The sequence below is a fragment of the Pseudomonas saxonica genome, assembly GCF_007858365.1.
GTDB lineage: Bacteria > Pseudomonadota > Gammaproteobacteria > Pseudomonadales > Pseudomonadaceae > Aquipseudomonas > Aquipseudomonas saxonica.
The window spans coordinates 1-115,343 of record NZ_VFIO01000001.1 but is presented as its reverse complement, the minus strand read 5'-3'; the positions used below and the strand labels follow the sequence as shown (position 1 = coordinate 115,343).

General features: G+C 54.9%; 110 protein-coding genes, 1 tRNA gene and 6 pseudogenes (1 of these 117 running past the window's edge). 87 read left to right on the top strand and 30 right to left on the bottom strand.

Annotated elements, in window-relative coordinates; all coding sequences use genetic code 11:
* From pheS to FJD38_RS00560, 6 genes are all read left to right on the top strand, one after another.
* Positions 1–546, top strand: the 3' portion of a protein-coding gene (pheS, locus tag FJD38_RS00585) for a phenylalanine--tRNA ligase subunit alpha (protein ID WP_048383162.1). The gene continues 471 nt to the left of window position 1, outside the view; the window shows 546 of its 1,017 coding nt (coding positions 472–1,017); its start codon lies beyond the left edge, outside the window; it ends in the stop codon at positions 544–546.
* 26 nt (positions 547–572) lie between these two features.
* Complete coding sequence (gene pheT, locus FJD38_RS00580; protein WP_146383639.1) at positions 573–2,951, top strand: phenylalanine--tRNA ligase subunit beta; 2,379 nt, start codon at positions 573–575, stop codon at positions 2,949–2,951.
* 3 nt (positions 2,952–2,954) lie between these two features.
* The gene (gene ihfA, locus FJD38_RS00575) at positions 2,955–3,257 is read left to right on the top strand and encodes an integration host factor subunit alpha (RefSeq protein WP_002553164.1); all 303 of its coding nucleotides are present in this window, start codon (positions 2,955–2,957) and stop codon (positions 3,255–3,257) included.
* A complete protein-coding gene (locus FJD38_RS00570) occupies positions 3,238–3,594 on the top strand; it encodes a MerR family transcriptional regulator (RefSeq protein ID WP_122782897.1) in 357 nt (118 codons plus the stop codon). The genes ihfA and FJD38_RS00570 overlap by 20 nt, the downstream gene beginning before the upstream one ends.
* Before the next feature lie 88 nt (positions 3,595–3,682).
* A tRNA-Pro gene (locus tag FJD38_RS00565) sits at positions 3,683–3,759 on the top strand.
* A 607-nt stretch (positions 3,760–4,366) separates the two neighbouring features.
* The gene (locus tag FJD38_RS00560) at positions 4,367–5,011 is read left to right on the top strand and encodes a helix-turn-helix domain-containing protein (protein WP_146383638.1); all 645 of its coding nucleotides are present in this window, start codon (positions 4,367–4,369) and stop codon (positions 5,009–5,011) included.
* A 57-nt stretch (positions 5,012–5,068) separates the two neighbouring features.
* Here FJD38_RS00560 and FJD38_RS00555 read toward each other — a convergent pair whose 3' ends face one another.
* From FJD38_RS00555 to FJD38_RS00515, 9 genes are all read right to left on the bottom strand, one after another.
* Complete coding sequence (locus tag FJD38_RS00555) at positions 5,069–5,773, bottom strand: RES family NAD+ phosphorylase (RefSeq protein ID WP_146383637.1); 705 nt, start codon at positions 5,771–5,773, stop codon at positions 5,069–5,071.
* Between the two features lie 284 nt (positions 5,774–6,057).
* On the bottom strand, positions 6,058–7,170 hold the full coding sequence (locus tag FJD38_RS00550) for a phage integrase Arm DNA-binding domain-containing protein (protein WP_146383636.1): 1,113 nt from the start codon (positions 7,168–7,170) through the stop codon (positions 6,058–6,060).
* Positions 7,170–7,382, bottom strand: coding sequence for a hypothetical protein (locus FJD38_RS00545; protein ID WP_146383635.1), 213 nt, complete (start codon positions 7,380–7,382; stop codon positions 7,170–7,172). The genes FJD38_RS00550 and FJD38_RS00545 overlap by 1 nt, the downstream gene beginning before the upstream one ends.
* A 262-nt stretch (positions 7,383–7,644) precedes the next feature.
* Positions 7,645–7,782 (bottom strand): hypothetical protein, encoded by a 138-nt coding sequence (locus FJD38_RS24425; RefSeq protein ID WP_158637842.1) that lies wholly within the window; start codon positions 7,780–7,782, stop codon positions 7,645–7,647.
* A gap of 40 nt (positions 7,783–7,822) precedes the next feature.
* The gene (locus tag FJD38_RS00535; RefSeq protein ID WP_146383633.1) at positions 7,823–8,149 is read right to left on the bottom strand and encodes a pyocin activator PrtN family protein; all 327 of its coding nucleotides are present in this window, start codon (positions 8,147–8,149) and stop codon (positions 7,823–7,825) included.
* A complete protein-coding gene (locus FJD38_RS00530) occupies positions 8,146–8,541 on the bottom strand; it encodes a hypothetical protein (RefSeq protein ID WP_146383632.1) in 396 nt (131 codons plus the stop codon). The genes FJD38_RS00535 and FJD38_RS00530 overlap by 4 nt, the downstream gene beginning before the upstream one ends.
* Positions 8,542–8,681: 140 nt before the next feature.
* The gene (locus FJD38_RS00525) at positions 8,682–8,966 is read right to left on the bottom strand and encodes a phage antirepressor KilAC domain-containing protein (RefSeq protein ID WP_146383631.1); all 285 of its coding nucleotides are present in this window, start codon (positions 8,964–8,966) and stop codon (positions 8,682–8,684) included.
* 8 nt (positions 8,967–8,974) lie between these two features.
* Positions 8,975–9,568 carry a hypothetical protein gene (locus FJD38_RS00520; RefSeq protein ID WP_146383630.1) on the bottom strand — a complete coding sequence of 198 codons (594 nt, stop codon included), beginning with the start codon at positions 9,566–9,568 and terminating at the stop codon, positions 8,975–8,977.
* Positions 9,565–9,744 (bottom strand): hypothetical protein, encoded by a 180-nt coding sequence (locus FJD38_RS00515; RefSeq protein WP_146383629.1) that lies wholly within the window; start codon positions 9,742–9,744, stop codon positions 9,565–9,567. The genes FJD38_RS00520 and FJD38_RS00515 overlap by 4 nt, the downstream gene beginning before the upstream one ends.
* A gap of 153 nt (positions 9,745–9,897) precedes the next feature.
* On the opposite strand from FJD38_RS00515, the gene FJD38_RS00510 reads away from it, so the two are divergent.
* Positions 9,898–11,322 (top strand): SIR2 family NAD-dependent protein deacylase, encoded by a 1,425-nt coding sequence (locus tag FJD38_RS00510; RefSeq protein WP_146383628.1) that lies wholly within the window; start codon positions 9,898–9,900, stop codon positions 11,320–11,322.
* A 58-nt stretch (positions 11,323–11,380) separates the two neighbouring features.
* On the opposite strand, the gene FJD38_RS00505 is transcribed toward FJD38_RS00510, so the two are convergent.
* Entirely contained in the window at positions 11,381–12,112 is a 732-nt protein-coding gene (locus FJD38_RS00505) for a LexA family protein (protein ID WP_146383627.1), read from the bottom strand.
* A gap of 79 nt (positions 12,113–12,191) precedes the next feature.
* Here FJD38_RS00505 and FJD38_RS00500 point away from each other — a divergent pair, with 79 nt between their 5' ends.
* From FJD38_RS00500 to FJD38_RS00355, 30 genes are all read left to right on the top strand, one after another.
* Positions 12,192–12,452 (top strand): hypothetical protein, encoded by a 261-nt coding sequence (locus FJD38_RS00500; RefSeq protein WP_146383626.1) that lies wholly within the window; start codon positions 12,192–12,194, stop codon positions 12,450–12,452.
* A gap of 341 nt (positions 12,453–12,793) precedes the next feature.
* The gene (locus tag FJD38_RS00495; protein WP_167654221.1) at positions 12,794–13,312 is read left to right on the top strand and encodes a phage regulatory CII family protein; all 519 of its coding nucleotides are present in this window, start codon (positions 12,794–12,796) and stop codon (positions 13,310–13,312) included.
* A complete protein-coding gene (locus tag FJD38_RS00490; protein WP_120266704.1) occupies positions 13,305–13,523 on the top strand; it encodes a TraR/DksA family transcriptional regulator in 219 nt (72 codons plus the stop codon). The genes FJD38_RS00495 and FJD38_RS00490 overlap by 8 nt, the downstream gene beginning before the upstream one ends.
* On the top strand, positions 13,513–15,729 hold the full coding sequence (locus FJD38_RS00485; RefSeq protein ID WP_146383624.1) for a virulence-associated E family protein: 2,217 nt from the start codon (positions 13,513–13,515) through the stop codon (positions 15,727–15,729). The genes FJD38_RS00490 and FJD38_RS00485 overlap by 11 nt, the downstream gene beginning before the upstream one ends.
* Entirely contained in the window at positions 15,722–16,081 is a 360-nt protein-coding gene (locus tag FJD38_RS00480) for a PA0613 family protein (RefSeq protein WP_120265961.1), read from the top strand. Before FJD38_RS00485 ends, FJD38_RS00480 begins: the two co-directional genes overlap by 8 nt.
* Positions 16,078–16,491 (top strand): hypothetical protein, encoded by a 414-nt coding sequence (locus FJD38_RS00475; RefSeq protein ID WP_146383623.1) that lies wholly within the window; start codon positions 16,078–16,080, stop codon positions 16,489–16,491. Before FJD38_RS00480 ends, FJD38_RS00475 begins: the two co-directional genes overlap by 4 nt.
* A gap of 112 nt (positions 16,492–16,603) precedes the next feature.
* Positions 16,604–16,948: a phage holin family protein gene (locus FJD38_RS00470; RefSeq protein ID WP_122782551.1), complete on the top strand. Its 345-nt coding sequence runs from the start codon at positions 16,604–16,606 to the stop codon at positions 16,946–16,948.
* A gap of 160 nt (positions 16,949–17,108) precedes the next feature.
* On the top strand, positions 17,109–17,717 hold the full coding sequence (locus tag FJD38_RS00465) for a terminase small subunit (RefSeq protein WP_146383622.1): 609 nt from the start codon (positions 17,109–17,111) through the stop codon (positions 17,715–17,717).
* A 3-nt stretch (positions 17,718–17,720) separates the two neighbouring features.
* Entirely contained in the window at positions 17,721–19,739 is a 2,019-nt protein-coding gene (locus FJD38_RS00460) for a phage terminase large subunit family protein (protein ID WP_146383621.1), read from the top strand.
* 2 nt (positions 19,740–19,741) lie between these two features.
* Positions 19,742–19,948, top strand: coding sequence for a phage head-tail joining protein (locus FJD38_RS00455; protein ID WP_146383620.1), 207 nt, complete (start codon positions 19,742–19,744; stop codon positions 19,946–19,948).
* Positions 19,948–21,432 (top strand): phage portal protein, encoded by a 1,485-nt coding sequence (locus FJD38_RS00450; RefSeq protein ID WP_146383619.1) that lies wholly within the window; start codon positions 19,948–19,950, stop codon positions 21,430–21,432. The genes FJD38_RS00455 and FJD38_RS00450 overlap by 1 nt, the downstream gene beginning before the upstream one ends.
* On the top strand, positions 21,429–22,556 hold the full coding sequence (locus tag FJD38_RS00445) for a head maturation protease, ClpP-related (RefSeq protein ID WP_146383618.1): 1,128 nt from the start codon (positions 21,429–21,431) through the stop codon (positions 22,554–22,556). Before FJD38_RS00450 ends, FJD38_RS00445 begins: the two co-directional genes overlap by 4 nt.
* Positions 22,553–22,897, top strand: coding sequence for a head decoration protein (locus tag FJD38_RS00440; RefSeq protein WP_146383617.1), 345 nt, complete (start codon positions 22,553–22,555; stop codon positions 22,895–22,897). Before FJD38_RS00445 ends, FJD38_RS00440 begins: the two co-directional genes overlap by 4 nt.
* Before the next feature lie 62 nt (positions 22,898–22,959).
* Positions 22,960–23,955: a major capsid protein gene (locus tag FJD38_RS00435; protein WP_146383616.1), complete on the top strand. Its 996-nt coding sequence runs from the start codon at positions 22,960–22,962 to the stop codon at positions 23,953–23,955.
* Between the two features lie 2 nt (positions 23,956–23,957).
* Entirely contained in the window at positions 23,958–24,278 is a 321-nt protein-coding gene (locus tag FJD38_RS00430) for a head-tail joining protein (protein WP_146383615.1), read from the top strand.
* Entirely contained in the window at positions 24,275–24,940 is a 666-nt protein-coding gene (locus tag FJD38_RS00425; protein WP_146383614.1) for a hypothetical protein, read from the top strand. Before FJD38_RS00430 ends, FJD38_RS00425 begins: the two co-directional genes overlap by 4 nt.
* Positions 24,933–25,439, top strand: a complete 507-nt coding sequence (locus tag FJD38_RS00420; RefSeq protein WP_146383613.1) for a hypothetical protein — start codon at positions 24,933–24,935, stop codon at positions 25,437–25,439. Before FJD38_RS00425 ends, FJD38_RS00420 begins: the two co-directional genes overlap by 8 nt.
* Complete coding sequence (locus tag FJD38_RS00415) at positions 25,439–26,032, top strand: phage baseplate assembly protein V (RefSeq protein ID WP_146383612.1); 594 nt, start codon at positions 25,439–25,441, stop codon at positions 26,030–26,032. Before FJD38_RS00420 ends, FJD38_RS00415 begins: the two co-directional genes overlap by 1 nt.
* Positions 26,033–26,074: 42 nt before the next feature.
* Positions 26,075–26,299, top strand: coding sequence for a hypothetical protein (locus tag FJD38_RS00410; protein ID WP_244302690.1), 225 nt, complete (start codon positions 26,075–26,077; stop codon positions 26,297–26,299).
* Between the two features lie 6 nt (positions 26,300–26,305).
* The gene (locus tag FJD38_RS00405) at positions 26,306–26,632 is read left to right on the top strand and encodes a GPW/gp25 family protein (protein WP_094992962.1); all 327 of its coding nucleotides are present in this window, start codon (positions 26,306–26,308) and stop codon (positions 26,630–26,632) included.
* A complete protein-coding gene (locus FJD38_RS00400) occupies positions 26,629–27,516 on the top strand; it encodes a baseplate assembly protein (RefSeq protein WP_146383611.1) in 888 nt (295 codons plus the stop codon). The genes FJD38_RS00405 and FJD38_RS00400 overlap by 4 nt, the downstream gene beginning before the upstream one ends.
* Positions 27,513–28,115 (top strand): phage tail protein I, encoded by a 603-nt coding sequence (locus tag FJD38_RS00395; RefSeq protein WP_146383610.1) that lies wholly within the window; start codon positions 27,513–27,515, stop codon positions 28,113–28,115. The genes FJD38_RS00400 and FJD38_RS00395 overlap by 4 nt, the downstream gene beginning before the upstream one ends.
* A complete protein-coding gene (locus tag FJD38_RS24720; RefSeq protein WP_244302689.1) occupies positions 28,112–30,067 on the top strand; it encodes a phage tail protein in 1,956 nt (651 codons plus the stop codon). Before FJD38_RS00395 ends, FJD38_RS24720 begins: the two co-directional genes overlap by 4 nt.
* Before the next feature lies 1 nt (position 30,068).
* Positions 30,069–30,662 carry a phage tail assembly chaperone gene (locus FJD38_RS00385; protein WP_244302688.1) on the top strand — a complete coding sequence of 198 codons (594 nt, stop codon included), beginning with the start codon at positions 30,069–30,071 and terminating at the stop codon, positions 30,660–30,662.
* Positions 30,663–30,752: 90 nt separating this feature from the next.
* The gene (locus FJD38_RS00380; protein WP_146383609.1) at positions 30,753–31,925 is read left to right on the top strand and encodes a phage tail sheath subtilisin-like domain-containing protein; all 1,173 of its coding nucleotides are present in this window, start codon (positions 30,753–30,755) and stop codon (positions 31,923–31,925) included.
* A 12-nt stretch (positions 31,926–31,937) separates the two neighbouring features.
* A complete protein-coding gene (locus tag FJD38_RS00375; protein ID WP_146383608.1) occupies positions 31,938–32,441 on the top strand; it encodes a phage major tail tube protein in 504 nt (167 codons plus the stop codon).
* Between the two features lie 11 nt (positions 32,442–32,452).
* Positions 32,453–32,761, top strand: a complete 309-nt coding sequence (locus tag FJD38_RS00370) for a phage tail assembly protein (protein ID WP_146383607.1) — start codon at positions 32,453–32,455, stop codon at positions 32,759–32,761.
* Positions 32,762–32,908: 147 nt separating this feature from the next.
* Positions 32,909–35,767 carry a phage tail tape measure protein gene (locus FJD38_RS00365; RefSeq protein ID WP_146383606.1) on the top strand — a complete coding sequence of 953 codons (2,859 nt, stop codon included), beginning with the start codon at positions 32,909–32,911 and terminating at the stop codon, positions 35,765–35,767.
* 13 nt (positions 35,768–35,780) lie between these two features.
* Entirely contained in the window at positions 35,781–36,626 is an 846-nt protein-coding gene (locus FJD38_RS00360; RefSeq protein WP_146383605.1) for a phage tail protein, read from the top strand.
* Positions 36,601–36,807: a tail protein X gene (locus tag FJD38_RS00355; RefSeq protein WP_146383604.1), complete on the top strand. Its 207-nt coding sequence runs from the start codon at positions 36,601–36,603 to the stop codon at positions 36,805–36,807. Before FJD38_RS00360 ends, FJD38_RS00355 begins: the two co-directional genes overlap by 26 nt.
* On the opposite strand, the gene FJD38_RS00350 is transcribed toward FJD38_RS00355, so the two are convergent.
* Positions 36,749–37,096, bottom strand: a complete 348-nt coding sequence (locus FJD38_RS00350; protein ID WP_146383603.1) for a hypothetical protein — start codon at positions 37,094–37,096, stop codon at positions 36,749–36,751. The genes FJD38_RS00355 and FJD38_RS00350 overlap by 59 nt on opposite strands.
* 111 nt (positions 37,097–37,207) lie before the next feature.
* Between FJD38_RS00350 and FJD38_RS00345 the strand changes: the two genes are divergently transcribed.
* The 7 genes from FJD38_RS00345 to FJD38_RS00315 all read left to right on the top strand — a co-directional run bounded on the left by FJD38_RS00345 (position 37,208) and on the right by FJD38_RS00315 (position 44,417).
* Positions 37,208–38,254: a phage late control D family protein gene (locus tag FJD38_RS00345; RefSeq protein ID WP_146383602.1), complete on the top strand. Its 1,047-nt coding sequence runs from the start codon at positions 37,208–37,210 to the stop codon at positions 38,252–38,254.
* Between the two features lie 48 nt (positions 38,255–38,302).
* Positions 38,303–38,848, top strand: a complete 546-nt coding sequence (locus FJD38_RS00340) for a glycoside hydrolase family 19 protein (protein WP_146383601.1) — start codon at positions 38,303–38,305, stop codon at positions 38,846–38,848.
* Complete coding sequence (locus FJD38_RS00335) at positions 38,845–39,369, top strand: lysis system spanin subunit (protein ID WP_146383600.1); 525 nt, start codon at positions 38,845–38,847, stop codon at positions 39,367–39,369. The genes FJD38_RS00340 and FJD38_RS00335 overlap by 4 nt, the downstream gene beginning before the upstream one ends.
* A gap of 150 nt (positions 39,370–39,519) precedes the next feature.
* On the top strand, positions 39,520–40,314 hold the full coding sequence (locus FJD38_RS00330; RefSeq protein WP_146383599.1) for a DNA adenine methylase: 795 nt from the start codon (positions 39,520–39,522) through the stop codon (positions 40,312–40,314).
* A 280-nt stretch (positions 40,315–40,594) separates the two neighbouring features.
* Positions 40,595–42,040, top strand: coding sequence for an ApeA N-terminal domain 1-containing protein (locus tag FJD38_RS00325; RefSeq protein ID WP_146383598.1), 1,446 nt, complete (start codon positions 40,595–40,597; stop codon positions 42,038–42,040).
* A 283-nt stretch (positions 42,041–42,323) separates the two neighbouring features.
* Positions 42,324–43,460, top strand: a complete 1,137-nt coding sequence (locus FJD38_RS00320; protein ID WP_146383597.1) for a hypothetical protein — start codon at positions 42,324–42,326, stop codon at positions 43,458–43,460.
* A 30-nt stretch (positions 43,461–43,490) separates the two neighbouring features.
* Entirely contained in the window at positions 43,491–44,417 is a 927-nt protein-coding gene (locus FJD38_RS00315; RefSeq protein ID WP_146383596.1) for a hypothetical protein, read from the top strand.
* A gap of 351 nt (positions 44,418–44,768) precedes the next feature.
* Here the strand turns inward: FJD38_RS00315 and FJD38_RS00310 are convergent, their stop codons facing one another.
* Positions 44,769–46,385: an SNIPE associated domain-containing protein gene (locus FJD38_RS00310; protein ID WP_146383595.1), complete on the bottom strand. Its 1,617-nt coding sequence runs from the start codon at positions 46,383–46,385 to the stop codon at positions 44,769–44,771.
* 474 nt (positions 46,386–46,859) lie between these two features.
* Positions 46,860–47,588 (bottom strand): annotated as a pseudogene (locus FJD38_RS00305) (tyrosine-type recombinase/integrase); the annotation flags it as partial.
* 72 nt (positions 47,589–47,660) lie between these two features.
* Between FJD38_RS00305 and FJD38_RS00300 the strand changes: the two are divergent.
* Together FJD38_RS00300 and FJD38_RS00295 are read left to right on the top strand one after the other, a co-directional pair.
* Positions 47,661–47,819, top strand: a pseudogene (locus FJD38_RS00300) (phage tail protein); the annotation flags it as partial.
* Positions 47,794–48,000, top strand: a complete 207-nt coding sequence (locus FJD38_RS00295; RefSeq protein WP_146383594.1) for a tail protein X — start codon at positions 47,794–47,796, stop codon at positions 47,998–48,000. The pseudogene FJD38_RS00300 and the gene FJD38_RS00295, both read left to right, overlap by 26 nt.
* Here the strand turns inward: FJD38_RS00295 and FJD38_RS00290 are convergent.
* From FJD38_RS00290 to FJD38_RS24715, 4 genes and pseudogenes are all read right to left on the bottom strand, one after another.
* On the bottom strand, positions 47,997–48,311 hold the full coding sequence (locus tag FJD38_RS00290) for a type II toxin-antitoxin system RelE/ParE family toxin (protein ID WP_146383593.1): 315 nt from the start codon (positions 48,309–48,311) through the stop codon (positions 47,997–47,999). The genes FJD38_RS00295 and FJD38_RS00290 overlap by 4 nt on opposite strands.
* On the bottom strand, positions 48,311–48,589 hold the full coding sequence (locus FJD38_RS00285; RefSeq protein WP_146383592.1) for a ribbon-helix-helix domain-containing protein: 279 nt from the start codon (positions 48,587–48,589) through the stop codon (positions 48,311–48,313). Before FJD38_RS00285 ends, FJD38_RS00290 begins: the two co-directional genes overlap by 1 nt.
* 334 nt (positions 48,590–48,923) lie before the next feature.
* Positions 48,924–50,540: an SNIPE associated domain-containing protein gene (locus FJD38_RS00280; RefSeq protein WP_146383591.1), complete on the bottom strand. Its 1,617-nt coding sequence runs from the start codon at positions 50,538–50,540 to the stop codon at positions 48,924–48,926.
* A gap of 484 nt (positions 50,541–51,024) precedes the next feature.
* Positions 51,025–51,132: pseudogene (locus FJD38_RS24715) on the bottom strand (integrase); the annotation flags it as partial.
* An 82-nt stretch (positions 51,133–51,214) separates the two neighbouring features.
* Between FJD38_RS24715 and FJD38_RS00270 the strand changes: the two are divergent.
* The 6 genes from FJD38_RS00270 to FJD38_RS00245 are packed head-to-tail and all read left to right on the top strand — an operon-like array spanning position 51,215 to position 56,054.
* Positions 51,215–52,363 carry a gp53-like domain-containing protein gene (locus tag FJD38_RS00270; protein WP_146383589.1) on the top strand — a complete coding sequence of 383 codons (1,149 nt, stop codon included), beginning with the start codon at positions 51,215–51,217 and terminating at the stop codon, positions 52,361–52,363.
* 2 nt (positions 52,364–52,365) lie between these two features.
* On the top strand, positions 52,366–52,935 hold the full coding sequence (locus FJD38_RS00265; RefSeq protein WP_146383588.1) for a DUF4376 domain-containing protein: 570 nt from the start codon (positions 52,366–52,368) through the stop codon (positions 52,933–52,935).
* Positions 52,932–53,855 carry a hypothetical protein gene (locus FJD38_RS00260; protein WP_146383587.1) on the top strand — a complete coding sequence of 308 codons (924 nt, stop codon included), beginning with the start codon at positions 52,932–52,934 and terminating at the stop codon, positions 53,853–53,855. Before FJD38_RS00265 ends, FJD38_RS00260 begins: the two co-directional genes overlap by 4 nt.
* Positions 53,852–54,409: a baseplate complex protein gene (locus FJD38_RS00255; RefSeq protein WP_146383586.1), complete on the top strand. Its 558-nt coding sequence runs from the start codon at positions 53,852–53,854 to the stop codon at positions 54,407–54,409. The genes FJD38_RS00260 and FJD38_RS00255 overlap by 4 nt, the downstream gene beginning before the upstream one ends.
* On the top strand, positions 54,406–55,110 hold the full coding sequence (locus tag FJD38_RS00250; protein ID WP_146383585.1) for a hypothetical protein: 705 nt from the start codon (positions 54,406–54,408) through the stop codon (positions 55,108–55,110). Before FJD38_RS00255 ends, FJD38_RS00250 begins: the two co-directional genes overlap by 4 nt.
* Entirely contained in the window at positions 55,083–56,054 is a 972-nt protein-coding gene (locus FJD38_RS00245) for a hypothetical protein (RefSeq protein ID WP_146383584.1), read from the top strand. The genes FJD38_RS00250 and FJD38_RS00245 overlap by 28 nt, the downstream gene beginning before the upstream one ends.
* Here the strand turns inward: FJD38_RS00245 and FJD38_RS00240 are convergent.
* From FJD38_RS00240 to FJD38_RS00215, 6 genes and pseudogenes are all read right to left on the bottom strand, one after another.
* Positions 56,044–57,306 carry a hypothetical protein gene (locus FJD38_RS00240; RefSeq protein ID WP_146383583.1) on the bottom strand — a complete coding sequence of 421 codons (1,263 nt, stop codon included), beginning with the start codon at positions 57,304–57,306 and terminating at the stop codon, positions 56,044–56,046. The genes FJD38_RS00245 and FJD38_RS00240 overlap by 11 nt on opposite strands.
* Positions 57,307–58,434: 1,128 nt before the next feature.
* Positions 58,435–59,781, bottom strand: coding sequence for a hypothetical protein (locus FJD38_RS00235; protein ID WP_146383582.1), 1,347 nt, complete (start codon positions 59,779–59,781; stop codon positions 58,435–58,437).
* Between the two features lie 31 nt (positions 59,782–59,812).
* The gene (locus FJD38_RS00230; protein ID WP_146383581.1) at positions 59,813–60,724 is read right to left on the bottom strand and encodes a DUF2971 domain-containing protein; all 912 of its coding nucleotides are present in this window, start codon (positions 60,722–60,724) and stop codon (positions 59,813–59,815) included.
* A 521-nt stretch (positions 60,725–61,245) separates the two neighbouring features.
* Positions 61,246–61,889, bottom strand: a pseudogene (locus FJD38_RS00225) (tyrosine-type recombinase/integrase); the annotation flags it as partial.
* Between the two features lie 46 nt (positions 61,890–61,935).
* A complete protein-coding gene (locus FJD38_RS00220) occupies positions 61,936–62,454 on the bottom strand; it encodes a GNAT family N-acetyltransferase (RefSeq protein ID WP_146383580.1) in 519 nt (172 codons plus the stop codon).
* A gap of 199 nt (positions 62,455–62,653) precedes the next feature.
* Positions 62,654–63,562 (bottom strand): LysR family transcriptional regulator, encoded by a 909-nt coding sequence (locus tag FJD38_RS00215; RefSeq protein ID WP_146383579.1) that lies wholly within the window; start codon positions 63,560–63,562, stop codon positions 62,654–62,656.
* 158 nt (positions 63,563–63,720) lie between these two features.
* Here FJD38_RS00215 and FJD38_RS00210 point away from each other — a divergent pair, with 158 nt between their 5' ends.
* Both FJD38_RS00210 and FJD38_RS00205 read left to right on the top strand, forming a co-directional pair.
* Positions 63,721–64,437 carry an AzlC family ABC transporter permease gene (locus FJD38_RS00210; protein WP_146383578.1) on the top strand — a complete coding sequence of 239 codons (717 nt, stop codon included), beginning with the start codon at positions 63,721–63,723 and terminating at the stop codon, positions 64,435–64,437.
* Positions 64,427–64,735: an AzlD family protein gene (locus FJD38_RS00205; RefSeq protein WP_146383577.1), complete on the top strand. Its 309-nt coding sequence runs from the start codon at positions 64,427–64,429 to the stop codon at positions 64,733–64,735. Before FJD38_RS00210 ends, FJD38_RS00205 begins: the two co-directional genes overlap by 11 nt.
* A gap of 177 nt (positions 64,736–64,912) precedes the next feature.
* On the opposite strand, the gene FJD38_RS00200 is transcribed toward FJD38_RS00205, so the two are convergent.
* A complete protein-coding gene (locus FJD38_RS00200; RefSeq protein ID WP_146383576.1) occupies positions 64,913–65,536 on the bottom strand; it encodes a YajG family lipoprotein in 624 nt (207 codons plus the stop codon).
* Between the two features lie 179 nt (positions 65,537–65,715).
* Positions 65,716–67,986 (bottom strand): primary-amine oxidase, encoded by a 2,271-nt coding sequence (gene tynA, locus FJD38_RS00195; protein WP_146383575.1) that lies wholly within the window; start codon positions 67,984–67,986, stop codon positions 65,716–65,718.
* A gap of 297 nt (positions 67,987–68,283) precedes the next feature.
* Here tynA and FJD38_RS00190 point away from each other — a divergent pair, with 297 nt between their 5' ends.
* From FJD38_RS00190 to FJD38_RS00160, 7 genes are all read left to right on the top strand, one after another.
* Positions 68,284–69,183 (top strand): helix-turn-helix domain-containing protein, encoded by a 900-nt coding sequence (locus FJD38_RS00190; RefSeq protein ID WP_146383574.1) that lies wholly within the window; start codon positions 68,284–68,286, stop codon positions 69,181–69,183.
* A gap of 380 nt (positions 69,184–69,563) precedes the next feature.
* A complete protein-coding gene (locus FJD38_RS00185) occupies positions 69,564–70,400 on the top strand; it encodes an MliC family protein (RefSeq protein WP_167654220.1) in 837 nt (278 codons plus the stop codon).
* 264 nt (positions 70,401–70,664) lie between these two features.
* Entirely contained in the window at positions 70,665–71,600 is a 936-nt protein-coding gene (locus tag FJD38_RS00180) for a LysR family transcriptional regulator (RefSeq protein WP_146383573.1), read from the top strand.
* A gap of 168 nt (positions 71,601–71,768) precedes the next feature.
* Complete coding sequence (tcuA, locus tag FJD38_RS00175) at positions 71,769–73,223, top strand: FAD-dependent tricarballylate dehydrogenase TcuA (RefSeq protein WP_146383572.1); 1,455 nt, start codon at positions 71,769–71,771, stop codon at positions 73,221–73,223.
* On the top strand, positions 73,210–74,367 hold the full coding sequence (gene tcuB / locus FJD38_RS00170; RefSeq protein ID WP_122782833.1) for a tricarballylate utilization 4Fe-4S protein TcuB: 1,158 nt from the start codon (positions 73,210–73,212) through the stop codon (positions 74,365–74,367). Before tcuA ends, tcuB begins: the two co-directional genes overlap by 14 nt.
* A 50-nt stretch (positions 74,368–74,417) precedes the next feature.
* On the top strand, positions 74,418–75,716 hold the full coding sequence (tcuC, locus tag FJD38_RS00165; RefSeq protein WP_122782832.1) for an MFS transporter: 1,299 nt from the start codon (positions 74,418–74,420) through the stop codon (positions 75,714–75,716).
* Positions 75,717–76,013: 297 nt separating this feature from the next.
* On the top strand, positions 76,014–76,211 hold the full coding sequence (locus FJD38_RS00160) for a hypothetical protein (RefSeq protein WP_146383571.1): 198 nt from the start codon (positions 76,014–76,016) through the stop codon (positions 76,209–76,211).
* A 94-nt stretch (positions 76,212–76,305) separates the two neighbouring features.
* Here FJD38_RS00160 and FJD38_RS00155 read toward each other — a convergent pair whose 3' ends face one another.
* On the bottom strand, positions 76,306–77,499 hold the full coding sequence (locus FJD38_RS00155; protein ID WP_146383570.1) for a GAF domain-containing sensor histidine kinase: 1,194 nt from the start codon (positions 77,497–77,499) through the stop codon (positions 76,306–76,308).
* Positions 77,500–78,029: 530 nt separating this feature from the next.
* Between FJD38_RS00155 and FJD38_RS00150 the strand changes: the two genes are divergently transcribed.
* The 18 genes from FJD38_RS00150 (at position 78,030) to FJD38_RS00065 (ending at position 98,801) form a co-directional block, all read left to right on the top strand.
* A complete protein-coding gene (locus FJD38_RS00150) occupies positions 78,030–78,479 on the top strand; it encodes a phage tail protein (protein ID WP_122782829.1) in 450 nt (149 codons plus the stop codon).
* 42 nt (positions 78,480–78,521) lie between these two features.
* Positions 78,522–79,655 carry a phage tail sheath family protein gene (locus FJD38_RS00145; protein WP_146383569.1) on the top strand — a complete coding sequence of 378 codons (1,134 nt, stop codon included), beginning with the start codon at positions 78,522–78,524 and terminating at the stop codon, positions 79,653–79,655.
* 88 nt (positions 79,656–79,743) lie between these two features.
* A complete protein-coding gene (locus FJD38_RS00140; protein ID WP_146383568.1) occupies positions 79,744–80,193 on the top strand; it encodes a hypothetical protein in 450 nt (149 codons plus the stop codon).
* A complete protein-coding gene (locus FJD38_RS00135) occupies positions 80,118–80,852 on the top strand; it encodes a phage tail sheath family protein (RefSeq protein WP_158637841.1) in 735 nt (244 codons plus the stop codon). Before FJD38_RS00140 ends, FJD38_RS00135 begins: the two co-directional genes overlap by 76 nt.
* 88 nt (positions 80,853–80,940) lie before the next feature.
* Entirely contained in the window at positions 80,941–82,440 is a 1,500-nt protein-coding gene (locus FJD38_RS00130; RefSeq protein WP_146383566.1) for a phage tail sheath family protein, read from the top strand.
* A complete protein-coding gene (locus FJD38_RS00125) occupies positions 82,433–83,686 on the top strand; it encodes a phage tail sheath C-terminal domain-containing protein (RefSeq protein ID WP_122782825.1) in 1,254 nt (417 codons plus the stop codon). The genes FJD38_RS00130 and FJD38_RS00125 overlap by 8 nt, the downstream gene beginning before the upstream one ends.
* A complete protein-coding gene (locus FJD38_RS00120; protein ID WP_122782824.1) occupies positions 83,683–84,162 on the top strand; it encodes a phage tail protein in 480 nt (159 codons plus the stop codon). Before FJD38_RS00125 ends, FJD38_RS00120 begins: the two co-directional genes overlap by 4 nt.
* The gene (locus FJD38_RS00115; RefSeq protein WP_146383565.1) at positions 84,159–84,350 is read left to right on the top strand and encodes a DUF5908 family protein; all 192 of its coding nucleotides are present in this window, start codon (positions 84,159–84,161) and stop codon (positions 84,348–84,350) included. The genes FJD38_RS00120 and FJD38_RS00115 overlap by 4 nt, the downstream gene beginning before the upstream one ends.
* A complete protein-coding gene (locus FJD38_RS00110) occupies positions 84,326–85,141 on the top strand; it encodes a CIS tube protein (RefSeq protein WP_146383564.1) in 816 nt (271 codons plus the stop codon). The genes FJD38_RS00115 and FJD38_RS00110 overlap by 25 nt, the downstream gene beginning before the upstream one ends.
* Positions 85,138–86,724: a phage baseplate assembly protein V gene (locus tag FJD38_RS00105; RefSeq protein WP_146383563.1), complete on the top strand. Its 1,587-nt coding sequence runs from the start codon at positions 85,138–85,140 to the stop codon at positions 86,722–86,724. The genes FJD38_RS00110 and FJD38_RS00105 overlap by 4 nt, the downstream gene beginning before the upstream one ends.
* A gap of 65 nt (positions 86,725–86,789) precedes the next feature.
* On the top strand, positions 86,790–87,245 hold the full coding sequence (locus FJD38_RS00100) for a GPW/gp25 family protein (RefSeq protein ID WP_146383562.1): 456 nt from the start codon (positions 86,790–86,792) through the stop codon (positions 87,243–87,245).
* Between the two features lie 137 nt (positions 87,246–87,382).
* A complete protein-coding gene (locus FJD38_RS00095; RefSeq protein ID WP_146383561.1) occupies positions 87,383–90,160 on the top strand; it encodes a hypothetical protein in 2,778 nt (925 codons plus the stop codon).
* Positions 90,157–92,913, top strand: a complete 2,757-nt coding sequence (locus FJD38_RS00090; RefSeq protein ID WP_146383560.1) for a hypothetical protein — start codon at positions 90,157–90,159, stop codon at positions 92,911–92,913. The genes FJD38_RS00095 and FJD38_RS00090 overlap by 4 nt, the downstream gene beginning before the upstream one ends.
* 38 nt (positions 92,914–92,951) lie before the next feature.
* Positions 92,952–93,641: a hypothetical protein gene (locus tag FJD38_RS00085; RefSeq protein ID WP_146383559.1), complete on the top strand. Its 690-nt coding sequence runs from the start codon at positions 92,952–92,954 to the stop codon at positions 93,639–93,641.
* Between the two features lie 173 nt (positions 93,642–93,814).
* The gene (locus tag FJD38_RS00080) at positions 93,815–95,356 is read left to right on the top strand and encodes a contractile injection system tape measure protein (protein WP_146383558.1); all 1,542 of its coding nucleotides are present in this window, start codon (positions 93,815–93,817) and stop codon (positions 95,354–95,356) included.
* A gap of 256 nt (positions 95,357–95,612) precedes the next feature.
* Positions 95,613–97,661, top strand: a complete 2,049-nt coding sequence (locus FJD38_RS00075; RefSeq protein ID WP_146383557.1) for an ATP-binding protein — start codon at positions 95,613–95,615, stop codon at positions 97,659–97,661.
* A 19-nt stretch (positions 97,662–97,680) separates the two neighbouring features.
* Positions 97,681–98,298, top strand: a complete 618-nt coding sequence (locus FJD38_RS00070) for a Pvc16 family protein (RefSeq protein ID WP_158637840.1) — start codon at positions 97,681–97,683, stop codon at positions 98,296–98,298.
* 122 nt (positions 98,299–98,420) lie between these two features.
* Positions 98,421–98,801, top strand: a complete 381-nt coding sequence (locus FJD38_RS00065; protein WP_122782813.1) for a RidA family protein — start codon at positions 98,421–98,423, stop codon at positions 98,799–98,801.
* On the opposite strand, the gene FJD38_RS00060 is transcribed toward FJD38_RS00065, so the two are convergent.
* The gene (locus FJD38_RS00060) at positions 98,798–99,322 is read right to left on the bottom strand and encodes a DUF4946 domain-containing protein (RefSeq protein WP_146383555.1); all 525 of its coding nucleotides are present in this window, start codon (positions 99,320–99,322) and stop codon (positions 98,798–98,800) included. The two genes, FJD38_RS00065 and FJD38_RS00060, sit on opposite strands and share 4 nt — an antisense overlap.
* 227 nt (positions 99,323–99,549) lie before the next feature.
* Here FJD38_RS00060 and FJD38_RS00055 point away from each other — a divergent pair, with 227 nt between their 5' ends.
* Positions 99,550–100,827 carry a serine/threonine transporter gene (locus tag FJD38_RS00055; RefSeq protein WP_146383554.1) on the top strand — a complete coding sequence of 426 codons (1,278 nt, stop codon included), beginning with the start codon at positions 99,550–99,552 and terminating at the stop codon, positions 100,825–100,827.
* A 114-nt stretch (positions 100,828–100,941) separates the two neighbouring features.
* Complete coding sequence (gene rfaD, locus FJD38_RS00050) at positions 100,942–101,931, top strand: ADP-glyceromanno-heptose 6-epimerase (protein ID WP_146383553.1); 990 nt, start codon at positions 100,942–100,944, stop codon at positions 101,929–101,931.
* A gap of 165 nt (positions 101,932–102,096) precedes the next feature.
* Here the strand turns inward: rfaD and FJD38_RS00045 are convergent.
* The 3 genes and pseudogenes from FJD38_RS00045 to tal form a co-directional block, all read right to left on the bottom strand.
* A pseudogene (locus FJD38_RS00045) lies at positions 102,097–102,258 on the bottom strand (transaldolase family protein); the annotation flags it as partial.
* Between the two features lie 199 nt (positions 102,259–102,457).
* A pseudogene (locus FJD38_RS25095) lies at positions 102,458–102,577 on the bottom strand (transaldolase); the annotation flags it as partial.
* A 241-nt stretch (positions 102,578–102,818) separates the two neighbouring features.
* On the bottom strand, positions 102,819–103,742 hold the full coding sequence (tal, locus tag FJD38_RS00035; protein WP_146383552.1) for a transaldolase: 924 nt from the start codon (positions 103,740–103,742) through the stop codon (positions 102,819–102,821).
* A gap of 228 nt (positions 103,743–103,970) precedes the next feature.
* On the opposite strand from tal, the gene FJD38_RS00030 reads away from it, so the two are divergent.
* From FJD38_RS00030 to FJD38_RS00005, 6 genes are all read left to right on the top strand, one after another.
* A complete protein-coding gene (locus FJD38_RS00030; RefSeq protein WP_122782808.1) occupies positions 103,971–104,642 on the top strand; it encodes a DUF3313 domain-containing protein in 672 nt (223 codons plus the stop codon).
* 153 nt (positions 104,643–104,795) lie between these two features.
* Positions 104,796–105,296 (top strand): thiol peroxidase, encoded by a 501-nt coding sequence (gene tpx / locus FJD38_RS00025; RefSeq protein WP_146383551.1) that lies wholly within the window; start codon positions 104,796–104,798, stop codon positions 105,294–105,296.
* A gap of 405 nt (positions 105,297–105,701) precedes the next feature.
* Positions 105,702–107,012, top strand: coding sequence for an MdtA/MuxA family multidrug efflux RND transporter periplasmic adaptor subunit (locus FJD38_RS00020; protein ID WP_167654237.1), 1,311 nt, complete (start codon positions 105,702–105,704; stop codon positions 107,010–107,012).
* Positions 107,009–110,110 (top strand): MdtB/MuxB family multidrug efflux RND transporter permease subunit, encoded by a 3,102-nt coding sequence (locus FJD38_RS00015; RefSeq protein ID WP_122782805.1) that lies wholly within the window; start codon positions 107,009–107,011, stop codon positions 110,108–110,110. Before FJD38_RS00020 ends, FJD38_RS00015 begins: the two co-directional genes overlap by 4 nt.
* The gene (locus tag FJD38_RS00010; protein WP_146383550.1) at positions 110,107–113,214 is read left to right on the top strand and encodes an efflux RND transporter permease subunit; all 3,108 of its coding nucleotides are present in this window, start codon (positions 110,107–110,109) and stop codon (positions 113,212–113,214) included. Before FJD38_RS00015 ends, FJD38_RS00010 begins: the two co-directional genes overlap by 4 nt.
* Positions 113,211–114,713, top strand: a complete 1,503-nt coding sequence (locus tag FJD38_RS00005; protein ID WP_208727484.1) for an efflux transporter outer membrane subunit — start codon at positions 113,211–113,213, stop codon at positions 114,711–114,713. Before FJD38_RS00010 ends, FJD38_RS00005 begins: the two co-directional genes overlap by 4 nt.
* Positions 114,714–115,343: the final 630 nt, after the last annotated feature.

The window sequence follows — 115,343 nt, the reverse complement described above, 5'->3', positions numbered from 1 at the left end:
TTCTATTTCAATGCAAACATGCTGCTGCGCACCCATACCTCCCCGGTACAGGTCCGCACCATGGAATCGAAACAACCGCCTATCCGCATCGTATGCCCGGGTCGTGTCTATCGTAGCGACTCTGATATCACTCACTCCCCTATGTTCCATCAAGTCGAAGGCTTGTTGGTCGACCGTGATATCAACTTTGCTGATTTGAAAGGCACCATCGAAGAATTTTTGCGAGTTTTCTTCGAAAAAGAGCTGGCCGTTCGTTTCCGCCCATCGTACTTCCCGTTCACCGAGCCTTCCGCTGAGGTCGATATGGAATGCGTGATGTGCAGCGGTAAAGGCTGTCGCGTGTGCAAGCAGACCGGCTGGCTAGAAGTCATGGGTTGCGGCATGGTTCACCCGAACGTGCTGCGCATGTCTGGTATCGACCCGGAAGAGTTTTCTGGCTTTGCCTTCGGCATGGGCGTGGAGCGTCTGGCCATGCTGCGTTACGGCGTGAACGACTTGCGTCTGTTCTTCGACAACGACTTGCGGTTTCTCGCGCAATTTCGCTAGTCGTAACGAATTTTTAGGAGAGCAGGATGAAATTCAGTGAACAATGGCTGCGTGGTTGGGTTAACCCGCAGGTAGATCGTGACGAGCTGGTTGCTCGTCTGTCGATGGCCGGCCTTGAGGTCGACAGCGTAACGCCGGCCGCCGGTGACTTCAGTGGCGTGGTAGTGGGTGAAGTCTTGAGCACCGAGCAACATCCGGATGCCGATAAGCTTCGCGTTTGCCAGGTCAGCAACGGTGCAGAGACGTTTCAAGTTGTGTGTGGTGCACCCAACGTGCGACCAGGCTTGAAAATCCCGTTTGCGATGATCGGCGCGCAACTGCCGGGCGACTTCAAAATTAAAAAAGCCAAGCTTCGAGGTGTCGAATCTAACGGCATGCTGTGCTCGCAAGCTGAGCTGCAAGTGGGCGAAGGCAATGACGGTCTGATGGAGTTGCCGTCTGACGCTCCGGTTGGCGAAGATATCCGCGTCTACCTCGCTCTTGAAGATGCCAGCATCGAGGTTGATTTAACCCCTAACCGTGGCGACTGCCTTTCTCTGGCCGGTTTGGCTCGTGAAGTGGGTGCGCTGTACGCAGCTGAGGTTACTCGCCCTGTAGTGACCCCAGTCACGGTGATGCATGACGAAGTGCGTCCTGTTGAAGTACTGGCGCCTGCTGCGTGTCCGCGTTATTTGGGGCGTGTCATTCGCAATGTTGACCTGTCCCGACCAACTCCGTTGTGGATGGTCGAGCGCTTGCGTCGTGCCGACGTGCGGAGTATTGATGCTGCCGTCGACATTACCAACTATGTCATGCTTGAGTTGGGGCAGCCGCTGCATGCTTTTGATCTCGCCGAGATCAATGGTGGTATTCGTGTGCGTATGGCCGAGGAAGGCGAGAAGCTCGTTCTGCTCGACGGTCAGGAAGTGACACTGCGCAGTGATACGCTGGTAATTGCCGACCACACCCGAGCGCTGGCAATTGCAGGTGTTATGGGGGGGGAGCACAGCGGTGTTTCTATCACAACCCGCGATATATTCCTCGAAAGTGCGTTCTTTGATCAGATCGCTGTAGCGGGTAAAGCCCGATCCTATGGTCTGCATACTGACGCCTCGCACCGTTACGAGCGTGGGGTGGACTGGAAGCTGGCCCGTGAAGCGATGGAGCGTGCCACAGGTCTGCTGCTTGACATCACAGGCGGTGAAGCCGGTCCAATCGTCGAAATTGTCAACGAACAATTTCTGCCTTCGATTGCTCCCATTACATTGCGTGCAGCCCGTATCAGTCAGATGCTCGGTATGGAAATGGACGATAGCGAAATTGAGCGTCTGCTCAGTGCGCTGGGCCTGACCATTACTGCTGAGGGAGCAGGACAGTGGCGTGTTGAAGTGCCAAGCCATCGCTTTGATATCAGTCTTGAAGTAGACCTGATCGAAGAGCTGGCGCGTCTTTACGGCTATAACCGCTTGCCGGTTCGTTACCCACAAGCCCGCCTGGCACCACAAGCAAAAGCAGAAGCGCGCAGCGATTTGCCAGAGCTGCGTCGCCTGCTGGTTGCGCGTGGTTATCAGGAAGCTATTACTTACAGTTTCATCGACCCTAAACAGTTCGAACTTTTCAGCCCGGGAGTAGAGCCGCTATTGCTGGCTAATCCTATCTCCAACGATATGGCTGCAATGCGTGCGACCTTGTGGCCTGGTTTGGTCAAAGCGCTTCAGCATAACCTGAACCGTCAGCAGGACCGTGTTCGTCTCTTTGAGAGCGGGTTGCGTTTTGTCGGTCAGTTAGAAGGCTTGAAACAAGAGCCAATGCTCGCAGGTGTTGTCTGCGGTACTCGGTTGCCTGAGGGTTGGGCGCAAGGACGTGAGGTTGTAGACTTTTTTGATGTTAAAGCTGACGTCGAATCGGTCTTGGGTTTTGCCGGCGCGCTGGATGCATTTACCTTTGTGCCTGGCAAACACCCCGCACTGCATCCTGGCCAGACTGCACGCATCGAGCGTGATGGCCGCGAAGTAGGTTTTGTGGGTGCCATCCATCCAGAGCTTTCGAAAACGTTGGGCTTGGACCGGCCAGTGTTTGTATTCGAGCTGGTTTTGGCTGAAGTGGCTTTGGGCAAAATGCCTAAATTCCAAGAGCTATCGCGTTTCCCTGAGGTTCGTCGTGATCTGGCGCTGCTGGTGGATCGCGAGGTAGCAGCCAGCTCCGTACTGGATGTAATACGTGAGAATGCAGGGGAGTGGCTCACGGACCTAAGGTTATTTGACGTATACCAGGGTAAAGGTATTGATCCGCTTAGAAAAAGCCTTGCAGTTGGCTTGACCTGGCAGCATCCATCGCGCACTCTTAATGACGATGAGGTGAACACCACGACACAAAACATCCTCACCTCGCTCGAAAAAAGGTTGAACGCCACGCTAAGGAAGTGACGTATGGGGGCTCTGACGAAAGCTGAAATGGCAGAACGTCTTTATGAGGAGCTGGGTCTGAATAAACGCGAAGCCAAAGAGTTGGTGGAGTTGTTTTTCGAAGAAATCAGACACGCTCTTGAAGATAATGAACAGGTCAAACTGTCAGGTTTTGGCAATTTTGATTTGCGTGACAAGCGACAGCGGCCTGGCCGCAATCCGAAAACGGGAGAGGAAATCCCGATCACGGCTCGCCGTGTGGTCACCTTTCGTCCAGGGCAGAAGTTGAAGGCCCGAGTAGAGGCATATGCTGGAACCAAGTCATAACGACGAGCTCCCGCCAATTCCAGGCAAACGCTACTTCGCCATTGGCGAAGTTAGCGAATTGTGTGGGGTCAAGCCGCATGTACTGCGCTACTGGGAGCAAGAGTTTCCTCAACTCAACCCCGTCAAGCGTCGCGGAAACCGCCGGTATTATCAACGACAGGACGTGTTGATAATCCGGCAAATCCGTGCATTGCTCTACGACCAAGGCTTCACTATTGGAGGCGCGCGTTTGCGGCTTTCTGGTGATGAAGCCAAAGACGATACTACTCAATACAAGCAATTGATCCGTCAAACGATCTCTGAGCTCGAAGATGTTTTGCAGGTGCTTCGTAAATAATCTTGGTTTTAAATACTTCCGTATTTCAAAAGCTTAAGGTATATTCCTCGACGTTCAAGCAAGTTGTAAGACAGATGTAACGCCTAGTCGGGGCGTAGCGCAGTCCGGTAGCGCACTAGCATGGGGTGCTAGGGGTCGAGTGTTCGAATCACTCCGTCCCGACCATATTCTGTAAGGGAATCAAGGGTTTACGCTCTTGGTTCCCTTTCTCGTTTCTGCTTTGCGCAAAACTGGCGCAAAATGCGCGCAAAACTATCCGGTGATTTCGCTGATATTCAGGTCTGGAATTGCGTCCGACCAGATCACATCGGCTTGGTTTTTTCTGGTAGTTACTATTGATGCGTTTACTCTTGTGGCCACTAATTCTCTGTTCATTCCTACCGGTTTTTTGTGCAGTCACAGCGATGTGCTCTTCAGGGAGAGGGGAAAGCATTCTTTTAGTTCTGCATTCGTTCACTAGGCTGCGAAGTCGATCGGCTTCACAATGATCTCGCTACATTGTGGGGGGGGCGCAATTTGCAGTTCGCTATTTATATTCTAAAGAATTCACGATCTTGCTTTGGTTATTTTCACTAGCCTGATAGAGAAATGGTGAGTATTTTTAGAGGTCAGCAGGCTGCAATAGTGGTTCCGGAGGCTAAGGACTCCTGCACGCAGCTTGGTGAGCATGTGTTGCATCGCCATTTCTGACAGGCCTTTGGTCGGGGTTATTTGACGATTTACGGATATTTAGGTATCTTTAATCGTCAATCAGGCATTAAGAGGCACACGCATGAATATGAATGCATCTGTTCACGAAGCTATCGTTAACCTCCAGGCTAGCTTGAGCAGCTCTCGTGACGCGGCAGCAACATCTATTCGTTTGCTCAAACTGATCACCCAAGTTCTTTCTAATTGGAAGGAGGACGATACCCTCGAAGAGGCAGCCGCACTGACCGATTTAGAAATACTCAAAAAATTCGCCATCAGTGGAGCGGTAGCTGGCTCACTTAATACAAGGGAGCAGAGAAAACTTGCGCGTCGTGCAGCAGCGCGAGTAGAGTTTTTTGACAGGCTCAAAGATTTTGGCGGTGTTTACAAAGCCAAGAGGGTTGCCGAGATTTTGGGGGTCAGTCGTCAAACCGTGAACAATCACATAGTTTCCGGAAAGCTTATTGCTATAAAAGAAGGGAATGACTATCTGATTCCGGGTTTTCAATTTACGGAAAAAGGAAAATTGGAGCATTTGGAAGAAATTCTTGCACTGCTAAAGGATTTGAGTGCAGAAGCTCAATGTACATTTTTTCTTAATCCGATCCTCCTTGAAAATGGGAATCTGTCACTGCCTGCTGAGCTTCTTAAACACGGTTGTACCGCAGAAGATTTATTAGCTATCAGGCGAGAGGCTGCGCTATTTATGAGCCCTGTACCTAGCTAGTTGGGCAAAAAAAGCAGCATACCTATGGTTGGAGGTATGCTGCTTAAAGTAGTACTTTTAAACCACTAGATAATTCATGATCTCTGTAAGCATCTCTTCGGCAGAAATGTCTTCATCTTCATAAGGCGCTGAAAGCTCGCCGCGATAAACGTAGTCACTTACTGCTTGAAGGCTGCCCTCTGATACTAAAGGGTCTTCGCCGTCATCAATCCAGAGCGCGTAGCAATAGCGCCCATCAGGCCAATGGCGAGACTCATAAGCAATGCCATCAAAAGGATTCCCAGGAAGTCTTGACACAATCCGGGTAATTTCAGTGGTCAAAGAGTAGCTACTATTAGTGATTTGATCTGTTGTGAACCCTAGCTTTGCAAGTAGAATTTTCACATTCAGAAGCCGTAGCGGTCTCAGAGCTTTTACTTCGCACATATTTGCGTTAGCGAGTTCTGAATGATTTAGCACCATCCCTAACCCAAATCCGCTAACGGTCCGTATGCGTCCGTAGAATTCTGCGAGTGCACCAAGCGGCAGCTCAGATCCGTACCAGATCTTCTTTTGACAAAGAGGATCGTTAAAGCGCCCCAATTTAATCTCTTTTCCATCGGGTACTGGTGCATGAAAGTGGTTTGCGGTCTTGTACTTCAGCATTTGTATGCGGAAGAGTGTAGTTTCCGCTTCTACATTCTGGCCAGGAAGCTTGCCCAAGTGGAAAAGGTCAATAATTGATTGTTCGATGCTTTTATTGTCGTCGCCGATTTTTCCCATTTTTATGATCTCCAAAGAAAAGTTTTCTATCCATAAAGTCACCGTTGTTGAGTGCTTAAGTGGTAGGACACTGGTTTCCCAGTGGTGCCGCCCGGAATTGGTTGGTCACATGGAGAGTTTATCAATGAGATGTGGGGATGGCGACATGCCATTATGTTTTTAATTTTTTTAAGTAAAAGCCCCGTGAGGAATCTGGGCCCTTTACTCAAAAACTGGGCTGTTGAAGACGAAGCCCTAAGGTCGCAGGGTGTTGAATCAATGCCTTTCTAGTCGCGCGAGTAAGATCAACCGGTGATTTCGCTGATATTCAGGTCTGGAATCGCATCCGACCAGATCACATCGGCGTGGTCTTTCTGGTAGTTCTTGGTCATGGTCTCGCTGGCATGCCCCGCAATGACCTGACCATCTTTACCGGCTCTTTTGTACAGGTGCAGCGACAATGCGCGCACTTCGTGAAAGCCCGGCATCTCTTCTTCTTTCCAGTCCGCGTAACAGCCGGCCAGTTCGCGCGCCTCTTTAAAAGAACGCGTTAAAAACCGATCCTCAACTTTGGTCCAATGCTCTTTAGTCTGCGCCTGCTTTTGTAACAGTCGTTGTGGCTTGCGATGAATCAAGAACGGCGAGGCTACGTTGTCTCTGCATCGGGTAATGACTATTTGTAACTCCTCAGTCACCTTGAAACGAATCCACGCTGTATCGCTGGCCTTGGCAGTTTTCTTTTGCACCAGGTACAGATAGCCATCCCGCACGCCATCGAATCGCATGTCCAGAATATCTGAGCGGCGTTGAGCGGTGATCAGTGCCAAGTCGATGGCGTTACGCAGCCAAGGTGGGGACACTTCCCTGATCGCCTTCAGACCTTCCACAGTGTGGCGTTTGCGTTGCTTTTTCTCGATACGGTTGATGGTGCTCGATGCCGGGTTGTCCGGGCACAAACCCTTCGACGCGGCATGATTGAAAATGTCCACCAATAGGGCGCGACTTTGATTGGCGCTACGGGGTGTCAGGGTGTCGAGCAGCTCTGCAACCATGCGTATGGTTATCTGATCGACAGCCTTACCCTCGAAGTGTCTTCTGAATCGTCTGACGTGAACGGCATACAGCCCCAACGTCCCCTTGGCCAGCTCGCGGGGAGGAAGAATCTCGGCTTCGTACTTGTCCAGGAATCCTGCAAATGAACCTGACGTGTTGCCCATCACTGCCCCAACCAGGTCTGCACCGCGCATGAATTCCAGATTGAGCTGTTTGGCGGCGTCGATTGCTCTGATACGGTCGCTGCCAAACTGAAACCACTTACCGTCGGTGGGCCGACGGTAGCGGTAGGTCGAGCGCCGCGCATCAAAGTACAGGTTCTGCGGCAGGTGCTTGTTCGCACCAGTGCGCGGCCTAGGGGACATCAGGCTACTCCTTTCAATACCATTGCGACCAAGTCGTTACCGTCTGACTTACTCAGCGCATTCCAGTCAACGTACCAAAGCGAGCCAATCTGCTCTCCCGGCAATTTGCCGTTGCGGATGTAGTTACGAATAGCCTGAGAGCACAGTGGCGTTCCGTTCTCACCCCAGCGGCGGCGCTGGTATTCGCTGATTTTGATGAGTTCTTTGCCCATGATTAGCGTCCTTTCCAAGCGTTATTAATGCTCTTATACCCCACCACAAGCTGCGCGGGCGGGCGGTTCTGAGCGTTTAGCGAGGCATCAAGGTGGGCTGCCCCGCGCAGCTTTACGTGGGGTATAAGCACTCCCGCAGTGGCCCGAATAGCGTTAGTAATGCCTGCTGCTGCGCAGCAGAGACTGTTTTTTACAGTCGCGGCGATCCCACGGACGTTGCAGAGCAAAGCGGGCAGAGTTGTGTGGTGTATCAGTTGGTGGGTCATGCCGCTTTTCTCCGGGTGCGGGCATCCGGTTGATGCTTCTGGCCATCGGCCAAGCCGCAACGGTAGCCAATCAAATAGAGCAGGCCCGCGCTGAATATCAGGACAATCAACGCGCAGATCTGAGTCGTGGTCATGTGGTGTGCTCCTGTTGCATCGCTGGTGGTGACAGCGGGGTTAGTCGTCTTTGTTCTGGATATCGCCTTGCGGTCTCGCAAGCTCTTCGTCGGCCTTGTACGCACGAATGTCGATCAGTGCAGCAACGTGTCTGATATGCGCGAACTTGGTCGCTTTACGGCTGTTGTCCAGTGTGGTGATGGGCAACTGAATCCGGCCGCTTATGATCTCTGCGACAAAAGTTTGCTCGTTGAGGTAGCGGAAGTACTGCTCGCGCAGCTTGGCGAGGGGGATCAGCACGTCACCGAAGTTGCGGTACAGCAGCTCAACGGTGGCCGCGTCCGGTGCGGGTAGCAGGCGCAGTGGGGCTTGGTTGTTGTCTTTCATGCGGCCTTCCGGGATTTCACGAGGGTGCAAAGATCTTGCAAGCATTCTTCTGCTGTTCGTCCGCGTCCGTGCATGAAGGTTTCGCCCTTGTAATTCGACAATATGACGGTGAGAGGCTGGTCCCATTGGTTGTTTGATTCGCGAAGGTCGAGTTGGGCACTACAGTGCTCAAAGCCAAGTTCCGACCTGAGAAATTCAGCAATGGCCGCTAGCTTGAGGTGCTCTTGCTGGAGCCAGTTTTGCTCCGTTAAGGGGTTAGCCTGCATTGCTGTTTCGAGTTGGGCTGCTTGAGCAATGTCTGCCAGCGCCAAAGCGATCCGGGCTTGGGTTCGTTGTTCGGCAGGGAGACGCAGCAAGCTTAAAATGTGCAGGTCAATCAGATCGTTGTTCATGATCCTTTCTCCGTTTCGGATGGTTCCACGTGTTCAAGCAATGGCGCTTGGTCATTTCGCGTAAATGCTCTGGCACTTCAAGGAGCGCAGCGTGGCGCTCGTCGCGTGTCGGCATGGCCACGATCTGCCGAGCGTATTCCCTAGGCCACGTCACGGTGGTCAGCCGGGATAGGTGGAAGGGCAAGCCCCAACTGCTTGGCCAGCCAAACCATGCCGGGCTGACGCACCCGGGTTGATTGGCTGTACTGCATGCCGAGTTCAGCGTGGAACCAGTTGCTGTCCTTGACCCGCAGATACTCACGATCCCGAACCGGAAAGGCTGGAAGGTTGCGGTCGTTGAGCAGGCCTTTTTCGCGCATCAGCTTGATCAGTTTTGGCCGGGTAGTGCCTAGGCACGCGGCGGCTACGGCGAGAGTGCGATCCATATCACCACCTAAGCTGCGTACGCGGCAGGTACTACCGACGCGGCCAAGTGGTTGAGAGATTGCAGCAGCCGGTCGACGCTGTGCTGCTCGTCGCCATATGCCGTAAAGCACTGGGTGCGGGGGCAAGTGTTGCCAGCGACGATAATGGCCGTGATGCCTGAGCGGCTCTGCGTGCGATGCACCGCTATTCTGACGTCTTCATCAAAGCCGACATCGAGCAACAATGAACCTCCATTGCGCACCAACTGGTGCAGTTGCTCTTGCTGATGAGTATCCAGTAGCTGGCCGCGGTCGACAGATTCGGCAGTCACGCGGGATGTTGCTGGCTCGGCAGTGTCCATGCGGCCATTGGCGATGGACTCAATAAAGTCAGCGAGCACTAGGTGCGTGTCTTTACTTGGGCTCTGTACCGTCAGGCTGTGCTTCTCGATGCCGGTGATGATCGTAAAGTGAGTGATCGAGGGGCCGCGCTCAATTTGAAGATTAAAGGTCAACGGCTGGTTGGTATTTTGAAGCGGGCAAACGTGCTTAAACGTTCCGTTCAAATTGACCTGTGCAGCCAGCAGGCGAAGAGTTTTATCAGCCAAAGAAAACCGGTTCATGCTGCATGCCCTCCGTTGTTCGGATCGAACGGGGTAGGGCGGATGCTGCGCGGAACCAAGCGGGGTTTATGGTTGTGGAGGATGACCAAGCAGCCTGTGGTGGCTTGCAGCTGCTCGATCAGTCGACGGTTACTGGCGCACGCTGGGTGGACGTGCAGGGTTGCTGTGGTGTGCATGGTGTTGCCTCGCTCTGTGGTGGGAGAGTGATAACAATATCAACCACGGCAATTGTAATGTCAACCACAGGTTGATATTGTTTTCAGTATCAAGACCTTTGAGAGGTTGTGTAAACTCCGGCTAAGAAATTTAAGAAAAATCAAGGATTGAATATGCATTGTCCCCAGAAAAATGTTACTCGTGAGGAAGTAATCCATTACTTAGCCTCTTCCAGCATATATGGAAACCTCTGCCTTTTTGTGGGTGCTGGTTTTTCAAAAGAGCTTGTGGGTGATGAGGCGCTATCTTGGGGGGAGTTATTAATGAGGGCAGCGCACTTACTAGATATCGATTTTGATTTTTCTGATATGAAATTGATTGGGACTGGGTATCCAGAAATTGCCTCTTTAATTTGTCGGGAGTACTGTGTTAGTAAAGGTGTGGATCTAAAGGAGTCTATTTTACAGCTTAAGGAGAAAGTTGCTGAATTAACATGTTGGTATCCGAAAGACGAAAAGAAAAAGTTATATGCTTCTCATATAGATTTGTTAGATCCAGCATGGGTTGTTACCACTAACTACGATTTGGTAATTGAGAGTTTATTGCCTGGTAGGTCAGTTACAATTGGACCTGATCAACCTTTGGTTTTTCCAAAGGGGCGAACTCCTGTATACCATTTGCATGGAGTTAGAACGCATCCGGAGAAAATTGTACTTTGCAGAGAAGATTATACGGCACTGTTTAGGCCTAATGAATATCGTCAAATAAAGCTTGCTTTGACTTTGAAGGAGTCAACAACTTTGTTGCTGGGGTATAGCCTTGGTGATGATAATGTTCTCACTGCGTTTGATTGGTCTAGAAATGTTTTTGATGAGGAAATTAAAACTTATCCGAGTGAGGTTGTTCAAGTTGTCAGAATGGCGGAGCCGAGGGTTCAGCCCTATAGAGGGCATAATGGTGCTCTTATAATTGAGACATCAAATCTTGAAGATTTTTTCTCTGAATTGATGCCTGTCGTTTTGAAACGTAAAAATAATGAGGAATTACTGAGTAAAAAACTTGACGGCGTGTGTGATCAACTAGTTAAGAATCCCGAGGATTCTGTAATTAAGTTTATTGATAATCCCGTTTTTAGGGCTGTTACACTCTCGATAATTAACGCTAGTAGTTATGCTCCTCTGATTGATGGTTTTATTCCTTTTATTGATAAGTGTATTGATAAGACGTTTGAACGGTCGTTACCTTATGGGCATTTTGAAGGTTATGGTCAAGGCCTTGTTTTGGTTCTTGATATTCTAGATGCTTATGGGCCGTCAAATATGCCTCCGGCCCTTTTCCATAAGATTGCAAATGCTTTTCAGAGACAAGTACCTTTTATTGGTTTGAAAATTGGGCAGTCACATATGGCTGGACGTCTTTGGGATAATAAGAAATCTACATTACCTATTGAGCAGCTTAAAGAATTAAAAAACTATGCCCAGAGTAAAGGGTGGAGTGATATGGTCGAATTGCTTAGCACGGCGCCTCAGTTATCACAAGCATTAAGTTCTAAGGTGCTGATAACTAAACTTATAGCGTCGTCTGATAAGTCGGTTTGAAAAAATTCTTTCAAGCTTATGGTTTGTTATATGTATGCAATATTTTAGATTGGGCCGCTTATTCCGGAATAAACGACCCAACCACCTTCCCACAAATATGCGTCTCTTCCGTAATATCAATGATTGGATATTGCGGATTGATAGGGCGCAGATAAACCCGCCCAGCATCCGAATCTAGCACCTTGAAGGTCACTTCATTGGTACGCGGCACCCGTGCGACCACTCGATCACCAGTATTAGCCTGGATTTCTGGATCAACAAAGATGATGCATCCTGTTGGATAGCTTCTACCCGGCCCTGGATTCGTCATCGAATCGCCCAGAACTTTCAACGCATAACCGCTTGAGCTGATAGGCACAGGGCAAGAAACCCAATCCTCTGTATCGTATGGCTCAAAATTACAGATGGTTTCGCACCAAGCGCCGGCCTGCACCCACGAAATGAGTGGGACTTTGCCGAATCGCTGCATGATGCCGCTGACATTGCTGTCCTCGCCAACTTGCAGTTGATGTTGACTCCCATCAGCCGTCTGTTCTTTTGGCAAAACGCCGTATTCAAGCCACTCACGGCGCACTTTCAGCCAGTCGCATAGGGCAACCATACTGTCAGCCTCTGCCATCGCCTCGCCATTCAGCCATTTGCTTATGGCTTGGGTGGTTTTGTGGACGCCCACGCTTTTCAGGCGTTTGTGAATGTCCACTCCGCGCCCACGGCTGCGTATGCCGGCGTCGTCGAGTGCTTCGTGTAAGCGAGAGCTGAACTCTGCGCGTAATTCGTCTTTATCAACCATAGGTTGAGACTCTCATAGAGCTTGCGCAAAAGTCAGTTGATGTTTAATATCAACCGCAAGTTGATAAATAGAGGTTGCCATGCTGAACCCCTCAGATTTTCCGAATGCCATAGCGTTCGCGTTTGAAGCTGTTGGTGGCATCGGTGCCGCAGCCAAGATCTGTCAGCGTAGCTATCAGGCGCTGAATAAATGGCGTCTGGCAGCGTGTTTGCCCCGTACGGATTACACCGGTGAAACCCGTTATGCCGAGCTGCTGGCAACAGCGGCGCAGAAAAACGGCCACTCGTTTGAAGCTGCATGGTTGCTGGAAGCATCCTCGCCACATAAGGCTGCAGCATAGTTGAGAAAGAAAAAAGGCGACCCAAGGGCCGCCCAGTTCCTCCCGGCACACACCACCACAGTGTCGCCGGGTCGCGGTAAAGGTAGGCGGGCACACCACATGCTAAACCGTCTCACTTTATCCGCGCTTTCCAAGGCTCGGAAGCCTTGGGGTTTGCTGCCATTTCCACCACAGATTTGGCAGCGGTTGCGCTAGAGGTGAACGACGGATCGTTCGCCTCGGCACGGTGCCGGTTTCGATCTTGAGAATCTAGACCGGCTTTTTGGGCCTCTTCAAGCCACGCGGCAAATGTACCACCACTGCACGCCGCGCGGCACTGGCAACATTCAAGGATTAATGCCATGAGCCGTATTGCTCTGAGTTGCACCCAACGAGCGCGACGCGAAATTCTGCCGCTCGATTTGGCGCTTTATCATGCTGCCCGCGATTACCCGGGCGGCGCTGCTGCCATTGCCGCCACCACCGGCCGCAACCCCACCACGCTGCAGCACAAACTCTCGCCAACCCATCCCAGCCACACGGTGAATGTTCAAGAGTTCGCCGAGATTCTGGAGCTGACCAAAGACCGCCGCATCCTGGATGCGGTGCACGCGTTGGTGGGCGACACGATTTGGCAGGAGCTGGCCGAGGCCTACACCGATGATATGCCCGAGACGCTGACCACCGGCCTTGCCATGTATTTCCGTCAGGTCGCCGATCTGGCGGATACCTGGGCCAAGAGCATTGGCGATGGTGTGGTAACTGACCGCGAGCTGGCCGAGATTCGCTTGCAGGTGTTTCGCGGTATTCAGGGGTTGCTGGGGATGTTCAACCGCGCTTGCTACGTCAACTCGACCACGCGGGGTGCTGACCGTGGCTGATATCGCTGATTTTGCCAACGACCTGGTGCAGGAGCGTATCGATCAAGCACTGGCAGCGCGTAAGGCGTTGCCGGTGTTTGAGTCTTTTGAGTTCTGCGTGGATTGCGATTCGACTATCCCTATGGCCCGTCGCTTGGCCGTCACCAGTTGCACCCGCTGTGCAGCCTGCCAACAACTGAATGAACAAGTAGGTACTCGTTATGCTCGATGACGTTCTCGGTCAATTCGCTGACCACGGCCTTGAGCCTGCGCAACCGCTGACTTACGGCAAGCTGACCCGATGCAAGACCACGCAGGATAAAGGCAAGGAGAAAAACGGCTGGTACGTGATCCATGAGCACCGCACCGAGAAAAACGAAATACTGATTTTCGGCAGCTTCGGTGATTGGCGCTCGGGCGACAGCAATAAGATCAAGGTCAAGGCCGGGCGCATGAGTCAGGAGGAGCGCGACGTGATGCGTGCTCGTCAGGAAGAGGCCAAGCGTCGTGCTGCAGAGGTTGCCGCCAATGCGGCGCGTCGGGCTGCTAACCGTGCCTCGGGCTTGTTTAAGCGCATGCCTGAAAAGGGTCGTAGTGCCTATCTGGAACGCAAGCAGATCGTCGGCATCGGTGTGCGCTACGCCCCGCGCACCGGGGCTATGTTGATCCCGATGAGCAACGCGCGGGATCAGATTGTCGGGCTGCAAGTGATCTATCCCGAGAAGCAGGTTGATACCGGCCGCGATAAGTCCTATTGGCCGCATGGTATGTCCAAAGAGGGCGCTTTCCACCTGATCGGCCCGCACCCAGAACCGGGTGATCCGGTGTTGGTGTGTGAGGGCTACGCCACCGGCGCAAGCCTGAATATGGCCACCTCGTTGACGGTGGCCATTGCTTTTGATGCGGGCAATTTGAGTGTGGTGGCCAAGGCCATGCGCGAGCGTTTCCCCGGCCGTGCGTTGATTGTCTGCCGTGATGATGACTGGAAGACCAAGCGCCCGAACGGCGAGCCTTGGAACCCCGGTGAAGAGAAGGGCAGTAACGCAGCGTTGATCGTCGGTGGCCAAGTGGTCTGCCCAATCTTTTCAGGCGAGCGCGAGATCAAGTGGACTGACTTCAACGACCTGCACTGTGCCGAAGGGCTGGACGCTGTGCGCCGTCAGGTGTTGGCGGTGGTCAAACCGCCGGCAGCGGGTGGCTGGAAAGACCAACTGGCCCGCACTGAAAACGGCTCACTGATCGCGCACATGCAAAACGTCGAGCTGATCCTGGGTAACGATGAGCGCTGGTCGGGTGTGATCGCTTTCAGCGCGTTCAGCTCCAAGATCGTCAAGTTGCGCACGCCGCCGTATGGCGGTGGCACCGGCGACTGGGGCGACATTGATGACATCCGCGTGATGAAGTGGCTGGCCCAGCAATACAACCTGCGGGTCAAAGCCTCCAGCGTGATCGAGGCCGTCAGTGTGGTGGCTCACGACCATGCGTTTCACCCCGTGCGCAACTACCTCAACCAACTGGAATGGGACCGCGTGCCGCGCCTCGATACGTGGCTGAACAAAGTCATGGGTGTAGCCCAAAGCGGCTACAGCGCCAAGGTCGGCAAGCGCTGGATGATCTCGGCGGTTGCACGGGTGATGCGTCCGGGCTGCAAGGCTGACTCGGTGATGATCCTTGAAGGCGGGCAGGGCGAAGGCAAGTCGACGGCCATGAGTATCCTCGGCGGTGACTGGTTTATGGACACGCCGTTTGCTCTGGGCGACAAGGACGGCTTTCAGGCGATCCGGGGCAAGTGGATCATCGAGCTGGGCGAGCTGGACAGCTTCAACAAGGCGGAAAGTACCAAGGCCAAACAGTTCTTCTCCGCGTCAACCGACACCTACCGCGAAAGCTACGGCCGCAGAACCAATGACGTGCCACGCCAGTGTGTGTTCGTGGGTACGACCAACCAGGACGAATACCTCAAGGACGCCACGGGCAACCGGCGTTATTGGCCGGTGGCCTGCACCAAGGTCGATCTGGATCTGCTGCGCGACATGCGCGACCAACTCTGGGCTAAGGCGATGTTTTGCTACAAGGCCGACGAGATCTGGTGGGTCAACCGAGACGAAACCGCCATGTTCTCCGAAGCCCAGGACGAGCGTTTTGTGGTGGATGAGTGGGAAGGCCCGATTCTGAATTGGCTGGAAGAGTCGCAGATAGGCGAAACCACCAGTGGCAGCGAAGTGTTGGCCAGCGCGTTGAAGCTCGACTTTGGCCATTGGGGCAAGCCTGAGCAAATGCGCGTCGGCGCGATCATGCATCGGCTTGGATGGCGGCGTGTGCGACTGGCAGCGTTGGCCAAGAGCGGACAGCGGCCTTGGGCGTACAAGAAACCGGACAACTGGGGTGGTCACTCAGCCTTGCAGGTGCAAAAGATCGAGGAGCCTTGCTTTGATTAAGCGCATCGACACCTTGCTCAAGCTCTGGGCGGAAGACCTGCATAGCGAATCACCCGAAGGCACAGGCAGCGGCAACATGATTGCCATGCTGATGGAAACCAAGGGCGAGCTGATACGCGGTACGCGCGGCAGTCGGGTGTTGCTCGATGAGTCGGCTGACATTGAGCTGATCGTCAACAAGCACCTGCCCCCACAGTTGTCTGTGTTGGTCCATGAGCACTACTGCAACCACGACAGCTTCTTGTCGCAGAAGATGATGCATTGCGGATGCAGTGCGCCGACCTATTACCGTCGCCTTCACGAGGCACACCAGTGCATCGCTAACCTGTTGCTCGGGAGGCTGGCTGCGTGATCGTTTCCTTGCCCCGTGCCTTTATTGCCTTGTTGGCCCGCCTTGTCCCGCTGCTTTCTATGGCAGTGGGTCAGGCGCAGGCCACGTCTTTGCTGGTCTGTCCAACCGTCCCGCTTAAAAGTGCCTCCCGCCCATGTGAGCGCAGCGGGCACCACTACGCGCGCTTCACGCGCACGCGTGTTTTTATAAATCTCTCTTTGTACGAGGAAAAGGTAAAAGAAGTAGGACAGTGGGGCACAGCCTTTGATTTGGGTATTCTCCCTTGTCCCACCTTTAACCTGAACAGTGGGGCAGGGCAGACAGCCTCCAAAAGCGTTAGCCGGGGTGATGTATTCGCCGACATTCACCGGGTGTTTAAGCGCCTGACCCACTTATTCGCCGATGGCATTAAAAGTGGCTTGCTGCCATGAGAATCCACCTGTAAAAAGTAGCCATCTTCGATAGGTGCGACCGCAGAGAGCGGCAGGCACCCACCACTAAACCCGGCCATTGCGCCGGGTTTTTGCGTTTATGGGGCGGGCGATGACAACAGAGCAACAAGCGTTAGCTGATATGCCGATCTGGTTACTGATCGTCCTCTCCATGATCGGCGGGGTGTCCGGCGAGATGTGGCGGGCGGACAAGGACGGGGCGCGAGGCTGGTCACTGGTGCGGCGGTTGGTGTTGCGCTCCGGTGCCTGTGTGGTGTGCGGCTTGTCGACGATGATGCTGCTGCACGTCAACGGCGTTTCGCTCTGGGCGTCCTCGGCGCTGGGCTGCCTCACGGCAATGGCCGGGGCGGATGTCGCCATCGGCCTTTACGAACGCTGGGTCGCCAAACGGCTGGGCGTCTGTGAAATTCCACCCCGTTCTGACTCCCCAGAGTAATTCCCTTCTCTCAAAACATGCCGGGGACCCTGGGGAATTTCCGGGGGTACGGGGCAGGAAACCCGCGGGAAATCGTTAGCCGCTGGGCTGGCAGCTTATTGAAATTCAATCCATTGAAATTGAAAGGCTTGCATTGAAAAGCCGTTGAAAAGGAGGGCTTGTGACAGACCCCATCTTTCTGTCGAAGAGCGCCTTTGCGGCTCACATCGGCAAGGCGCCGAGTTACATCACCTGGCTTAAAGACAACAATCGGTTGGTGCTATCGGATGACGGCAAGCGGGTGAATGTCGACGCCACCGTCGCATTGATTCGTGACACCGCCGACCCGAGCAAGGCCGCCGTCGCGGCTCGGCATCAAGCGGATCGAGTGCAGCGCGACGTAACCAGCCAGTTGTCCCCTCTGGTCGAATCCACGCCGAGCATGGCTGCGCTGCAGCCCGCCATCGGCCCGGCCGGCAAGCAACCTGACTTCCAAAAGGCCCGTGCCCACCGCGAGTACTACTTGGCGCAATTGGCCGAGGCGGAATTCCACAAGGTGCAGGGCTCGCAGGTCGAGCTGGAAGCGGTAAAAACCGGCGCCTTCAACGCGGGCCGTTTGCTGCGCGATCAACTGCTGGGCATGCCACCGCAACTGGCCCCCGAGTTGGCCGCCATGACCGACCCGTGGGAAATCGAACGCCGCCTTACGGCTGCGATCCGCGCTTCGCTGGAAGACGCCGAGCGTATGTCGTCGGCTGACCTGGTTCACGCCCTCAACCACAAGAGCTAACCCATGCACACGGAAATCCCGAACGGTGCAGAGGTGTACCGCGAGGCGTATTTCCGTGGGCTACGGCCTGACCCGTCGCTGTGGGTCGACCAGTGGGCCGACGAGTACATGCGTATCCCGCGTGACACCGGCGCCGCCGAACCCGGCCAGTACCGCACCTCGCGCACGCCTTATGCACGCGAGCCCATGCGCTGCCTGTCACCGGCTCATCCTTGTAAGCGCGTGGTCACGATGGTGGCCTCGCAGTTGATGAAAACCCAGATTGCACTGAATTGGATCGGCGGCCTGATCCACATGGTGCCGTCCAACATCCTGACCTTGTTACCCAGTCTCAGCCTAGCCAAGCGGGTGTCGTCGCGGATCGGCAAGACTATCAAGGCCACGCCGGTACTGCGTGAGCGCGTGGCCGCGACCCGCTCGCGTGATGCGCGCAACACGATGGACACCAAAGAGTTTGAAGGCGGCTCGCTGTACGTCACCACAGCCGGTTCTGCGGCCAACTTGGCCGAGCTGTCGGCCCGCTACATCTACGGCGATGAGATCGATCGCTGGGACGCGGACGTGGGCGAAGAGGGCGACCCCATCGAACTGGCCGAAACCCGGGGCAGTACCTTCGGCCGAAACGCCAAGTTCTACTTCTCCAGCTCGCCGACGATCAAGGGCGCGTCACGCATTGCTGACCTGTTTGAGACCAGCGACCAGCGTTACTACTACGTGCCGTGTCCGCACTGCGGCCACATGCAGATCCTAGAGTGGGAGAACCTGCACTATTCGGCCGATTACAGCGTGGTTCATTACCAGTGCGCCGCGCCGGATTGCGACGTGCTGATCGAAGAACACCACAAGGGTCAGATGCTGGCCCGTGGCGAATGGCGCTCACACGCGCAGGGCGACGGCGAAACCATCGGCTTTCACCTCAACGCCCTGTATTCACCGCTGGGCTGGATGGACTGGCCGTCGCTGGCCAAGCAATTTGAGAAGGCCAAGAAAGCGCAGAGCCGGGGCGACCTGGAGCCCATGCAGGTGTTCTACAACACCCGTCTGGCCAAGGTCTGGGACAGTGCTCAGGAACAAACCAAAGCCACGGTATTGAGAGACCGCGCACGCCTTGAACCCTACGGCCTCGGCGCGATGGTTCACCGCGTACTGATGCTCACCGCCTCGGTCGACGTACAAGCCAATCGCCTGGAACTGATGGTGATGGGCTGGGGCGTGGGTATGGAGCGCTGGGTCGTTGACTTCCAGATCATCTGGGGCGACCCGGCGGATGAGCGCACCTGGGCCGTGCTCGATGACAAACTCAAAGTGCGCTACCCGCACCCATGCGGCGTCGGCTTGGGCATTCTTGCCACCGCTGTGGACTCAGGCGGCCACCACACCGACGAGGTCTACCAGTTCTGCCGCGTGCGTCGGTGGCGCAACATCTTCGCCATCAAGGGCGCGAGCAAGCCGGGTAAACCGGTGATCGCGCAACGCCCGTCGATGGTCGACGTGACCTGGAAAGGCCAGACCGAGCGCAACGGCGCCGAGTTGTGGTTCGTCGGTACCGACACCGCCAAAGACTGGATCTACAACCGCTACCCGTTTGAAGACGGGCCGGGCGCCTTGCACTTTGCCAACGACTTGCCGGACGAGTTCTTCGACCAGTGCGTGGCCGAGCGCAAGGTGGCGCGGTACGTGCGCGGTCACAAGCGCATTGAGTGGGTGAAGGGCAAAGCCGAGCGCAACGAAGCTCTCGACCTGATGGTGTACAACTTGGCGATGGCGCATTACCTGGGCCTGAACCGCTACAAGGAACACGACTGGGAACGCATTCGCCAAGCTCTGGCGCAGGCCGGTTTGTTCGATGAAAAACCGGTACAGGCCGAGCGTCTTGCCGCGCCGGTCGCAGCTCCGGCGGCAGCCGTGCAACAAGTGGTCGAATCAGCTCCACCCCCAGCCACTCCGGCCGCTCAACCGCAGCCGGTCGCACGCCCCCCACAACGTCGCAGCTCTAGCAGCGGCTACCTCAAGAGACGCTGACTATGTCCTTTACCCAAAAGCACCTCGACGCCGTTGAGTCGGCCATCGCGCGCGGCGAGAAAACCGTGCGCTTTGCCGACCGTACCGTGGAGTACCGCACGGTCGATGAGTTGCTCAAGGCCCGCGATCAGATCCGCACTTCGCTGGTCGCATCAGCCGGACCGCGCTCAAAAGTGGTCCGGCTTTACCACGGAGGCAAGGGACTCTAATGGCGCGCCAGTATCCAACCCTGACCCGCAACGGTTTCCTGTTGCCCGAACGGATCAAAGCCAGTTACGAAGGGGCCGGTGAGGGCAGGCGCTCGGCCAGTTGGGACGCGCCGGACATCGGCATCAACAGCCTCAACACCCCGACCTTGCGCAACCTGCGCGCCCGTTCACGTTCGGCGGTGCGCAACGATCCTTACGCGTTCAACGTCATCGACAAACGCGTCAGCAACCTGATCGGCACCGGCATCACCCCTCGGCCTAAAACCGAAGACGATGCCCTGCGCAAATTGCAGCAAGACCTGTGGGATGACTGGGTCGACGAATCAGACGCCGATGGCCTGACTGACTTCTATGGCCAGCAGGCGCTGATCGCCCGCACCGTCGAAACCGCCGGTGAGTGCTTTGTCCGCTTGCGGCCACGCGGTCTGGACGAGAATCTGGCAGTGCCATTGCAGCTCCAGGTACTCGCCCCGGAGTTTGTGCCACACGACAAGTTTGAGCCGTACAAAAACGGCAACAGCATCCGTGCCGGGATTGAGTTCAACCCGGCGCACAAGCGCGTGGCGTATCACATGTACCGCGTCCACCCGCGTGATGCCTCGTCGCTCAATGCCGGCTACAACCAGCTGGTACGCGTACCGGCTGAACAAGTGCTGCACATCTTTGAACCGGTCGAACCCGGCCAGTTGCGCGGCGTGCCGCGTTTGTCGCCGGTGCTCAAACGCCTGCGCAGCCTCGACAACTACGATGACGCGGTGCTGTTTCGCCAAGAAGTGGCCAACCTGTTCGCAGGCTTCATCTCGCGGCCACCGCCCGAAGCCACACAACAACCGCGCGATCCGATCACCGGCTTGCCGCTGACCGAAGACCGCGACGGCTTCACTCCGATGGTCGCACTGGAACCCGGAACCATGCAGGAACTGGGGCCGGGCGAGGAGGTGGAGTTTTCCAAACCACCAGACGCGGGCAACAACTACCCGGACTTTATGCGCCAACAACTGATGGCCGCTGCGGCCGGTACCGGCACGCCTTACGAAATCCTCACTGGCGACATGCGCGAGGTCAACGACCGGGCGCTGCGCGTGGTGCTTAACGAGTTCCGCCGTCGTCTGGAGCAACTGCAATTTGGCGTGTATGTGCACCAACTTTGCCGCCCGGTGCGGGCCGCATGGCTGGACATGGCCGTGCTCGCGGGTCGCCTGACATTGGTCGACTACGCGCAACGGCGTCGCGAATACCTGCGCACTCGCTGGGTGCCGCAAGGCTGGGCCTATATCCAGCCGGTGCAAGACATTCAGGCGCGAATGATGGAGGTCAACGCGGGCTTTAACTCCCGCAGCGAAATGGTCCTGCGTCAGGGCTACGACGCCGAAACCGTCGACGAAGAAAACGCCGCCGACCAAAAACGCGCCCGCGAGCTGGGCCTCAACTACAAAACACTGGTCGACCTGCCCACCGAACCGGCCGACAAGGAGACGCCATGAACAGACTACGCATTTTCAACAAGGCGGCAGACCCCGCGCCGCCGCAAAACAAACACTGGTACAGCCTAAAGGCTAGCGGCGAGGCTGAAGCTCGCAGCATTGAGGTGTATGTCTACGGCGAGATCGGCACCTGGGGCATCACCGCCAACCAGTTTGTGCGCGATCTGGCAGCGCTCGATGACGGTGTGTCGCCGATTGTGGTGGCGTTCAACAGCATTGGCGGTGACCTCTTTGACGGCTTGGCGATTCACAACGCGCTGTCGCGGTTGGGCGAGCGTTGCACCGGGCGGGTCGATGCGCTCGCAGCCAGCGCGGCCAGTGTCGCGGTGTGCGGCGCGCACAAGGTGGTGATCGCGTCTAACGCCATGTTGATGATCCATAACCCGTGGACCTATGCGGCAGGTGACGCCGAAAACCTGCGCAAGGTCGCCACGGCGTTGGATCAGGCGATGGAAGCCATCATCGCGGCGTACAAGGCCAAGGCGCCGAACATTGATGAAGTCGAACTGCGCCGACTGGTTAATGCCGAAACCTGGCTCACCGCAAGTGAAGCGGTGGCCCTGGGGCTGGCCGATGAAGTGGGCGAGGGCGTCAAGGTCAAAGCCTGTTTGGGGCAGGGTGGCGCGTTGCAGCGTTATCAGCATGCGCCGCAAGCCTTGCTGGCTCAGTTGGACGAGCCGCCAGAACAACCGCCAGTACCGGAGCCTGAACCCAAACCAGAACCGGAAAAGCCGCCCATTGTGGACTCGGCAGCATTGGCCTTGCTGATCACCCAAAGCTGCAACACGGCCGGGATCAGCAGCCTGATCGAACCCATCATCAACTCCACCAAACTGGCCGACGAAGCCACGGTCAACGCTGCGATCAGCAACGCCAAGGCCGTGCGCGACCTGTGCGTAGCGGCGCGTTTGCCCGAGTTTACTCAACAGTTCGTCGCGTCCGGTCTAACCGCCGAAGCGGTGCGCGGTCGTCTATTCGACAAACTGGTCAGTGGCGGCGGGTTTGAGATCGACAACAGCCTACCGATCAACGACGACCCAGCGCCGAAAACCCAGGCCAAGCAACCTGACACCAACGCGATTTACGCGGCCCGTCGCGCCGCCCAGACAGGGGTAAAAGCATGACCATCAAACATGAGCAGATCCACGCGGGTGAATTCCTGCTCTCGGAAGGCGCGGGCAACATCTCCCGCGAAGCCATCAACGTGGCCGCAGGCCCGGCATTGAACCCCGGCCAAGTCCTTGGGCTGATCACTGCTACGGGTGAGTTTGCCCCGTACGTGCCGACCGCCGAAGACGGCAGCCAGACCGCCGTCGCCATTCTGTATGGCCCGCTGGGAGAGTCCGACATCGTGCGCCGTGGCCGTGCGGTGGTGCGGCTGGCCGAGGTCAGCGAAGCGCACCTGACCGGCCTCGATCCCGAAGGCGAGAAATCGCTGGCCGAACATTTTGTGATCGTGCGCTAAGCCAACCGCCCCCTTATTGCACCCCGCCACCGAGCGGGGTTTTTACTTTCTGGAGAGTCCTAATGGCCGACATCGCCATCTTTGAAGACGATGCGTTTTCTGTTTCGTCGCTGACCGCTGCCATCAACGAACAACCGTACCAGCCCGGCCGCCTGAGCAGCCTTGGTCTGTTTCAGGAGGAGGGCATCACCACCCTCACCGTGCAGATTGAAAAAGACGGCGACACCCTGGCATTGGTGCCGGCCGGTGAACGCGGTACCTCGGGCCTGATCGTCGGGGCGAGCAAGCGTACATTGATCCCGTTCAACACCGTGCACCTGCCGGAACGCTTCACCATCAAGGCTGACGAGATTCAGGGCATTCGCGCCTTCGGCACCCGCAGCGAACTGCAAGCCGTACAGGACGTGGTCAATGCCCGCTTGCTCAAAGCGCGTCGTCAGCTGGATGTCACCCACGAATTTCAGCGGGCCGGCGCGTTAAACGGCCTGATTCTCGATGCCGATGGGCAGACGGTACTGCTGAACCTCTACGACCGCTTTGGCGTCAAGCAACAGAAAATGTCGATGGGCTTGACCGTCAAGGACACAGACTTCCGCGTTAAATGCGGTGAAGCATTGGACATGCAAGAGGATGCGCTGGGCAGTGTCACCAGCACCGGTGCCCGTGCGTTCTGTGGCAAGAATTTCTGGAACAAAATGATGGGCCTCGAGGAGATCAAGGCCACTTACCTCAACTCCGCGCAAGCCGCCGCGCTGCGTGGTGATGCCCGCGAAAGCTTCGAATATGGCGGCATTGTCTGGGAACGCTATCGCGGCAAGATCGCGAGCGTGGCATTCGTCCATGACGACAAAGCCCTGCTCGTACCCGAAGGCGTGCCTGACCTGTACATCTCGGCCTTCGCTCCGGCCGACTACATGGAGACGGTTAACACCCAGGGCATTCCGTACTACAGCAAGATCGAACCGATGCCGTTCAACAAAGGCATGGCCGGCGAAGCGCAGTCCAACCCGCTGCACATCTGCACCCGACCCCGCGCACAGATCCTGCTGGAGTTGTAGGCGTGGGCATCCGTGATCTGGTGGCCGACATCGACAGCGTGATCTTCGACGTGCTGGCCGACACCGGCCACATTGAAGGCCGCGCCGAGCCGGTGCTGGGCATGTTCTCGGCGCCGTGGAAACAGCCGCAAATCGGCCGTCTCAATACCGGCCTGCGCGAACCGCATTTTGTGGTGCGGGTCGCGGACTCGGACGGCCTGAACAAAGGCCTGAAAGTCACCGTCGACCTGCCAGCGCTGGACGGTGGCGGCGATTACGATCTGTTGCAACTGGAACCCAGCGGCGACGGGCTGGTGTCTCTGATCTTGAGGAAACGTCCATGAGTATTGGCAGTTTCAGTGAAGTCAAAAAGAACAGCGGCATGCTGCATATTCAGGCCTCAGCCGAAGACCTCAAAGCCTTCGCAGACTTGGCCACCCTGGTGCCCGGCGCTGCGGCCAAAGCGCAACGCCGGGCGATCAACAAGACCTTGGGCTGGTTACGCACCCACATCGCCCGGGCCGTGGGCAAGCAGGAGCGCATCGCGGTCAAGGCGGTGCGCCAACGCTTGCGCAGCTATCCGGTGGACGGCGGCGCACTGCGCGGCAAGTTGTGGTTCGGCATCAACCCGCTTGAAGCCAGTCGGTCAGGGCGTGCCCGGCAGATAAGGGCCGGGGTGTCCGTGGCCGGGCGGCGTTACCAGGGCGCGTTTTACAAAAAGGTCTACGGCAATCAGGCCGAAGTGTGGATTCGTACCGCGAGCAAACACTTTGACCCGGCGGATTACCCTGACAGCAACGTCACCTCTCAGACCGGGCCCAGCTCCGGGTTTGTCGGTGAAAACAGCGACCGCTTTCCGTTGGCCAAAGCCAAAATCTCACTGGAAGCCGTGCGACCCCACTTTGAAGCCTGGAGCCGCAAAGCCGACGACCGTTTGATACAGATCCTCAAACAAGAGATGAAATTCGAACTGCAAAAATACTTGAAGGGGACGCGCCGTGTCTGAGCAACCCTTTAGCCTCGACCAGCTGTATCAGGCCATCGAGCAGCAAATTGAGCAGCATTTGCCGGGTGTACAAATGGTCGGATTCTGGCCGGACGTTCAGCACCATATCCCGCTGCCCGCCGTGTTTCTCGACATTGCCGAGATCGAACCCGGACAGGACGCAGGCACCGGACAAACCACCCTGACCATCACCTTTGAAGCGCGGGTGATAGTCGACGTGATTCGCGCTGACCATTACCCGCGAGCGGTGCATCTGGCCACGCAACTGGCCGTGCTATTGCGTGCTCAATACTGGGGCTTGCCCGTGCAAGCCGCAGAGTTCCAGCGCTCGACCCAAGACTGGACGCGCCCCGAACTGGACGGCTACACCGTATGGCTGGTCGAGTGGACACAAACCGTCTACCTCGGTGAGCTGTCGTGGCCGTGGCCCGATGAGCCGCCCGGCACCTTGATGATTAGCGTCAATGGCGAAGACCCTGTCGCCCCCGAGGATCTGTAATGAGTTACGCCACCGCTGAACATGACCGAATGATCGCGGCCATGCTGATCCCGTGCTACGTGGTCGCCGTGGACTTGGCTGCATCGCCACCGGCCTGTCGGGTATCTACCGGCAACTGGACCAGCGCCTGGGTGCGTTGGCACAGCGTGGCGGCAGGCAAAGCCCGGCACTGGCGCGCGCCGAGCCTTGGCGAGCAGGGCGTGCTGTTAAACCCCAGTGGTCAAGCAGGCATGGGCACCTTTGTGCCGGGCTTGTACGGCGACGCCGGTGCACCGCCGGATAACCGCGACCATGTCGAAGTGTGGCGATTTGATGATGGCGGCTCGCTGGTCTACGACTGGCAAGCCAAGAGTTACACCATCGCCTTGCCCAGCGGCACCGTGACCATTGCAGTGGGTGGCAGCACGGCCTTGGTGACGGACAGCGCAATTACTGGCAAGGCCGAGGCGATCAACCTGACCGGGAAAATCACCCTGAATGGCGACGTGGTGATCAACGGATCGAGCTTCACCCACAACGGAATGAATGTCGGATCGACACACACCCATAAAGGCGTAACTCCCGGTGCGGGATTAACGGGCACACCGTCTTAACCAACCTCGCTACGGCGAGTTTTTTATTACCTAGAGAACACCATGAGCAAAACACCTGACGACAAAGCCACCGTCCCGGCACTGGAAAAGAACGCCCCGGTATTGAGTCCGGCTCGCGTCTTTCGCGACAAGGTCTACACCTCGCGCACCTTGATTCTGCCCAGCGGCGCCGCGCTGCCTGTCGCCAAAGGCCGCGTCAATGCAACCACCGACGACCAGCTGCAATACCTCAGCACCCACCCGGACTTTGAACGCCTCACGGAGTAACCCGCCATGATCGGAATGGATCGCCACACCGGCGCGGCCCTTTCCGGCGTTGAGCATTTGCGCCAATCCATTGCCGACATCCTCACCACCCCGGTGGGCAGTCGGCGCATGCGCCCGGCCTATGGCTGCCAGTTACGGCGCTTTGTCGACATGCCGATCACGGCGGGCTGGAAAAGCGCGGTGCAGGCCGAAGTCGCCCACGCCCTGAACCTCTGGGAGCCGCGCTTTAAATTGCAGTCGGTGCGCGTCTCGGCGGTGCTCGAAGGTGTCATCAGTTTCGAACTCAAAGGCCAGTACCTGGGCGACGCCGTAGCAATGGAGGTGAGTGCATGAGTATCGTGGATTTGTCGGCCCTGCCGTCACCGGAAGTGCTGGAATCGCTGGACTTTGAAGACGCCTATCAGGAGGAACTGGCGGTGTTTCGCGCCTACATGGGCGACAACTGGAACGCGGCGCTGGAGAGCGATCCAGTGGTCAAGCTGCTGGAGCTGGGCGCGTATCGCCGGTTGCAGATTCGGGCGCGGATCAACGACGCCTCCAAGTCGCTGCTGCTGGCCTACGCCCAGCGCACCGACCTCGATCACCTCGCGGCCAACGTGCGGCTCAAGCGTTTGGTGATTCAGGAAGCCGATTTGCAAAGCGTGCCGCCAGTGCCGCAGGTGATGGAACTGGACGACGCGTTACGCGAGCGCATCCAGTTGGTGTACGAGGGTCTGACCACGGCCGGGCCGCGCAACAGCTACATCCTGCATGCGCGCAATGCCTCGGCGCTGGTGGCCGATGCGCAGGCCGAAAGCCCAAGCCCGGCTCAAGTGGTGGTCACAGTGCTGCATCTTGAGGGCAACGGCGTGGCCGACCCAGCGCTGCTGGCCAAGGTGCTCGAGCACCTGAGCGATGAAGATATTCGCCCGGTCGGGGATCGTGTCACGGTGCAAAGTGCCGAAGTGAAGGAATACCGCATAGACGCGGTGTTGCACATGGCCGGTACCGGCTCTGAAAACGAAGCGATTCTGGCCGAAGCGACACGGCGCCTTGCGGCATGGATCAACCCGCGTCGGCGACTCGGCGTGGAAGTCGCCCGCTCGGCGATTGATGCGCAACTGCACATCACCGGCGTCAGCCGTGTGGACTTACCGGGCTGGGTCGACATTCCACGGGCCAAACATCAAGCCGCTTACTGCACCGGCTACAGCGTGACCCAAGGCGGTGCCGGATGAGCCTGCTGCCGCTCAACAGTACCCAACTGGAACGGGGCATCGAAGCGGCCATTGATCACAACCCGGTGATCCCGATTCGCACCCTGTACAACGCCCGAACGTGCCCGGCGCACTTGCTGCACCAGTTGGCGTGGGCATGGTCGGTGGATCGCTGGGACAACCGCTGGAGCGAACAGACCAAGCGTGCCGCTATAGAGGCGGCGTTTTTCATTCACGCGCACAAGGGCACTATCGGCGCACTGCGCCGCGTGGTCGAGCCGCTGGGCTATCTGCTGGAAGTAATCGAGTGGTGGCAGACCGTGCCACTGGGCGAGCCGGGCACCTTCGCCCTCAAAGTCGGCGTGCTGGAAACCGGCATCACCGAGGAAATGTATCAGGAGCTAACGGCCCTGATCGACGACGCTAAACCGCTTAGTCGCACGCTGACCCAGCTGGTAATCAGCCTCGAAAGCACCGGCAATATCAATGTGTTTACCAGCTTGTACGAAGGCGAGGTGATCGACGTTTACCCACCGGCACCCCGCGACATTGAGGTCACTGGCCACTACGGCCCGGCTGGCCGGGAACACCACATCGAAATCCTGGACGTGTACTCATGATTGATCAAAGCAGCCAGTTTATGGCGATTCTCACCGCCGTGGGTGAGGCCAAACAGGCCAATGCTGCCGCGCTGGGCCTGCCGTGGACGTTTACCCAAATGGGCGTCGGTGATGCCAATGGGGCAGATCCTCAGCCCAGCCGAACTCAAACCAAACTGATCAACGAGCGCCGCCGCGCGCCACTGAATCAGATCAAGGTCGATCCGAAAAACACCAACGTGATCATCGCCGAACAGGTGATTCCGGAAAATGTGGGCGGTTGGTGGATTCGTGAAATCGGTCTGTATGACGTGGACGGTGATCTGGTGGCGGTTGCCAACTGTGCGCCCAGCTTCAAGCCTTTACTGGAGCAGGGCACCGGCAAAACCCAAGTGGTGCGCATCAACTTCATCGTCACCAGCGCGGCCAACGTTACGCTCAAGATTGACCCGAGCATAGTACTGGCGACCCGTCAGTACGTGGATGACCGGATCATTGAAGTACTACCGCCGACGCGTACCCCGGGCAGTTACACCAAAGTGTTGATCGACAAGCGTGGAGTGGTGATTGAAGGCAGCAACCCGGACACGCTCGCCGAAAACGGCATCAAGGATGCGTACACCAAAACGCAGACCAATGAAGCACTGGCCCTTAAAGCCCCCATTAACAGTCCCTCACTCACGGGTTTACCCACTGGTCCCACAGCACCCAGTGATAGCAACACCCAGCAACTGGCGAACACTGCCTTTGTACAGGCTGCCATTCGCGCGGTGATCGCGGGTGCCCCCGGTGCGCTGGATACGCTCAAGGAACTTGCGGAAGCTTTAGGTGGTGATCCGAACTTTGCTAACACCATCATCAATGCGTTGGCAGGCAAGGCGGACAAGGCCACGACCTTGGGCGGGTACGGCATCGCCGATGCGTATACCCGCACTTATATGGATGAGCTGTTAAACCTCAAAATCAACCGTGACTTTGTCAGCGACATGGGATTGGCCTCCGACAATCCATTGGTGCCGTATATGCGGCAAATCTCTACAGGCCGCAACATCGTACTGTCAGTGGCCGGGCACGGTCACAATTTTATGGATTTGGGGGGTAAACCCAGTACTTTGAGTGGTTATGGCATCACGGATGGTTATACCAAAGCGGAGGTGAATGAACGGGTTGAGCGGTGTCCCTTGCGCGACAACATTACTGACGTAGGGTTGGTAAATGGCGAGGCTAACAAACCCTATTTTCGATTGGAAAAAGACCGGTCAATACTTAACTTGGCGGTTGCAGACCATAAGCACACATTCTCAGCGCTTACTGAAAAGCCAACCAGCGTAGCGGGCTTTGGCATTCAGGATGTTTACACCAAAAGCCAGTTAGACGAGCTGATAAAGTTCCGACTTGCCCGAGACCAAATCACAGCTGCCGGATTGGTAGCTGGCAATCCCGCACTTCCTTACTTTCGTGACGAAGCTACGGATGGACTGATCTATCTGGGACTTCGTGACCACTCGCATCCCGATATGCTCGTAACCCTCAATGCCAAGGTTTATGCCGACGACATTACCTACGTTGGAGTGGTCAGTAACAATAAAAACATGCCCTACATGCGGCACAAAGATTCCAATGAACTTATTCGCCTGGTAGCCGAAACTAACTTGCCGCGAAACACGGGAACTTCCGGGCTGCCAGGGTGGTGGAAGTGCGGGGACACCGGACAGATCCGGCAACGGGTGAGTGTATTGATTGGCGATTTTGGTCCTTCTCTGGCCACTGCGGTCACATGGCCCATCGCGTTTCCCAATCAGTGCAGCAGCGTCACCCTGACGCTGCGTCAGGCCAATACCGGTAACTCTGCAGGTACCTCTATGGCGTACTCCAATGCCACAACAGCCGGTTGTTCTATTCGGTTGGATGAGTGGGCCGCCATGGTGCAATCAACCGAGCTGACATTGGTCATTGAAGCGGTGGGCTACTGAAATGAAAACGTACTATCACGCGAAAACAGCCGCCTTCTACATGGACGAAGTGCATGGCCCACGAACGATCATGGTCGATGATCCATTCTGGACTCGGCCGCTATTAGAGGTGCTAGCCCCATCCACAGATGACCTTGAGACGGAACCTGTTTTTATCTCCATACCCGATGAAAAAGCCTATCCGCCGCAGGTTGAAATAGCGAACCCTGGCTGTAGCTTGCCGCCCCTTAATGAGCTGGTCGAAATTAGCCAGGCCCGGCATATCGAGCTGCTGCACGCTCAAGAGCGTGGAAGGGTGATCGTTCCTGATGCCCACGGTGCACCCATCGACAGCCCGCCACCGGCGCTGAGTGATGAGCAGCAGGTGCAGCGCGAGCGAGCTTGGCGCGATCAGATGTTGGCTGCCACAGACCCCTTGGTGGTTCGCCATCGTGACGAAGTGGAAGCCGGACAGCCGACGACCTTGAGCGTTGATCAATACCAGCGTCTTCAGGTCTATCGACTCGATTTGCGCCATTGGCCAGAACATCCCGAGTTTCCGGCGCTCGCTGCTCGTCCGCTTATACCGGAGGACTTAAAAGCTCTGCTGCAATAATCACCCCGCACCCCGGTGCGTTTTGTATCCCTCGGTTGACCCACACAAGCCTCGCACTGCGGGGCTTTGTCGTTTCTGGAGCATGACCCTATGAGCACAACCAGCCGTTTTCACGGCGTTACCGTCGCCCTTGTCGACACGGGCGCGCGCACCATTGCGCTGCCGTCGACCTCGATCATCGGCCTTTGCGACACCTTCACCGTCAGCCCGGCCGCATCGGCCAAACCCAATGACCTAGTGCTGCTGACCAGCGAACGCGAAGCCGTCGCCGCGTTTGGTGAAGACGCGGCCATCACCCGCGCGGCCAAGGCGGTGTTCTTGAAAGCCAAAGCCGTGATCGTCGCCTGCGGCGTAGCCGTGCTGGAAGACGCCGCGCTGCAAACCTCGGCCATTATCGGCGGCGTCCTGGCTTCGGGACAGCGTACCGGCCTGCAAGCCTTGCTCGACGGCAAGAGCCGCTTTAACGCCCAGCCGCGCCTGCTGATCGCGCCCAAGCATTCAGCCACTCAAGCGGTGGCCACCGCGATGGACGCGCTCGCCGGCAAGCTACGCGCCGTTGCGATTGTCGACGGCCCGAACACCACCGACGAAGCCGTACTGGCCTACGCGCAGGAGTTCGGCAGCAAGCGCATTTACATGGTCGACCCGGGCGTGCAGCAGTGGGACACGATTACTAGCAAAACCATCGACGCCCCGGCATCAGCATTCACCGCTGGCCTGTTTGCCTGGACAGACACTGAGTACGGCTTCTGGGCTTCGCCGTCGAACAAGGAGTTTGTCGGCATCACCGGCACTTCGAGGCCGATCGAGTTTTTGGACGGCGACGAAACCAGCCGTGCCAACCTGCTCAACAACGCCAACATCAGCACCATCATTCGCGACGGCGGCTATCGCCTGTGGGGCAACCGCACCCTGTCGACCGACTCCAAATGGGCTTTTGTCACGCGTGTGCGCACAGTCGACATCGTGATGGACGCGATTCTGGCTGGGCACAAATGGGCGGTCGACCGCTCGATCACCAAAACCTACGTCAAGGACGTGACGGACGGCCTCGAAGCCTTTATGCGCGACCTGAAAAATCAGGGCGCGGTGATCAACTTCGAAGTCTATGCCGACACCGCGCTCAACACGGCCAGCCAGTTGGAGCAGGGCAAGGTGTACTGGAACATTCGTTTCACCGACGTGCCGCCTGCCGAGAACCCTATTTTCCGCGTCGAAGTTACCAACCAGTGGCTGACCGAAGTGCTGGAACCCACCGCCTAAGGAGGCCGCTCAATGATTCCTCAAGTGCTGTATGACACCCACCTGTTTATGGGCGGGATCAGCTTTGCCGGCGACGTGCCGTCCGTGACCCTGCCCAAGCTCACCGTTAAAACCGAGTCCTTCCGGGGCGGTGGCATGGGCGGTGAAATCGAACTGGACGTGGGCCTGGAAAAACTTGAAGCCAACTTCGTCACCATTGGCGTGCGTCGCGAGGCCATGAAGTATTTCGGTCTGGCCGACCAGACCAGCGGCAACGCGGTGTTTCGTGGTGCCTTCAAAGGACTTGGAGGCAAAGTCACTCCCGTCATTGCAACCATGCGCGGCCTGCTCAAAGAGCTGGACATGGGCGATTGGAAGCCCGGCGAAAAGGCCGAAAGCAAGTACGCCATGGCGCTCCAATATTACAAATTGGAAGTCGATGGTCGGGTTATTTACGAAATCGACATGGTCAATTGCGTGCGCGTGATTGATGGCGTCGACCAAATGGCAGATGTACGCAGCGCCCTGGGCCTCTAAGGAAATCTCGCATGACCACCACCACTGAAAAGAAAGTACCGAGCTGGCTCAAACTGAGCGACGAAGGCGTCACCGTGACCCTGCGTTATCCGACCGAGCTGAACAATGTCAAAACCGACACCCTGGTGATGCGCGCACCCACGGTGCGCGATGTGCGCGCAGCCGGTGCAGTCTCCGGCGGCGATGCCGAAAAGCGTGAATTGCAGTTGTTTTCCAGCCTGACCGAAGTCGCCCCCAACGAGCTCGAAGGGCTCAAGGTGGTGGACTACAACCGCGTGCAGGAAGGCTATTTTCGTCTGGTCGACGAAAGCGAACTGTAACCCCGTCACCCTGAAACAACTGGCCAAGCGCTTGGCGTCGGAAACGAGTTTTTCCGCCGCCGAGATCATGGCCATGCCGTTCTCGGAAATGATCTGGTGGCTCACGGATTGAGCCGCCTGCCGCGCATCACAGGGTAGGGCAAACAGATGGCAAACAAACTCGCACTCGGGCTGGTGATCGGCGGGGCGGTCAGCTCCACCGTGGGCTCGGCCTTCAAAGAGGTGGAAGGGCGAATCAAGAAACTGGAAGCCGCCGGGGCCAAGGCCCGGGTGATGCAACGCCAGATCGGCGACACCATCCGGTTGCGCAACGAATGGAAAAAAGCCCACGACACCGGCGCCGCCGGCGCTTCAACACTCCTGAACAAACTCAATGCCAACCTCGACAGCTTGCGCAAACAAGGGATCGAGGTCGGGCGGCTCGACAAGGCCTATCAGGCGCTGGGTCGCACCGCGCAGCAAGTGGACCTGAAAGCCAAGGGTCACACGCAAATCAACCAAGGCCGGGCCACGGTCAAAAGCAGCATTGGCAAGGCCGCTGTCGGCGTGGCTGCACTGGCTGTCCCGACCAAAGTCAGCGCCGATTACAACGCAATCATCCGTGACATCGCGATCAAGGCCGGCGTGGCCAATGCACCGCAAGAACAACAGATGTCGCGCACCATCATCATCACTTCGCGTGACACCGGACTGGCCCGCAACGAAGTGGCCAACGTGGTCAACGAGCTGGTGGGTGCCGGCATGGACTTGGCCAAGGCACTGGAATACGCGCCGGTGGCGGCCAAGTTCGTGGTGGGCCAAGGTTCGGGCAGTGCTGAAACGGCGAAGATGATCAACGCCCTGGGGCAGAACGCCAAGATCACTGACGCCAAAGAGATGCAGCAGGCACTGGAAGCCATTGCCTTTCAAGGGCAGGCGGGCAGTTTTGAAGCCAGCGACATGGCGCGCTGGTTTCCTGAACTGTTGGCCAACATGGGCAAGCTCGGCATCACCGGTATGGATGCGGTGACCCAACTGGGCGCCATGCTCCAGGTGCAAATGAAAACGGCGGGCGGCGCCGACGAAGCGGCCAACAACATCAAAAACTGGATGGACAAAATCGGGTCGTCACAGACCGTTGATGCCTACAGTAAAGCCGGTATCGACTACGAAGGCTCGATGCGTACAGGCCTGCAAGAAGGCATGTCCACGCTTGAGTCAAGCATGGCATTGGCCAAGAAATACATCGAGCAGACCGACCCCAAGCGCGCCGCCCAAATGGCCGAAGCCACCGCGCAAATCAGCAAGGAAGCCAACCCCGAAAAAGCCAAGGCCATGATGGCCTCGCTGGAACAGGCATTGCGCACCGGCGACATCTTTTCGGATATGCAGGTCAAGGCTGCGCTCACGGCCTATATGCAAAACAAGGAGCTGTACGGCCAGCTCAAACGCGAGTCCCGCGATGCCAGCGGCATCCTCGACAAAAACCTCAGCGAGCGCCGCGAATCCTCGTCGCAGAAATGGGCGGAAATGGCCCAGTCGATGGACGACGCCATGCGCTCGGTGGGCGACGCGATTAGGCCGATCACCGATGGCGTGGCCGAAGGGCTTACCTCGGTGGCCAAGGGAATCACCGCACTCAGCGACCGCACCCCGGGCTTGGCAATGGGGCTGACCGTGCTGGCCGGTGGTGCCCTGACCCTGCAAGGGTTGTGGGGCTCACTGAAAATCGGCAAGGGCTTGTTTAACCTCGCCCGGGGCGCGATGGGTGGCCGTGATGGGAAAGGTGTGCAAAAGGTCTTTGTCACCAACGCCGGCGAGGGCGATGACAAGGAGGAGGGCAAAGGCTCCAAAGTTCTGGCCCTCGCCGAAATTGGCCTCAAAGCCTTCGCCGGCAAAAAAGACGGTGACGACAATACCGCCGAAGGGGATGACGCAGACAACGAGAGCAAAGGTTTCAACCCCATCGAAACCGGCCTCAAAGTGCTGGATGTGTTCCGCGAAGCCAAAAACGACGAAGACGGCGGTGACGACTCCGGGCCGCAAAAGGTCTTTGTCGTTAACGCTGCTGCGATGGGGGGAGGTGGTGCTGGTGGCCAAGGCCGCCGTCGTCGCGGCAGCAACCGCAACACGCGTCGACGCGGTGGCGGTCCGCCACGGCCACCTCGGCCTCCGGTACCGCCCGTTCCACCTATCCCGGCAAGCCGTACCGCGCGGGCAATGGGACTGATCGGTAAAGCCAGCAAAGTGATCCCGGGTGCCGCCTTGTTTGAAGGCGTTATGAAAGGCGTTGACACCTTCCAAAACGCTGAAACGCAGAACGAGAAAGCCGAAGGCTATGGCGCAGCAGCGGGCAACATGGCCGGTGCATTGGCAGGCGCTGCCGCCGGCGCGGCCATAGGTTCTGTGGTGCCCATCTTGGGCACGGCGGTGGGTGGTCTGATTGGCGGTTTGCTCGGCAGCATGGGCGGCGAGTCGCTGGGTATCAGCTTGGGTAAATCCTGGTTCGGCAGCGATGATGAAAAGCCCGCCGAACCTGAGAAGCCTCAAGCCAAGCCAGCGGGTGACATGCCGGCGCCGGTGGTTGTTAGCCCTGTGCCGTATGACCGGCGTGGCCCGAATGTACAAAATCCCTTTGTACTGCCGGACGTGAACACCACACCACGCTTCCCGGGCACGGATCGAGTGCGTCCATCACCCATGCAACAGGACAGGGCTCCCAGCCAGGACGCGCCTCGCTTGATGCCCGGCGCGGTCAACATGGGCGACGTGGTGCGTTCGTTCGCAAACGCCACACCGCCTGTGCCGCTGGTCATGCCGCCGAAGGTTGAACCAGTGCTCAAGGTCGAACCGCCGAAAATCAATCAAAAAATTGATGTCAACGCGGCGCTGTCCGTCACGGTGCAAGGCGACGTCAAAGACCCAGCCGCGTTGGCTCGGGAATTACAACCGCACCTGCAACGGCAGATCGAGCAAATCAACCAGCAAATGTCGAACCGCAACCTCTACGACGAACCGCACCTCTGATTAAGGAGACGACATGGCCTATATGGAACAGCTGCTGGCAGGCTTGAAATACCTGACCGCCGCCGGCGAAACCGGGCGGCGCAGTCTCGACGGCATGCTCGGCCCGGTGAATGGCGCCATCAACGAAATCACCGGCGCTGCGTCCGAGCTGGACGACTTGCCCTTTATCGGCCCCGCAGTCGGGGCCAAGGTTCAACGGCTGATGCGCGGGGTCAGTGCCGCTCAAGCCAAAGCGGGAGCGGTGGTGGCCACCTACAACAAAGCCACCCGGGCCGCCTCACAAATCGATGAACGTCTCGGCGTCCTCAAGGAACAGACTGGCAAAGCCGCGACGGCCCTCAACAAAATTGCCGGCAATGTCAGCCCCTCGCTGGCTAACATCATCCCGACCGGCGCCTTTGGCATAGACGCCACCCCAGCGGCCGAAGCGGTCAAACCGTTCCCGCACCTGCTGATCATGCAATCGCTCAAACCGGGCTCAACCCCGTTCTACTTCAACCTGGACACCGCTGCGTTTGACGAACTCAAACGCTCCAGCGAATACCGCTGGGCCTCGCAAGAACGCCTCAGCCGTCGACCGGCTCAACAGGCAGTCGGCATGGGCGAAGAACGCATCACCCTCAGCGGCTCGATTTTTGGGGGGTTCAAAGGCGGCATCAAACAACTCGACACCCTGCGCAGCATCGGTGCTCAGCTACAACCGCTGGGCCTGATCACCGGCTACGGCGACGTACTGGGCAACTGGTGTTTAAAAAACATAGAAGAAGAACAAAGCGCGCTGCTGCAAGGCGGCATCCCGCGTAAACAGGGCTTTACCTTGGAGTTTGTGCGCTATGGCGACGACCTGCAGAACTCATAGCGGTGACGTGCTCGACACCCTCTGCCAGAACTACTACGGCCACCTCAACGGCACCGTTGAAGCCGTGCTCGATGCCAACCAAGGGCTGGCCGATGAGGCACAGCCCTTTCGGGTGGGGGTGATTATTCACCTGCCGGATTTGCCGGTACCGAGTGATGAGGTGGTGATGCTGTGGGGTTAGTCACAGTAGGTTGTTCGATCAAGTATTTCAGTGCTGCGTGGAGTCCATCTTTTACAAATACATCAGTCGCGTGAGCTGTTTGAATCTGGAGCTTAATTCCGGTAGAAAGAATTTTTTTAAGCTCGGCTTTATCCTTTGGTGCGTCGTGAGTAACCGATAAAATATGAAGTTGCTCATCAATCACAGAGTGCAGTTTTTCAAGGTTTAAAGTCTTTAATCCTTGCTGTCTGTAAATTTCTCCGACAATTTCCTTTTGAAGATGTTTTGCACGTGAGATTGTGTCAATCATAAAACTTCCTTGTGAGAGTTTGTGTAGAAAAGTAGTTAACACATTCTTGCATTTTTTTGACTAAATGCCAGCCCGCCTTGAAGCGGGCTTTTTCTTGTCCGGAATTAGCCCATGAGCCCAATATTCCGCATCGTCGCAGACGGTGCCGACATCACAGCACTGATCAATGATCGCCTACTTTTACTGCGTACTACCGACAAACCCGGAATGGAGTCCGACGACTTTGAACTGCGCATTGATGACCGCGACAGCGCCGTGACGCTGCCCAGTCGCGGGGCCAGCATTGAAGTGTTTCTCGGCTACAACGGCAGTGCGTTAACCCGGCTCGGGCGCTACACCGTGGACGAGGTCGAACTGTCCGGCCCACCCGATACGCTGGTAATCCGAGGCAAAGCCAGCGACATGCGCGGCAGTGGCAAGACCACCCGCAGTGGTAGTTGGGAAGGTGTGAGCTTGAGCAGCATCGTCAATGACGTAGCCGCACGTAATGGCTGGTCGCCGGTGTGCCCGGTCAACACGGTCGTGCCTCGCGCAGATCAGCTCAGAGAATCCGACTTCAACTTCATCACCCGACTCTCCAAGCAGTTCGACTGCACCGCCAAGGTGGCGGATGGCAAGTTGCTGGTCATGCCCAGACAAGGCGGGCAAAGCGCGAGCGGCACGGCGCTGGGCACCATCACCCTCACGCGCAGCGACGTCAGCCGCTGGCAATTTCGTCTCACTGATCGCAGCACCCACAAAGCCGTCAGCACCCAGCATCAAGACAAAAAGACCGGTCAGTTGAAGGTTGTCACCCTGGACAACGACGAGTCCCCGGATGGCCTGCCGCCCGTGCATACCGACCGTCACATCTACCCGAACAAGTCCGCCGCCGAACAAGCGGCCAAGGCGCGGCTATCAGCCTTCAATCGCTCGACCGCAGCGGTACGTCTGGAGATGCCCGGCCGTACGGATCTGTATGCCGAACGAACCATCAACGCCCAAGGCTTCAAGTCCGGGCTGGATGGCGAGTACCTGGTGGACTCGGTGGAGCAGGTCTTCACCCAAAGCGGCTGGAGCACCACCGTCGAATGCAACGGCGGCAAAAAGGGCAAAGCCAAGGCCAAAGGCAAGAAGCCCAAAGCCCCACTCAAAGTCGTATCGCTAAAAGCAGAGTAAACCCACACCCAGCCGGCCATGAGCGGGCGTTATCCTTAGGGCAAGCCTATGTCGATCACCCAACAACAACTCCAGCAGATCCTCCCCAACGCCGGCCAAACAGCCGGCGTTTTTGTTCCTGTGCTAAACACCGCGATGGTCCGCTTCCAGATCGTCGGCCCGAAACGCATCGCCGCCTTTATCGCCCAGATCGGCCACGAGTCCGGCCAGTTCCGCTACGTCCGCGAACTGGGTAATGACCAATACCTGAGCAAATATGACACCGGCTCACTGGCCAAGCGCTTGGGCAACACCCCCGAGGCGGATGGTGACGGTCAAAAATATCGAGGCCGTGGCCTGATCCAGATCACCGGCCGGGCCAACTACATGATGTGCGGCGAAGCGCTGGCCCTTGACCTGATCAACCAACCCGAACTGCTGGAAAAGCCGCAGCACGCCTGCATGTCAGCGGCATGGTTTTGGGCGAGCAGGGGGCTCAATACCTTGGCCGACGCGGGTCAGTTCGACACCATCACCCGTCGCATCAACGGCGGTCAGAACGGCGCAGCAGATCGTCAGGCGCTGTATGCCCGTGCCCTCAAGGTGTTGGCATGAAGCTCGACGCGATGAAGTGGGGAGGGGCATTGCTGCTGATGCTCGGCCTTATGGGTGGCAGTGCATGGGCGGCATGGGCGTGGCAGGCCAACGCCTACGGCCAGCAACTGGCCAAGCAAGAAGCTACCCACCAAACAACCCTGACCCATCTGGCCAATGCCAACTCAGCGCTAATCATCGCGGAGCAGGGCAAACGTCTCGCCCTGGAGCAATGGCTGGCAGCCAGCGACCAAGCCCACTACCGAGTTCTGACTGATGCGAAAACCACTCAAACCCGCCTGCGTGATCGGATTGCTACTGCTGACCTGCGGTTGTCAGTCCTACTCAACACCACCACAAATGATCGTGACGGAATGCAAGCCTCCACCGTCCCCGGCGGCGTGGTTCATGGAACCGCGAGAGCCCAACTTGACCGAGCGCATGCTCAACGAATTATCGGAGTCACCGGCGACGGCGACCAAGGACTGATCGCGCTGCAAGCCTGTCAGGCCTACGCCAAAGAAGTCTCACACACGAAATAAAAGGAGCGACCGAAGCTGGATGCGTCAACATCCAGCCCGGCCACCAAACCCGCAGATTAGCCCTGCAAGCCCAGTCAAGGCTCCTGCTTCGTGCACAAAGCGGAGCGAGCCTAACACCTGTCTATCCATACAGTAAAGGTCTTGCAAAAAATGTCATCACCCATCATTCCTTGGATGGGCGGCAAACGCCGCCTCGCCGACCGCCTTATCCCCCTGTTCCCACCCCACGAATGCTATGTCGAAGTCTTCGCCGGCGGCGGGGCACTCTACTTCCTGCGCCCGCAGCCTGCTCCAGTCGAAGTGCTCAACGACATCAACGGCGACCTGGTGACCCTTTACCGCGTGGTGCAGAACCATTTGGAAGAATTCGTGAGGCAATTTAAGTGGGCCCTTAGCTCACGGCAGATTTTCGAGTGGCAAAAAATGACCCGCCCGGAAACCTTGACCGACATCCAGCGTGCGGCGAGATTCTTCTACCTGCAGCACCATGCCTTCGGTGGCAAGGTTTCAGGTCAGAGTTTCGGTACCGCAACGACAGCCCCTGCAATCAACCTGCTGCGCATTGAGGAGAACCTGTCTGCAGCCTGGCAGCGCCTGGCCGGCACCTACGTTGAAAACCTGCCCTGGCTTGAGTGCGCAGAGCGCTACGACCGGCCACACACCTTCCACTACATGGATCCGCCTTACTGGCAGACGGCTGGATACGGCGTCGACTTCCCGTTTGAAAACTACGAGCGCATGGCTGACTTTATGCGGCGCTGCAAAGGCAAAGTGATGGTCAGCATCAACGATCACCCGGATATTCGGCGGGTGTTTACGGGGTTTCATTTTGAGACGACCGAGATCCGGTACACGACCACGAATCAGCGGCAGGGGAAGGCTGAGGTGACGGGGGAGTTGATTGTGATGAATTGGGAACCGGAAGCTTTGGGAGGGTTATTTTAGGTTGGAAAGGCTGAATCCGATAGCAGTCCGTAACGAAGGGCTGCTATCGGCCAAAAGCAGACGACCTGCGCGTCTCTGATTCGTCAGATGGCGAACACTGCCACTTGTCTCGGCTTGTAGCGTATGAGGGAGATCGAAACGACCTTTCTTGTTCCTGCATTAGTCGCGTTGGAGAAATCAGTAGAGTAGTCGACGTGAGCCTCTTTACTGGCTACCTTGAGGTCTCGCTGAGTAGCTTGGCAAGCCTACAAGCACCCAAAAATTAAAAACATGGTTCGTTATGGAAAGCAAAACAATTAAGGAAAGCGGGTACTTTTGGTGGCGAAATGAGCCGATTCCTGAGGACGACATTGTCCCGGAGTCAGCAGTAGCAGGTGATTTGATAATTACTGATGACGGACGAATAAGTATTGAGCTACATGGATATTTACCTTCAGCGGATCACCCGATGTCCAGAATTTTTGTGGGATCCGGAAATTCATGCCCTGATATTGAAGGCCGACTCAAGAACTCAAGCGAGCATGTACTATTGACGGACGTCCATACCCAAGGAGGCAAAGCATCCTTCGGTGGAATTTCTTATGAAAACTATGGAGCAACAAATTGCTTAATTGGTTCTAAACCGTTCCCCGAATCGAAAGGGGAAATAATGTTTGATGGCCTTTCAATTCCGCTGACTGGATTTGAGGACTGGCTAGGCTTAGGCTCCATTGAAACGAGTAGAACAAAAAGAAAGCTAATAGCAACCCATAAGAAACAGAAAAATATTAAATACACACTAGAAGATAGAAGTACTATATCAGTAGAGTTTGACTTGCTAGCCCCAATGTTCGGCAATCAGAAAAATCACGTGATAAATATCGCTGAAAAAGTCAGCTTTAAATATCTATCCAAGCCCAAAAAAACTTCCTCGGAACTTAAGAAGTACTTTTCCTCAATCACGGATTTGTTCTTAGTTTTAACTGGTTCAGACTACAATGTGGAGTGGCCATTTCTAACGATAGGCCGTACTGTAAGCAGCACCAAATCATACAGGTTTTATTTTTTACGATCTAGAACCTCAGCCGCTCCACCCACACGCCATAATTGCTTGTTAACATTCCCAGCTATTCGAGAAGAATTTGGTCATCTTTTTCAACAGTGGCAAATTAAAAGGGAGGAGTTAGGGCCCGGAATGAGCCTGTATCTAGGAACGCGCCGTGGCGTCGAGCTATACGTTGAGCATCGATTTGTTAATTTAATATGGGGGCTCGAATCGTTGCATCGCACACTAAATAAAGACTCGCCTCCCACGAAGCTAGAGCTGAAAGCTCAACGTATCATTGGGCAAATAAAATTGGCCAAGGATCGAAAATGGTTGGAGGCTAAACTTGAGTATTCTGCTGAGCCCTCTCTCGCCGAACGCTTGGTTGAATGTATAAAACTTTTGCCTTTAAACTTTACAGCTCAATCACTTCGCGATTTTTGTAACGAATGCGCTGTCAAACGTAATGACATTTCACATTTTGGAGGGCAGCGTGCGCCAGGAGGTTATGAGGACTTTCTAGGAAAAATCTACTCGCTAAACAATGCCCTTAGTAATATCTATCCCGCTATAATTCTGAAGTTATGCGGAGTGAATGACTTGCTTTTACTCAACATGCTAAGCACTGGCCGCGCGTCCAGTAGAATCAGGTACACCCTTAACGAAGTGGGACTCCATATCAAAGAGGGCAAACTAACTTGACCCATCACCAAATCCTCAAAAGCAAGAGAAACTAGGCAGATACCGTATTAAAATTGCCTCCTGCTTCAAAAGTGCGGTCATCGTCACATGACAGTTATTGGCCTAGTCTCCGTCCGCTCCGAAGGGCTGTTAACGGTCCAGGTTGTGTGAAAACGCATGCACCGTTTTGAATCGCCGAAGCCCTGACAGGGCTTTTTTCTCGCCTTCGGTTTGGGATGTGCTGGTAACACTCGTAGCTCATCTGGCAGCATCGCAGACCTACAGACACACGAGAGGGACGGCAGTGAGCTTTGACAGAAAGGACGATAAGCTGAAGACAGCGTGGATTTGGATCGCTTTCATCATCGCCATACTCGGCGCGATTCTCTTCACTACCTATGGAATGATGCTGGGGTCTATCTCACACGACCATGCGGCTTGGTCGAGCTTCGGTTCACTGCTCAGCGGTTTCTTCATGGTCGCGTCAACCGGGGCAACCGTTGCGACCCTGCTATTCCTTGCACACCAAAACCGACAGATTCAGAAGACCAATGAGGATCAGCAGAAGGTCACTCAGCAGCAACTGGCTGCGATGAATTTCGAGCAATACATCAACCATCGCCGCCTTTTCATGGATAGGCTCAGAGAGCTGGAGAACTCTTTCGAGAACAAATTCGTATTTGTTGACGGGGAAAACCTCTACAACTGGATTTTTCCTCTAAACAGCCCGGTTCACCTCGACTTCAAGGCTGAGCCTGTGAGCACCGCCGAGCGTGAGAATCTTCTCGGTCGTCTGCAAGCGCGTCTCAAAAGGCTTGATGAGTTTCTTGATCAAGCAACATGGGACTACAGCGGCACTCGAGAGGTGATTACTCTCATAATGCACATCAACGGAGATCTTGGCATACGTTGGACCGGTGAGGTGTTCGATGGAGACATGCGCCTTCTCGGGTTTCAGACGGGAATTAATATCTACTCACTCGATGAGTTTCTTCGTATTGCGAAGGTTATCGCCAGCGCATTCCTCTTCTATTCCGGGAACCCACGGTTTGAAGGGTTAAACAAATCGCTGATGCGCTATTCCAGAGAAGCCCTTATGGAGTTTTTCCTCGACAGACGCGACTATCGTGATGCGTTAGAAGTAGTAAAGGTCATACCGGGCTTGGAGGTCATTGAAAGGCTATATTTTGATATTGATCGACTCAGGGCTGCGGACCACTCTTGGATTCTAAAAAACACCTACTCAACGTTGTTAGAGGTTTTTCGTAGTCGCAACGATGTTATTAAATTGCGTGACCGGGCTTTTTACGAAAGCTTCGTGAGCATAGGTTGTAATGAAACGGCTTTAGGGTTGAGCAATATGAGCGCTGACGACGAAGACTATGCCTTGATGAAGCGCTGTCATGAGGATTTCAACCACCTGCTGACGCTTGGGCTGTGAATTCCGACTGGATGATTTAAGGAGCTTTAAGTGCAAGAAATCAACCCTACACAGGTCCGGTTTATCAAGCTCGGTGAGGGCGGAGAGTGGGAGGCGTCCTGCATAGCGGAAGGAGTTATCAGGCTTGGGTATCATAGCCCTCATCATCAAGACTCGCTCGACGGGAACTGGTATGCAGTGCGTCAATTCTGGTTCAACGCAAGGAAAGGCAACGGGGCCACTACCTCAAGTTCTGTGAATCAGATACGTGCTTTCTACGAGCTTGATGAGCATTGCCTCTGGATTACATTTTACAAAAAGCGCCTTTATTGGTGCTTTGCTGACACGAAGGTGGAAGAGCTTTTCGACCTGAGCCGGGTTCGTAATGTGATTGGCCAGTGGTCCTCATGTGACATCCACGGCAAGCCTTTGCGTGTCGAAAATATTGATGGCCGGGTCACTAAGGTGCAGGGCTATAGAGGGACTATCTGCTCGGTTGAGATGCAAGATTACCTAATCAAAAAAATCAACGGCCACACGATTGATCAGGTTCAGACCGCCAAGGACTCCTTGCAGAGGCTCAGGGATGAGGTCGAAGAGCTGATCAAAGGACTGTGGTGGCACGATTTTGAGTTGTTGATTGACCTTATTTTCTCCAAATCCGGCTGGCAGCGTTTTTCCGTGCTTGGCAAGACGGAGAAAGACATTGATCTCGACGTGTATTCCCCCGCTACCCAAAAGCGGGCCTTTGTGCAGATTAAATCATTCACGTCAAAATCTGATTTTGAATACTATTTGAAATCTTATGATGAGTATGAGCAGTTTGATGAGATGTATTTTATTTATCACACGTGCAAATATGACTTGGCTCCGACCGTTGAAGGGCGAAAAGATATACATCTATGGGATTTGAGCCGTATTGCTCGTCTTGTCGTAAGCTCTGGTCTGGTGGAGTGGCTTATTAACAAGCGGTCGTAAGGCATTACTAAAGCGTGATCGAGCTTAGTGAGTCGAGCCAACTTTTGTAGACACCCATGCCCGCTTCTAGCCGATTTTTGACGATCATGAACCGCTGTCCAGGCAGTCGGATAACAAACTTTGAGAGGCCGTTAACTAGGGCAATCTTAGGGCAAATGTGAGGCCTCATCAGGCCGGTATAGGCTTTAGATAGTGCACCAAATACTCTGCATTCACGGTCTGTAGCGGCCCGGAATGCACGCAGATAACGTTCGCATCCCTATCCTCAATTCTGAGTTTTCACCCCAGTAAAAGTGGTGCAGAGTTGATTGCACTGCATCCACCCTTTTCAGTTTCAAGCGAGCCCAATACTTACGCCAATACCTCGCTCTCTACTTCTTCTTGCTCAAGCTGATGACGTGTCCATTGCTGCTCAATCACGGGGTTTTCTCGGATTTGCTGTTCAATACGAATCGTCTCGCGATATTCGTGTGCTTCAGCTGCCATCGTCCAGAGGGTTTCAACGCCAAGGCTTTCAAGCTCAGTCCGAATCTCACTGATGCCAAGACGGAAAAATTCCTTACGTGGATTCACCTTGTTCATCTGACGGCGGAGGAAGTGGCGGTGCAGGGTTTTCTCGAGGCTAGGCGCATCATCGCTGAAAATCATCGCATGCACGTCGAACTCGAATGGAACACTTGCATCCCCAAGTTCACGAATGCGGTCTTTAGGTTCCAGACGGCGAGTCATGCCAATTTTGAAGACCTCCTCGCCAAACGAACCGACGTTAGAAATGACGTAAACATGGCCGGTTCTTGTTTGCTGTGCCATTGACAGAGCACGTTGGTTTTTCTCTTCTGCAGCCTGGAGCTTGAGTTCCAGCTCGCGCAGCTTGGCTTCGAACTCTACCCGCTGTGCATCATTGGCATTCGCTGCTTGCTGAAGAACCTTATCCATCGCTTTTTTGATGGTGTCCTCTTCCTTCACCGCGTCTTTCATTGCGCGTTCAAACTCACGGCGGGCTTTTTCCTCTTCACGTATTTGTTCGCGCAGTAGACGCTGCTCCTCGCGGTCTTGCTCTTTCAGCACGCGAGTTGTTGCGGCCCACTTCAGTTCCTCTAGGCGCGAGGCGAGGTATTCATCTGTGATACGTGCGTTTCTGAATGCGGTGCCGTTGTGGTTGACCAAGGCAAATGCATCCCGAATTTCTTGCTCAAGCTTGCCGTGGTTATCAGCTTTGTTTCTAGAAAGGATTGAATCGACTTTACCGTTGAACGCATCGATGACAAATCGGATGGCCGTGTCACGTCGATTTGCTTCTGCGTAATCACAAGTAGCAGCCCGGCCAGCCTTGACCATCCAGCGGCTCATATCACGTGCCGCTTTGAGTTTCTGGCCCGCTTCAGTGAAGGAAAACTCTTCTGCAAGATCATCCAGCAGATTGTAGGTCGGCACTATGTAAGCATCACCGTAGCCTTCGATGATGTTCTTCATCGCTTTTGCTGTGTCAGCAAATTCCTTTGCACGGTTCATGGCGCTGTAAGCGTCACCTGCAATTTCTTCTGCGCGTTTGTTGGCGGCTTCGACAATCCTGCTTGCAGTTGCGCGAGCTGAAGCCATTTCCATCTCGCTTGTAATCAGCTCTTCTTTTGCTATGCGTTTGGCTTCATGCAATTCGACTGCAGCAGCTATTTTCGAGTGGGCGAAAACACTCTCAGCTTGTGAGTTGAGTTCTTTGGCGTGCGCCTCCGCATCGATGATGGTTTGATACTTGGAAAGGGCGTCGACGCGATTCTGCAAGGCTGTATTTTCCTGCCCCTGGCGGTCAACACGGCTTAGTAGTGCTGAGTTTTCTTGCTGCTGGCGATCAATGATCTGCTCTCGTTGGCGAAGTTCAGCAGTTAGCTTGGCTGTGAGCTTTGTTTTTTTTATTGCGATGAACAGCAGCGCAAGGGTGCATAAGCCGAAAATGATGAGGAACAGTTCCATGTGATCTCACTCGAGCGATTTGTTAGATTTGTAATAGATGATGGCGGTTGGCTATCTAGGGGCGAGCAGGGTATCCGCCATTGGCGTCAAAGGGTAGGGGGAGTATTTGGTATTGGGCAAATCGGAGGTGTAGGACGGTTCTGATTTTGTTGTGTGTCAGGGCTTGAAGTGTTTGAAAGTATGTTGAGTTTTCTATAAACGGGTTGCAACATCAAGTATGCGCAAAACCCACCCTACAGCCCACGGTTTACCGTTTGCCAATGCACGAAAATCAGTGTTTTTTGTCAGCCAAAACAAATAGGTTTTTTGTTTATTTACAATTACTTACGCTGTTTTACGAGGGAACATGGGGTGCTAGGGGTCGAGTGTTCGAATCACTCCGTCCCGACCATATTTTTCAATGACTTAGCCACCTTTTGGGTGGCTTTTTCATTTCTACCCTAGTGACTTTTCGAGTGACCTTGGGTTTTCCTGTTACCCCTGCCTCCTCTTCAGGATCGTCAGCGCTGGTGCGCGTGAGTCGGTTACTGATACCTTGTTTGCAGCCTCAATCAGTTGGTCCAGCTCTGCCGCTGAGTAGTGACTGGTGATGCTGCCATTCTTATGGCCGAGCAATGCTTTGCGATCCTCCTCAGTCACGCCTGCTGCACGCAGCCTTCTGCCACAGGTGTGGAACCCGGATCGATGCGAAACCCGGCAGAGCAGGGCGCAGGTATTTCTCCTGCCATATCTTCAGTGCGCGTACCCGCGCCTTCTTCCAAGCCGAATCGTTCATCCGATGCATCTGGTGCCGTCATAGGGAAATACCCATTCCTTGCTCTGGCCGCGCTGCTGCTTGATGACTGACTGGGCCACACCATTCAGAACCACAAGACGATCCTCGCCGTTCTTCACGTCAGAGCTTTCAAGTCTCCCACCAAAGCCAGCCGGTATCACTAAAACACTAGTGCCCAACTCGGGCACAGCAATCTCTCAATCCCAACGCAGCTTGCAGACATCTTGCTCACGACAGCCGGTGTTCAACTTGAACATGGCCATACGTTGCAAGTGCGCTGGCAACTCAGTAAACAAGATCGACTGCTCTTCCAAAGAAAGCGGGTAGGGCTTGCGGCAGTTCGTCTTCTCATCCAATAGCGAGATCATCGGCACATGATCAAACCATGGTCTGCGCTCATCATCACACTATTTGCGTGCACATAAATTGTGGGCGTGGGCATGGTCGACGGATAGCTGGGACAACAGCTGGCGAGAGAAGGTTAATCGTTCCGGCGAATACCACTGGGCCTGACCACCGGCTACGGCGACGTACTGGGCAACGGGTGTTTAAAAAATATCGAAGAAGAACAAAGCGCGCTGCTGCAAGGCGGTATCCCGCGTAAGCAGGGCTTTACCTTGGAGTTTGTGCGCTATGGCGACGACCTGCAGAACCCATAGCGGCGATGTGCTCGACACCCTCTGCCAGAACTACTACGGCCACCTCAACGGCACCGTCGAAGCCGTGCTCGATGCCAACCAAGGGCTGGCCGATGAGGCGCAGCCGTTTCGGGTGGGGGTGATTATTCATCTGCCGGATGTGCCGGTGCCGAGTGATGAGGTGGTGATGCTGTGGGGTTAGTCATCCAAATCGGATTGCAGATCTGATTCGAAGTCTTGCCCGCCATAATAAATGCCCAGGATGTAAACCCGTTTGGCTTCAACGGTAAAGGCAATAACCGCACGCTTGCGATAGTTCGTGATCCGCAACCCTGGGCGAATGTCGTCGCGCAGATTGCCTCGGTGCGGAAATGTTTGAAGCTCTGAGCAATGGGTCACGATGGCATCGGTATAACGCTGGGCAATCTGCGGCGAGGCAGCAGAGGCAATATAACGATAGAGCGCCGTCAATTGCTCCAGGGCTTGCGGTGCAAATTCGACCGTGTATCCCATTACGATTGGGGCGTGGTGTTTTGATGTTCTGCGGCAAGCCGCGCGCGCACTTCGTCGATGCTTAGTGCTTGCGAGGGATCAGCTTTCAAGGCGTCGTATGCCGGAGCGACTTGGCCCACTAGCCAGTTCTCAAGAGCGCGGTCACGTGCCATCAGAGCACGCAGTCCGTCGCGAATCACTTCACTTTCAGTCGCGTATTCACCCGCTGCCACCTTGGCTTTTACCGCATCGGCCATTTGATTGGGTAGCGTGATGCTGAATTGTTGTGTGCTGCGCATGATGAGAGCCCCTTTTTAAACAGGATTTAATCCTACTCCATCCCTAAATTATCGCCTAGACCCGAGTCTCGTCGAATGACGTGCGGTCTGCTTTAACTTTAAATCTCGGTAAGGTTGTTAATTAGGGCAGTTCTAGCGGAGCTTAAGGTCTGTTAATGCCGATAAGGCTTGAGGCTGTGCATCCAATACTCCGCATTCACGGTCTGTAGCGGCGCGGAATGCACGCAGAAAACGTTCGAATCCCTATCCTATGTTTGGAATCTCCGCCCAAGTAGAAGTGGCGCAGAGTTGATTGCACTGCATCCACCCTTTTTGTTTCAAGCGAGCCCGATACTTACGCCAATACCTCGTTCTCTACTTCTTCATGCTCAAGCTGATGACGTGTCCATTGCTGCTCAATCACAGGGTTTTCCCGGATTTGCTGCTCAATACGAATCGTCTCGCGATATTCGTGTGCTTCAGCTGCCATCGTCCAGAGGGTTTCAACGCCAAGGCTTTCGAGTTCAGCCCGAATCTCACTGAGCCCAAGACGGAAAAATTCCTTACGTGGATTCACCTTATTCATCTGACGGCGAAGGAAGTGGCGGTGCAGGGTTTTCTCGAGGCTAGGCGCGTCATCACTGAAAATCATCGCATGCACGTCGAACTCGAATGGAACACTTGCATCCCCAAGTTCACGAATGCGGTCTTTAGGTTCCAGGCGACGAGTCATGCCAATTTTGAACACCTCCTCGCCAAACGAACCAACGTTAGAAATGACGTAAACATGGCCGGTTCTGGTTTGCTGCGCCATTGACAGAGCACGTTGGTTTTTCTCTTCTGCAGCTTGAAGCTTAAGTTCCAGCTCGCGCAGCTTGGCTTCGAACTCTACCCGCTGTGCATCGTTGGCATTCGCTGCTTGCTGAAGAACCTTATCCATCGCTTTTTTGATGGTGTCCTCTTCCTTCGCCGCGTCTTTCATTGCGCGTTCAAACTCACGGCGGGCTTTTTCCTCTTCGCGTATTTGTTCGCGCAGTAGACGCTGCTCCTCGCGGTCTTGCTCTTTCAGCACGCGAGTTGTTGCGGCCCACTTCAGTTCCTCTAGGCGCGAGGCGAGGTATTCATCTGTGATACGTGCGTTTCTGAATGCGGTGCCGTTGTGGTTAACCAAGGCAAATGCATCCCGAATTTCTTGCTCCAGCTTTCCGTGGTTATCAGCTTTGTTTCTAGAAAGGATTGAATCGACTTTACCGTTGAACGCATCGATGACAAATCGGATGGCCGTGTCACGTCGATTTGTTTCTGCGTAATCACAAGTAGCAGCCCGGCCAGCCTTGACCATCCAGCGGCTCATATCACGTGCCGCTTTGAGTTTCTGGCCCGCTTCAGTGAAAGAAAACTCTTCTGCAAGATCATCCAGCAGATTGTAGGTCGGCACTATGTAAGCATCACCGTAGCCTTCGATGATGTTCTTCATCGCTTTTGCTGTGTCAGCAAATTCCTTTGCACGGTTCATGGCGCTGTAAGCGTCACCTGCAATTTCTTCTGCGCGTTTGTTGGCGGCTTCGACAATCCTGCTCGCAGTTGCGCGAGCTGAAGCCATTTCCATCTCGCTTGTAATCAGCTCTTCTTTTGCTATGCGTTTGGCTTCATGCAATTCGACTGCAGCAGCTATTTTCGAGTGGGCGAAAACACTCTCAGCTTGTGCGTTGAGTTCTTTGGCGTGCGCCTCCGCATCGATGATGGTTTGATACTTGGAAAGGGCGTCGACGCGATTCTGCAAGGCTGTATTTTCCTGCTCCTGGCGGTCAACACGGCTTAGTAGAGCTGAGTTTTCTTGCTGCTGGCGATCAATGATCTGCTCTCGCTGGCGAAGTTCAGCAGTTAGCTTGGATGTGAGCTTTGTTTTTTTTATTGCGATGACCAGCAGCGCAAGGGTGCATAAGCCGAAAATGATGAGGAACAGTTCCATGTGATCTCACTCGAGCGATTTGTTAGATTTGTAATGGATGATGGCGCTTGGCTATCTAGGGGCGAGCAGGGTATCCGCCATTGGCGTCAAAGGGTAGGGGGAGTATTTGGTATTGGGGAAATCGGAGGTGTAGGACGGTTCTGATTTTGTTGTGTGCTAGGACTTGAAGTGTTTGAAAGTATTTTGAGTTTTCTATATGCGAGTTGCAGAGTCGTAACACACCAGGTCTGCGCAAAACCCACCCTACAGCCCACGGTTTACCGTTTGCCAATGCACGAAAATCAGTGTTTTTTGTCAGCCAAAACAAATATATTTGTTCTTTATTTACAATGACTTGCGAGATTTTACGAGCGAACATGGGGTGCTAGGGGTCGAGTGTTCGAATCACTCCGTCCCGACCATATTTTTCAATGACTTAGCCGCCTTTTAGGTGGCTTTTTCATTTCTGCCCTAGTGACTTTTCGAGTGACCTTGGGTTTTCCTGTTATCCCTGCCTCCTCTTCAGGATCGTCAGCGCTGGTGCGCGTGAGTCGGTTACTGATACCTTGTTTGCAGCCTCAATCAGTTGGTCCAGCTCTGCCGCTGAGTAGTGGACGTCTTCGGCCTCGATCCGCGACAGTGGCGACACGTACAGCATCGTAGAGATCGATCGCCTGCTGACTGCGCTCAATTTGGTGGTGGACTCCAAAGCCGACAAAGCCACGACGTTGGGCGGGTATGGCATCACCGACGCTATTCCCAACCTCAACCCGCTGCCTAACAACAGCCTGGACATTCACGCGGGCAGCTTCGGTTTCGTGAGTTCGATTCTCGAATCCAGCCTGTGCCAGAACTGCTACTGGGCGGACAGTCGCTGGATGCGTCACGACACCAGCAAGCCCGCCGTATGCGTGGCCGTCACCAATGGCCGGGCGAACATTCGCAAGGTTGCGGCCGGGGCCAATCCCATTGTCTGGACGTATGACGCTACGTTAATGGACAGCAACAACACCTATAGCAGCACCCAGGTGGACGGCTTGTTGGTGCCCATCAATACCGCGATCGACAAGACCAATGTGAACGTGGGGCAGATCAATAAAGACCTGGTTGTCATCAACAAAACGCTGGATAAAAAGGCCGACAAGGGCACCACGCTCAAGGAATACGGCATCACTGACGCCATTCCAAACCGTAATCCCTTGTCGGGTGACAGCCTGGACATTCACGGGGGGCAGTACGGATTTTTAAGCTCTATCAGCGAAACCAGCCTGTCGCAAAACTGCTACTGGGACGGCTCTAGCTGGATGCGCCACAACACCGGGCTGCCTGCGGTGGTAATGGCGGGCGCGGCCGGTCAACTGATCGTGCGACGTGCAGACGCAGGGGCGAACCCGATTGTGTTCAAGGGGCAAGCCACGATCATCGACAGCTCAAAGCTGGCCACTTCCGCCGAAGTGGGCGTGGCGCGCATTGCTTCTGACGCCCAAATCGATGCGGGAAACGATGACAGCACCATTGTCACGCCCAAGAAACTGCGCCGGGGTTGCTCCTGGTCGATCGGGCGCAATGGCTACTTTGCCGCCCCTACGTGGCTGGGCGGCTGGGTATTGCAGTGGGCGACCACCAGCGAGTGTTTGTCCAGCAGTGATTACCGCTACTTCCCGACCCCGTTCCCGAATGAGTGCTTCGGCATGTTGTTCAGTCTCATGTCCAGCACACAGGGCGGTTTTGGCAACAACTTCGGCATGGTGCACCAGGTTGTGGACAGTTCGCGTTTCCTTTGGAACGCGGGCGGCACCTTTTCATATGAAGGCCAAGCCTTCTGTCTGGCGTTGGGGAAATAATCATGGCCCGTTTCTGTTTTCTACTGGCCGCCGACGGCCTGATTCTGACCCGCTATACAACGGCTTTGCATGGGGATTCGATTCCGGACGAAGCCGTCGATGTGGCGAAAAACATCTATGACGGCTCGTTGAATTACCGCAAGGATCAGCAGCCCTATTACCTCAAGAACCTGCTGGAATTCCGGCCTTATAAGCTCAACGTGCAACAGCAAACATTGCGTACGCGCCAAGACATTGATCAGCGTTGTGAAGAAGCCATCACCTCGGGCTTCACTTCAAGCGCCATTGGCACACGCGCTGACTACAGCAGTCAGCTGGATGACCAGTTAAACCTGAACGCGGCCATTTTGCTGGGTATTGATATGCACTATCCCTGCCGTGATGCCCAGGGTGAAAAGGTCTTTCGCCTGCACACGGCTCAGCAATTGCGGCAAGTGGGGGAGGACTTCAACCAATTCAAAATGAAGCTGTTGGTGTACGCCAATGAGTTGAAACAGCAACTCGATCAAGCGTTGACCAACAACGACTTGAAGGCTGTCGACGCCATTCACTGGGGGGCGGCCATCTCATGAGCTGGGCACCCGTAACCTTGCGCTGGCCCGAGCAAGCCACCCAATGGATGGGCCAACTGAGCACGGCCAAGGATCTGGCCAGCGGCGAGTTGGTCAGCACGGCGCTGCGCTTGAGCGGGCTGGATGGCATGACCAGTACCAACCCCGGGCCGGTGGGTGCTGCGGCCCAAGGCGCGATTGATGCGGGCCGATCGGCACTGACTCAGCAGATGGGTGAAGCCCCGGCCTGTCTTGTGGTGACGCCGTTTCAAAGCGGCGTGGTCCAAGGCACGGGCTACCAGCGCTTTCTGTCAGCGCCGAACCTGGTGCAGCAACTGGCGAACGAACTGGTGGATGTCAGCGATGCCAGCCGCCCGGATGGGCCGCAGCACGCGTTGTGCTTGATGTTTCTGGCCACTCGTCTCGATCAGTTGGCCGAAAGCTTGTCCCGGTTCAATGCGTTGCTGCCGATGCCTGATCTGGTGCGCGCCGAACGCCGGGCGCGGCACCTGTCGAAACTGGAAACCGAAAAGTGGGAATTGCCCAGCGCCGGGACATTGCCGCGCTGGCAGGCGTTGCCGCTGGAGCGCTGCACATTGCTCAAGGCCGCCAAACAATCCATGTCCGGCCAACTGGCGGTGTTGGAGAGCTACGCGGCTGACAGCTCACCGATGAGCGATCTGGCGGCATTGGCCAAACGCAAGGTGGCGCAGCAGCAAGGACGCGACCAACAACTGAACGACCTTAAGGCCTTGCTCGCCGGTGGCCATGCCGACAGCAGCCTGCGCGCGCGGATGATCGGCCCGGGCACAGCCAGCGACTTGCGCCGGGATCTGTTGAAGGAAGAAGCCCCCGGGCATGAGTGGGTGCTGTGTGCCGGTGTGTTGCTGGTGGGGTCGGAACAGGGCTTGAGCTTTGTGCGCGAACTGGTGGGCCTATGACGCTGTTACTCGATGGCGAACAGGTGCGCGGCAAAAACCTGAAAATCACCGCGAATATGCGCATTGAAGCCGCTGATCTTTCAGGCCAGACCAGCAACACCGAAACCGCACACAAGGGCTTTAAGCCCAAGACCCTGACCGCTTCGATGATGATTCCCTACATTGATCAGGTGCAACTTCGCGATCTGATGCGGATGGCCGAAGCCACTGAAGGTGGTGGCCAGCTCAAAACTTATCGAGTCGTCAATGACACCGCCAGCGCGTTCGGGATCCGTCAGGTGGAGTTTTCCGAAGGCGTCAGCGCCCGGGAAGACGACACCCTCAGTGCCTGGCGGATTCAGTTCACCCTGAGCGAAAAAGTCTCCAACCCGCAGAAAGTCGAGGGACGGCGCCCGGCCAATGGGGTCAAAGCGCAATCCGGCCCGGGCGCGGCTGTGGGAAGTGGTGGCGGCGGTACCGGCGCCGATTCGGATGGAGGCGAACAACAACTGACGGGCTTTGAAGCGACGTTGAAAAAGGTTGATGGCTGGTTGGGCGGGGTAGGTGGCGCATGAAACTGCACAAGATCCTCAGCATCAACGGCGAGCCGGTGGCCCTGATTAAAGACGAGGTGCGGCTGGACTTGAAAAGCCCGGGCCGGGCCACGTTCACCATTCAAGCCGCTGCCCCCGTGAGGGGGCTTGTCACACTCGACATCGGCTACAACGAAAGCACGTTGCAACGCCACTTCATTGGCTACGTCGAGCGCTGCACCGCTGCCAACAGCGTGCAGCAGGTGCTGTTCTGCCGCGAGATGGCCGCGATCCTTGCCAAACCGCTGCCGCTGAACCTGCGTCACGTGGATCTGCGCGCCGTGCTGACCGAAATCAGCCAACACACCGGCCTGCGTTTTCGTGTGCCGGCACAAGCGTACGCCAGTGTAAAAGCCCCGTTTTTCTACAGCCTGGCAGCGGGTTTTCAAGCCATGGACAGCATGGCCCGCGTGTTCAACATCCCCGACTTCATCTGGCAGCAGCAAGGCGACGGCGAAGTGTTTGTGGGCAGTTGGGCCGACAGCTTCTTCGGCGTGCGAACGCCGCTACAACTGCCTGCCGAGCTGTTCGACGGCTACCAAGGCAATCAAAGCGCACTGATCGCGGCCCTTCCCGGGTTGCGACCAGGTGCAACAATCAACCAAGGCGAGCGCATCACCAGTGTGGCCCTCGTCGACAACCAGATGGCCATCCGATGGACGACGCAATCCGCCGTAGCGTAGAACGACAATTCCCCGAACTCTCAGGTGGTTACCACCTGCCGCGCTTTGCCCGGGTTGTGGCCGTAGCCGATGCCCCCAGCGGCGCCGGAATCTGCGACGACTTCCGTCCGCGCTATGCCGTAGATATTCAAGTGCTGTTGCCCGATGGCGAGCCGGATCCGGATCTGCCCATGCTGGCCGGGGTGCCGCTGCCGCTGCCCACAGGCGGCGAAGAAATGGGCATCTATGCCTTTCCCGAAGAAGGCACCCAAGTCGTCGTGTGCTTCGCCTACGGCCTGCCGCACAAGCCCTACATCCAAACCATCCTCCCGCACGGCCTGAGTATGCCCAAGGTGCCGAAAGGGGATCAGGTCTGGCAGCATAGCGAAGCGTGCCAGCAGCGGGTCGATGCGGATGGCAACTGGCTGCGTCAAACCGATGGCAAGATTAAGGACAAGGCGATTGAGCGCGAGGTGGAAGCGCTGGATAACACAGAGACCTTCCAGAACCACACCAGGACGGTGGACGACCATTCAACCGAGTCAGTAGGCGGGATCAAGAAAATAGAAGCGCTGGGCGCGCTCAAGCTGCTGTCGGGTGGATCTGCGAGCTTGGCGGCGGTGGATGATCTGCACCAGGCGACCGGGCGGGACTTGAACCTTGTCGTGGGGCAGAAGCACAACGCCACGGTGGGTGGCGATATGCAGGAGCGGATCCAGGGACTACGTAAAAGCGTTGCAGAAATCAGTCTTAATTTACAGTCACCTAAGATTTGGTTGGGGTCGGACGCTATTAACGTACTGAGAGTGTTATGCGACACGTTAAGTCTTGTCGAGCAATTAGCAAACCAGATAGCCTTACATACTCATGGCACGCCACAAATCCCTGCACAAGCCGATGCGTTTTTAGCAGATGCGGCAAAGGCGGGATTACTGCTTACAAAACTGAATTCGGTCACTCTTTAGCATCCTGCCGAGCTCTCTCCTCAATTTGCTTAGTAAGAGTATCGGCAAGTGTATCTGCAGAAAATTCAGGGCTTGCATTAAAGTAGTTTAGGGGGGAGGGGTAGTTTAGTTTTTGAACGTTCATGTATATCGCTAAGCCTGAAGTGAGAATGCGGATTGCATCTTTGTGAGGTGGTAGGGTAGGGTCATACTCGCTGTAAACTTCCGCTATTGATTTATCATGATTTACCTTGGTCCAGTCCTCCGAGCCATCCTCATCAAATACTATGCCTTTTTGGATAGTCCAGCTATCGTGGCTATCAATAACTGGGCTAGATCCCTTGGGTTTTATTTTTGAAGAAAATAGAAAAATCAGAGGCGAAACATTGCTTTTTATTTCTGGGATGTAAACTACTAGTCCGGCAAAGCGGAATTTGTAACCGACTTGATTGTCTGTCGTGTAAATTGTCATGTAGTTTTCTTCTAAATGTTCAATTACCACGGCATGGCCGGATGTATGAGAGTTCACTACGTCACATGAGAATTTCAGCTTTCCATCTTTTTGTAAATGAAGCAAAAACTCATGTGCTTGCTTAAAATTTTTAATTGTCATGACGCCGGACGGAGAAACATTTTTTATTCTTGCGGAGCGTAAGGCTGAAATCAAAGCTTCAATGCTTTGCGCTTTTATTTTGTTTTTTAATTCCCCGTAGATTTTCTTTGTTAGGTTGTAAGCTCTATCTAGTTCGGTGCGGCCTTGTCCTTTGTAGTACTGTTCTCCTAGTATAGGTGCTAAAAGCTCGTCCAGATCAAATAGATGGTCTAGTAGCGTTTTGGCCACATCGTCTTCTGTAATTATTGCGGCGCTATGCGTTATCTTGTTTCGCCAAGACTCAACTTTGAGTAGTTTCTTTTTTAGTTGTTCGCTAATCGGAATCCCGCATATATCTCGAAGGCGATCTATGGACTCTTTAAATGTCACCGTATGGACGCCTTCCGCTTCGTATAGTTCGGAGATCTCGCCCTTTGCTTTACTCCTGTAAGCTTCTTTAAGTCTACTGATGTCAGTGTAAAGTAAGAATTCATTGTGCGTTACTAACAAATGTTTGAATAGTATTTCCACTCCATGTTGGATGTTCAAGATTGAATCTTTAAGTGATGAAAATTTTTGAGCGTCTTGCGCTTTCAATAATTCTAAGTTTTCATGCTCGTTAAGGTGTTGGTACCCTTTTCTTAGGGAGTCAAGTCCATTTTCTATAAGAGATATTCTCACTATTATTCCTTGCGTAGCTTTTGGTAGGTTTGGTCTTATAAGGCCAGCGAAATTACTATTCCTTTAGGCTACTAAAATTTATCACTGATTGACCGCATAGCAAAGCATTCAGCATCGGCACACATCCCCTCGACTGGTAGCGTACATTTGCAAACATAGGTTTGACTTAAAATAACAGCTGGGAAAGTACTTATCCCCCTCCCGCCGACGGGCCTTGTGTCTTTTTTTTGTGCAAATTCTGATGTAGTGCAAACGAACCTGCAGCCCAGGCGGGCCGTGGGGCTCTGCAGCCGCTCGGCAATTGCACAGAATGCAAAGTTTTGAAGGGAAGTGCAGCGCGGTTGCACGGAGGTGCTCAGAACGGACGCGGAAGGCGTAGCGGTGAAGTGCCCGGATTCATTGGGCGAAAACTTTTAAAACGTAGGTTTCGATGTGTTTTCAAAAACGCGTACGATCTTTTTCGGGCAGGTATTGATGGTGTGCGGGGAGAGGCTGAATTCCCTGCCTGCCACGACTGGCGGGGCCTTTAGCGTATCTGTTGGATTTCACGGGACTGCAGATGGTCGACGATCACATTCCTCATTGCTCGGGCAAATCAGGCTCGCCTAAAAAACGTCGTTTTATTGAGATTAGTTCTCAGACCGAGGGGGTATTTTCAAAAAGAGCGATATGAGTAGTACGGGTCGATGGATAGGTGTGGAGGCCCCGGTTTTAAAGGGCTTTCGGTATTACAAGGTGAGGTAATATGAAGCGATATGAAAAGTAATATTTCTGGCAACCCCCCGGATTCATTGGGTTTTGAGGAGTAGAAATATAGCTTTTAAGAAAGGTAATACTATCGCCATCATATCGCTTCAATATAGCCTTTTCCAAAAACTGCTGTAGGCCTTTATCTATAAGGGCTGCGGCTGTTTTTCGGAGGAGATATTACTAATATTACTCTTTTTCTGAGCCCTCAAAGATTTTTAGAGTTCGTACGGATCGTACTGCCATTGGGCGTGGTGTTGGGCGGCGTTTGCGTTAGCGATCTATAATTGTGGGGCGCAGAGCAAACGCCCCTCCAGAGCTTACGTCTAGGCGGCATAAATTTTAATGTTCAAAAAAAGCCTGATTGCTTTTTCATGGAGACTAGGTTTGTTCGACTATATATTGTGGGGCTGGTTCTAGGTGGTTGTTTAATATGGTTCTGATTGTTTCAATAGGGCGTTGATTGTGGAATAGAACTCTCAGAAATATCCCGTCCATAAGTACCATCTCGTGCTGTTCATTGCCAATGTAAATGGCTTTGCCATTGTGTCTGTAAGGAGAAAATCCTTTCTGGTCTAATATACTGGCCTCCTTGTTTGTACCTTCGCGAACGGTAAAGCCTTCATTTTCAAGTTTTTTTAGTAAGGCGGTTATATTGAGGCCGATGCAAACATTTTTTCGGCCAAATAGAATGTCAAATTTATTTTTTTGTGAGATGTTCAAGTTGAATATTGGAAGGGCTAGAGGATGGGTCATGCAGTCTATTAGTCCGGCTCTTGGACAGTTAGCTGTTCCTCCGGATTCATCAAACCAAAAATTAAAAGCGATATGGCCATTAGCCAAAGCAAAGCCTTTGGCGTACGACGCAATATATAGGCAGTCGTCAATAATATCCAAGGCACTGCCCGTCGAGTCTGATTGATCAAGAATCGCATTTAATTCACTGTGCCAGCCTGGTATGTGCACAGGCTTCTCAGGGATGAAGATTTTTTTATTCGTGTCAGGATCAAGTGAGATGCCCTTCGTAATAATCTCCTTCACGTGCCTCATGCGATCCACTTGTCGATACATTCGTTGTAGCTGTTTGATGCCTGATTTTCCGTGCTCTTGAGCGAAAAAATGGAGCGAGCGAGGGCAGCCTTTTTTTGCAAAAAAATTCATGAACTCCATAATTTCATGGTTCTTTTTTCCTTCTTTTACCTCGCTGATCGATATGCCACCACGAGCACCCATTGTAAGCAAATCGCCAACTTGAACAAAAGAGGTCAGATCGGATATTAGTGAGAAGCTTCCAGGGTCTTTGCTCATTGTTTGATTGGCTGCTGAAACAACTGAGTCAAAGTTTGATTGCTTCAAGTTTATCGTTGTTTGCTCTTTGTAAAAACTGCGTGCAAAGCAAAGTTGTTCGCCAATCATCTGCCAGCCCATGCTATCGGCGATACCACTGAATAAAACTGTGTGTGAGTCAGTCAAGGTTTCATTGGATTGGATGATTTCGGTAATGATCTTCTGGGCCTCACGCATTCCTTTATGGGATAAGGCTAAGAACTTTGTTTTAAGATCTGGTTTTTTTTCAAAGCCTTCAGCCTTAATCTCGTCCCATACAGGCTTTGATCCCTCACAAGAAAGTTCAAAAAGGTTGTGAGCAAGCTCCTCTAGATTATTATCAAGACACCTGGGGTGCATTTTTTCAAATGGGTCATATTTTATATTTTTTTTGTTAGACATGGGCTGAGATTCCTGTATTTAGCACGAGTTTTTAAACTTCCTTAAAAGGGGAGAGCTCAAGCTGGAATGAGTGGTTGGCTGGAGTTGCTTGTAGGATTTCTACATGTGGATATAGGTTTTTGATAGTTATCGATAACTCTTTTTTTTGATCTTGGGGCATGCGGCAACCAAAAATCGCCCCTGTGAGCTCTCTGGCGCCAAACGCTTTATCCTCATAAGGAGCAAACTTATCGCGTCCATCTCCTGCGAAAATCCGCCATTCGTTCTCATGGGCCCATGCGTCAGACTTGGTATAAACCAGCTTGTTTATGCGTATAGCAGAATCGAAAATCACTAACCCAGCCAAGAAGTCGGATAGCTCATCGTCCTCAAATAATCTTGGGATGTCAGGCATATAAGACATTTTCTTAGCTAGCTGATATGGGCTGTTCTTCTCGGGCTCATCTTGGAATCGTAAAGCTACACCTTTGTTGCTATCAGCATAGTAAGCCCACATTAGTTGATTAATAGGTGAGTCAGTCAGGCACAATATTTTGCTAGTGGAAAGGTGCGCTCTTGTTATTTCGTGTAGTTTTTTTGCGTTCTCATCGAATATTGAAAATGTCTGTTTTATTCCTTTTTCCATGTTTTGAGTGAATTTTTCTTTAGATATTCCTAGAAGCATTGGTCTCATTAAACTAATTGCGGATGACATCTGACTGTTTGGATGCCCGATTAGTTCTCCAGTATATGCTTTCCATAGCTTTTCTAGTGCGTGATGAAGGACTTTTTCGCGGTCAAAGTTAATGCCGAGATCAAACTGAATGTCGTAGGGGTCATTCAAAGTCGCTGGAGTACTCCAGCGAAGCGTTTGGTTTTTAAGCACAATGTCTGCGGTGCTATAAGTCATGTATTTATAAAAAGCTTCAGGCATTGTCTCGTGCTCTAACGGACGGATGGGCATAATGCCATCATGTCTTGTCTAACGAGTCAATAGGGCAGAGGCGCGCAAGGTATAAACTATCCATTTCCTCATCAGGTAAACTGAGGTTAGCCTGATGATCTCGTATGGAGCGTGAAGCGAATGGTGCCGAATTGGTACGGGAGGGTTCTTATTCTTCCTTGGAGCCTTCGTTTACGGGTGGACTTTGTTCAGTAACTCCCAGCCACCATCGAGGCAATGCAGAAGCAGCTTGATATGGTTTCATGCCAATAGTTGTCGTTCGGTCGATAGTCGGAGCGGGGCAAAAAAGGCCGAGTGACTTTTCGAGTGATCTTGTCACCTACGGTTCAGCACAGTTAGGCATCGTTGCAGCGAGCGCCAAGTGCGAAGCCTTGAATTTAGCGGCCTGTAGAGATACAAGCTTGAATGGGGTGCTAGGGGTCGAGTGTTCGAATCACTCCGTCCCGACCATATAATTCAATGACTTAGCCCAACTTTCGCGAGTTGGGCTTTTTCATGCGCGTGACTTTTGCGTGACTTCTTTAAACTTCACGCCTGCCTCCTCTCAAAACTGTCAGAACCGGGCCTCTTGAGTCGGTCGCGGATACCCTATTTGCAGCCTCAATCAGTTGCCCCAGCTCTGCGCCGGAGTACTGACTGGTGATGCTGCCATTCTTAAACCCGAGCAACGCTTTGCGGTCTTCCTCGGTCACACCTGCCGCCCTAAGGGGTCGACTAAACGTGTGCTTCAAATCGTGACCCCGGATAGACAAGTAGCCTGGATGAGCAGGGCGCAGGTATTTCCCCTGCCATATCTTCGCTGCGCGTACCTGTGCTTACTTCCAGGCCGAATCGTTCATCCGATGCATTTTGGTGTCGTCATAGGGAAATACCCATTCCTTGCTCTGGCCGCGCTGCTGCTCGATGACTGTCTTGGGCACCCCATTCAGAACCACAAGACGATCCTCGCCGTTCTTCACACCAGAGGTTCCACGTCTCCCGCCAAAGCCAGCCGGTATCACTAAAACACTAGTACCCAACTCAGACACAGCATCTTCCAATCCCACTGCAGCTTGCAGACCTATTGCTCACGACAGCCAGTGTTCACCTTGAACATGGCCATATGTTGCAAGGGCGCTGGCAACTCAGCAAACAACACTGACTGCTCTTCCCAAGAAAGCGGGTAGCGAAACCAACAGTATTGGTATCTAAGAGGCCTGAAAGTTTTGTATTTAAGTCACTGGCCATACCATGGCACACCGACTTTTCGGAGCGAATCCGTGCTTGTATTCCTCGCTCAATATCGCCGCTAGCCTTTGATCTAGGTCTTTGGTTGCTTTCGTCTGAAACCCCAGACGGGAGTAAAAAGGTGCATTCCATGGCACGTTTGTGAAGGTGGTAAGCGTTACGAAACTAAGTCTGGTTGAACTCGCATATTCCATCGCTGCCTTGATCAGGCGCCGCCCGGTGCCTTGTCCTTGCATCGATTGCATCACTGATAATTCATGGATGTGTAGATCATTGCCGTGCTGCTCAGCGCTGAGAAATCCTTGGGGCCTATTTTCGGCATCAAGTGCAACCCAACATGTCGATAGCGCGATGAGTTGGCTATGACGCGCGATGGACATCGGAGGCGATTCAGCCAGCCAACTCAACTCAGCAATCATGCGAAATGCTTGAGCAGCGGAGGTTTCAATGGCGGGCAGGAGTTGTGCATCTTCTGGTACAGCAAGGCGGATAATCGCAGGCATGTGTCGCCTTTAGTGATTAAAGAGAGATGGCGATGAAACTAGATAAACCAGCTTTGGAAAATTGAAGATATCACGCGCTCAGACAAGCAGGCTTGCTGACTGTGCCAGAGAGGGCTGGTGGCGACGATAGACAGATGATTCAAGCGCCGGGCGGCAAGCGACGGTCGAAAAGTAGTCGCCCATGAACGCTCACCGAGGCCTAATTACCGCCTATTTCAGGCGCCAAGCTGTTTGCTCTATCAAAGGTAGCGGAAAGCCGAAGAGTCCTGATCAATAGGTCGTGAAGACTGTCCACAGCTTTCGAGCCCCGAGAGGCCTGGCTTCGAAATACAGAGACTTCCATCGGCATCAGGGGGCCTAAGCCTTGTTCTGGTCCCAAAATCTTCAAATGCGCTGGTGCGCTGCATCGGGTGAGCACTGCCACAGCTAAGCCGCTTTCCACTGCTGCAATCTGCCCCGCGAGGCTGGAACTGTTGTACATCACCTTGTATCGACGTCCTTGTAATGCCAGCGACTGCAAGGCGCTGCGCCTGGCAAGGCTGGCGTCCTCATAGACGGCGATGGGCAGCGGGTCGCGCCGCCAGACCTGGAATTGAGCATCCCCGACCCACACCATAGGCTCATGAAACAATAACGTCCCATGCTGAGGGTTGTCGCGGGAAACCAATGCGATATCCAGATCGCCACTCATTACCTTTGGAATGAGGGAGGTCGACTGCTCGCAGCTCAACTCTATCTCTACTGCACCAAAGTTTGGGGCAAAGCGTTTGAGCGCGGGCGTCAGGTAGCGCGCTGCGTAATCGTCGGGTACGCCGAGGCGAATCCGGCCCGTCACCTGACTCCCATGAAAAGCTGCCTGGGTTTCCGCATGCAGATCCAACATTCGACGAGCATATCCCAACAGCATTTGCCCTTGGGGGGTGAGTTGGTGCTGGCGCGGGCCTCGCACCAGGAGCAGGCAATCGAGGGAAGCCTCAAGCTTCTTAATCTTCATGCTGACTGCTGATTGAGAACGATGCACCTCAGGAGCTGCGCCTGATAACGAGCCTGCGTCCGCCACGGCCACGAAGCATTTCAGCCAATCAATCTGTAAATCGTGAAAGGTCACAGCCGTCACCAGTGATATTCGATTAGCGGATAGCTTATCAGCGATTTATGCGTTTTTCTTTGAGCACTGTCTGCAAGCAAAGTAGCGGCAGACTGACTCTCGTCATTAGTGGGGTCAATTGAACCGCTCATCAATTCCTAACCGGAAGTGCTCGCATAATGAAACAGCCTAACAACGATCTGCATGAATTTGACCGACAGTTGGTCTGGCTCGGCTTTGCCAAGCTGGCTCCGATTTCCCTTTTCGTGACGATCTTCGGGGCAGCCTTCGGATTAGCGGCAACCCAAGCAGGCTTGAACGAGACGGTGATAGTGGCTATGAGCACCTTGGTTTTTGCGGGGGCTGCGCAATTCGCAGCACTAGAGCTCTGGGGGCGTGATGTCTCACTGGCTGCTATAGCCATCACAGTATTTGCGATCAACGCTCGCCACCTGCTCATGGGGGCCACGCTTTATCCGTGGCTGCAACACCTCACCAAGACGAAACGCTACGGCATCATGCTGGTCGTTTCGGATGCTAACTGGGCGCTTTCGATGCAGGCGTTCGGCAAGCGCCAACCTGGAATGGGGCTTCTATTGGGCGGCGGTCTGGTGCTCTGGCTGTCTTGGGTAATCGGCACCTGGATCGGTGTACTCTCCGGTGGTGCCATTCATGACCCCAAGGCTCTGGGGCTGGATAGGGTGATGGGTTGTTTTCTGTTGGCCATGGTGGTCGGCGGGGATAAAAGTCTTCGCCTCCTGATAATCTGGATTGTCGCTGCATGCGCGTCGCTGCTGGCGTATCGATATTTACCCGAAAACAGCAATGTCATTGTAGGTGCGGTGGCGGGCGGGATAGCCGGAACGATCCGGACGGAGAACAAGCATGAGCGTTGAGACAGCAGATTCAGGCGCTTTGATTCTGGTAATGATCATGGCGCTCGTGACAGTGGCAACTCGTTGGGGAGGCGTGTACGTGATGGCGTTCGTGCAAATCGGGCCTCGGGTTGAGCAGTTCATAGCGGCGATGTCCAGCTCAGTACTGGTAGCCCTTCTGGCTCCGATGGCATATCAGGGCGACAACGCTGCGCGACTGGCACTGTTGATCACCGCAGGCGCCATGTTGATTATAAGGAAGCCACTACCAGCAATCGCAGCGGGGGTAGTAGCGGCTGCGCTTTTCAGGCAGTTCTAACTCATTTTAGGCCTGACCGTGACTGTCCACTGTTGGCCCACTGTAGACGATCACCCGGCACTGCCAGTTCTGATTCTTCGTTCCAGCCGCAATAAAAAAGACCGCATACACCCTTGGCCAATGCTGAAGTTGGTCACTGATATAGACGGTCGTAAAGGGGGGGGGCTCAGAAGCCGCTTAAAGCTGCTTCAAGGTTTCTTGAGTAATGGCTTCAAGGCCCGCCTCGGTGACTCTCTTCCAGTCATCATCAGTGACCACTTTTACCTTCTCGCTGATGAGGGTTTTGACACTATGGGCAGGCGCGTCATGGGTTTTTATCTGCAAATAGGACCTGTTTTGAAGCACCTTGTCGAGCACCCCTTCGGTCGTAGACCATGACCAGAATTCAACGATTTGCACGTTCACTACACTGGCATCACTGGCACCGGGAGTGCTGACTACTTGGTAGCCTGCCTGCCGGTAAGCCGTGGCAACAGCATCGCCCACCAGTTCTGAAACGGTGCGCCCCTTGGGCAACAATACATCGCCGATGGCCATGTTGTAGTTGTTGCGTTTACGCGCGATCGCTCGTTCGGTAATCGACTTGTCGTCGATCTCGTCGTACTTCAATGAAGGAATATCGAAACTGGAGGGTTTGATATGAAAAACTCGATCATCCACGGTGCTGATATAGACTTTTTTTCCATTGGCGGGAGCAGGGGTCTGACTATTGCCTGGCGGCAAAATATCTACTTCTGCCCTGTTGGTAGCACAACCGGCTAACAGCACCAACGCGACAACTACCCAAATTTTTCGAACCATCTACTTACTCCTTCATAGTTTGTGCCTTGCCAGGCACGTCCAAAATACGCGTCGCACAGGAGTGTAGAAGACAATTCACAGCTCAATTGGCCGACTGCCCCGCAAAGCCTTGCTCAAATATGGCTCAGATATATCGCAGTCAAAGCGGGGGTCGCTGGAAGCGGCAACAGCGGCTGTAATTATTTCGGAGAGTTGAGGTTCAGTGTGGGGGTCTCGTCGAAGAAGTTCCAAGGCTTGAGCAGTACGTGAACCCATTCGGTTGGCATGATCGGCCACTCCTCGGCGCGTGCCACGTGAGTAGTGCCCGTGGTCAGCCACACCACATTGTCGCTATTCTCGATCGATTGGTTGTTGGCTGAGAACAGGCCCAGACCGGTATCAGTTGCAGAGCGATTCGGGTATTGCCCTTCGGGATAACGCTCTTGAGGGTCGTAACGGGTCACCCATATTTGCTTGTCCATGAAACTCAGTCGATGGCGCAACCATTCGTCGCCAGCAAAATTAGCGCCCTTGGCCACTGGGTGAGTCCCCCCGGCATAGGGGATCAGTTGGTAGGAGACCGGGTATCCCATCTTGTTTTCCTTGCCCGTATTGCTGACCAGGCGAATGGTCGCGGGGTCGAACTTTTGCGCAGCTTGCTGTTCAGTGCTGACCACCTTTTGGTCAATTTGCATGGTGCTGGTGCGCGGCCCACCGCGGTCGTTTTTGGCGACCACCGGATTAAGTTCGACCAACGAGTTGTTCTCGCCATCTACGTCCATGTCCAGGCGGAAGTTGTAGATGTGTTGGTGGGTGGTGCCGACAATATTGTGGTCGATCAAAGTACCGTAGCGAGTGTCCTCTTTGGCCGTGGCGTCATGAAGGGTGCTGGACTTCACGCCTTTAACCGCCTCGATGCCCGTTGCACCGGCGTCGATACCAATCACCCCGTTTTCCTGGAAGACCCAGTCAAAAATGTAGTCGTAGTTGCCGATGGTGCTGATCCAGCGAATCACCAGTTCCCGGCGTTCGGTGCTGAGGTTGGGTTGGCCCATTTCCTGATGCTTGTATTCAGGGCCTGCATAGCGTTCGAAGATCGCCATCGCGCGCGGGATTTTGGTGGGCGAGCCCTTGTAGTCGGCGATGGTCGCGTCCAGCAGCACTGCGTTTTGAGGCGCGTCCTTACCGGGCTGGATCTGGGAGGTGAGAGTCCCCATGCCGTAGTCCCCGGAATCGAGATAGGCTTTGAAGTACCAGCCCACGTCTGGATCACCATAGGGCACGATCATGCCGCCCAAGTAACCCTGGTACATGACTTTGCGCTTCTTGCCCTGATCGTTGTAGGTGACCGTGGAAATCACCGGGCCTACCCGCGAATCGAGTGCCAAATGCAGGTCCCAGTTCTGCCAGTGAATGCTGTTACCGGTGATCGTGTAGTTCTTGCCTTCAGGCTCGATGATCTCCAGTGGCTTGACGGTTGCCGCTTTACGTCCGCGCCCGTCATAAGGCGTGGGCTTCATTGGCACCGGCACTATCCCGGCATCTTCGATCTTGATCACGCTCTTGCTTTCCAGGTCGACGATGGCGACCAGATTTTCGATCGGATGAGCCCAGTAGTTACCATCGCCGACATCCAGATAGCTGACCACCTTAAGCAGGCGTTTGTCCTGCGTTAGGCCGTCTTTACCATCAAAGTAGCCCACCGTGAGCGGGGTAGTGACAACCTTCTTGGCGTCTTTGATGCCACGCTTGGCCAGCGCCTGAGCATATTCAGTGCTGCCTTCAATGACAGACTGCACGGTCGCGAAGTCGTCCAGCAGAACCATCCCGTGAACATCCTTGATCGCTTCCCAACTCAGAACTTTTTGGGTGCTCAGGTCTACCACGGCTTCGACAACGTGCCTGCCATCAAGCACGGTCACATTAGCCTCGCGAGGTTGACTCACGGGTTTGGCGGTATAGATGAAGTCCCACACTTCGCTCTTTTTCGGCCCCCGGAGCGATATCTCCGTGAACCGGAAATTTGGTTTGTAGTGCTCTGAACGGTTGATGGCCTCGACAGCGAGCTTGATCTCGTCGGCACTCAAAGCATTCAGTGGATGTGGACGGGTTTCGACGCTAAAGGTTTTATCCAGGCCAGACTGGAATACTTCATTGATGAAGTCGTGCGACATAAGTGCAGTGTTGTTTTTGAATACCACCGGAACGCTAAGCTCGAATCTTTTGCCGTTAAGCATCGCCACGTTGCTGTTGGGTTTTACCTTAACATAGGCCCCGTCTTTGGAAATAACGAAGAGGTTGGCATAGTCGTCCCATTTGACAGTGGCCCCAAAGTTTTCCAGGGTCGACTTTAGAGGCACCATCTCCGCTGCGCCGCCATGTGCCTGGGCGGTTGAAGTAAGGCCGGCAAAGATTAATGCCAAGGCCATCGGAGCTAATTTAAAGTGACGGCGTTTAAGTGTCTTACTCATAAATGGAGTCCTTAAAGTTCCCAGCAAAGTATTCGAAAGCGGGCAGGCACAATCACTTTAAGATGCGGTTGTTGGCGTCCTTTAACACAAATTGGCAATTCATCATGCCGGGGGCTTTTAATGTTAGTGGCGCGAAAGAAGTGCACTAACTTAACGCAAGGATGCTTTAAGTTGGTGCTCAAAATGGATCTTTAGTGGGCGTTCAGCACGCAGCGGAGGGGGGAGGCGATTGGCACAACGCTTGCTAATAATTTGTAACATTTACCCGTTGCAGAGTCCTGCCCATAGAGGTTCAGTGTGCGCCAGTCCCTTCGAACAACCGACATTGTCGAGCATGCCAACGCACTGCCAGGCTGGCGTCAGCGCTATGACCAGCTCAGTTGCGGCAGCCTCGAAGGGCGGCTGGATGTGGTCCAGGCGGGTGAAGTTCAGCTGTTTCGTGAGCGTCTCAATCAGCAGGTTATCCAGCACATCTGCCTCCCGCAGAATGCAGTCAATATTTTGTTCCCGCTTGCTTGGCCGGGAGTGGATGATCAAGGGGTGATGGCGGAAAAATACGCCACGGTGCTGCTGCCCAACGATGAGTATCGTGTTTTTACTCCGGCGGGCATGGATGTACTCTGCATGTCGATTCCCTATGCAACGCTACGCAACCTGCTGGACGAAGCGGTGCTCCATGCATTGATGCAACTAAATCGGCCCAAGCGAGTGTGCCTGCGAGCACACCGTTTAGTGCCTGGCATCGTGATGTTCAAGTCCTTAATGGAGGGCACGCCGACAAGCGCGACATTGCAGTCGCTAACGCTCATGGTCGTCGAGTGGTTGGAGCGAGTGATTGATGTTCCTCAGGAAACGCCCAGGCCCAGTACCCGCGGCTACATCGTTGAGCGTTGTCATCAATGGTTGATAGAAGAACCTGCAGCTTCATCAAACGTACTTGAGTTTTGTCGACGATTGAAAGTGTCGCGACGCACACTTCAATACAGCTTTCAGTCCGTGGCCGCGGTTACACCTATCCAGTATATGCGCTCGGTTCGCTTGAACGGTGCGCGCCGCGCATTGAAAGAAGATCCTTATGCAAGCATTGCCGATATTGCAGAGCGTTGGGGGTTCAGCCATTCGAGTTATTTCACTTTGGAGTACCAGAAACTGTTTAACGAGTTGCCATCGGCTTTGCGCTGCGTTGAGCGAAGTTAGTACGTGGTATAGAAGCTGCGGACGAACCAGAGATATGAATTTTTATAGAATAGGGTCTATAGGAGCGCTTAAGTTGCGCGTTTTGCAACGCCAATAAGACGCCTTATCATGCTCAACCGACAACCTTGTATCGACCTTTAAAATCGACATCTCGAACTTGGCGATGACAGCCTGTCACGACGCATGCTATCGACACATAACGGCCCTAAACCAAAAGCAGCTTTTCGAAGAGTGCAGCTATTGACCCTTTCAGGCAGAGACATGCCAGCCAAGAACTACCTTGGGGCCTGAAGCAGAACGGGTATGATTAACTCAACGCTGGGCGATAGATCAGACTTCGATCTGTGCTTGGCGACTGATTAAATCGAAAGGGACCACCCATGAGCAAATACCTGGTTTTGTTGTTGATTGGCTTCACAGGCGTTGTTCAGGCGCAATCGATGTGCACTGACTCATGGTATCAATCGGTTGATAAAGTGTTACAGACAACTGACGGGCTAGGGCACGGGCCTGATATAGGGTCCGATGAATGGAAATCGGTGATCGAATTCAAGTTAGGGGTTCGCGGTGAGGCAAATGTGCCTGAACGCAGCTCTGATCACTGGTGCCAATACATTGACCAGCATATCAAGGCGACACCGATGGCCGCTGGCAGCACGGTCAAGTCGTCGACAGTCAACGCGGCACAAGGCCCTTCCTATGATTGCGCCAAGGTAGAACCTGGCGCTATCGAAGCGATGATATGTAAAGACGAGGCGTTATCCGCGCTCGATCGCAAGCTGTCGCACGTTTACGCCAGCGCGAGTATCAAGGCCAGCAACGAGCATCCTCCGCGGCTAAAAGCAGAACAACGTGGATGGATAAAGGGCCGCGACGACTGCTGGAAGAGTGATGACGTCGGCGCCTGCTTGCGCATGGAATACCAGCGTCGGATCGCCGAGTTGCAAGCACAGTACCGACTGGTCCCGCAAACCGGGCCTGTCTACTACCAATGTGATGGCAACCCTGCCAGCGAAGTGTCTGTGATGTTTTTTAAAACGCAACCGCCGACATTAATCGCCGAGCGTGGCGACAGCGTATCGCTCATGTACCAGCAGCCAACTGGCAGTGGCGTAAAGTACCTTGGGCGCAATGAATCGCTTTGGGAACATCAGGGCGAAACCCTAATCACTTGGGGATACGGTGCGCTCGAATCGCATTGCAAAAGAAGGCCTTGAGCCGCTGCCATCAGTGGGGCAAGCGCCAGCAACCGACCAGAAGCGCAGATTCAGCAATCACCGTTGAATCCCGAGTGGTTAATTCGACTTCACGCTCATCACTTCGCAGACGATTAGGTCGGGTCAACGGCTAGCAGTCCTCGATAAAAGCGGGCGCGTTCAACGGTCAACCCTAACCTTCGGCAAGGCTGCCTCTTCGGTCTACGCGCCGTACGTGGCGAGTGTTCAGGTAGTTGAATAACAAATGAGCAAGGAACAGCCACATTGGAACTGAGACAACTGCGCTATTTCGTCAAGATTATCGAGCTTGGCAGTTTGGGGCGTGCGGCACTGGAGCTTGAGGTTGGCGTGTCAGCCCTCAGTCAGCAAATCGCCAAGCTGGAAAGCGAACTGTGCACCCGTCTGCTGAATCGAACCTCTACCGGGGTGACGCCCACGAGCGCCGGATTTGCGTTTCTACACCATGCCCAATTGACCCTGCGCCAGGCGGAAAACGCAGTCATGGCCGCCCATCGCGGGCGAATGAGCGGTTATGTCAGTGTTGGCTTGGCACCGACCACCGCGACGGTGATCGCGTTGCCATTGATCAGCGCAATGCGTGCGCGTTATCCGGACATCCAACTGCATTTGGTGGAAATGCTTTCCGGCCACTTGGCGGCGCAGCTCAACTCACGACAAATTGACCTGGCCATCCTGTTCCAGCTCGAAGGCGGTAAACGCTGGAGCGTGACTCCGCTGCTGGATGAAAAACTGTTTGTCATTGCAGCGCCCGGCCTGCCTCATGCGCCTTCGGGTGACAGCGTGCAACTGGCCGATCTCGGCAGCCTGCCGCTGGTGATGCCTAGCGTTCAACATGGCCTGCGTTCGACACTGACGAGCGCGTTCGAGCGGGTCGGCCTTACACCCAATGTCATCATGGAGGTCGACGGTCTCGCGGTCTTGATGAACGCGGTTCGAGCCGGGCATGCCGCAACGATACAACCGGGAGCGGCCGCCGCCGTTAAAGACCGCTGCGGCCTTTCGATGGTCAGGATCGCCGACCGGCATGTGGGCCGGCGTAATCTTCTGGCGACGCTGGCTGACGACGAACTCTCACCGGCGGCACTGGCAACGCGTCTGGTGCTCGTGGATGTGGCGCGACAGTTAGTGGCCGACAAACAGTGGCCTGGTGCTACTTGGATAGAAGGAATAGACGGGTAAAACGCTTTCAACCCCTGATCCATGAGCGCCCCTAAACGAGCAACCCTTTAGAAAAATTAAACACCCCGCGCTAAAAGCAGCCTTTCGGTCATCCCGTCTGCTCCCTATCGTTCGTCCCACTCGCAAGAAGTCCTTCGTTCATGTCTTCTTGCACATCTAGGAGTGATGATGATCGATGTATTAATCATAGGGGGTGGCAACGCTGCCTTGTGCGCCGCTCTGATGGCGCGAGAAGCGGGCGCCAGTGTGATGCTGCTGGAAGCCTCTCCGAAAATCTGGCGCGGTGGCAACTCCCAACACACCCGTAACCTGCGGTGCATGCACGACGAACCGCAGGACGTGCTGATCGATGCCTATCCGGAAGAAGAGTACTGGCAAGACCTGTTGAAGGTTACCGGTGGCCTCACGGATGAAAAGCTCGCGCGCATAGCCATTCGGGCATCGTCATCATGCCGCGACTGGATGCGTTCCCACGGCGTACATTTTCAGCCGCCGCTGTCCGGCGCACTGCATGTGGCGCGCACCAATGCTTTTTTTATGGGCGGCGGTAAAGCGCTGGTCAATGCCTATTACCGCAGCGCAGAGCGCCTGGGTGTGAAGGTTCGCTACAACACGCAAGTGACCGACATCGAGTTGGATGGGGGTAAATTCGTCGCCGCCCATGTGGCCGAGCATGAGGTTGATGGTCAGCATTTTCCCGCAGAACGTATTGAAGCCAGGGCCTGCGTGTTGGCGGCCGGCGGCTTCGAGTCCAACCGTGAATGGCTGCGTGAAGCCTGGGGTCAGAACGAACGCGGTGAATGGCCATCGGACAATTTCCTGATCCGGGGTACCCGATTCAACACCGGCATTTTACTGCGGCGCATGCTCGACCTTGGCGCCGATGTGATCGGCGATCCAACGCAAGCACACATGGTCGCGATTGATGCCCGTGCGCCACTCTATGACGGCGGTATTTGCACCCGAATCGACTGCGTATCGCTGGGTGTGGTGGTCAATCGTGATGGCGAACGCTTCTACGATGAAGGTGAGGACTTCTGGCCGAAACGTTATGCGATCTGGGGGCGGCTGGTGGCCGGTCAACCCGGACAGCAGGCGTATTCGATCATTGATCAACAAGCCATCGGCCGCTTCATGCCGCCGGTATTTCCCGGCACCACCGCCAATACACTGCAAGACCTTGCCCGCCAGTTGAAGCTGCCTCAAGACACATTCGTCAAGACGGTCGAGGACTACAACAACGCCTGCCACGTTGGCACGTTCGATCACACGGCGTTGGACGACTGCCACACCCAAGGTCTGACGCCCGCCAAAACCCATTGGGCGCGGCCACTGGTGAAACCTCCTTTCTACGCTTACCCGCTTAGACCCGGTGTGACGTTCACCTACCTGGGCCTTGCTACCGACGAAACCGCTGCCGTGCACTTCAACGGCAAAGCGAGCCCCAACCTGTTCGTGGCAGGAGAAATGATGGCCGGCAACGTTCTGGGCAAGGGCTACACCGCCGGCATCGGCATGGCTATCGGTACCGCTTTTGGGCGCATCGCCGGTGTGCAGGCAGCGGCTTCGGTCGGCTTTGGTGCGTCAACTGTAACGACGGAGTCTCTACATGCAGCTGTTTGATCCCCAAGCATCGGGCACGTTAATCCCGGTGTTGAATCTTGACGAAAGCGAAGTGCAGCGCCAGATGACCATCTGCAACGCCTGCCGTTATTGCGAAGGCTTTTGTGCAGTATTTCCTGCGATGACGCGGCGTCTGGAGTTCACCCAAGCCGATGTCCATTACCTGGCCAACTTGTGCCATAACTGCGGCGCATGCTTGCACGCCTGTCAGTACGCCGCCCCACACGAGTTCGACGTTAATATCCCCAAGGCTATGGCCAAAGTGCGCTTGGATACCTACGCCGAATACGCTTGGCCGCAAGCGTTGGGCAAGTTGTATCAGCGCAACGGCCTGACTCTGGCGTTGGCGTCTGGTGCAGGGCTTGCCCTGTTTTTATGCTTGACCCTGATGCTCATGGGCAACCTGTTCACGGCCATTCCCGGCGGTAATTTCTATGAAATTTTCCCGCATAACACCTTGGCGCTGATGTTTGGCTCAGTCTTTGGTTTTGCGGTGCTTGCCCTGACCCTGGGAGTAAGGCGCTTCTGGCGTAATGTTTCACCGGTTGCAGCCCCCCTGCCATTAAAAACTGCTGCAGCGTTGGAGGCCACGGCCAACGTCGCGAAGCTCAAATACCTGGACGGCGGTCATGGCGAAGGCTGCAACAACGCCGACGACCAATTCACCTTGTGGCGACGCCGTTTCCACCATTTCACCTTCTACGGATTCATGCTGTGCTTCGCCGCCACGGGCGTGGCCACACTGTTTCACTATCTGTTGAACTGGTCGGCGCCGTATCCGATCTTCAGTTTGCCGGTGTTGTTGGGTATTGCCGGTGGCATCGGCTTGCTGATCGGCCCGGCGGGTCTGCTTTGGCTCAACCTTCGTCGCAACCCAGCGCACGGCGATGAGAAGCAAAAACCCATGGACCGCGGCTTCATCGCGCTGCTGTTACTGATCAGCGCAAGCGGCCTGGCGCTTCTGGCTTTTCGCGACACGCCTGCCTTGGGTTTGCTGTTGGCTGTTCATCTCGGCCTGGTCATGGCGTTTTTCTTGACCATGCCCTACAGCAAATTCGCGCATGGAATATTCCGCAGCGCCGCGCTGCTGAAACACGCCATCGAGAAGCGTCAACCCAACCCGATCAACGCCGGCAGCGACTGACGGTTAACGCAATAACTCCAAAAATAATAGCGAACACAACGGTATCCATAATGAAAACAACAAAAACAACAACCCGAGGCCGTGGGTCCAAACTGGGCGCCATTTTGCGGGTCACCAGCGGTAACTTTCTTGAGCAGTTTGACTTCTTTCTGTTTGGGTTCTACGCGACCTACATCTCCCAGACGTTCTTTCCAGCCACCAGCGAATTTGCCTCATTGATGTTGACCTTCGCGGTGTTCGGCTCCGGGTTCCTGATGCGTCCTTTAGGCGCCATTGTGCTGGGGGCATACATCGACAAAGTGGGCCGACGCAAGGGGCTGATCGTGACGCTGTCGATCATGGCAGCCGGTACGGTATTGATCGCATTAGTGCCTGGCTATGCGGCCATCGGCGTGGCGGCACCGATTCTGGTGTTGTTGGGCAGGCTGCTGCAAGGCTTCTCCGCTGGCGCAGAAATGGGCGGTGTTTCCGTGTACCTGGCGGAGATTTCTACGCCCGGCCACACCGGCTTCTACACCAGTTGGCAATCGGCCAGCCAGCAGGTGGCAATCGTCGTGGCGGCGGCATTGGGCTACGGGATCAATGCCACGATGCAGGCCTCTGAAATTGCCGACTGGGGCTGGCGTATTCCGTTCTTCATTGGCTGCGTGATCATCCCGTTCATTTTCATCATTCGTCGCTCATTGGAAGAAACCGCAGCCTTCACTGCGCGCAGCCATCGTCCAACGACCCGCGAGGTGTTCCGCTCAATGCGTGATAATTGGCGCACCGTGCTGGCGGGTGGCTTGCTGGCTTCCATGACCACGACCACGTTCTATTTGATCACGGTCTACACACCGACTTTTGGCAGGACAGTGCTGAACCTGAGTACCACCGACAGCCTGGTGGTCACACTGCTAGTGGGTATCAGCAACTTTATCTGGCTGCCCATCGGTGGGGCGCTTTCCGACCGCATTGGCCGTCGCCCCTTGTTGCTGGCCATATCGCTGCTGTGCATCTTTACTGCGTATCCCGCCATGCACTGGCTGGCAGAGGCGGCGAGTTTCGAACGACTGCTCGCTGTTCTGCTGTACTTCTCATTCTTCTTTGGTATTTACAACGGCGCCATGGTGGCTGCACTCACCGAGGTGATGCCACAGAATGTGCGGGTGGTCGGGTTTTCACTGGCGTTCAGTTTGGCCACCGCTGTGTTTGGCGGTTTCACCCCGGCAATTTCGACGCTGCTTGTACAGGCCACGGGTGACAAGGCATCACCTGCCTATTGGTTGATGTTCGCAGCGGTTTGCGGGTTCACGGCCACGACGATTCTGTATCGCAGACAAAAAGCGTTGGCGGTCAGAACCGCTTAGTTCTTCAAGCGCCTTTGCTTTATCACGCGCCGGTCAACGGCGGGCACTGATCAGAGTGGGAGGAGGTCGATTGCAGTCGTGGGTCAGGACAGCAATCGGCCTTAAACCCACTCTTTTTTTCATGCCGGATTGACCGGCGCGGGGTAACAAGAAGGTGATAAACAAAGGTCTGCCTGTGATTTCCCGCTGTGCCGAGCTGTGTGTATCTGCCGTTCGTCCAGTACACAGCACTTGTCATGCTTTGATGACTCACATGTTTAAGCGCGGGCATTCCGTGCTTCACAGTGGAGAGCCAGCATGGATATTGACGAAAACGCACCAGGCAATGTGTCTCAGAAAGTTCGTGCCGGGATTACAGACAACGAGACGGGTTGTGACCAACGAACCAAAGACCCTGCAGCCCCAGTGACATCCGAGGACGATGCACGTCTTGAAGAAGACATGTCAGATGTGGAAGCCGCTGACTCGGTAACCCGCGAACATCCTGACAAGTAACGCGCTTGCGGTCCCTTTGGGCGAGTCATAAAGCCACTGGCCGACACTTAACCGTGCGAAGTCGTGTGCGACCGAAGGGTGGCTATGTTGAGACTCAAACCCGGCACGTCCGAGCCTGAAATCGGGCTACAAAACGGGTGCCGGTCGCTTCAGTAGAAGCCACTGTCAACGTGCCGTTATGGGCAGTCACGATCTGCGAGGCAATATAAAGGCCTAACCCCAACCCTTCGCCGCGTTGCCCTGCCTCTGATCGGGTGAAGGGGTGAAACAGCAGGGGTATCAATGAGTCAGGTATGGGACTGCCTTGATTGGTCACTGACAAAACAACGTGGTCTTTTTCCATATAGGCGCAAACGTCGACGGGGCTCGAATGAGAGCCATGAGTGACCGCATTGCCCAGCAAGTTCGACAGCAGCTGGCTGATGCGCAAAGGGTCGCAGTGAATACCGGCCGGTAACGCCAGTGACAGGTTGATGACCGCTTTGGGGTGCGCGGCCCTGACTTCGTCAACGGTCAATTCAAGGGTGTGTGCCAGGTCATCAACCCACTGACTCTTGATGGGAATACCGCCTCCCAATCGCCCCCGAGCGAAGTCCAGAACGTTCTCAATAAGGCGGCCCATGCGAAGCGAACTGTTGTGTATGGCCGATATAAGGCTCAAGGAGCGTTTATCGGTTGTTCTGGTTTCCAGCAGTTCAGCGCTCATCTGAATGGCACTGAGGGGCGTTCGCAAGTCATGGCCCAGTACCGCAATGAACTGCTCTCGAAGGCGGCCATTTTCATTGGCATCCTCCAGCGCCGCTTGGGTCCTGACCAAGTGATTCTGAGTGTCGAGGCTCATCGCAATCAATTGCGCAAACAGGGTTAATGTCTTGATGATTGCAGGTTCATCAAGGGTGGCGGGTACCGAGTCGATGGCACACAAGGTGCCGAAGAAATCCCCGTTGGCCTTAATGATGGGAATAGAAATATAGCTTTCTAGCCCATAGGTTTTGGGGGTGTGGTGCTGAGAGTAGAGCGGGTGATGACTGGCATTGGCAAAAATGACCGGCATGTGATGTTGGCGAATTTCATGGCAAATGGTCGATTCGAGCACCAGTTCACCGCCGGGGGTTAAACCGAAATCAATTGAGTCGTCGACCGCGCACGCTACCCAATTATGTTCAGTCACCCGTGCCACCGCTGCAAAGCGCATACCGGTCAAGTGTTTGACCATACCTAGAATGACCGGTACGGCATCGATGCTGCGAATAGCCTCAATATCGGCAGAAAATTTTGAGTCGATCATGGGCGTGGTGTCGTGAAGTTGGAGGGCCAAGCCTAACGTTTAATCCAGAAACTGGCTAACGCAGACCGCGTCGGTCTGATGAACGCCATACCCCGGGCATTTTGTAGGTTTTTGGCTGTTATCGTTAATTGTGTAGCTTATTTCCTGCATGAGTTATTTCAAAGTCACGGCATGTGTAGCGTTCAATAGACACCTTCGCCAGTGATGACCTCACGATTACAACTCACCTCAAGCCGCCCTCTGCATAGGGTAAAGGCTACGCAGCAGACTTGCCTGAGCGGTGCTGGCCGTGAAAAAAAGTGAGCCTGGCTGATCACAATTAGATCTTCTCATCCTGTTTTGAACATTTTTAAACAATTTTGACGAGCGGCTGCTTGACCAAAGTTTTTTTGGTCTAGGGTTAATTTAACGGCGGGTCGTGGTCTTGAGTGGCCGTTCTCTCAGTGACAAGAATGATGTCCATACAGTGCCCGGGTAAGCGTCACTCCACTCGCGCGAAAATCGTTCAGCGGTTTCAGCCAGGAGGCCAAATGGCCACTACAGCACTCGAAATTTCGGAAATGTGTCCGATCCCCACGTACCGGTTTGTGGTCACCGTTGGCGACGTTGCGATGGCGTTCAGCGAAGTCTCCGGGCTGAGTCAGACAGTTCAGACCATTGATTACAGAGACGGTACGGGGCACTGGTGTTTGATGCCCGGTCAGCGCCAGCCGGTCAACATCACCTTGCGTCGAGGTATGGCCAAACGGCGAAAAGAACTGTCGGACTGGTTCAACTCCATCTCCTTTAACACGGTGGACAAGAAAGACATTTTGATCAGCCTGACGGACGAAACCGGCACTGAGCTGCTGATCACCTGGAACGTCAGCAATGCCTTTATCACTGCCTTGAACGGCCCAAGTCTAAGTGCATCGGGCAACGAAGTGGCAATGGAAGAGGTCACCTTGATGGCAGATCGCCTGAAAATAGAATTCCATTAATCTTCGACGTTTCTCCATTGAACAGTGGTGAAGGAGTAAGTCATGCCTGATGAATATAAATATCCTGGCGTTTATATAGAAGAAGACGCAACGCCGGGGCTTTCCATTTCATCCAGTGCGACCGCCGTGCCGGTGTTTGCACACGATGGTTCAGAAGTTGTATCTGACAAGTTGGAAAGAATTGATTCTTGGCTGGATTTTCTAGGGCTGGTAATAACGGATTCTAATGGAAGGGTAAATCTTGAAGGCACACTTTACCTCTCTATGGAAGCGTATTTTCAGTGTGGAGGCGGTAGGGCTTATTTGTGCCAGACAGTTTTTTTAGAAAAGCATGTGTCTACTAATGATGAGATTACGCTGCTGGTATCGGCTGGGGTACCCATTGGTGACTTAGGATCCGCACTCACTGAACTTACCGGCGCGGGTAAAACTGTGTTTGCGATACTTGACAGTATTCCAGAGCTAACGGGTGTCCCCGCTGTACCCCCCGCGAAAAGTAAGGTAGATGAAGAGCCAGAACCTGCGCCGGGAGACATGGATGCCTACCCCGCATCCAACAATGCCGCCGTCTACGGACCCTGGTTGAACAAACCAGGTAGAAACGCGAAGGTTCCGCCCAGTGCTGCCGCTGCTGGCTTGTTCGCCAAAACAGACCGTGAACGGGGTGTTTGGAAAGCGCCGGCCAATGTGGCCTTGGCCGGAGGCTTGACACCCAGCCAGCGTTTTTCCGAGCGTGTACATGGCGATTACAACGCCAATGCCAAACCCTTGAACCTGTTCCGCACCTTTGCGGGCGGCAGCTCACTGCTGTGGGGCGCACGCACGCTGTCCAACAATGCCCCGCATTGGCGCTATGTGCCTGTACGGCGATTGTTTGATACCGTCGAGCGTGATATCAGCCGGGCGATGGAGGGCATGATGTTCGAGCCTAATAATCAGCCCACCTGGGAGAAGGTAAAAGCTGCCGCCTACAATTACCTTTTCGATCTGTGGAAGCAAGGCGCGCTGTTGGGCACCAAACCCGAGCAGGCGTTTTTTATCAATATCGGCAAGGGTCTATCGATGACGCAAGCGCAAATTAATGCCGGCGAGCTTGTTGTAGAGATTGGACTTAATGCGGTGCGCCCAGTGGAATTCATTATTCTTAAATTCACTCAGAATATTGGAGCTCCGTGAGTCAAGTTGTTGTATTGAATGAGTCACGCTTTACCTCGTTTGACTTGTATATATAACGCCCGCACCGAGTTGGCGTTGAGGAGCACGTATGCCTTATGCCTACCCCGGTGTATACATCGAAGAAGATTTAAGCCCTGGGCTGAACATTTCATCGAGTGAGACGGCAGTGCCTGTATTTGTATTCTCTGGTGGGTTCCCTATAGATTCATCGGAATTATTACAGATTGACAGTTGGCTTGATTTTTTGGCATTGCTGGTAGATGGAGTAACTGATTTTGAGGTATTTGAGGCAGATGCTTTGTATAATTCGGTTAAATACTACTTTATTAATGGGGGCGGTCGCTGTTATGTGAGTGATTATAATAGCTTGGGTGTTAATTTGCTAAATAATCCAGGTCTAATAACTTTGGTGGTCGAGGCTGGGATCAGTCGAATGGAAGCTAATGATTTTTTTTCGGGCTATTGGATGATATTAGAGCGGCCGGTTGCAACGTTTTTGCTTTATGTGATTCCCTTGGGGGGCGTGAAGAGTTATTAACAGGTAGTCCAGTGAATGATATGGCACACTGCACCTCTTCAGATCATGCTGCCGTCTACGGACCATGGTTTACAAATAGCAAAGGGCATTATGTACCACCCAGCGCCATAGCCGCCGCATTGATTGCCCGCACCGACAACACCCGAGGTGTATGGAAGGCACCTGCTAACATAGCCGTGGCGGGCGATCTGACATTAACTCTGCATTTCTCCAAAGAAGTTCATGGTTTATACAATGTTCATATAAAACCCTTGAACCTGTTTCGTGAGTTTACGGGTAAGGGTACCTTGCTGTGGGGCGCGCGCACGCTTTCATTGGACACCGACCGGTGGCGATACGTGTCAGTGCGGCGGTTATTCAACATGGTGGAGCAGGATATTGAGAAGGCCATTCGCGCCATGATGTTTGAGCCCAACAACCAACCGACCTGGGAAAAAGTGAGGGTGGCTATTGAAAACTACCTGTTCCCACTTTGGCAGAATGGTGCATTTCAGGGGGCCAAGCCTGAAGAGGCGTTCAAAGTTCAGGTGGGCGAGGGTCAGACCATGAGCAAAGCAGACATTTATGCGGGCAAGCTTATTGTAGAGATCGGTATTAATGCCGTGCGGCCAGCAGAATTTATTATTCTGAGATTTACTCAGAATATGGAGTCGCGCTAGTGTTTTATGCCCCATGTACTGGATGGCTTGGATGAACGTTTAACATTCGCACTCACTCAATTACTGTATGAGCAGTGGAGATTAATTTATGGCTGTTCAAATTGCTTTTCCGGGGATTTATATCATCGAAGATACTTCCCTTTCGGTGTCCATTTCTGGGCGCTCAACGGCAATTCCGGTCTTTGTCGGTGTGTTTGCACCGCGTGTAGGTGTACCGGTTATGGAGTGTGTGCGAATAGAAAACTGGATGGACTTTATAGAAAAATTTTATCCGCAGGCGTTAGTGGCTCGATTTACGGATGATGCACCCCTAGAGGTAACGGGCACTAAATCGCGGAAAAAAAAATCCACTGCCACCCAGGAACAGAGCGAACCCGTTGCAACCGTATCAGAGACTACGTTTAAAGAAGTTGGATTGGCCCTTGGCAGTTTTTCACTTCGTCATTATTTCGAAAATGGCGGCGGCACCTGCTATGTGCTCAGCCTGGCTGAAGCGAATTATGAAGTAAACGTTGCCAAGCTTGCCCCTGCGATTGCAAAAGTCCCGGATATAACGTTACTGGTCTATTGTGAGTACCTACAAGCTGAAAGAGATCTGCAGGTATACACAGCCCTCAACACCTTGCTGCTTGATAATCAGGGGTTTTTTCTGCTGGCCGACAGTCCTGACGGCGAAACGATAACAGATTTAGAGTCGACCCAAACGGCAGCCTATTACCCGGCTTTTGAAACGAATTACAAACGACAGCCCATTATCAAAAATGATGATCTTGATCTATCAGCCACTGAAGTTTTATTGAAGGGTTATGACGACTATCCCACATTGAGCAGACTCAAAGCAGCCCTTGATGCAGATGTGAACGATAAACTTGAAGAGGAACAGAAACTTTACGATGACTTGGTTATCCAAGTTGAAGCATTGCTCAACAGTGCCTCTTCCATCTACCTGCGTGCCAGCCCGGCAATGGCCGGTCTTTATGCGGTGACTGACCGGACTCGCGGTGTGTGGAAGGCACCCGCCAATATTGCGGTTGCGGGTGTTAAGTCACTGGTAGAGATTGACGGCATCTCCGAAACCCCCACCCCCGCCTATATGACCCCTGCAAAACTAGCCGACGTGCATGCGGCAGGCGTCAATGCCATTCGCTCATTTTTCGGCAAAGGTGTAGTGGTCTGGGGGGCGCGCACCCTTAAAGGCACAGAGCAAAATTCCGATCCCAATTGGATTTACGTACCGGTTAGGCGCTTGTTCAACAGTGTGGAACGTGATGTGAAGGCCGCCTTGGGTAGAGTCATGTTTGAGCCCAATCACTCTGCAACCTGGGAGACCGTGCGCTCAGCCATCGACAACTATTTGTTTGATCTTTGGAAAGAAGGTGCATTGCAGGGTGTGAAGCCTCAAGAGGCTTACTTTGTGCAGGTGGGTCTAGGGGGCACCATGACCAAACAGGACATTGACGAGGGCAATCTTATCGTCGAGATCGGCCTGGCCGCCGTACGCCCTGTTGAGTTTGTGATCTTGCGGTTTACCCAGAACATTGAAGAGGCAGGGTCTAAAGCTCTTGCTGCGGTTAGCAACTATGTCTGACTTCGCCAACTCTCAAAATGCCGAGCCTGGTGTGCGAATTGTGCACGGCGCTTCGCTTTCGCAGCCCAATGCGCTGCCCACAGCCTTGCCGCTGTTTGTGGGGTTCACGCAGATAGGGGCTGACGAAGTTCATGAGTTGAGTAGTTTTAATGAATTTGTTGATAAGTTTGGCAATGAGTATGAGTCCGACAATACTCTATTTTCCCTTTACGATTCGATGAAACATTACTTCAAGGTGGGGGGGGAACGTTGTTATGTATTGTCTTTAGGGGGGTTTGAAAGTTATATAGACCCTATAAATTCTTTCTGGACATTCCTGCAAAGTGTTCCATGGCCGCAGGTCTGGGCGCAGGCTCCTCAATGCACACTGCTGGCAGTTCCAGACTTGAGCTTGTTACCAGCGCACGAGATCTTGATTTGGCGCGATGCCATATCGCTTCTGCTCAGTCCGTCCGTCCGTGATGATCATGTATTCGTGGTGTTGGACGGGCCTAATGAAGCTAGTCGAGTCATTCGTATACTGGGAGAAGTTTGGGAAGCCACCGCCGAAGACCGCTCCCATGGCGCCCTCTATTGGCCACCGCTGATTACCTACTCGGCTTACCAGGCAAACCAAACCAACCCCAAGTCAATCCCTTGTTCATCTGCCGTCATCGCCATGATGCAAAAAACTGACCGTGAGCGCGGTGTGTGGAAGGCGCCCGCCAACGAAGAACTTCCAGAAGTATTGCGGCCTATGCACCCAATGATGCCGCCGCTTGAATCCCCCAGCGCCTCCCTCAATCGCATTCGCTCTTTGCAACGCCGGGGGGTGCGGGTATGGGGCGATCAGACGTTGTTGTCCACCGATGAACCAGCCAGCAACCCCTGGCGCTATGTTCAAGTGCGCCGCACCGCTTCTTATGTGCAGGCCTCATTACGCGAAGTGGTGCGCTTCGCCCTGTTCGAGCCCAACAACGAGCTGACCTGGCTGCGGCTTCAAGGCGTTATCCGTGTGTGGCTGCGCAAATTATGGAAAGTGGGGGGGTTGGCCGGGGCCGTTGAAGCCGATGCATTCAGTATCAAGATTGGAGTGGGCGAGAGCATGACCCGTGCTGACCTCGATGAAGGACTGCTAATTATCCAGATCAACCTGGCGTTTTATGCGCCGGCTGAATTTATTGAACTGCAACTGCAACTTCACACCGGTGAAGCACAGATCTTGTCCCGTCTGTCCACACCTAACCGAAGCGAGGTGGTGTCATGAGCCTGTTACAGGATGTGCATGAGCGTTTGGTGTGGCCCTCATTAAGTCATCGATTTATCGCCACGTTTTTCTGGAACTACATCCCACTACCTACTGATTATGCGTTTACCCGCATTACGGGCCTCTCTAACAAGCTTGACGTCAAACCTTTTTACCAAGGCGGTGACAACACCGGAGTGGTGAACCTGCCGGACCGAGTTAGCCACGGCAATATCACCTTTCATGAAGGTGTTCGAAGGTTATCTGTGCTCAAAGAATCTCTCTACAACTCCCTCGAAGATTTCGACATGTCTTACCTCACGGTCGTCGTGATCATGCTGGATGAATACAGTTTGCCGGAGGCGTCGTGGACCTTCAGCGATGTGCTGCCGATCGGTTGGAGCACCAGTGATTTGAACGCCTCCGGCAATGAAGTGTTGCTCAACACGCTGGAGTTCTCCTACAGCGAAATGCTGCGCATTGGATTTAAAGCATGATCGAAATCAGAGAGTTGATCATAGAGGCCCGCATAGAAGGCGGTGGTACACCCGCCTCAGCGGTATTGGACGAACAGCAGGTGGAGCAACTCAGGGCAGAGTGGCGGCGCGAGATGCGCGAAGCACTGCGCGAAGCCATGCGAAATCGTGAAGGGGAGGCACCATGGCGATTTTTGAACGGGCGTTAAGCAAGTTAACCATTACGGCTTACGCGCAGCACGACGATATTAAAAAGAATAGCTCGGTGGGCAGCTTCACGGCGATGTATAACCCCACTCAGCTGGATCAGACCTACTCGGCAGTCTATTCGCCTAATGAAGCGGTGAGCGACGCCAACCACGGCATGCGATTTGAGCGCATGGGCAATGGGAATTTGTCGTTACCCCTTGTTTTTGACGGCTTGCTGCCGGGCAATCTGACCTCTGTCACCGATCAGTTATCCAAGCTCTGTCAGCTGTGTGGGGGCAAAGATGCCAACTCGGGTGAAACACGTTTTCTGAAAGTGACCTGGGGCGATCAGCCGTGGGACGGAACGGGCAGTTTTATCGGACGCTTTGTCAGCCTGACGGTGACCCAGGAGATTTTCGACAGCGACGGTGAGCCGCTACGGGCCAGGGTCAAGCTTGATCTGGTGTCTGACAACCCTGTGGCCACCCCCGCATCCAAGGGGGCCAAGCCCCCGACCGGCGCCACCCCGCCAATTCGTCGCCGTATTGCCGCGCAACGGCGCTCAAGTACCCAGGCGCAATGGATGGGTGTTCGCACGCAACGCGCCTATGAAGGCGAGGGCTCTTGGCTCCCCAATGTTCAACGCAATCTGGTTCGAGTGCCTCAGGGCTGTTCGCTGCCCTCGATCGCCAGCAATACCTCGGGTCGCGAATCGGTCGATTATCTGGATTTGGCCTTGACCAATGGCCTGGTGCATCTCAATGACTTTATGCCCGGTGACAGTTTGTTGTGGCCGGAGCAACCAGTATGAATCCGCTGCCTCCGCAAATCCTCTGTGCCGGTAAGGTGCTGGAGAACTTTGTGGCCGTTCGGGTCGAAATACGCCGCAGTGTGCAGTGGATTCCCGAGGCGAGCATCGTTTTACAACGCCCTAAAGGCAGCAAGACCACCTGGTGGAAAGAATGCTCGGCGCTGGCCGCAAAGTGCATGCCGGGTGAGGAATTGACGATCAAAGAGGGCTCACTTGAAGTCTTCAAGGGGTTGATCGTTGAGCAAAGTGTGGTGTTCAAAGACAAAGAGTTCCGCCTGCTGGTCAAACACCCGTTGCAACGACTGGTCAACACCCTGCGCAGTCAGGTGTTTCAGGACCAGGATGATGGCCAGATTATTTCAGGTGTGTTGAAAGAGCACGGGGTGAGCGCCACCACCTCACAAATGACCACAAAACACCCGCAGATGATCCAGTGGGACTGCTCCGACTGGCAGTTCCTGCAAAGCCGGCTGGCGGCTTACCCCGTGTGGCTCATCCCCACCCGTGACAAGGTTGAATGCCGGCCACCGGCACTGGGCGGCAAGACCCATGTGGTGAAAGCCGTCAGCGACGACCCGAAAAAAGAAGTGAAAGTTGAAGATGCACAGTGGCGGTTCAGCAATGATGTGCAATCGGCCGGTGTGACCTTGCAGTACTGGGATGTCGACCAGCAAAAACTGTCCACCGCCGTCACCGGCAAGGCCAAAGCCATCGGCGATGGCGCGCTGGCCACCGCCATCAAGCCGCTGAGTGCCAAGCATGGGCTGGCGCTTAAGCAATCGGTATGGTCGGTGAACAGTGAGGCTCAGGCGCTTGCAGACGCCCGGCAACTGGCGCAAGTGGCCGCTGGCATCCAGGTGTGGCTGCGTGTACGCGAATATGCAGGTGAAGGTGAAATCACCCTTAAATATGAATTGGGCGACACCCTGGAACTCAGCGGTTTTGGTAGCGGTTTTTCCGGTAAAGGCGTGATCAGCATGCTGGAACACACCTGGGTTCGCGGTAACTGGACCTGTGTGGTGGCTACCGGCATGCCGTTGGTGCAAGCACAAGACGGTGCCAGCCTGCCGCGCAATACCCGACCGATTATTGGTGTTGTGCAGCCTTATCAAAAAGACAGCCGCGGTTTGAATCGTCTGCCGATCAAAATTCCCATGCTGGGGGTCGAAAAACCGCTGTTTGCCCGCATGGGCAGCCCTTATGCCAGCAAAGACATGGGCTTGTGCCTGTATCCCGAAGCTTACGATGAAGTGATCGTCACATTTGTTGATGACGATCCACGTTATCCGCTGATTTTGGGTGCGCTGCACAACCCCAAAAACAAAGCACCGTTCGAGCCCAGCCAGGACAACGCGCTCAAGGGTTTCCAATATGTGAGTGATGGCAAAAAGCACAGTTGGCTATTTGACCTGAAAAAGGGCGCATTCAACCTGATCAATGACCAGAACAGCTTGGCAATGGATGCCACAGGCGTGGTTGTGCATGGTGCTAAGAAACTAGAGCTGACGGGTGACCAGAGCAACTTGGCAATGGAAACCTCAGGCATCGTGATCAAAGGGCCAAAAATAGACCTCACGCAATAACCTTCTTTATGGCCACCCCCTCACCGCAGTGGCACGGATTGAAGGACAGATAAGGGAGCAGAAAAATGGCGAATAGCTGGGATGGCATCTACGGGCGGGGCTGGAAGTTCCCACCCGAATTTACGACAGCGGGTCCGGTCATGGTGCTCGACGAAGAGGACATCGCCCAGAGCCTTGAGATCCTGTTCCGCACTGAGCCGGGTGAACGCATCATGCGCCCCGACTATGGCAGTGGCCTGCAAGCGGTGGTCTTTGAAAATATCAGCAGTGATTTGCTCGCAGCCCTGCGCACTCGCATCGCTGACAGCGTCTTGAGAGACGAGCCCAGGGTTGACCTGGACGACTTACGCGTCGAACAGGTCTCAGGGATGCCCAACAACCTGTACATCCAGGTCAGCTACCGTCTGCATGGTATTGACCGGCTCGAAACCGTCCGTATCGAACTGGATTTAAACAGCGGTTTTAGCACCTTGCGCCGATTGGGAGCCCGTCATGATCGACTGGATACGTTTCGACGGTAAAACGCAGCGCTGGCCCCCCGTCGCTCGCCCATAGAGCGCTTAAATATACGACAGGGCTGGCGACACACTGATTAGCACGGTGCCCCGTTTTGATCACAGGGCCACTTCCACCGCGCCACGAGGAAGGTCTGATTTCTATGGATGCTAACGAAATTACCCGTGGTCCCTTCGTTCTGGATGATCGGACCCTGCAATGGCACCTGCAAAGGTGGTTTGAAGAGGCCACCAATCAAGGAGGCGACTCTGAGGTCATCTGGAAAGATTTCTGGTTTCCAGAGGCGTTTGATCTTTTAAACCCGGAGCTTTTGCAGGTTGGGCTCGAGGCCTTACTCAAGGCTCCACAAGGCAACCTACCGCCACAACTGGCCTTTCTGCTGGCTTTTCTGCGCCAGCTGGAAACACCGCAAGCCCTGCTCAACACGGTTGCCGAGCGTCATCGTGATCTGTATTACCGCAAAATGCTGGGCCTGAGTGAGCGTGCCCCGGTGGCTGATCACGTGGTGGTGGGTGTTGAGCTGGTATCGGGCATCAAGGAGCGCCTGATTGCAGCAGGCACTCTTCTTGATGGGGGGCAGGATGCACAACAGAATCCCCAGCAATACGCGCTGGACAGCAATGTGGTCGCTAACGGTGGGCACTTTAGTGACTTGGGCTGGACACTCCCCTCGGCCAGAAGCGACGCGCCAAGCGAGGTCATTTTTAGTGAAGCCGACGGCATTGACTGGCCCGAAGGCGGGGTGCGGTTGTTTGAAACCCAACCTGCAGCTGCCAATTTATCGGCGAGTGCTGTGGATGTGCGTAAACGGGCTGGGCGCATTATTGCCAGCCCGGCCCTTGCCCTGAACCGTGGGCAACGCACCCTGAAGCTGACCTTCGCGACGCAACCTGCTCGCCCGGATCGCTTGCTGGCCTGGTTCAGCGGAGCAGGCCAATGGCAGGCCCTGAGCGTTGACTGGGCAGATAACCGCCTTATCTTGAGTGTGGATGCCTTGGCCCCGGCCATCGAAGCAGCACCGGGACTGGATGGCTGGTCTTACAGCGTGCCCATGCTCAAACTGCTGCATAAGGATGGCCTGGCAGTGCCCGCGGTCACTCACTTGACCCTTGAGGTTGTTGCCGCCCGGGATGTGCACATGGCGACAGACGCCGGGCGCGCCGCCATCAATCAGCAAGTTCACCCCTTTGGCTACGAACCCTTGTGTGGCAATGCCTTTTACCTGTCGAGCAGCGATTGGCTAAAACCCACCGGCAGCCTGAGCGTCACCTTGATCCCGCAATGGCTGGGCTTGCCAGAAGAATCATTCGCACAGTGGTACGCCCAGTATAAAAATCTGGGCGAGGCCACGCTCGCTCCGAAATTGGCCACCAGCGACTTCCAGCTAAAAGCGTCTTTGCTTGGCATGCAGACCCCAGTCCAACCTGCCACACAGCCATTGTTCGCTGACAGCGGCAAGCGTAACAGCGCGCCGGTAGCCCGGCCTCTGACCTTTGAGTTTGCTTGCCAGAGCCGTGGCCAAACAGACAGTGACGACCCGCGTGAGGGCCAGAGCCTGTGCCTGGAACTGGCCGGTCAGGACTTTCGGCATGCCGAATACCGCCAGCAATTGAGCTTCGCCAGCCCTGAAGGCGAGACCTTAAAACCGCCCTGCACCGCGCTGCTGCAACGCCTGCAAGTCAACTATCAATACAACGCTGAACTCAATGGCGAGCAGGACGTGCAACAGGTACTGACGCCTTTCGGATACACCGCCGTGCCTTTGCTGAATGCAGGTTCAGAGCTGTTTATTGGCTGGACCGGCGTGCTTCCCGGTCAAGAGTTGAGCCTTTACTGGAACGTGCGCAGCCCTCAATCGCAAGCGGTGAACTGGTTCTACATGACGGGTGACAACACATGGTCATCGCTGGATGCCCTTGTTAAGGACGACACTCAAGGGCTGGCTCAATCAGGTCTTTGGCGTACACGTTTGCCAGAGGATGCCTGGCTAAAAGTGGATGCTGAAGGCAGTAATGGGCGTCACTGGATAAGAGGTACGTGGGCATCGGCTAAACACGCAGAGGCAGAGGAGCCTGCCGACACCCCCTGGATATACGGCCTGTTGAGCAACGCGGTACTGGCAACTCGCGTCAGCGGCCTGGATGCCGTATTGCCCGCTGAGACCATCGCCCATGCCGTGGAAAGCCTAGAGGGTGTGCAGGGGTTTATCCAGCCCTGGCCATCAAAAGGGGGGTTGCCCGCAGAAGATGCCCCGGCATTCATGAACCGGGTGGCTAGGCGCTTGGCCCACCGGGGACGCATCGTGACCCGTGCCGATATTTCGGAACTGCTGCTGGAGCGCTTCAAAGAATTGCACGAGGTGCGCATAGCCGACACGGTTCAACAGGTGCCCGCCCGGCATGAGGAACAGGCTCGCTTGCAACTGGTGGTCATTCCTGCACTGGGCGAACAAGACAACAGCGACCCTCTACAACCAAAACTTAGCAGTGCACGTTTGAGCAAAATGGAAGATTACGTAAGAAGCCTGGCATCGCCCTGGCTGTTATTCAGCCTAGATAACCCGACTTACATATTCGTGAAGGTGTATTACGAACTGAGCTTCATTGATGGTATGAGCGAAGACTATGGCTACCAGCAGGTGGTCGACACCATGGCCAAACGTTTTATGCCTTGGGGGACGACTGGCGGTGAGGGGGCGGTGGCCGTGGGCGTCAATCTCGATTACTACGAAGTGCTGACTGCCCTCCTGCAAATGCCCTGGGTCAAGAGTGTTGAGCGGCTTGAGCTAGACGGCGCCGAGGCGTCGATAATCGCGCAGCCTTCTCAAGTACTAATACTGGAAAGGGTGATGGAGTCGACGCCACTTGTAGATCATGAAGATAGAGTCAGTTCAAAACGTAACTTGAGGACAACGCCATGAGCCTTTCTGATGACCTCAAAAGCGCGATCAGTACGGCGGATGTTGAGCAAAACCTGATCAATACCGTACCTGAACTACGTGAGTTCATTCACTTCGACACCTTGTGGCAGCTGGCGAGTTTGATCGTGCTGGAGCATGGCCATTTGGACTGGTCCGACACCGCCGAACATGACCCTGGCACTACGTTATTGCAGGCGGCTACTTACGCCATTGCCGATTTGAGCTATCGCCATACTCATCCGCTGATTGATTTGCTCACACCGGGTACCGGGGCTCCGGTCTTTGATCCAGCCTTCGGGCCAGAAAAGGTGCTGACGGTGTCTCCTTTGACAGAGGATGATTACCGCCGCGGGATTCTGGACTTGTGCGACGATGATGATTTTTTCATGTTTCGTAATGCGAAGTTGGTTAGAGAGTCGGAGGAAGAACGTTATCGGTATTTTTATGATCCGGCTAATGGCTCATTCACCTTTGGAAATAACCAGGAAACATTTGAAAGTAAGCCACAGGTATTGCTTGGCGGGTACACGCTCTATGTTGAAGCCTACTCATGGCTGTACAGACCTAGATCATTAGAAATACTCGACAGCTATTTGATTCGGCATCGTAACTTAGGAGAGCAAATACGGTTAATTTATGATAGGACTTATCAATTTTTAGAACTGTACCCCTTTATAGACGTTGAGCTTGACGATGATTGTCAAGACCCTGAGCGAGTGATGGGTATGATTTGGGAAACAGTCACTAAGCTCTATGCGCCTTGGCCACGGCGCGAGATTGAAGAGGTCCATCTTACCTCTAGAGGACCAACAGAGACACTGTATGAAGGGCCTCAATTGGATAACGGGTGGATCACTCAGCTTCCAGGTGATATGGGTCAAGCCCTAGTCGTCGATTTGCGTAAGTTACCGCTTGAATTGTTAAAAATTGACGGGGTTAAACAGGTAAGGCGTTTAAGTTGGGAGGCTGTGGATACCATCTGGTCAAAAAACGTGGATTATAAATTTTTAGCGTTTTGGAGTGATTACCCAGAAAAGGATATGACGACGGAAAACTCTACTGTACGGCTGTTCAAACGGGGCCAACGCCAAATATTAACGGAAGCCAAGGTAAAACCTTACATTAACTGGCCAAAAAAACCGACTCCTACTCCAGTAACAGTACCGAGGGGACAATACCTTAATGCTTTGGGTACACCTATAAACCTGAACGGCCTTTTGCCCGACTGCTATGGCCTGAATGATGATGCTGATCAACTGAGTGACGTCGAAAAAAAACAGCGCCAGAATTTAGAAGTCTACCTCGCCCTTTTTCAACAGTGGGTTAAGAATGGTTGTGACGAACTGGCGGGGTTGCCGAAATTACTTGCTTTTGACCAGCCAGTTGATTCGATAGGTTCGGGCTATTTCCAGGATTATGAAAAGGCGCTGACGACCATCAATTATTTGCTGGGCTATTTTGGCAGCCAGCGAGCTCCACGGGTGTTTAATAAAACAGATTCAAGTGAGCCGAATAAAGATGAGGATTTTTTTGAAAGCCAGCGCGCAGCATTGGCTCAATGGGCCGAGTTGGGTTATGGGCGGGCCAACGTGCCGATCAATACGGTCACAGCGTTCAATAAGCGACTGGCCTTTCGACTGGGTATTGGCGCAGAGATGTTCTCTAAAAACCCTGACCTTGAAAAATTACCCGTTTATGTGGTCGATTACCGTACGTTGTTGCCTGAAATGCCAAATGGTGATTTCGTCAACTGCAAAGTTGCCGTGGCTACACTTGTCCCGATCGACAATGGTGTCAAGCAACTTAAGTTAGAGTTGGAGGGTGACAAGTTACCCGTTGCGGGGCAATTGATCAGTTTGGTGGTAGAAGATCCTAAAATTATCATTCTCTGGGCATTGGTGGTTCGTGTAGCCTCAAAGGCTGTCTATCTGGACCTGAGTAATAATCTGGATCTGAGTGACAAAGCTGAAGAGCTTATTAAGCCGGGTCTCGCAATTGTCTGTAATAATAGTGATATCTGGCTACGGCGTGTAACCTACCCCTTGGTATATGTTGACGAGACGCCGGAAGATCCTGATCCACCCTCTGAATATATCTATCAATTTTACGTGCCTAACAGCGTTCATCTTTTTAACGTGAATGATGTTGTGAAAATTGATACGTCGGAGAAGAAAACTGAAGGATATACCGCTGACGTGACTGAGGTTAATATTCCTCAAGGCACACTGTTGGTGAAGGCAACAACTGCATGGCCAGCGGCTAATAATCGGATTTTTTGGTATCGCGTCGAAGAAGATGTGGCGACTGATCGTTTCTCCCTAAAAGTAGGTGTCGTTCTTGACCGTGACCAGTGGCTTAAAGAAGAAGGCCGACCTGAAGAAGTTATGGCCTGGGTGGAACAAGTTGTAAGCGAAGAAATGCCCGCTCATATACAGGCGGATGTGCATTGGTTGGATAAAGGAGAATTTAATCAATTTGGAATTAATTACAAAGCTTGGCAGCAAGCCGCAGCCGAATCACGATTGGGTGAAACCAGTTATGCATTAATGAAACAGTTATCGTTGGGGCAATTGCCTGCGCCGGGGAAAGGGATTGGGACTTATCACATAATTACGAAAGAGGAGATGGCAGCGGGCTGCATTGAAGGGTGGTATATGGGTGGTGAGTATCCTGATGAGAGTATATGGAAGGAAGGCAAGGAAGAAGAAGTTAATCAGGCGCAAGTGCTGTATATACCGCGTGAAGAGAGTTAAATGAATTCTTAAATGACTACTGCAGAGGGAATAAGGCTATGGCCAAGCATGAGACTAAAGCTGTAGGTGTGAATGAATTGCCTGAATTAGAGTTCGACTTTAAAGCAATCACGAGTGTCTTCAAAGCAGGCGCCGTGCCGCGAGAAGCGGATTATTTGAAGTTGATTAAATATGTGCATTATTTACATAAGTTGTTGGGGGTTGAGGGGGACGGGGATGCTCCTGCACCCGGGTTGGGCCATGGGTTAGTTCAGAATGAAAATAAGGTGTTGTCTATTGATGTCGACGCTCTGGCTGGTACAGGCCTGTCAGGGTCGAAGGGTAATTTTAGCCTGTCGAATGTTTCTTGGTTTTATGCAATGATGTCGAAGTATAAAGCGACGCATTTTTCTGTAGTGCCGGGGCTACCGGGTAATGATACAAAACTATCCGAGGCTAACTTCGTACTATTATTCACCTGGAGAAATTCCAAACATGTGGTTGTTAGGGGGTTTGCGACGGGCACCCCGTTTTTTGACCTCTCCAAGTCTACAGATAAATGGTTGTTGCAGGATCTAGCTCCAGTGACTGGGCAGTCGCAAGTTACGAGGGATGAATGTATCCTGACTTACGTGTCTAATAATGATGATATTGGGACGGAAATATTAATTTTCGGTTTAGATTTTTTACTCCCTTTCTCCAGGTCGTGTGAAATAATAGAGTTTACCCCCGATACTATTATTGAATAAGTGCAATTTTTTGTGGGGCTGCATTTTAAAAGATAATGGTTTTTTATTTTTTTAGAGTTTAGGTTGGTTATTATTGTGCATTAGGCCTGTTGCATGTGAGTAATTGGCATCGTTCGATTATATTATGGTCTTTCCTTGGGGGTTACGGGTAGAGATTTTTTCTGGAGACATCTATGTCTGATGAGCGAATTAATCCTTGTGTTGATTCTGTGGTTTTCAGCATTAAAAGTACTCCCGGTGGAGAAGGAGATCGCCTGCTTCAAAGAGTCAGTGAACTATTTCATGCCGTATTATGTGGCGAGCTTGAACGTGCGTTGATTTTTGCTCCGTCGTTGCATATAGATCGGCTTGTACTCTGCCTCGGCACCTTTGATCACTTGGATTGGGAGGTAGAGTTGCGCGCGCGTTTACGATTGCAACTGGAGCAACAGGTACGAGCTTGGCAATCAGAAAGTGAGTCTGAGGTAAAGGCGGGTAGTGATCCCGTTGTCGACCATCTTGAATATGCTGATTTGACGCTATTAATGGAGATATCTGTCCCACGTAGAACCGATTTAGACTCGACTCTACATCCTGAAAAATTAGCTCAAGCCAGCCTGCAACCCGGCAAACTAATCTTCTGGCTCAAACGTCTAAACATGACCACGCTCAAATTAATAACCACGGTACTGGCCGACCCAATACCTTCCGCACTGGTTACGCGCAAACAACTGGGCGAAATACTGCCCTTATGTGGATTGATATATATGCAACGCCACCCGCAGATCGCAGTACTCGCTCCCCCGGTAACTGTACAATCGCAATCCGTTGCAATCGACGTAACAACCCTGCGCACCTGGCTACCTCGCCTGCTGGCTTATCCCTTGCGTGCCGAAGTTCGGCAGTGGCTGCACCTGCTATGCACCACCGGCGAAGCAAAAAAATGTTTGGCTGAAGCACTGGCCTCAATAAGCCCGACTCAAGTACGTACCTCTCTTTCGCCCGTACGTACAGATCCACTTGAAGTGCCCCCAGCGAGTACGCAATCGTTGCCGTTTAGTGCGATCCCATCGAGTACGCAACCGTTGCCGTTTAGTGCGATCCCATCGAGTACGCAACCGTTGCCGTTTAGTGCGATCCCAACGAGTGCCCAACCCACCCCCCGCCCAGAACCCCCGATCCGCATCCACGCAGGCATGACCTGGCCTATTCATGAAGCCGGGCTTGTGCTGCTGTGGCCCCTGTTGCCTTCATTGTTTAAAAAAATGGACCTGCTGGTGGATCAGCAATGGGTGCAACCGGAAGGTAACTACCGTGCTATGCGCTGTCTGCAAGCGCTGGTATGGGGTGAAGGGCCATTGATGTGGGGTGAGGACTGGCCGGATTCAGCGTTGTTGCGCTGGTTGTGTGGCATGCCGCTAGGCTTGCCACTGGCAGCGCCAGACGGGTTTGAAGACAACCCTGATGACCTCGCCGAGCTGGATGCCTGGCTGGCCAGGCCGCCCACGGCGCCTCTGGACAATTGGTCGGACTTTTCCCTGGCAGAACTGCGCGAACGTTTTCTGCAGCGCCCGGGAAAATTGAGCCTGCAAGGCGGGCGATGGTCGCTGGAGATTGAGCTGGAGCCGGGTACCAAGACCCCACCGCCGGTGCCGTGGCCTGTTTCGGTGTTGAGTTACCCGTGGTTAACGCAGCCGTTGTACCTCAGCTTTTATGAAGCGGCTTCTGTGGGGTGAACATCTCGGACGTCGTCAGCAACCAGGATCTAAGCGAAAAACCCGTAGCAGTTGACGAGTAATGCGAGGCGACGTTCGACTGCGCAGCAGTCGCAAAATAATTCAGCCTTGAGGTTCGCACCCCGAGAGCTTGCGACGATTGCATCGTCGAACGCAGCCTCGCATTACTCGTCAGCTGCTACGGGGATGGTCGTTTTCACGCCACCAAGCGCGTGTCTGCACGCTATTTAAGCCGACAGTGAGGGTATTCAACGCAATGACCGATTATTTGCTGGACTTGACCGCTCAGCTCGAAGACGTTGATACCCGCTTCAAACGGCGTATTCGCGATCTGCTGGAGCAGAACACGATGGCCAATCTGTCGCAGTTGTTGCTGCCTCAAGCGCACGTGTTGCTGGAAAACCTTGTGGCTCAAGTGGGCGTAACGCGCTGGGAGCAGGAGATTCCCGGCTGGGAAGAGTACCCCTGGCGAGGCACGCTGCGCCCCGGCAGCCGGTTGGCCCAGTTGTTGGGGCATTTCGACCTCAACCCGTTTGAGCGTGATGTGTTGCTGTTGTGCCTGTTACCCATGCTAGATGCCGGGTATAGCACGCTGATTGCCTGCCTGCGCGGTGAGAACCGTTCGGCCATCACCGCAGAGTTTGCGCTGTCGTTGCTGTGCAGCAATGTTATTGAGCAAGCGCATGGGCAACTGTATCTACACCCCGGCGCGAATTTGTTTTCACACGGGCTGTTCAAAACCGATCCGGTGTTCGCCGGTTCGCTGCAAACACCTTTGACCCTTGATCCTGGGGTTTTCCACTTTTTGCTGGGGCATGAGGCGTTGCCATTTGCCCTGGAATTAGGCGCATCCTGGGTGGTGCCATCTTCACAGTTCATTGAACACACATTCGCCGAGCACTTGAGTCGTTGCTGTCAGACCGCTAACCGGCAGGGGGCGGTGTGCGTGGTGTTGCGCACCTCCTCCGAAGCCAGTGTCGCCGGTCTGGTCGCTCAAATTTTGGCGCGTAATGATCGGCAAACACTGTTGCTGGACCTCAACCTGCTGCCCGAAGACCTCACACAAGCTTGCGGTTTCGTCACCCAGGCGCTGCGCGAAGTGCGCATGCGCGGGGCCGGTTTGTTGCTGAGCGGAGCAGGAGCCGTGCGCGACAGCCGGCCGCATGTGCTGGCGTTTCTGGAGTCGCGTCTGGCCCGGCATACAGGGCCTGTGTTGATGGTCATTGCCCGGCACTTGCCGGTGGTGCGCTTGAGCAACCTGCCCCATGTGGTGCTGGAGGTGCCCAGCGACGTGGTGCATATCGGCACGCGCCTTTTCTATCAGCAGGTTGGGGCGCTGGGGGTTGAAGAGAGTGTCGATATTGCTCGCTTGGCGCAGCGCTATCCACTGCAACATGCGCACGTGGCGATCACCCTGCAAGAGGCCAGCCTCTATGCGAGCCAGCGCTGCGATGAAGCTTTGCTGAATGATGGCGATTTACGTCGGGCATTGCAGGTGCGCACCCATCAGGATTTTGGCTCGCTGGTGCACCGTATCGAACCGGTGCGCACGTTTGACGACTTGATCGTCAGCAGCGAAGTGCAGTTACAGCTAAAGGAAATACTGAGCGCCATCCGTCAACGCGAAGGGGTATTGAACAGGGGCTTTGGCCATAAGCTTGGGCGTGCAACCGGCATCAGCGCATTGTTTTATGGTGAATCGGGCACCGGTAAAACCATGACCGCCGAAGTGCTGGCGGGCGAGTTGGGGGTGGACTTGATACAGATTGACCTGTCAGCGGTGGTCAACAAGTACATCGGTGAAACGGAAAAGCATCTGGCAAAAATTTTCGACCTGGCGGAGCGCGACTGCGGGGTTTTATTTTTCGACGAAGCCGATGCCTTGTTCGGCAAACGCACTGCCACCCAGGACTCCCATGACCGCCATGCCAATATTGAAGTGTCGTACTTGTTGCAGCGCTTGGAGCAGCATCCGGGGCTGGTCATTTTGTCGACCAATAACCGCGCCAACCTGGACACCGCCTTTAATCGGCGCATCACCTTCATGACCCGTTTCAGCATGCCCGATGCCAGCATGCGCGAACGGATGTGGCAGGCCATCTGGCCCCATGGTCTTGCATTAAGTGATGCCATCGACTTCGCCGACCTTGCCCGGCGAGTAGAAATAACTGGTTCCAACATCCGCAATGTGGCGCTGTTGGCAACGTGGCTGGCTGCCGAGGATGAGGCCCGGTGTGTCGAGCTTCGCCACCTTGAACAGGCACTCAAGCGCGAGATGGGCAAGTTGGGAAAAATCTATTCATGAGCGTCGTGGAGGATGTGAGATGAAATCGACCAAAGACAATACAGAGGACGCAATAATCAAGCTCAACAGTGCTTTGGCAGCTACCTTGAAAACGCACTTAGAAGGAGAAATCGAAATTCGTTTTGATCTTCCGAAACTCGATACGCAGGTGGCATCACCGACCGTGAGTGTGTTTCTTTACCAGCTGACCGAAGACTTGGAGCTGCGTGAGGGTGAGCCTCGTCAATACTTAAAGGGCGAGGGGAAATACAAGGTCGCTAATGTTTATCTTCGTTGCTCTTTCCTCATCACCTATTGGGACCCCTCGGATGGGGTAGAGTCCGCTCAGGGGCCGGACAGTCAGCAAATGAAAGTGATCAGTTGGATCACCGGTGCGCTGATTAACAACCGGGAATTGCCTGATGGCGGCAGTCTTTTCTCGCGCCTGATGCCTTCGGAGCATTTGAACAGCCTCGGTAATTTTTGGCAGGCATTGGGTAATCGCCCCAGACTTTGCCTGACTTACGATGCAACCATTCGGGTGCCGTTGAACGGCCCTGAAAAAGATCTTGGGCCTGTAGGTGTAATCAAGGTAGAAGCGTCTCACTTGCCTGATCCAACCGAAGAACAAGAGGCACCAAAGAAGAAAAAACGCTGAAGCAATAACTGCAGTGTTGGCAATACCCGGTATGAAAGGTGAACGGGGCTACAGGTTTGAGCTGACAGCGCATCAGCCCGTTATACTGCGGCCCTCTTTTTCCTGACTCCAAGGCTAATGGCATGGCTAACCACGACATCACCTTCACTCCTGACCCTGATGCAGACTCCATCTCATCTGACGTAGCCGGTTTTGCCGGTGTGCTGATGTCCACCCAGATTCCGACCCGTGCCGATGGCAGTCTGGAGCTGGGCACAATCACCGAACAAAGCGAATGCACCTTACAGGCGCTTAAAGTTGCGCTGGAGCGGGCGGGCAGCTCGATGGACCGGGTGATGCACCTGACCATTTACCTCACGGACATGGCTGACCGCGCAGCTTTCAACGAGGTTTACACCCGCTTCTTTGCAAAGCCGTGGCCCGTACGTGCCGCCGTTGGCGTGGCCGCTCTGGCGGTCGAAGGCATGCGTGTTGAAGTGACCGCCATGGCCGCCAAGGCCTAGGGTTTACTTAGCTGCAAGCTGGCACGGATGCCATTGACCTCTGCTTCGTTGGCCTTGTAACCCTCAGCAGGCCCGGCGTAGGAGAGGGCATAAGCGCTATTGCCCTGGGTGGCGGCCACGAGGGTCTGGGTGATCACGTGGTTGCCGTTCTGAGTGATCTTGCACGTGGTTTGCAGTGCTTTGAGGCCACCCAGGGTGCTGTCATGAATCTTGTTGCAAGCACTTTGATAGCCTGCGCTGGCGAAGTTTTTTTGCAGCGTCTTGCGCATTTGCAGCAGCACCGCGTCCATATTCACTTGATGCTCGGGTTCTAGCGTGGTCTGGGTCAGTTCCATGACCATTAACGGGTCGCCATTGGCGTCGTTCTTGACCGCCCGCTGACGCACGTTGTTGGTGTCGGCCGCAGGCGGCAGGGCCTGAACCTCCCAGTCTGCGGGCCAGGTGATCGTCAGTTGCTCGGCGTGGGCCGCAGCGCAAAACAGCAGTGCGAACAGTGCGGTGAAACGAAGCGAGCAGGGCATCAGGGCAGGCCTTTTCAGTGAAAAGTGGATGGGTAGATTGTATCAACAGGTGTACATCTATTGCTTTGTTGTGTGACATCATTTTTCACCATTACTCAGCTAACCCTTTGCTTCTTATGCCTAATCCCGGACAATCGCGCCCCTCTTATGGCCGGGGCGTGGTCTGTAAGGTGTTTTCCGTTCGCCCCGGCCGCGTGGTAACGACCGGCTAGCGGAGATTCGACCGGATGAATGACCAGGCTAATAGCGTTGATGAACGCTTCGACGAGACCCCGGCGACCCTCAGTCGCTGGAACCGTCACGACACCACCTGGATGCTGGGCCTGTTTGGTACGGCCATTGGCGCAGGTACGCTGTTCTTGCCCATCAACGCAGGCATAGGCGGCTTTTGGCCGTTGCTGATCCTGGCGCTGCTGGCGTTCCCCATGACCTTTTACGCACACCGTGGCTTGACCCGTTTCGTCTTGTCGGGTCGCGAAGGCTCAGACATCACGGATGTGGTTGAAGAGCATTTTGGATTGACGGCCGGTGCGCTGATCACGTTGCTGTACTTCCTGGCCATTTTTCCGATCCTGCTGATTTACAGCGTGGCACTGACCAACACGGTGGGCAGCTTTATGCTCAACCAGTTGCATGTCACGCCACCGCCCCGGGCCATTCTGTCGTTGGTGCTGATCCTCGGTTTGCTGGCCGTGGTGCGCTGCGGCGAGCAAGCGATCGTCAAGGCCATGAGCATGATGGTCTACCCGTTTATCGTGGCGTTGCTGTTTTTGGCGGTGTTTTTGATCCCGCACTGGAACGGCGGCATTCTGAGCACTGCCAACACGCTGCCAGCGCCGTCGGCCCTGTTGCACACCTTATGGCTGGCGATTCCGGTGATGGTGTTCTCTTTCAACCACTCGCCGATCATTTCCGCCTTCGCCGTCGATCAAAAGCGCCGTTATGGCCAGAACGCCGATCAGCGCAGCTCGCAGATCCTTTCTCGCGCGCATCTGCTGATGGTCGTCATGGTGCTGTTCTTCGTGTTCAGCTGCGTACTGACCTTGTCGCCTGCGCAATTGGCTGAGGCCAAGGCGCAGAACCTGTCGATCCTGTCCTATCTGGCCAACCACTTCGACAACCCGACCATTGCCTTTGCGGCACCGTTGATTGCGTTCGTGGCCATTGCCAAGTCGTTTCTGGGGCACTACATCGGTGCCAGCGAAGGCCTTAAAGGTCTGGTGCTTAAAACCGGTAAACGGCCTGGGGCCAAGACCCTCGACCGCTTGACCGCTGCCTTCATGCTGGTGGTGTGCTGGGCGGTGGCCACCCTTAACCCGAGCATTCTGGGCATGATTGAAACACTGGGTGGCCCGGTGATCGCGGCCATTCTGTTCCTGATGCCGATGTATGCGATCCGCCGTGTGCCGGCCATGCGTCAGTACTCGGGGCTGCTCTCCAACGTGTTCGTCACCCTTGTCGGCTTGATCGCAATTTCGTCGCTTGTGTACTCGCTGATCCCTTGATCGGTGGCGTGTCGCCGTCGTTCCAGGCGGCGACACGTTGAGTTGATTCGAGTCAATCCCCACGGCTGAGTGCCGCGTAGTCTAAGGTCACTTCTTTTAGGGAGGTGATTAGGGATGAGCATCATCGTGACCGGCGCTGCGGGGTTTATCGGCAGCAATCTGGTGAAGGCACTGAACCTGCGCGGCGAGCGCGACATCATTGCCGTCGACGATCTGACTGACGGTGACAAGTGCCGTAATCTCGCCGATTGCGACATTGCCGATTACCTTGATAAACGCGAGTTCCTGCCCCGTTTTGCCGCCCGGCAATGGGCGGGTGTGCGTGCGGTGCTGCATCAGGGCGCCTGCTCAAGTACCGTCGAGCGTGACGGGCGGCTGATGATGGACAACAACTATCAATACAGCTGCGACCTGTTGCAGGCCTGTCAGGAGCAATCAGTTGCATTGCTGTATGCCTCCTCGGCGGCGGTTTATGGTGCTCGTCGCGACTTTCGTGAAGCCCGTGAATGTGAGCAGCCACTCAATGTGTACGCCTATTCCAAATTCCTGTTTGACCAACGGGTACGCCAGATACTGCCCACGGCCAGCAGCCAGATAGTGGGGTTGCGATACTTCAATGTGTACGGCCCGCGTGAGCAGCACAAAGGGCGTATGGCGTCGATGGTCTGGCACTGTTTCAACCAGTACCGCGAGCGCGGGCATGTTGAATTGTTCGCAGACTATGGCGGTTACCCGGCGGGCGGGCATCTGCGCGATTTTGTGTCGGTTGAAGATGTGGTCAAGGTCAATCTGCATTGGCTGGACAATCCGCAGACCAGCGGGATTTTCAATCTGGGGACAGGATTGGCGCGCTCATTCAATGCGTTGGCGTTGGCGACCATCAACAGTGTGCGAGTGGCTGAGAACAGGCCTGAGCTGACCCTGGAAACCGCGCTGCTGGAGGGTGTGCTGCAATACATTGCGTTTCCCCAAGCGCTTAAAAGCAAATATCAGGTGTACACCTGCGCCGACCTGACCCGCTTGCGTGAGGCGGGTTACAACGAGCCCATGTTGACGTTGGAGGAGGGGGTGGAGCGTTATTGCCGTGCGTTATTGAATCGCTAAAACCCGTAGCAGCTGACGAGCTCTGCGAGGCTGCGTTCGAGGACGCAGTCCTCGTAAACCCGGTCGCTCAGGGGGTGCCTGAATAACCGGGTTGCATGGTTTTACGACGGCTTTGCCGCCGATCGCAGCCTCGCAGAGCTCGTCAGCTGCTACGCGTACACCGAGTTATTTACCCGACAGCAACGCTTCCAGCTTCTCTTGGTCACGTGCGAACTGGCGGATGCCTTCGGCCAGTTTTTCAGTGGCCATGGCGTCTTCGTTCGATTCCCAGCGGAACTGCGCTTCGCTGAGGATCAGACGCGGTTCGCCAGCATTGCCAGGGGCCAATCAGGTGTACACCTGCGCCGAGCTGACGTTGGAGGAAGGGGTGGAGCGTTATTGCCGTGAATTGCTTGCGCGCTGATGTGTAGCCGCTGCCGTAGGCTGCGATGGGGTGCGTAGCGGCCCTGCTTTTTTTAAAAGCGAAGGTCCTTCGGCCCTTATCGCAGCCTTCGGCAGCGGCTACATGAGGACGCGATAGCTGAGGTTATTTACCCGACAGCAACGCTTCCAGCTTTTCAGTGGCCATGGCGTCTTCGTTCGATTCCCAGCGGAACTGCGCTTCGCTGAGGATCAGACGCGGTTCGCCAGCATTGCCAGGGGCCAATCAGGTGTACACCTGCGCGGAGCTGACGTTGGAGGAGGGGGTGGAGCGTTATTGCCGTGCGTTATTGAATCGCTAAAACCCGTAGCAGCTGACGAGCTCTGCGAGGCTGCGTTCGAGGACGCAGTCCTCGTAAACCCGGCCGCTCAGGGGGGGCCTGAATAACCGGGTGGCATGGTTTTACGACGGCTTTGCCGCCGATCGCAGCCTCGCAGAGCTCGTCAGCTGCTACGCGTACACCGAGTTATTTACCCGACAGCAATGCTTCCAGCTTTTCTTGGTCACGGGCGAACTGGCGGATGCCTTCGGCCAGTTTTTCAGTGGCCATGGCGTCTTCGTTCGATTCCCAGCGGAACTGCTCTTCGCTGAGGATCAGACGCGGTTCGCCAGCATTGCCAGGGGCCAGTTTGCGTTCCAGCGTGCCTTGTTCCTGGGCCAGTTTTTCCAGCAGGTCGGGGCTGATGGTCAAGCGGTCGCAACCGGCCAATTGTTCAATCTGGTTGGTGTTGCGGAAGCTCGCGCCCATGACCACGGTGCTGTAGCCATTGGCTTTGTAGTAGTTGTAGATGCGGGTAACCGATTGCACGCCCGGATCATCGGAGCCGGTGTAGTCAATGCCGGTGGATTTTTTGTACCAGTCGTAGATGCGGCCCACAAATGGCGAGATCAAGAACACGCCCGCATCGGCACAGGCCGCTGCCTGGGCAAACGAAAACAGCAGCGTCAGGTTGGTTTGAATCCCGGCTTTTTCCAGCTTCTCAGCCGCACGGATACCTTCCCAGGTCGAGGCGAGCTTGATCAGCACGCGGTCACGACCAACTCCAGCCTTGTCGTATAACTCGATCAACTGATTGGCTTTTTGCAGCAGGGCCGCTTCGTCAAACGACAGGCGAGCGTCGACTTCCGTCGAAATTCGCCCAGGAATGACTTTCAAGATACCGCTACCCACCGACACCGCGAACAGGTCGCACGCCAGGCCGACATCGCCTTTGGCGTGTTCGATGGCGTTTTTCAGTAAATCGGCGTAACCGGGCAGCGCGGCAGCTTTGAGCAGCAGCGAAGGATTGGTGGTGGCATCAACGGGTTTGAGGCGGGTAATCGCGTCGAGGTCGCCGGTGTCTGCGACCACGGTGGTGAACTGCTTGAGTTGTTCCAGCTTGGAAGTCATGGGGCGTCTCAGTCTTAAATAAGGAAATGGCTGTATGAATGGAGTGTATCTTCGATCAAAAGTTCGTTGAAGGCAGGCTGGCAGAATGCCGCGCAATCCCTGCATTGTGCAACCCGGCAGACGATTTTTCACTGACGGATTTACGACCTGTCCACGGCCTTTTGCGGATGTTTAGCTATACCTAAGTTTCCGTATCTGTGCGGTTGCATTTTCTACAGGAGTTACAGCATGAAGCTTGGGCTAATGTTTGGGGCGGTGTGCCTTGCCTCGCTTGGGGTGGTCGGTTGTTCCAGTCAGACGGTGCAACCGAACGAATACTCCGGTTTCTTGAAGGATTACAGTCACCTCAAAGAGGAGAAATCGCCTTCGGGGGCCGAGGTCATGCGCTGGATAGACCCAAAGCTCGACTTGAATAAATACACCAGCGTGTACATCGAGCCGAGCCAGCTGTACCCGGCGCCTCAACCCACCGGAAAAATTTCCCAAAAAACGTTGAATGGCATAACCGCGTACTACGATCAGGCACTCAAACGCGAGCTGGGCAAATCGCTGCCCTTGGCCAGCGCACCGGGGCCGGGGGTGATTGTTGTGCGGCCGGCCATCACCGCCGTCAGCAGTGAAACCGAGAGCCTGGCACCCTATGAATACATTCCCGTGGCGCTGGTGGCGGCGGCGGTGAGCACTGCAACGGGTATACGTGATCAAGAAACCCAGTTGTCGACCGAGGCCGTTTTGATTGACGGGCAAAGTCAGGATGTTGTGGCTCAGGTCGTGCGCAAGGGCACGGGCAAGCCGCTGGATAACAACACCCAGGAACTGAAGGCCGATAACTTCAAAGCCGTGATCGATGGCTGGGCCACAGACATGCATCAGTCCTATTTGAAGCTCAAGAACGAATAGAAAAGGGTGTTCACGGGCGACGTGTCGAATGCGTCGTCCGTCGTTGAGCCTGTGTCAGGTTGATCGTGACATTTTGTGTGGAGGTCATAGGTGGCGTGACGGTTTCGTGTTTAACTTCGGCCTCTTCAAATACTGTTAAGAAGGACATCGTTCATGGCTCAAGTGACGCTTAAAGGCAACCCTGTTCAAGTCAACGGCGAACTGCCAGCGGTAGGCGCCAAGGCTCCAGCTTTTTCGCTGGTGGCAGGTAATTTGTCCGATGTGACGTTGGCTGACTTTGCCGGCAAACGTAAAGTGCTCAACATCTTCCCAAGCGTAGACACCCCGACCTGTGCAACGTCGGTACGCACGTTCAACGCCAAGGCCAACGAGGCGCCAAATACTGTGGTGCTGAATATCTCGGCTGACCTGCCGTTCGCACAAGCCCGTTTCTGCGGCGCTGAAGGCCTGGAAAACGTGCAAAACCTGTCGACCCTGCGTGGCGCCGAGTTCATCGAAAACTACGGCGTTGCAATCGCTGATGGCCCGCTTAAAGGCCTGACTGCTCGCGCAGTGGTGGTACTGGACGAAAACGACAACGTGCTGCACAGCGAGCTGGTCAAAGAAATCGCTGAAGAGCCAGACTACGAAGCAGCACTGGCTGTTTTGAAGTAAGCATCACGGCATGACCCAAACGGCCTGGCATTGATTGCCAGGCCGTTTTTTTGTGCGGGTTTTGTAGCGGGCGGGGGGCACGCAGACCCCTGTAGCAGTTGACGAGTAGTGCGAGGCTACGTTCGACGATGCAATCGTCGCAAACGCTGAGCGCACGGTGTATCTGAAACAGCCAACCCATCTGCCGTGGTGAAGTTGATTTACCGAGTTGAAGGGTTTTACGACGGCTACGCCGCCGATCGTAGCCTCGCATTACTCGTCAACTGCTACGAGTTCAAGATTGCGCCAAACCGCCACTTTTCCTGTCATCTACCCCCTATAACGTAAATACCCGGTAAAGAGCCTTTTCATAACCGCCGACACTGCTTATCGTTCAGCCTCCTGATAATAAGCGCTCGCGCCCAACTGGTTGATCATTCAATGCAATCCTCTGTTTCCCACACTTCTCGTCGCTGGCTGGTTGCTCTGCTGGTGTTGCTGGTCATTATTGGCCTGTGCTGGTGGCTATGGCCGTCGTCAGCGAAAAAAACCGAGGCAACCCAAGCCGCCGGGCAAACCAGTCGCACAGGCATGGCGCGCCCTGGTTTTGGCGGTTCGACTCAAGCCGTGCCAGTGCGGGTGGCGGACGTGACGCGCGGGGACTTCCCGATTTACTACAAGGCGCTGGGTACGGTGACGGCCCTCAATACCATCAATGTGCGCAGCAGAGTGGCGGGCGAGCTGGTCAAGGTCTATTTCAAGGAAGGGCAGATGGTCAAAGCGGGCGATTTGCTGGCTGAGATAGACCCGCGCAGCTACCAGAATGCCTTGCTGCAAGCTGAAGGCACGTTGCTGCAAAATCAGGCCCAGTTGAAAAACGCGCAGGTCGATGTGCAGCGCTATCGCGGTCTGTATGCCGAAGACAGTATCGCCAAGCAAACCCTGGACACCGCCGAAGCGCTGGTGAGTCAGTATCAGGGCACGGTCAAAACCAATCAGGCGGCGGTCAACGACGCCAAGCTCAACCTCGATTTCACCAAGATTCGCGCACCGATCAGCGGCCGAGTGGGCTTGCGCCAATTGGACGTGGGCAATCTGGTCGCCGCCAATGACACCACCGCGCTGGTGGTAATTACCCAGACCGAGCCAATCGTGGTCAGTTTCACCCTGCCGGAGAGCAACCTGTCACTGGTGCTGGAGCGTTACCGCAGTGGCGCCCAATTGCCCGTGCAGGCCTGGAACCGTGGCGACACCAAAGAGTTGGCAACCGGTGTGCTCAGCAGCATTGATAACCAGATTGATATCACCACTGGCACGTTGAAGTTCAAAGCACTGTTTGAGAACCGCGATCAGGCGCTGTTCCCCAACCAGTTCGTCAATGTGCACTTGCTGGCCGACACGCTGAAAAATGTGATTCTGGCCCCGACAGCGGCCATTCAATACGGCACCAATGGGTCGTTTGTCTATGCCATGGACGGTGACAACAAGGTCAAGATCCGCAGCATCAAAGTGGGGGCCACCGACGGTGATGTGACGGTCATTGAAGAAGGGCTGGAGCCCGGTGATCGCGTTGTGCTGGAAGGCACTGACCGGTTGCGTGATGGCGGCGCGGTAGAGGTCGTCAACGACAGCGCCGAGGTGCCGGCCACCCCGGCGCAGCACCTGCAAGGCGGGGCTGAGGCCGTTGCTGTGCCTGCGGATGCCAAAGCCAACGGCAAGGGCAAGGCGCACGAATGAATCTGTCGCGGCTGTTTATCCTGCGCCCGGTCGCAACCACGCTGTGCATGCTGGCCATCGTGTTGTCCGGGATCATTGCCTACCGCCTGTTGCCGGTGTCGGCCTTGCCTCAGGTCGATTACCCGACCATCCGGGTCATGACGCTGTATCCGGGCGCCAGCCCTGACGTGATGACCAGCGCGGTCACCGCACCGCTAGAGCGCCAGTTCGGGCAAATGCCCGGTTTGACACAAATGGCCAGCACCAGCTCCGGGGGCGCTTCGGTGCTGACGTTGCGCTTTAACCTGGACATCAATATGGATGTCGCCGAGCAACAAGTGCAGGCGGCGATCAATGCTGCCAGCAACCTGTTGCCCAGCGATTTACCGGCCCCGCCGGTGTACAACAAGGTCAACCCGGCCGATACCCCGGTGCTGACCCTGGCGATTACATCGAAAACCATGCTGCTGCCCAAGCTCAATGACTTGGTCGATACGCGCATGGCGCAGAAAATTGCCCAGATCAGCGGCGTTGGCATGGTCAGTATTGCCGGTGGTCAGCGTCAGGCGGTGCGCATCAAGGTCAACCCTGAAGCACTGGCCGCCAATGGCCTCAACCTCGCGGATGTGCGCACGCTGATCAATGCCTCCAACGTCAACCAGCCCAAGGGTAATTTCGACGGCCCGACCCGGGTGTCGATGCTCGACGCCAACGATCAGTTGAAAACGCCCGAGGAATACGCCGAGCTGATCCTCGCCTATAACAACGGCGCGCCGTTGCGGCTCAAGGACGTGGCCGAAATCGTCGATGGCGCCGAGAACGAGCGGCTTGCCGCCTGGGCCAATGAAAATCAGGCTGTACTGCTTAATATCCAGCGCCAGCCGGGTGCCAACGTGATTGAAGTGGTGGACCGGATCAAGGCGCTGCTGCCCAGCATCACCGACAACCTGCCCGCCGGTATTGACGTGACGGTATTGACCGACCGCACGCAAACCATCCGCGCCTCGGTGCGCGATGTGCAATTGGAATTGCTGATCGCCATCGCCCTGGTGGTGATGGTGACCTTCCTGTTTCTGCGCCGTGCCAGCGCCACCCTCATTCCTTCGATTGCGGTGCCGCTGTCACTGATCGGCACCTTCGGGGTGATGTACCTCGCGGGTTTTTCGATCAACAACCTGACGCTGATGGCCTTGACCGTTGCCACCGGCTTTGTGGTCGATGACGCCATCGTCATGCTGGAGAACATCTCGCGCTACATCGAAGAAGGCGACAGCCCCATGCAGGCGGCGCTCAAGGGCGCCAAGCAAATCGGCTTTACCCTGATTTCCTTGACCCTGTCGCTGATTGCCGTACTGATCCCGTTGCTGTTTATGGGCGATGTAGTAGGGCGTCTGTTCCGCGAATTTGCCATCACCCTGGCGGTGGCCATTCTGATTTCGCTGGTGGTCTCGCTGACCCTGACGCCGATGATGTGCGCGCGCCTGCTCAAAGCCGAACCCAAGCCTGAGGAACAGGGGCGTTTCTACCGGGCCAGCGGTGCTTTCATCGACTGGATGATCACCGAGTACGGTCGCATGTTGCAGTGGGTGCTCAAGCATCAACCGCTGACCTTGCTGGTGGCCATCGGCACACTGGCACTGACCGTCTTTCTGTACATGGTCGTGCCCAAGGGTTTTTTTCCGGTGCAAGACACCGGGGTGATTCAGGGGATTACCGAAGCGCCGCAGTCGATCTCGTTCAGTGCCATGAGCCAGCGTCAGCAAGCACTGGCGCAGCTCATTCTGCAAGACCCGGCGGTGCAAAGCCTGTCGTCTTACATCGGTGTGGACGGCGATAACGCGACCCTCAACAGCGGGCGCATGCTGATCAACCTCAAGCCTCACGGTGATCGCAGTGAAACGGCGTCTGAAGTGATTGCCCGCCTGCAACCGCAGGTCGACAAGCAGTCGGGGATTCGTCTGTTCATGCAGCCGGTACAAGACCTGACCATCGAAGACCGGGTTAGCCGCACTCAATACCAGTTCAGCCTAACGTCACCCGATGCCGAGCTGCTCAGCACCTGGACGCAAAAGCTGGTAACGGCGCTGTCCAATCAGCCGGAGCTGACCGATGTGGCCAGCGACCTTCAAGACAAAGGCTTGCAGGTGTACCTGGTGATTGACCGCGATGCGGCCTCGCGCCTTGGGGTGACAGTGGCCAATATCACCGACGCGTTGTATGACGCCTTTGGTCAACGTCAGATTTCCACCATCTATACCCAGGCCAGCCAATACCGCGTGGTGTTGCAAGCCAAAGATGGCGAGAAAATCGGCCCGCAGGCGTTGGACCAGATTCACGTCAAGACCACCGATGGCGGGCAAGTCCGACTGTCGAGCCTGGCCAAGGTAGAAGAACGACAGGCACAACTGGCGATCTCCCACATTGGCCAGTTCCCTTCGGTGATGGTGTCGTTCAACCTCGCGCCCGGTGTTGCGCTGGGCGAAGCCGTCGAATTGATCGATCAGGTGCAAAAAGACATCGGTATGCCGGTGGGCGTGCAAACCGAGTTCCAGGGCGCGGCGAAAGCGTTTCAGGCGTCGTTGTCGAGCACCTTGCTGCTGATTCTGGCCGCCATCGTGACCATGTACATCGTGCTCGGCGTGCTGTACGAAAGTTACATCCACCCCGTCACCATTCTTTCGACCTTGCCGTCGGCGGCCGTGGGTGCCTTGCTGGCGCTGATACTGAGTGGCAATGATCTGGGCATGATCGCGATCATCGGCATCATTTTGCTGATCGGTATCGTGAAAAAGAACGCGATCATGATGATCGACTTTGCCCTCGATGCTGAGCGCAATCAGGGCATGGCCCCGGAACAGGCGATTTATCAGGCGGCGTTACTGCGTTTCAGGCCGATTTTGATGACCACACTGGCGGCGCTGTTTGGTGCCGTACCGCTGATGCTGGCCACCGGCTCCGGTGCAGAATTGCGCCAGCCGCTGGGGCTGGTGATGGTGGGCGGTTTGCTGGTCAGCCAAGTGCTGACGCTGTTTACCACCCCGGTCATTTACCTGTACTTCGACCGATTGGGCCGCCGCTGGCGGGGTGATGCAGCCAACGCTGAGCAGGCGTCGGTATGAACCTGTCCGGGCCGTTTATCCGGCGCCCCGTCGCCACCATGCTGCTCAGCCTGGCCATCATGCTGCTGGGCGGTGTGAGCTTTGGTTTGTTGCCGGTGTCTCCGTTGCCGCAAATCGATTTTCCGGTGATTGTGGTCTCCGCCAGTTTGCCGGGGGCCAGCCCCGAGGTAATGGCGTCCACGGTGGCCACCCCGCTTGAGCGCTCGTTTGGCTCGATTGCCGGGGTCAACACCATGAGCAGTCGTTCCAGTCAGGGCTCGACCCGGGTGATTTTGCAGTTCGATCAGGACCGCGACATCAACGGTGCGGCGCGAGAAGTGCAGGCGGCCATCAACGCATCGCGCAATCTGCTGCCCAGCGGCATGAAAAGCATGCCGACCTACAAAAAGGTCAACCCTTCGCAGGCGCCGATCATGGTGTTGGCGCTGACCTCGGAGGTGCTGTCCAAGGGCGAGCTGTACGATCTGGCGTCGACCATCCTGTCGCAGAGCCTGTCTCAAGTGCCTGGGGTGGGTGAAGTACAAATTGGCGGCAGCTCGCTGCCGGCGGTGCGTATCGAGCTGGAGCCGCAACTGCTGAACCAGTACGGTGTGTCGCTGGATGAAGTGCGCAGCACCATTGCCAGTGCCAACGTGCGTCGGCCCAAGGGCGCGGTCTCGGATGGCGAGCGTAACTGGCAGATTCAGGCCAATGACCAGCTGGAAAAAGCCAAGGATTACGAGTCGCTGATTATCCGTTATCAGGACGGTGCCGCCTTGCGCCTCAATCATGTGGCCAAAGTGCAGGACAGCGTCGAGGACCGCTACAACAGCGGCTTCTTCAACAATGACGCAGCCGTGCTGCTGGTGGTCAACCGCCAGGCCGGGGCCAACATCATCGAGACTGTCAGCGCCATCAAGGCGCAATTGCCGGCCTTGCAAGCCGTGCTGCCCGCCAGCGTCAAGCTGGAAGTGGCCATGGACCGTTCGCCGGTGATCAAGGCCACCTTGCACGAAGCCGAAATGACGTTGCTGATCGCCGTGGTGCTGGTGATTATCGTGGTGTTCCTGTTCCTGGGTAATTTCCGTGCCTCGTTGATCCCCACGTTAGCGGTGCCGGTGTCGTTGATCGGCACCTTCGCCATCATGTACCTGTACGGCTTCTCGCTGAACAACCTGTCGCTGATGGCGCTGATTCTGGCCACCGGGCTGGTGGTGGACGATGCCATCGTGGTGCTGGAGAACATCTCGCGGCATATCGACGCCGGTATCGCGCCGATGAAAGCCGCGTACATGGGTGCCAAGGAAGTCGGTTTTACCTTGCTGTCGATGAACGTGTCGCTGGTGGCCGTGTTCCTGTCGATCCTGTTTATGGGCGGGATTGTCGAGAGTCTGTTCCGCGAGTTCTCGATCACGCTGGCCGCATCGATTGTGGTGTCGCTGGTGGTGTCACTGACCCTGACCCCGATGCTCTGCGCACGCTGGCTCAAGCCCCATGTACCGGGCAGTGAAAACGCCATGCAGCGTTGGAGCATCCGCCTTAACGAACGCATGATGCGAGGCTATGCGCGCTCGCTGGACTGGGTATTGCGGCACAAGCGCCTGACCTTGTTAAGCCTGCTGGTGACCATTGGCGTCAACGTGGCGTTGTACGTGGTAGTGCCCAAGACCTTTATGCCGCAGCAGGACACCGGGCAACTGATCGGTTTCGTGCGTGGCGACGATGGCCTGTCATTCAGCGTCATGCAGCCGAAAATGGAAATCTTCCGCAAGGCGGTGCTGGCCGATCCGGCCGTTGAAAGTGTGGCCGGGTTTATTGGCGGCAACGGCGGCACCAACAACGCGATCATGATCGTGCGCCTCAAGCCGGTCTCCGAGCGCAAGATTTCTGCGCAAAAAGTCATCGAGCGACTGCGCAACACCATGCCCAAAGTACCTGGTGGGCGCCTGATGCTGATGGCTGACCAAGACTTGCAATTTGGCGGTGGCCGCGAGCAAAGCAGTTCGCAGTACTCCTACATTCTGCAAAGTGGCGACCTCAACGAACTGCGCATCTGGTACCCGAAAGTCGTGGCGGCCCTTAAAGCGCTGCCCGAACTGACGGCCATCGATGCCCGCGAAGGGCGCGGTGCCCAGCAAGTCACGCTGGTGGTGGACCGCGATCAGGCCAAGCGTCTTGGCATCGACATGAACATGGTCACGGCGGTACTTAACAACGCCTACAGTCAGCGGCAGATTTCGACCATCTACGACAGCCTGAACCAGTATCAGGTGGTCATGGAGGTCAACCCCAAATACGCCCAGGACCCTGAAACCCTCAACCAGGTGCAGGTCATCACCGCCGAGGGTGAGCGCGTGCCGTTATCGACCATTGCCCACTACGAAAACAGCCTGCAAGACGACCGCGTCGAGCACGAAGGCCAGTTTGCTTCCGAGACCATTGCGTTCGACATGGCGCCTGGTGTGTCACTGGAACAGGGCACCGCTGCGATTGAGCGAGCGATAGCCAAACTGGGCTTGCCGGAAGACGTGATCGCCAAAATGGCCGGTACGGGCGATGCCTTTGCGGCCACGCAAAAGGGTCAGCCTTTCATGATCCTCGGCGCGTTGGTGGCGGTGTATCTGGTGCTGGGGATTCTTTATGAAAGCTATATCCACCCGCTGACCATTTTGTCGACTCTACCGTCGGCGGGCGTGGGGGCATTGTTGAGCATCTACCTGACGGGGGGCGAATTCAGCCTGATTTCACTGCTGGGCTTGTTCCTGTTGATTGGCGTGGTGAAGAAAAACGCGATCCTGATGATCGACCTTGCGTTGCAGCTGGAACGCCACGGTGGCCTCAGCCCCGAGCAATCCATCCGCAGCGCCTGCCTGCAGCGTCTGCGGCCGATTCTGATGACCACACTGGCGGCCATTCTGGGTGCCGTACCGCTGCTGCTCAGCACCGCCGAAGGCGCAGAAATGCGCCAGCCGCTGGGCCTGACCATTATTGGCGGGTTGGTCTTCAGCCAGATCCTGACCCTATACACCACCCCGGTGGTTTACCTCTATCTCGACCGCGCGCGCCACCGTTTCAACAAATGGCGTGGCGTACGCACTGATGCTGCTCTGGAAACTGCGCTATGACCTCTCGTTTGCTTACCCTCGCTCCGGCCCTGTCGCCCCAACGTTGGGCCCTTGCCCGTGGGCTGGGGCTGGCGTTTACCGGTCTGTTGCTAAGCGCCTGTGCGATTGGTCCTGACTACCAGCGTCCGCAAGCGCCAGCCCCGCTCGAATACAAAGAAGCGGCGGGCTGGACCCAGGCCAACCCCAGTGATGCCCTGGCCCGCGGGGCCTGGTGGGAACTGTATGGCGATGCGCAACTCAACGGTCTGGTTGAAACGCTCAACCGTTCCAACCAGACCGTAGCGCAATCCGAAGCCCAGTTCCGTCAGGCCCAGGCACTGGTGCGCACAGCGCGTGGTGCTTTCTTCCCGAGTGCCGACCTGAGCGTGGGTAAAACCCGTTCCAGTCAGGGCTCAGGCAGTTCCAGTTCAAGCCTGACCCAATCGAGCAGCGGCATCCGCGACACCTTGAATGCACAAGTGGGCGTGAGCTGGGAAGCCGATGTCTGGGGCAAACTGCGCCGTGGGCTGGAAGCCAACGAAGCCAGCGCCGAAGCCAGCTTGGCTGACTTGGCGGCGATGCGTTTGAGCCAACAATCGGAACTGGTGCAGAACTACCTGCAACTGCGCGTGATTGATGAGCAAAAACGCCTGCTCGAAGCCACCGTCGAGGCGTACCAGCGCTCGTTGAAAATGAGTGAAAACCAATACCGTGCGGGTATATCCGGCAAAGACGCCGTGGCCCAGGCACAAACTCAACTGCGCACCACCCAGGCCAGCCTGATCGACCTGATCTGGCAGCGTGCGCAGTTTGAAAACGCCATAGCTGTCCTTACGGGGCAAGCGCCGTCAGGGTTCCAGTTGGCGGAAGTCAAAGACGTGCCGAACCTGCCGCAGATTCCGGTGAGCCTGCCTTCACAACTGCTGGAGCGGCGTCCTGACATCGCCTCGGCGGAGCGCTCGATCATTGCTGCCAACGCCAACATCGGCGTGGCCAAAGCGGCTTACTACCCGGACTTCAGCTTGAGCCTGTCGGGTGGTTACAGCAGCAGCCAGTACCAGGACTGGATCAGCGTACCGAACCGATTCTGGTCGGTGGGTCCGAAAATTTCCTTGCCCTTGTTTGATGGCGGCCAGCGTTCGGCAGACGTCGATCGCAACGAAGCTATCTATGACCAGACCGTGGCCAAATACCGTCAGACCGTGCTCGATGGTTTGCGTGAGGTCGAGAATTACATGGTGCAACTGAAAGTACTGGCGGATGAGTCGGTGGTGCAGGAGCAAGCGCTGGAGTCGGCGCGAGAGTCGTTGCGTTTGACCACTAACCAGTACAAGGCGGGTTTGATTGCTTATTTAGACGTGGTAACGGTACAAACGACGGCCTTGTCTAATGAGCGCACTGTGTTGAACCTGTTGCAAAGCCGGTTGATAGCCAGCGTGCAGTTGATTGCTGCTTTGGGTGGGGGATGGGATGGCAATACTGATTTGAGTGCCAATGAGCACACGGGCGAGCGCCCGTAAGGGTAAACCCGAGATAACTCGGTTTGTGATCTAGTTTTTGATCTGGATTTTGATCTGGCTTTTGATCTGGCTTGTGATCTGGCTTTTGATCTTGATCTTGATCTTGATCTTGATCTTGATCTTGATCTGCCGCCCCGTCGGGAGGCCGAGTGGAGGTTCTGCGGAGTGGGTCGACCGGCATGGATGCCGGGAGAGCTGCGATCGGGCCATGGATGGCCCGTCGCAGCGTGCCCACGGAGCGGGACCGGAGCGAGGGGCACCTGAGCGCAGCGAGGGCCGTACGCAGGGGCAAGGCCTTTTTGCTTACTTTTGTGGCTGTTTGACAAAAGTGAGCCGCCGTAAGGGCGGAACCCGTAGAGCGCCGTGATACATGAAATGGATATGTACGCGGTTTAGATAACTGGAGCACTGAGTACATATCCATTGGATGTGTTAATTCTTTCTACGGGTTTCGCCCTTACGGCGAGGCACTTTTGTCAAACAGCCACAAAAGTACCCAAAAAGTCCTTGCGGTATGACTCACCCACATAGGTTACAAATCAGTTCAAGCACATAGGTAACAGTTTTTAACTGGCAGGGTCGATTTCGAGGATCTGACCATGCCGTGGCGAGAGCTTAATCCTATGGACC

Bases quoted from the DNA above. Each gene is read 5' to 3' on its own strand.
- pheT (WP_146383639.1), top strand. From the start codon at position 573: ATGAAATTCAGTGAACAATGGCTGCGTGGTTGGGTTAACCCGCAGGTA.
- ihfA (WP_002553164.1), top strand. From the start codon at position 2,955: ATGGGGGCTCTGACGAAAGCTGAAATGGCAGAACGTCTTTATGAGGAG.
- FJD38_RS00570 (WP_122782897.1), top strand. From the start codon at position 3,238: ATGCTGGAACCAAGTCATAACGACGAGCTCCCGCCAATTCCAGGCAAA.
- FJD38_RS00560 (WP_146383638.1), top strand. From the start codon at position 4,367: ATGAATATGAATGCATCTGTTCACGAAGCTATCGTTAACCTCCAGGCT.
- FJD38_RS00555 (WP_146383637.1), bottom strand. From the start codon at position 5,773: ATGGGAAAAATCGGCGACGACAATAAAAGCATCGAACAATCAATTATT.
- FJD38_RS00550 (WP_146383636.1), bottom strand. From the start codon at position 7,170: ATGTCCCCTAGGCCGCGCACTGGTGCGAACAAGCACCTGCCGCAGAAC.
- FJD38_RS00545 (WP_146383635.1), bottom strand. From the start codon at position 7,382: ATGGGCAAAGAACTCATCAAAATCAGCGAATACCAGCGCCGCCGCTGG.
- FJD38_RS24425 (WP_158637842.1), bottom strand. From the start codon at position 7,782: ATGACCACGACTCAGATCTGCGCGTTGATTGTCCTGATATTCAGCGCG.
- FJD38_RS00535 (WP_146383633.1), bottom strand. From the start codon at position 8,149: ATGAAAGACAACAACCAAGCCCCACTGCGCCTGCTACCCGCACCGGAC.
- FJD38_RS00530 (WP_146383632.1), bottom strand. From the start codon at position 8,541: ATGAACAACGATCTGATTGACCTGCACATTTTAAGCTTGCTGCGTCTC.
- FJD38_RS00525 (WP_146383631.1), bottom strand. From the start codon at position 8,966: ATGGATCGCACTCTCGCCGTAGCCGCCGCGTGCCTAGGCACTACCCGG.
- FJD38_RS00520 (WP_146383630.1), bottom strand. From the start codon at position 9,568: ATGAACCGGTTTTCTTTGGCTGATAAAACTCTTCGCCTGCTGGCTGCA.
- FJD38_RS00515 (WP_146383629.1), bottom strand. From the start codon at position 9,744: ATGCACACCACAGCAACCCTGCACGTCCACCCAGCGTGCGCCAGTAAC.
- FJD38_RS00510 (WP_146383628.1), top strand. From the start codon at position 9,898: ATGCATTGTCCCCAGAAAAATGTTACTCGTGAGGAAGTAATCCATTAC.
- FJD38_RS00505 (WP_146383627.1), bottom strand. From the start codon at position 12,112: ATGGTTGATAAAGACGAATTACGCGCAGAGTTCAGCTCTCGCTTACAC.
- FJD38_RS00500 (WP_146383626.1), top strand. From the start codon at position 12,192: ATGCTGAACCCCTCAGATTTTCCGAATGCCATAGCGTTCGCGTTTGAA.
- FJD38_RS00495 (WP_167654221.1), top strand. From the start codon at position 12,794: ATGAGCCGTATTGCTCTGAGTTGCACCCAACGAGCGCGACGCGAAATT.
- FJD38_RS00485 (WP_146383624.1), top strand. From the start codon at position 13,513: ATGCTCGATGACGTTCTCGGTCAATTCGCTGACCACGGCCTTGAGCCT.
- FJD38_RS00470 (WP_122782551.1), top strand. From the start codon at position 16,604: ATGACAACAGAGCAACAAGCGTTAGCTGATATGCCGATCTGGTTACTG.
- FJD38_RS00460 (WP_146383621.1), top strand. From the start codon at position 17,721: ATGCACACGGAAATCCCGAACGGTGCAGAGGTGTACCGCGAGGCGTAT.
- FJD38_RS00455 (WP_146383620.1), top strand. From the start codon at position 19,742: ATGTCCTTTACCCAAAAGCACCTCGACGCCGTTGAGTCGGCCATCGCG.
- FJD38_RS00450 (WP_146383619.1), top strand. From the start codon at position 19,948: ATGGCGCGCCAGTATCCAACCCTGACCCGCAACGGTTTCCTGTTGCCC.
- FJD38_RS00445 (WP_146383618.1), top strand. From the start codon at position 21,429: ATGAACAGACTACGCATTTTCAACAAGGCGGCAGACCCCGCGCCGCCG.
- FJD38_RS00440 (WP_146383617.1), top strand. From the start codon at position 22,553: ATGACCATCAAACATGAGCAGATCCACGCGGGTGAATTCCTGCTCTCG.
- FJD38_RS00435 (WP_146383616.1), top strand. From the start codon at position 22,960: ATGGCCGACATCGCCATCTTTGAAGACGATGCGTTTTCTGTTTCGTCG.
- FJD38_RS00425 (WP_146383614.1), top strand. From the start codon at position 24,275: ATGAGTATTGGCAGTTTCAGTGAAGTCAAAAAGAACAGCGGCATGCTG.
- FJD38_RS00415 (WP_146383612.1), top strand. From the start codon at position 25,439: ATGAGTTACGCCACCGCTGAACATGACCGAATGATCGCGGCCATGCTG.
- FJD38_RS00410 (WP_244302690.1), top strand. From the start codon at position 26,075: ATGAGCAAAACACCTGACGACAAAGCCACCGTCCCGGCACTGGAAAAG.
- FJD38_RS00405 (WP_094992962.1), top strand. From the start codon at position 26,306: ATGATCGGAATGGATCGCCACACCGGCGCGGCCCTTTCCGGCGTTGAG.
- FJD38_RS00400 (WP_146383611.1), top strand. From the start codon at position 26,629: ATGAGTATCGTGGATTTGTCGGCCCTGCCGTCACCGGAAGTGCTGGAA.
- FJD38_RS00395 (WP_146383610.1), top strand. From the start codon at position 27,513: ATGAGCCTGCTGCCGCTCAACAGTACCCAACTGGAACGGGGCATCGAA.
- FJD38_RS24720 (WP_244302689.1), top strand. From the start codon at position 28,112: ATGATTGATCAAAGCAGCCAGTTTATGGCGATTCTCACCGCCGTGGGT.
- FJD38_RS00385 (WP_244302688.1), top strand. From the start codon at position 30,069: ATGAAAACGTACTATCACGCGAAAACAGCCGCCTTCTACATGGACGAA.
- FJD38_RS00380 (WP_146383609.1), top strand. From the start codon at position 30,753: ATGAGCACAACCAGCCGTTTTCACGGCGTTACCGTCGCCCTTGTCGAC.
- FJD38_RS00375 (WP_146383608.1), top strand. From the start codon at position 31,938: ATGATTCCTCAAGTGCTGTATGACACCCACCTGTTTATGGGCGGGATC.
- FJD38_RS00370 (WP_146383607.1), top strand. From the start codon at position 32,453: ATGACCACCACCACTGAAAAGAAAGTACCGAGCTGGCTCAAACTGAGC.
- FJD38_RS00365 (WP_146383606.1), top strand. From the start codon at position 32,909: ATGGCAAACAAACTCGCACTCGGGCTGGTGATCGGCGGGGCGGTCAGC.
- FJD38_RS00360 (WP_146383605.1), top strand. From the start codon at position 35,781: ATGGCCTATATGGAACAGCTGCTGGCAGGCTTGAAATACCTGACCGCC.
- FJD38_RS00355 (WP_146383604.1), top strand. From the start codon at position 36,601: ATGGCGACGACCTGCAGAACTCATAGCGGTGACGTGCTCGACACCCTC.
- FJD38_RS00350 (WP_146383603.1), bottom strand. From the start codon at position 37,096: ATGATTGACACAATCTCACGTGCAAAACATCTTCAAAAGGAAATTGTC.
- FJD38_RS00345 (WP_146383602.1), top strand. From the start codon at position 37,208: ATGAGCCCAATATTCCGCATCGTCGCAGACGGTGCCGACATCACAGCA.
- FJD38_RS00340 (WP_146383601.1), top strand. From the start codon at position 38,303: ATGTCGATCACCCAACAACAACTCCAGCAGATCCTCCCCAACGCCGGC.
- FJD38_RS00335 (WP_146383600.1), top strand. From the start codon at position 38,845: ATGAAGCTCGACGCGATGAAGTGGGGAGGGGCATTGCTGCTGATGCTC.
- FJD38_RS00330 (WP_146383599.1), top strand. From the start codon at position 39,520: ATGTCATCACCCATCATTCCTTGGATGGGCGGCAAACGCCGCCTCGCC.
- FJD38_RS00325 (WP_146383598.1), top strand. From the start codon at position 40,595: ATGGAAAGCAAAACAATTAAGGAAAGCGGGTACTTTTGGTGGCGAAAT.
- FJD38_RS00310 (WP_146383595.1), bottom strand. From the start codon at position 46,385: ATGGAACTGTTCCTCATCATTTTCGGCTTATGCACCCTTGCGCTGCTG.
- FJD38_RS00295 (WP_146383594.1), top strand. From the start codon at position 47,794: ATGGCGACGACCTGCAGAACCCATAGCGGCGATGTGCTCGACACCCTC.
- FJD38_RS00290 (WP_146383593.1), bottom strand. From the start codon at position 48,311: ATGGGATACACGGTCGAATTTGCACCGCAAGCCCTGGAGCAATTGACG.
- FJD38_RS00285 (WP_146383592.1), bottom strand. From the start codon at position 48,589: ATGCGCAGCACACAACAATTCAGCATCACGCTACCCAATCAAATGGCC.
- FJD38_RS00280 (WP_146383591.1), bottom strand. From the start codon at position 50,540: ATGGAACTGTTCCTCATCATTTTCGGCTTATGCACCCTTGCGCTGCTG.
- FJD38_RS00265 (WP_146383588.1), top strand. From the start codon at position 52,366: ATGGCCCGTTTCTGTTTTCTACTGGCCGCCGACGGCCTGATTCTGACC.
- FJD38_RS00260 (WP_146383587.1), top strand. From the start codon at position 52,932: ATGAGCTGGGCACCCGTAACCTTGCGCTGGCCCGAGCAAGCCACCCAA.
- FJD38_RS00255 (WP_146383586.1), top strand. From the start codon at position 53,852: ATGACGCTGTTACTCGATGGCGAACAGGTGCGCGGCAAAAACCTGAAA.
- FJD38_RS00250 (WP_146383585.1), top strand. From the start codon at position 54,406: ATGAAACTGCACAAGATCCTCAGCATCAACGGCGAGCCGGTGGCCCTG.
- FJD38_RS00245 (WP_146383584.1), top strand. From the start codon at position 55,083: ATGGACGACGCAATCCGCCGTAGCGTAGAACGACAATTCCCCGAACTC.
- FJD38_RS00235 (WP_146383582.1), bottom strand. From the start codon at position 59,781: ATGTCTAACAAAAAAAATATAAAATATGACCCATTTGAAAAAATGCAC.
- FJD38_RS00230 (WP_146383581.1), bottom strand. From the start codon at position 60,724: ATGCCCATCCGTCCGTTAGAGCACGAGACAATGCCTGAAGCTTTTTAT.
- FJD38_RS00220 (WP_146383580.1), bottom strand. From the start codon at position 62,454: ATGCCTGCGATTATCCGCCTTGCTGTACCAGAAGATGCACAACTCCTG.
- FJD38_RS00210 (WP_146383578.1), top strand. From the start codon at position 63,721: ATGAAACAGCCTAACAACGATCTGCATGAATTTGACCGACAGTTGGTC.
- FJD38_RS00205 (WP_146383577.1), top strand. From the start codon at position 64,427: ATGAGCGTTGAGACAGCAGATTCAGGCGCTTTGATTCTGGTAATGATC.
- FJD38_RS00200 (WP_146383576.1), bottom strand. From the start codon at position 65,536: ATGGTTCGAAAAATTTGGGTAGTTGTCGCGTTGGTGCTGTTAGCCGGT.
- tynA (WP_146383575.1), bottom strand. From the start codon at position 67,986: ATGAGTAAGACACTTAAACGCCGTCACTTTAAATTAGCTCCGATGGCC.
- FJD38_RS00185 (WP_167654220.1), top strand. From the start codon at position 69,564: ATGAGCAAATACCTGGTTTTGTTGTTGATTGGCTTCACAGGCGTTGTT.
- tcuA (WP_146383572.1), top strand. From the start codon at position 71,769: ATGATCGATGTATTAATCATAGGGGGTGGCAACGCTGCCTTGTGCGCC.
- tcuB (WP_122782833.1), top strand. From the start codon at position 73,210: ATGCAGCTGTTTGATCCCCAAGCATCGGGCACGTTAATCCCGGTGTTG.
- tcuC (WP_122782832.1), top strand. From the start codon at position 74,418: ATGAAAACAACAAAAACAACAACCCGAGGCCGTGGGTCCAAACTGGGC.
- FJD38_RS00160 (WP_146383571.1), top strand. From the start codon at position 76,014: ATGGATATTGACGAAAACGCACCAGGCAATGTGTCTCAGAAAGTTCGT.
- FJD38_RS00155 (WP_146383570.1), bottom strand. From the start codon at position 77,499: ATGATCGACTCAAAATTTTCTGCCGATATTGAGGCTATTCGCAGCATC.
- FJD38_RS00150 (WP_122782829.1), top strand. From the start codon at position 78,030: ATGGCCACTACAGCACTCGAAATTTCGGAAATGTGTCCGATCCCCACG.
- FJD38_RS00145 (WP_146383569.1), top strand. From the start codon at position 78,522: ATGCCTGATGAATATAAATATCCTGGCGTTTATATAGAAGAAGACGCA.
- FJD38_RS00140 (WP_146383568.1), top strand. From the start codon at position 79,744: ATGCCTTATGCCTACCCCGGTGTATACATCGAAGAAGATTTAAGCCCT.
- FJD38_RS00130 (WP_146383566.1), top strand. From the start codon at position 80,941: ATGGCTGTTCAAATTGCTTTTCCGGGGATTTATATCATCGAAGATACT.
- FJD38_RS00125 (WP_122782825.1), top strand. From the start codon at position 82,433: ATGTCTGACTTCGCCAACTCTCAAAATGCCGAGCCTGGTGTGCGAATT.
- FJD38_RS00120 (WP_122782824.1), top strand. From the start codon at position 83,683: ATGAGCCTGTTACAGGATGTGCATGAGCGTTTGGTGTGGCCCTCATTA.
- FJD38_RS00115 (WP_146383565.1), top strand. From the start codon at position 84,159: ATGATCGAAATCAGAGAGTTGATCATAGAGGCCCGCATAGAAGGCGGT.
- FJD38_RS00110 (WP_146383564.1), top strand. From the start codon at position 84,326: ATGGCGATTTTTGAACGGGCGTTAAGCAAGTTAACCATTACGGCTTAC.
- FJD38_RS00105 (WP_146383563.1), top strand. From the start codon at position 85,138: ATGAATCCGCTGCCTCCGCAAATCCTCTGTGCCGGTAAGGTGCTGGAG.
- FJD38_RS00100 (WP_146383562.1), top strand. From the start codon at position 86,790: ATGGCGAATAGCTGGGATGGCATCTACGGGCGGGGCTGGAAGTTCCCA.
- FJD38_RS00095 (WP_146383561.1), top strand. From the start codon at position 87,383: ATGGATGCTAACGAAATTACCCGTGGTCCCTTCGTTCTGGATGATCGG.
- FJD38_RS00090 (WP_146383560.1), top strand. From the start codon at position 90,157: ATGAGCCTTTCTGATGACCTCAAAAGCGCGATCAGTACGGCGGATGTT.
- FJD38_RS00085 (WP_146383559.1), top strand. From the start codon at position 92,952: ATGGCCAAGCATGAGACTAAAGCTGTAGGTGTGAATGAATTGCCTGAA.
- FJD38_RS00080 (WP_146383558.1), top strand. From the start codon at position 93,815: ATGTCTGATGAGCGAATTAATCCTTGTGTTGATTCTGTGGTTTTCAGC.
- FJD38_RS00075 (WP_146383557.1), top strand. From the start codon at position 95,613: ATGACCGATTATTTGCTGGACTTGACCGCTCAGCTCGAAGACGTTGAT.
- FJD38_RS00070 (WP_158637840.1), top strand. From the start codon at position 97,681: ATGAAATCGACCAAAGACAATACAGAGGACGCAATAATCAAGCTCAAC.
- FJD38_RS00065 (WP_122782813.1), top strand. From the start codon at position 98,421: ATGGCTAACCACGACATCACCTTCACTCCTGACCCTGATGCAGACTCC.
- FJD38_RS00060 (WP_146383555.1), bottom strand. From the start codon at position 99,322: ATGCCCTGCTCGCTTCGTTTCACCGCACTGTTCGCACTGCTGTTTTGC.
- FJD38_RS00055 (WP_146383554.1), top strand. From the start codon at position 99,550: ATGAATGACCAGGCTAATAGCGTTGATGAACGCTTCGACGAGACCCCG.
- rfaD (WP_146383553.1), top strand. From the start codon at position 100,942: ATGAGCATCATCGTGACCGGCGCTGCGGGGTTTATCGGCAGCAATCTG.
- tal (WP_146383552.1), bottom strand. From the start codon at position 103,742: ATGACTTCCAAGCTGGAACAACTCAAGCAGTTCACCACCGTGGTCGCA.
- FJD38_RS00030 (WP_122782808.1), top strand. From the start codon at position 103,971: ATGAAGCTTGGGCTAATGTTTGGGGCGGTGTGCCTTGCCTCGCTTGGG.
- tpx (WP_146383551.1), top strand. From the start codon at position 104,796: ATGGCTCAAGTGACGCTTAAAGGCAACCCTGTTCAAGTCAACGGCGAA.
- FJD38_RS00015 (WP_122782805.1), top strand. From the start codon at position 107,009: ATGAATCTGTCGCGGCTGTTTATCCTGCGCCCGGTCGCAACCACGCTG.
- FJD38_RS00010 (WP_146383550.1), top strand. From the start codon at position 110,107: ATGAACCTGTCCGGGCCGTTTATCCGGCGCCCCGTCGCCACCATGCTG.
- FJD38_RS00005 (WP_208727484.1), top strand. From the start codon at position 113,211: ATGACCTCTCGTTTGCTTACCCTCGCTCCGGCCCTGTCGCCCCAACGT.